This window comes from Pseudomonas sp. CFBP13508 (assembly GCF_005233515.1).
Classification (GTDB): domain Bacteria; phylum Pseudomonadota; class Gammaproteobacteria; order Pseudomonadales; family Pseudomonadaceae; genus Aquipseudomonas; species Aquipseudomonas mercuritolerans.
Genome location: NZ_QFZZ01000006.1, coordinates 1 through 115,343, shown reverse-complemented (window position 1 = coordinate 115,343; position 115,343 = coordinate 1). Strand labels below are relative to the sequence as shown.

The following is a 115,343-nucleotide window of genomic DNA, read 5'->3' as shown; positions in this document are numbered from 1 at the left end:
GCAGGAAGATCAAGCCATTGAAGGCAAATTCGAGCAGCGCCCAGACGCTGCGATTGAGCAGGCGGGTGCTGGTCTGGCGTGGCAGCAGATCGAGCCAGCTCTGCATCATCCCCGCTGCCACCGCCGAGAGAATCCCTGAAGCGCCCAAACGTTCGGCCAGTACATAAGCGGCGAACGGCAGCAGCAACATGAACACCACATGCGTGGCTGGATCGTCCCAGCCACGGGCGATCATCCACGCGCGCAGGCGTCCAACCAGCCAGCTCAGCGCCACGCCGACCGCCAGACCACCGAGCGCCACCGCCACGAACGTCAGGCTGGCATTGGTCAACGAAAAAACGCCCGTGACCGCTGCAGCGAGAGCGAACTTGAAGGTCACCAGGCCTGAGGCATCGTTCATCAGCGCCTCGCCCTGGAGTATGTGCATCAGCGGCGTGGGGAGACGGTTCTGCGAAATCGCTGACACCGCCACGGCGTCCGTCGGCGACAGAACCGCTGCAAGGGCGAAGGCCACGGGCAGTGGAATCGTCGGCAGCAACCAATGAATGAAATAACCGGCACCGACTACGGTGAACAGAACAAGGCCGACGGCCAGGGTCAGGATAGGTCCGCGCAATTGCCAGAAGGCGCGTTTGGGCATGCGCCAGCCATCGGAAAACAGCAGTGGCGGCAAGAACAGAAACAAAAACAATTCGGGATCGAGGACGACGTGCAGGCCAAGCGTCGGCCAGGCGAGCAAGGCACCGGCGGCGATTTGCACCAGCGGCAACGGCAGCGGGATGACCCGCCCAACCAGGCGCGAGACGCTGACCAGCATCAGCAGGATCAGGACGGTGTAAGCAGTTTGCATAAAACCAGAATCTCAGGCGATCGACAGCATTGAACTGCCATATTAGCGCCTTAGGCTGTCGCTGACCGTTGCACCTATGTCGCACGGCCAGACGCCGGACTAAATGTGGGAGCGAGCTTGCTCGCGAATGCGGTGTGTCATTCAGCACAGAAATTGACTGACAGGCCCCCTTCGCGAGCAAGCTCGCTCCCACAGGTTTTACAGCGTTACGACAACCGTGGCCGACGAAACCGTCCGGTCATGGCATAATCCGTCACCATTTTTTTCCAGCACCTGTAAAGGGGGCGATTCCTTGGCCGTTTCAAGTAAAACGTTGCACCTTTTCGGCATCAAAGCCTGCGACACCATGAAAAAGGCGCGCACCTGGCTCGATGAACACGCTGTCAGCTATGACTTTCACGATTACAAGACCGCCGGCATTGACCGTGAGCACCTGAGCCAATGGTGCGACGAGCACGGCTGGCAAACCGTGTTGAACCGCGCCGGCACGACCTTTCGCAAACTCGACGACGAACGCAAAGCCGATCTCGACCAGTCGAAAGCCATCGAACTGATGCTCGCACAACCCTCGATGATCAAGCGCCCGGTGCTCGATCTCGGTGACCGAACCCTGATTGGCTTCAAGCCAGATATCTACGCGGCCGCTCTGAAGTAAGCAGCCCGTCACTCTTTGTAGAGGTATTCACATGTCCAATTCCCTGTTCAGCATCGCCTTTGGTGTCGGCACCCAGAACCGTCAAGGCGCATGGCTGGAAGTGTTTTACGCGCAACCCCTGCTCAACCCTTCGGCCGAACTGGTCGCGGCTGTTGCGCCGATCCTCGGTTACACCGAAGGCAACCAGGCCATTACCTTCACCACCGCCCAGGCCGCGCAACTGGCTGAAGCCGTGAAAGGCATCGACGCCGTGCAGGGCAAGCTGCTGACCCGCCTGGCCGAAAGCCACAAGCCGCTGGTCGCCACGCTGCTGGCCGAAGACGCGCAACTGACCTCCACGCCTGAGGCCTACCTCAAGCTGCATCTGCTCTCGCACCGTCTGGTCAAGCCGCACGGCGTCAGCCTGGCCGGTATTTTCCCGCTGCTGCCGAACGTGGCGTGGACCAGCCAGGGCGCGATCGATTTGAGCGAACTGGCGGAAATGCAACTCGAAGCGCGTCTGCGCGGCGAACTGCTGGAAGTGTTCTCGGTGGACAAGTTCCCGAAAATGACCGACTACGTGGTACCGGCCGGCGTGCGTATCGCTGATGCTGCACGTCTGCGTCTGGGCGCCTATGTCGGTGAAGGCACCACCGTGATGCACGAAGGCTTCATCAACTTCAACGCCGGCACCGAAGGCCCGGGTATGATCGAAGGCCGCGTTTCCGCTGGCGTCTTCGTCGGCAAAGGTTCGGACCTGGGCGGCGGTTGCTCGACCATGGGCACTCTGTCGGGCGGCGGCAACATTGTGATCAAGGTCGGCGAAGGCTGCCTGATTGGCGCCAACGCCGGTATCGGCATTCCGTTGGGCGACCGCAACACCGTGGAATCGGGCCTGTACGTGACCGCCGGCACCAAGGTTGCGCTGCTGGACGAGCACAACAATCTGGTCAAGGTTGTGAAGGCGCGTGAGCTGGCGGGTCAGACTGATCTGCTGTTCCGTCGCAATTCGGAAACCGGTGCTGTGGAGTGCAAGACCCACAAATCGGCGATCGAACTGAACGAAGCGCTGCACGCTCACAACTAAGCGCTGTAGGCCTGTGGGAGCGAGTCTGCTCGCGAAGCTTTTGGCGTCCTCAAGGACGCTTTCGCGTGCAGGCTCGCTCCCGCAAGGTTTGGCGTACACCCCGCCCAATTTCACAGGGCTGAACTCATGATGATCCCCTCTCCCTGGCGCGCCGATTTCCCGGCTATCGCCGCCCTGCAACGGCAAGACCAGACCTATCTGGACAGCGCCGCCACCACGCAAAAACCCCAGGCCCTGCTCGACGCACTGACGCATTACTACGCCAACGGCGCGGCCAATGTGCATCGTGCGCAACACTTGCCCGGTGCCCACGCGACGCAAGCGTTCGAAGACAGTCGGCGCAAGGTTGGCCAATGGCTGAATGCCGGTGACAGCGGGCAAATCATCTTCACGCACGGCGCCACCAGCGCGCTGAATCTGCTGGCTTATGGTCTGGAGCCTCTGTTTCAGCCGGGCGATGAGATCGTCATCAGCGCTCTGGAGCATCACGCCAACCTGCTGCCGTGGCAGCAACTGGCGCAACGCCGTCAGCTGAAACTGGTGATCCTGCCGCTGGATGCCGACGGCCTGATCGACCTCGCCGCTGCCGTGCATCTGATCGGCCCACGCACGCGGTTGTTGGCGGTCAGCCAGTTGTCCAATGTCCTCGGCGCCTGGCAGCCACTGACCGCTTTGCTGGGCATGGCCAAGGCGCAGAACGCGCTCACGGTAGTCGATGGCGCGCAAGGTGTGGTGCACGGTCGGCATGATGTGCAGGCGCTGGGTTGCGACTTCTATGTGTTTTCCAGCCACAAACTCTACGGCCCGGATGGTCTGGGCGTGCTGTTCGGGCGCAACGCTGCGCTGGAGCAATTGCAGCCATGGCAGTTCGGCGGCGAGATGGTGCTCGATGCCAACTATCAGGATTCGCGCTTCCGCCCGGCGCCGTTGGGGTTCGAGGCAGGCACACCGCCGATCGCCAGTGTCATCGGCCTCGGAGCGACCCTCGACTACTTGGCCGGTTTGGATCAGGACGCCGTGTCTGCCCACGAAGCGGCACTGCACGACTATCTGCTGCGCGGCCTCGCCGCCCGTAACGGCATTCGCCTGCTCGGCAAGCCGCAACTGGCCTTGGCCAGTTTTGTCGTCGAAGGCGTGCACAACGCCGATCTGGCGCATCTGCTCACCGAACAAGGCATCGCCGTGCGCGCGGGGCATCACTGCGCCATGCCGCTGATGAAAAGCTTCGAACTGGCCGGCGCGATCCGCGTGTCGCTGGCGCTGTATAACGACTCGGAAGATCTGGAGCGCTTTTTCGAGGCGCTGGATCAGGCGCTGGAGATGTTGCGATGAGCCTGCCGGTCGAAGCGGCCGAAGCGCTGCAGATCTTTCAGAACGCGGCGGGCTGGGAACAGCGGGCGCGGCTGCTGATGCAGTTTGGTGATCGTCTGCCGGCGCTGGATGACGCGCAAAAGTGCGAGGCCAACCGGGTGCATGGCTGTGAGAGTCAGGTGTGGCTGGTCGGAGATTTGCGCGACGGGCACTGGCAGTTCAAGGCGAGCAGCGATGCGCGGATGATTCGCGGGTTGGTGGCGTTGTTGCTGTTGCGGGTCAATGGCTTGTCGGCGGCTGATATAAAGCAAATCGATTTGCCGGATTGGTTTAATCAGCTCGGCCTGTCCCGCCAGCTATCGCCATCGCGCAGCAATGGCCTCAATGCCGTGCTCACGCGGATGAATGAGTTGGCGCGCTAATCGCCTTCGCGAGCAGGCTCGCTCCCACAATGGAAATGCATTTCCCGGTGGGAGCGAGCCTGCTCGCGAAGAGGCCCTCATTAACACCTTCAGGCTTGAGGCCTGACCCGGTCCGCCGGGCGCCGAACACCAGCGACAATCTTGTCCACAGCCTTGGTCGCCGCGACCATGCCAAATGTCGCGGTGACCATCATCACCGCGCCAAACCCGCCGGCGCAGTCGAGCTTCACACCGTCGCCGACAAAACTCTTCTGCAGGCAAATGCTGCCGTCCGGTTTCGGGTAGCGCAGCTGTTCGGTGGAAAACACACACGGCACGCTGTAATGGCGGGTCACGGTGCGGGAGAAGCCGTAGTCACGACGCAAGGTCGAGCGCACTTTCGACGCCAGTGGGTCGTTGAAGGTGCGGTTCAGATCGCAGACCTGAATCAGCGTCGGATCGATCTGCCCGCCCGCGCCGCCGGTGGTAATAATCTGGATCTTGCGGCGTTTGCACCAGGCGATCAGCGCCGCTTTGGCATTGACCGCATCGATGCAGTCGATCACACAGTCGATGTTCGGCGTGATGTACTCGGCCATGGTGTCGCGGGTGACGAAATCGGCCACGGCGTGCACCGTGCAATCGGGGTTGATCCCGCGCAGGCGCTCGGCCATCACCTCGACCTTGGGTTTGCCGACAGTGCTGTCCAAGGCGTGCAACTGACGGTTGGCATTACTGACGCAGACGTCATCAAGGTCGAACAGCGAGATCTCGCCCACCCCGCAACGGGCCATCGCTTCCGCCGCCCAGGAACCGACGCCACCGACGCCGACGATCGCCACATGGGCGGCACGCAAGCGTTCCAGGCCCTCGATGCCATACAAACGGGCGATGCCTGCAAACCGCGGATCTTCTGTACTCATGACCATTACCCCAAAAACCGGCGCGCATTATAGGGCTACGCAGCGACAAGTTTTAAGCTGCAAGCGACAAGTGTAAGAACTTAAGTCAGAGACGGCTGCCCAATGTCAGGCATTTTCCCGTCAGTTGTACGACTGGTTAACCGCCGGTGTAGGATGCGCGCCCCTCGGGCGTCTATCCGACCGATCCTTCGTTCCACAGCCTTTGGAACCCGAAACAGCTATGTCATCGCGTAAATTTGGACTCAACCTGGTGGTGGTGCTGGCCATCGCTGCCTTGTTCACCGGTTTCTGGGCGCTGGTCAATCGCCCGGTCACGGCGCCGAACTGGCCGCAGCAAATCTCCGGCTTCTCGTATTCGCCATTCCAGCAGGGGCAATTCCCTCAGAAGGATCAGTATCCGTCTGACGATGAAATGCGCCGTGACCTGGAAATCATGAGCAAGCTGACCGACAACATTCGTATCTATTCGGTCGACGGTTCGTTGGGAGACATCCCGAAACTGGCTGAAGAATTCGGCCTGCGCGTCACCCTCGGTATCTGGATCAGTCCGGATCAGGAACGCAACGAACGGGAAATCACCAAAGCCATCGAACTGGCCAACACCTCGCGCAGCGTCGTGCGCGTGGTGGTCGGCAACGAGGCGCTGTTTCGCGAAGAAATCACCCCTGAGGCTTTGATCGTTCTGCTGGATCGGGTGCGCGCTGCGGTGAAGGTGCCGGTAACCACCTCCGAACAATGGCACATCTGGGAGAAATACCCGCAACTGGCCAAGCACGTTGACCTGATCGCCGCCCACGTCCTGCCCTACTGGGAATTCATTCCGGTGGACAAGGCCGGCCAGTTCGTCTTCGACCGCGCCCGCGATCTGAAAAAGCTGTTTCCGAAAAAACCGCTGCTGCTCTCCGAGGTCGGCTGGCCGAGCAACGGGCGCATGCGCGGTGGCGCCGATGCATCGCCAGCCGATCAGGCAATTTATCTGCGCACGCTGGTCAACAAGCTCAATCGCCAAGGCTTCAACTACTTCGTGATCGAAGCGTTCGATCAGCCGTGGAAGGCCAGCGATGAAGGTTCGGTCGGCGCCTACTGGGGCGTGTTCAACGCCGCGCGCCAGCAGAAATTCAATTTCGAAGGCCCGGTGGTGGCGATTCCGCAATGGCGCGTGCTGGCCATCGGCTCGGTGGTACTGGCGCTGCTGTCGCTGACCCTGCTGATGATCGACGGCTCGGCGCTGCGCCAGCGTGGTCGCACGTTCCTGACGTTTATCGCGTTCCTCTGCGGTTCGGTGCTGGTGTACATCGGTTACGACTACAGCCAGCAATACAGCACGTGGTTCAGCCTCACGGTCGGATTTCTCCTGGCGCTCGGTGCGCTCGGGGTATTCATCGTCCTGCTCACCGAGGCCCATGAACTGGCCGAAGCGGTGTGGATTCACAAGCGCCGGCGGGAATTCCTGCCGGTGCTGGGCGATTCCGATTACCGACCGAAAGTGTCGATTCACGTGCCCTGCTACAACGAGCCGCCAGAGATGGTCAAACAGACCCTCGATGCCTTGGCCGCGCTCGATTATCCAGACTTCGAAGTCCTGATCATCGACAACAACACCAAGGACCCGGCGGTGTGGGAACCGGTGCGCGATTACTGCGCGACCCTCGGCCCGCGCTTCAAGTTCTTTCATGTTTCGCCGCTGGCCGGTTTCAAGGGCGGCGCGCTGAATTACCTGATTCCGCATACCGCCAAGGATGCCGAAGTCATTGCCGTGATCGACTCCGACTACTGCGTGCACCCCAACTGGCTCAAGCACATGGTGCCGCACTTCGCCGACCCGAAAATCGCCGTGGTGCAGTCGCCGCAGGATTATCGCGACCAGAACGAAAGCACTTTCAAAAAGCTCTGCTACGCCGAATACAAAGGCTTCTTCCACATCGGCATGGTCACCCGCAACGACCGTGACGCGATCATTCAGCACGGCACCATGACCATGACCCGCCGTTCCGTGCTGGAAGAATTGGGCTGGGCTGACTGGTGCATCTGTGAAGACGCCGAGCTCGGTCTGCGCGTGTTCGAGAAGGGCCTGTCGGCGGCGTATTACCACGACAGCTACGGCAAGGGCCTGATGCCGGATACCTTCATCGACTTCAAGAAACAGCGTTTCCGCTGGGCCTATGGCGCGATCCAGATCATCAAGCGCCACACCCGCAGCCTGCTGCGCGGCAAGGACACCGAACTGACCCGTGGTCAGCGTTATCACTTCCTCGCTGGCTGGCTGCCGTGGGTCGCCGATGGCATGAACATCTTCTTCACCGTCGGCGCCCTGCTATGGTCGGCGGCGATGATCATCGTGCCGCAACGGGTCGATCCGCCGTTGCTGATTTTCGCGATCCCGCCGCTGGCGCTGTTCGTGTTCAAGGTCGGCAAGATCATCTTCCTCTACCGCCGCGCCGTCGGCGTGAATCTGAAAGATGCGTTCTGCGCGGCGCTGGCCGGCCTGGCGTTGTCGCACACCATCGCCAAAGCGGTACTGTACGGTTTCTTCACCAGCAGCATTCCGTTTTTCCGCACGCCGAAAAACGCTGACAACCACGGTTTCTGGGTGGCGATCAGCGAGGCTCGCGAGGAGCTGTTCATCATGCTGTTGCTGTGGGGCGCGGCGCTGGGGATCTTCCTCGTGCAGGGCATCCCGAGCAATGACATGCGCTTCTGGGTAACCATGTTGCTGGTGCAGTCGCTGCCGTATCTGGCGGCGCTGATCATGGCGTTCCTGTCGTCGCTGCCCAAACCTGTGGCCAAGGCTGAGCCGGCACCGGTCGTCTAAATCCGCAACGCAGCACTAAACGGCGGCCAATGGTCGCCGTTTTGCTTTAAGATAACCGCCATTTTGCGGGCGCGCTGCTATCCCCGTGGGAGCGAGCTTGCTCGCGAAGGCTTTGTAACATTCAACCCTTATGTTGCCTGTTCCACCGCTTTCGCGAGCAAGCTCGCTCCCACATTGGCCCTCGCTCAAATTCATGATCCGGAGTTTTCCATGACGGCCCACGCCGACCTATCGCCGACCCTTCAACTGGCCATCGACCTGATCCGCCGTCCCTCCGTAACCCCGGTCGATGCCGACTGCCAGAAGCAGATGATGCAGCGCCTGGGCGATGCCGGTTTCACTCTGGAGCCGATGCGCATCGAAGATGTGGATAACTTCTGGGCCACCCACGGCAACAACGACGGCCCGGTGCTGTGCTTCGCCGGCCACACCGACGTGGTGCCGACCGGTCCGGTTACCGCATGGCAGATCGATCCGTTCAATGCCGTGATCGACGAACATGGCATGCTCTGCGGCCGTGGCGCGGCAGACATGAAAGGCAGCCTGGCATCGATGACAGTCGCCGCTGAACGTTTCGTCGCCGACTATCCGAACCATAAAGGCAAGGTCGCTTTCCTCATCACCAGCGATGAAGAAGGCCCGGCGCATCACGGCACCAAGGCTGTGGTCGAACGTCTGGTCGCGCGCAACGAGCGCCTGGACTGGTGCATCGTTGGCGAGCCGTCGAGCACCACGCTGGTCGGCGATGTGGTGAAAAACGGCCGTCGCGGCTCCCTCGGCGCCAAGCTCACGGTCAAAGGTGTGCAAGGTCACGTGGCCTACCCGCATCTGGCGAAGAACCCGATCCACCTCGCCGCTCCGGCGCTGGCAGAGCTGGCCGCCGAGCACTGGGACCACGGCAACGATTTCTTCCCGCCGACCAGTTTCCAGATTTCCAACCTCAATTCCGGCACCGGCGCGACCAACGTGATTCCCGGTGATCTGGTGGCGGTGTTCAACTTCCGTTTCTCCACCGAATCGACCGTCGAAGGCCTGCAGAAACGCGTTGCCGACATCCTCGACAAGCATGGTCTGGACTGGCACATCGACTGGGCGCTGTCCGGCCTGCCATTCCTCACCGAACCGGGCGCGCTGCTCGATGCGGTGTCGTCGAGCATCAAGGACATCACCGGTCGCGAAACCAAAGCCTCGACCAGCGGTGGCACATCCGATGGCCGTTTCATCGCGACCATGGGCACGCAAGTGGTTGAACTGGGCCCGGTCAACGCGACCATTCACCAGGTCAACGAACGCGTGCTGGCAGCCGATCTCGACGTGCTGACCGAAATCTATTACCAGACCCTGATCAAGTTGCTCGCCTGATGCTCGCGTGCCCGATCTGCAGTGAGCCGCTCAATGCGGTGGACAACGGCGTGGTCTGCCCCGCCGGGCATCGGTTTGACCGTGCGCGTCAGGGTTATCTGAACCTGTTGCCGGTGCAGCACAAGAACAGCCGCGACCCGGGCGACAATCAAGCGATGGTCGAGGCGCGGCGTGATTTCCTCAACGCCGGGCATTACGCGCCAGTCGCCAGGCGTCTGGCTGAATTGGCGGCGAGTTATGCGCCGGAGCGCTGGGTCGACATCGGTTGTGGCGAGGGTTACTACACCGCGCAAATCGCCGAAGCGTTGCCCAATGCGGATGGCTACGCGCTGGATATCTCCCGTGAAGCGGTCAAACGAGCCTGCAAACGCAATCCGGCGATCACCTGGTTGATTGCCAGCATGGCCCGCGTGCCGTTGGCTTCAGGCAGTTGCCAATTTCTCGCCAGCGTCTTCAGTCCGTTGGACTGGGAAGAAGCCAAGCGTCTGCTCAGCGTCGGCGGCGGGCTGATGAAAGTCGGCCCGACCCGTGGCCATCTGATGGAATTGCGCGAGCGCCTGTACGACGAAGTGCGCGAGTACACCGACGACAAGCACCTGGCGCTGGTGCCGGCAGGCATGGCGCTGGCGCACAGCGAGACGCTGGAATTCAAACTGACCCTGGACAAGCCCGAGGACCGCGCCAACCTGTTGGCGATGACGCCTCACGGCTGGCGTGCCAGTGCCGAGCGTCGTGCGGCGGTAATCGAGCAGGCCGAGCCGTTCGAGACCACCGTGTCGATGCGCTACGATTATTTCGTTCTTCAATAACTTTTGGTCTCGGGCAAAGGCCCGGGGCCGGCTAAATCCGCGAATGGATTTTTCAGACCCGCAGTGAGGACATCCATGCGCCAACCGGACATCGAGATTTACCTGAAAGACGCCGACGTCGACCACAAGGCCATTTCCACCTGGCTCGGCCAAGCGCTGGGCCCGTGCAGCGACTGGGTGCAGAAAGGCCAGACGTACAAGTGCAAGGCCGGCAACGTGCCGGTGACCTGGCTGCCGAAAGCCGTGGGCAAGTGGAACAGCCTGTTCCTGGAAAGCGACCAGACCCCCTGGGACGACGACATCGCCTGCGCCCGCGCAGCCTTTGCCGCACTGAACGTCGAAGTGCGTTGTGCACCGGGGACGTGGGTCGAAGAAGAAGGTGAAGAAACCGCCGATCGCTGGATTCGCATCAGCGCAGACGGAGAAGAAGAGATCACCTGGAAAACTGCTTAACCGGGGCAACGTAGAGCCCATGTGGGAGCGAGCCTGCTCGCGAATGCGCAGTGTCAGTCGATATGAATGGTGACTGATACAGCGCATTCGCGAGCAGGCTCGCTCCCACAGTGGTTTTTGGCGCTCTAGAAGTTTGTGTTACAGGCCTACAACATCCTCAGCCTGCAATCCCTTCTCGCCAGTAATCACGGCGTACTCGACCTGTTGGCCTTCAGTCAGCGAGCGGTGCCCTTCGCCGCGTATCGCGCGGTAGTGCACGAACACGTCCACGCCGTCTTCGCGCTGGATAAAGCCGTAGCCTTTGGCGTCGTTGAACCACTTCACGTTGCCGGTTTCGCGTGTTGCCATCTGTTCATACTCCTTTTTTATTATTGAACGGGCTTTTCGCAGGAAAGCCTTTGAGGAACGTCAGCCTGCGTCCGACGTCCATGACAGGGCACCGGCAACAGACCGCCGAGTATATGACAGGTGCGGAAACTCTCAACAGGAGATTACTTCGGCGCTTTTTTGCCGATTTTCGGTGAATCCGGCAAACTGTCGCCCACTTGAGCAACCGCTCGGTTCTATTCACTCACGCAGAAGCCGTATGACCCGTTCCCCGTTCCGCCGTCTTGTGTTTGGCACCCTGCGCCGCCTGTTGTATCTCTGGGTTCGCTCCGAGACCATCAATCAGTCGTCGTTCACTCTTAACCTCGACCGCAGTCGTCCGGTGTTCTACGTCCTGCAAAACCCTTCGCTGACCGATCTGGCGGTGGTTGACACAGAGTGCACCAAGGCCGGCCTGCCGCGCCCGGTGCTGGCGGTGTCGGTGGGCGCGCTGATCGAGCCGGCGGCGTTTTTCTATTTGACGCCGGACCCGGACTGGCTCGGCCGCCAGGACAAACGCGGCGCGCCGCCGACCCTGACCCGTCTGGTCAGCGCGCTGACACAGAACGCTGCCGAAGACGCGCAAATCATTCCGGTCAGCGTGTTCTGGGGCCAGTCGCCAGACAGCGAAAACAGCCCGTGGAAACTGTTGTTCGCCGACAGCTGGGCGGTCACCGGTCGTCTGCGTCGACTGCTGAGTATCATCGTCCTCGGGCGTAAAACCCGCGTGCAATTTTCCGCGCCGATCCACCTGCGCGAACTGATCGATCACAACAAGGGTCATGAGCGCACCGTGCGCATGGCCCAGCGCATCCTGCGCGTGCACTTCCGCAACTTGAAAGCCGCGGTGATCGGCCCGGACATTTCCCACCGGCGCAATCTGGTCAAAGGCCTGCTCAACCAGCCGCTGGTCAAACAGGCGATCCTCGACGAAGCCGAGCGCGAAAAAATCTCCCCGGAGAAAGCCAAGGCCCAGGCCCTGCGCTATGGCAACGAAATCGCCTCGGACTACACCTACACCGCGATCCGCTTTCTCGAAGTGGTGCTGAGCTGGTTCTGGAACAAGATCTACGACGGCATCAAGGTCAACCACATCGAGGGCGTGCAGAACGTCGCGCAAGGTCACGAAGTGATCTACGTGCCGTGCCACCGCAGCCACATCGACTACCTGCTGCTTTCCTATTTGCTGTTCCGCAACGGCCTGACCCCACCGCACATCGCCGCCGGGATCAACCTGAACATGCCGGTGATCGGCAGCCTGCTGCGTCGCGGCGGTGCGTTCTTCATGCGCCGCACCTTCAAGGGCAATCCGTTGTACACCTCGGTGTTCAACGAATACCTGCACACGCTGTTCACCAAAGGTTTCCCGGTCGAGTATTTCGTCGAGGGCGGTCGCTCGCGCACCGGGCGCATGCTGCAACCGAAAACCGGCATGCTCGCGATCACCCTGCGCAGTTTCCTGCGTTCTTCGCGGATGCCGATCGTGTTCGTGCCGGTGTACATCGGATACGAGCGCGTGCTCGAAGGCCGCACCTACCTCGGCGAACTGCGCGGGGCGAGCAAGAAAAAAGAATCGATCTTCGATATTTTCAAAGTGATCGGCGCGCTCAAGCAGCGTTTCGGTCAGGTCGCGGTCAACTTCGGTGAGCCGATCAAACTGGCGGAATTCCTCGACGCCGAGCAACCGGACTGGCGCCAGCAGGAGCTCGGCCCGCAGTTCAAACCGGCGTGGCTCAACGAAACCACCAACCGCCTCGGCGAGAAAGTCGCCCGCCACCTCAACGAAGCGGCGGCGATCAATCCGGTGAATCTGGTAGCGCTGGCCCTGCTGTCGACCACGCGCCTGGCGCTGGACGATCGGGCCATGGCGCGGGTGCTGGATCTGTATCTGGCGCTGCTGCGCAAAGTCCCGTATTCGCCACACACCACCTTGCCGGAAGGCGATGGCCGCGCGCTGATCGAGCATGTGAAAGACATGGATCTGCTCGCCGAGCAGAACGATGCGCTGGGCAAGATTCTCTATCTGGACGAGCAGAACGCGGTCCTGATGACTTACTACCGCAACAACGTCCTGCACATTTTCGCTCTGCCGTCGTTGCTGGCGAGTTTCTTCCAGAGCACCTCGCGCATGAGCCGCGAGCAGATCCTGCGCTACACCCGCGCGCTGTATCCGTACCTGCAATCGGAGCTGTTCATCCGCTGGAGCCTGGACGAACTTGATGCAGTGATCGACCAGTGGCTGGAAGCGTTCGTCGAGCAGGGCCTGCTGCGTTTCGAGAAAGACCTGTACCTGCGCCCGGCGCCGAGTTCGCGGCATTTCGTGCTGCTGACGCTGCTGTCGAAAAGCATCGCGCAGACCTTGCAGCGTTTCTACATGACCGTGTCCCTGCTGCTCAACAGCGGCCAGAACAGCATCAGCGCCGAAGAGCTGGAAGACCTCTGCACAGTAATGGCCCAGCGCCTGTCGATCCTGCATGGCCTGAATGCGCCGGAGTTCTTCGACAAGAGTCTGTTCCGCCACTTCATCCAGACCCTGCTCGACCTCGACGTCCTGCGCCGCGACGAAGCCGGCAAGCTCAGCTATCACGAACTGCTTGGCGAGCTGGCCGAAGGCGCGGCCAAGCGCGTGTTGCCGGCGGAAATTCGCCTGTCGATCCGCCAGGTCGCACTGCATCGCAGTGAAGATGCGGCGGATCAGGTCACGCCACAGCCTGAGGCTTGATGCCTTACCCCTGTGGGAGCGAGCCTGCTCGCGAAGACGGAGTGTCAGTCGCCATTTATTTTGACTGATCCAGCGCTTTCGCGAGCAGGCTCGCTCCCACATTGATAGGAGATTCACCCATGAAAAAACTGCTGACCCTCGCCGCCGCCACCCTGCTCAGCGCCTGCCAATCAACCACCCCTGCCGGCAAGGCCAGCCTCGACGGCGAAGTCTTCTACCTGCAACGCATCGCCCTGCCCCCGAGCGCGACTCTAAGCGTGAGCCTGCAAGACGTATCGCTGGCCGATGCGCCGGCCGTCGTCCTTGACCAACAGAACGGCCCGATCAAAGGCCAGGTGCCGCTGCCGTTTCATTTGAGCTACGATCCGGCGCAGGTCAAACCCGGCCATCGTTATTCGATCAGCGCACGCATTGAAGTCAACGGCGAGCTGATGTTCATCACCACCGAAAACCATGCCGTGCAACTCGACGGCAACGACCCGCAGCCGCTGAAAATCCGCGTCGACGCCGTTCGTTAATCCATTTTTCGCCACAAGGAAGCCGCCATGCGCCGCCCTACCCTCCGCTTCGCCGCCGTCTGCGCCGGCCTGCTGATCTCCGCCAACGCCTTGGCCCTGTCCCTTAACGACCTGTCGCAACAAGACGCCACCGGCGGCCTCAAGGACGCCCTGACCCAAGGCGCACAGATCGCCGTGAAACAACTCGGCACCCCGGGCGGCTTCAGCAACAACCCCGAAGTGAAAATCGAACTGCCGGGCAAACTCGGCAAGGCCGCGAGCAAGATGAAAGCCTTCGGCATGAGCGCCCAGGTCGAAGAACTGGAAACCGCGATGAACAAAGCCGCCGAATCCGCCGTGACCCAGGCCCAGCCAATCCTCGTCGATGCTGTGAAGAAAATGAGCGTGGCCGACGCCAAAGGCATCCTCAGCGGCGGCAACGATTCGGCGACCCAATACCTGAACAAATCCAGCCGCGAACAGATCCGCGCGAAATTCCTGCCCATCGTCAAACAAGCCACCGACAAGGTCGGCGTCGCCCAGAAGTACAACGCCTTCGCGGGCCAGGCCGCTGCGTTTGGCGTGGTGGACGCGAAGAGCGCGAACGTTGAAAGCTACGTCACTGAACAGGCGCTCAATGGTTTGTTCGAGATGATCGGCAAGCAGGAAGAAACCATCCGCCAGAACCCGGCCGCTGCGGCGACGAGTCTGGCGAAGAAGGTGTTTGGTACGATTTAAGACGTCATCACACTGGGGCGAGGCGACTCGCCCTCGAGCCATTTAGCCTTTTTCGACAAACATTGGTGTATCCGACCACGGCTCGCAAAATCACCGCGCATTGAAACTCGATGAAATAAGTCAGATCCAGCTCATCCGCCTCGGTGTGCAGGTAGGAGCGTCCGTATTTCACCGGTGCATTGCGCAGCAGCAGACTGATCGCAATGTAGCGAAACGCCGCGAACTCATGTTTGAACATGAACCAGTAAAACAAGGCTCTCGCCACCCGCCCGTTACCGTCGCGAAATGGATGTTCATAACCCATGGCGAAATGCAGCGTCACGGCCTTGGTCAGTGGATGCAGATAATTTTTGTCCAGAATCGAGGCAGCGGGCCGGTTGATCCAGGCGGACAACCTCGCCAACCGCGCAACCAATCCTGCAGCAGGAGGTGGTCGGTGCACAGTGTTGCCTGAACCATCCTGAACAACCACCTCATCATTGGTCCGGAACAATCCGGGGGAATACTGCTCGTCGTCGATCCCCTCCACACCCACTCGATGGATCTCTGCAATCAGCTCAATGCTCAGAGGTTCATAACGCTTTTCCCAAGCGAAATTCATCATTCGATAATTACCCATTACCATGCGCTCATCCGGCGTCCGCGGCTGGCGCTGATGCTTGAGCATGTCCTTGGCAACACGAGTAGTGGTCGCCGCGCCCTCCAACTGGCTACTGGCGATGGCTTCGTCTTCGATCAGGTCATTGAGCAGACAGGAGAAATGCGCCCGCTCGCCGATCTGACTGGTCATGTAATCCAGCGCGGCTGTACTGGCGTAACGATCCACCACAGCCAAGGTTTTCTGCGCCAACGGCGTTGGCACGTATTTGCCCCACTGCACCGGCTCGCCCAACGGCAACAAATGAATGTACTGGGTCGCCCGCGCCTTCTTCACCAACGCCCAACAAAGATTCGCGTCCAACCCTGCCGCCCAGCGATAGCGCAACGCCTCGAATGGCAGATAGCGCCCCTGATCATCGAGCGGCTTGAGCAGCGCCAGATAATCCGCAAGTCGTTGCTTGTGTGGCGAGCGGGCCAACAGGTCGAAAACAGGATCCGTTCTGCCGGCTAATGTCGGTGGTTTCTTCATCAGACAGACTCAAGGACTCGGAAAAGCAGAACCCGGAGTACAGCATTGGACGGCCAGCGCCTCAAGATCGGAGGATTCTGAAAAAGCTGTAGGAAGGCAGCGTGAATTGGCGATTCGAAATGAATTGGCTGTCAGACCGCCTTCGCGAGCAGGCTCGCTCCCACAAAAGCAAAAGCAAAGCAGCGCAGCTGCCCGCGGCGCAGCCGCCCCACTCAACAATGAGCGCAAGCTCGAGTGCTTTTGATCCACCAGCGACGTCGGAAGGCTGAGTGGAGGGATTGATCCGGGCGTGGGAGCGCAGCGACCGTTCGACGCAGTCGAACACAGCGGAAGGAGGTGCAGCGAAGCAAACCGTAGCCGCTGCGCCCGGATCGATCCCGGAGCGAAGGAACCCGAGCCTGCGAGGGCCGAACGTAGGAGCAAGCGTTTTGGGTTACCTTTTTGGCGTTTGAAAAAGGTGACCCGCCGTAAGGGCGGAACCGTAATCAGCAACACCCACAGGAACGGATATACACCCAAAACACCTAAGTCATGGTCGGCCCGAAGGCCGCCACGACACAAAAACCTCAAGCCTCCTTACGCACCCGAAACCAGGCCGCATACAACGCCGGCAAAAACAACAGCGTCAGCGCAGTCGCAACAATCAACCCACCCATGATCGCCACAGCCATCGGCCCGAAAAACACACTGCGCGACAGCGGAATCATCGCCAGCACCGCCGCCAGCGCCGTCAACACAATCGGCCGGAACCGGCGCACCGTAGCCTCGATAATCGCCTGCCAAGGCTTAAGCCCCGATGCAATATCCTGCTCGATCTGATCGACCAGAATCACCGAATTGCGCATGATCATCCCGGACAATGCGATCGTCCCGAGCATCGCGACAAACCCGAACGGCTGCCGGAACACCATCAGAAACAACGTCACCCCGATCAAGCCCAACGGCGCCGTCAGGAACACCATCGCCGTGCGCGAGAAACTGCGCAACTGCACCATCAGCAAGGTCAGCACCACGACAATGAACATCGGCACCCCGGCATTCACCGACTTCTGCCCGCGCTCGGAATCCTCCACCGTGCCGCCGACATCCAGCAGATAACCATCGGGCAACTCAGCGCGAATCGGCTCCAGCGTCGGCATGATCTGCTTCACCAGCGTCGCCGGTTGCTCCTTGTCATAAATATCTGCGCGCACCGTCACGTTCGGCAGGCGATTGCGGTGCCAGATGATGCCCTCCTCGAAGCCATATTCCAGCGTGGCAATCTGCGATAACGCCACGCTGCGGCCGTTATCGGTCGGCACCGCGAGACTCGGCAACAACGACAATTCAGTGCGCTCGTGCACGGTGCCGCGCAGCAGAATCTCGATCAACTCGTTGTCTTCGCGGTACTGGCTGACCGTCGAGCCGACCAGTGAACTTTGCAGGAATTTCGCCAGATTTGCGGTACTCACGCCGAGGGCGCGCGCGCGATCCTGGTCGATGTTCAGGTAGACGACTTTGCTCGGTTCTTCCCAATCCAGGTGCACGTTGACCACATGCGGATTCTCGCGAACCTTCGCCGCCACTTTGCGCGCCAATGCACGGACTTCTTCGATGTGCTCGCCAGTGACGCGGAACTGCACCGGATAGCCAACCGGCGGGCCATTTTCCAGACGCGTGACGCGCGAACGCAGGGTCGGGAATTGCTCGTTGAGGGTTTCGATCAACCAACTGCGCAGCGCTTCACGCTCTTCGATGGTTTTTGCCAACACCACGAACTGGGCAAAACTCGCCGCCGGCAGTTGCTGATCCAGCGGCAGATAAAAGCGTGGCGAACCGGTGCCGACATAGGCCACATAATTGTCGATGCCGGCGTGCTCCTTGAGCAGCGCTTCGAGGCGTTTGACTTCACTGGTGGTGTTGGCCAGCGAAACACCTTCGGCCAGTTTCAGGTCGACCATCAACTCCAGCCGGTTCGAAGCCGGGAAGAACTGCTGCGGGACGAAGCGGAACAACACCACCGAGGCGATAAACAGGCCCACGGTAAGCACGATCACCGTCTTGCGATGCGCCACGCACCACTCCACCAGACGCCGCACGCGCTGATAAAACGGCGTGGCATACGGATCAGGCTGACCATGGCCAGTACCGTGTTTTGCCGCGTGAATTTTCGCCAGATCCGGCAGGAGTTTTTCCCCCAGGTACGGCACGAACATCACCGCCGCGACCCATGAGGCGAGCAAGGCAATGGTCACTACCTGGAAAATCGAACGGGTGTATTCGCCGGTGCCGGACTGCGCAGTGGCAATCGGCAGGAAGCCGGCGGCGGTGATCAACGTGCCGGTGAGCATCGGGAATGCGGTGCTGGTCCAGGCATAACTCGCGGCGCGAATGCGATCGAAGCCCTGCTCCATTTTGATCGCCATCATTTCCACGGCGATGATCGCGTCGTCCACCAGAAGCCCCAGCGCCAGCACCAGCGCACCGAGGGATATCTTGTGCAGGCCGATGCCGAGGTAATACATGCAGGCGAAGGTCATCGCCAACACCAATGGAATGGTCAGCGCGACGACCATGCCGGTGCGCACACCGAGGGAGAAGAAGCTCACCAGCAAGACGATCGCCAGCGCCTCGACCAACACCTGAACGAACTCGCCGACGCCGGTTTTTACCGCTGCCGGCTGATCGGACACCTTGCGCAGCTGCATGCCGGCCGGGAGGTTTTTCTGAATGCGCGAAAACTCGCCCTCCAGTGCCTTGCCCAGCACCAGAATGTCGCCGCCGTCCTTCATCGCCACGGCCAGACCGATCGCGTCGTCGCCCATGAAACGCATGCGCGGCGCCGGTGGATCACTGAAACCGCGACGCACATCAGCGATATCGGAGATACGGAACGTACGATCGGCGACGCGGATCGGAAAGTTCTTTATCTCATCGACTGTCTGAAAATTCCCCGAGACGCGTAGCTGCAAGCGCTCGCTGCCGGTTTCGAAGAACCCCGCCGTAGACACGGCGTTCTGTTCCTCCAGCGCCTGCTGCACCGCCTCCAGCGGCAGGCCCAGAGTGGCGAGTTTGACGTTGGACAGCTCGACCCAGATTTTCTCGTCCTGCAACCCAAGCAATTCGACCTTGCCGACATCCTTGACCCGTTGCAGCTGGATCTGGATGCGGTCGGCGTAATCCTTGAGCACCGCGTAGTCAAAACCGTCGCCGGTCAGCGCATAGATATTGCCGAAGGTGGTGCCGAACTCGTCGTTGAAAAACGGCCCCTGGATTCCCGGCGGCAGGGTCTGGCGAATATCGCCGACCTTCTTGCGCAACTGGTACCAGAGGTCGGGGATGTCCTTGGAGTGCATCGAATCGCGGGCAATGAACGTGACCTGGGATTCACCGGGGCGGGAGAACGACATGATGCGTTCGTACTCGCCGGTTTCCATCAGCTTCTTTTCGATACGTTCAGTGACCTGGCGCGAGACCTCCTGCGCGGTCGCACCGGGCCAGCGGGTCTGAATGACCATCGCCTTGAAAGTGAACGGCGGGTCTTCGCTCTGGCCGAGCTTGGTGTAGGACAACGCGCCGACAACGGCAAGCAAAAGCATCAGGAACAGTACGATCTGGCGATTACGCAACGCCCATTCGGAGAGGTTGAAGCGCATCGGGGCTTACTCCTTGTTTGCCAGATTGACCACACGGTTGGAGCGATCCACCGGCCGCACCTGCTGGCCGTCGAGGAGCACATGAACGCCGGCAGCCACCACCCAGTCGCTGGCATTCAAGCCTTCGAGCACCGCCACGCTTTTCTCGCCGAACGGACCGACCCGCACTGGGGTTTTCTTCAACGTGTTGTTGCCGTTGACCACCCAGACGTAGGTCGCGCCGTTTTCAGCGGTCAGCGCGGAAAGCGGTATCGACAACGAGACACTGTCGGCCGATTGCACAAACACCCGGGCGCTCTGCCCCAGTTCAGCCGGGACTTTGCCGCTGGTGAACGAGATACGCGCAGCAAAAGTGCGTGAGCGCGGGTCGGCGGACGGCGACAACTCGCGGATCTGCCCGGCGAAGCGTTGATTCTGCTGTGCCCACAATTCCACGGTAACCGGCTGACCGACCTTGAAGCGGCCGAAGCTTTGCTCCGGGAGGCTGATCAACACTTCGCGCTCACCATCGGTGGCGAGAGTGAACACGGTTTGCCCGGCAGCGACCACCTGACCGACTTCCACCGAACGCTTGGCCACCACGCCATCCTGCGGCGCACGCAGCACCGCGTAACTGGCCTGGTTGGTCGAAACGTTGAATTCAGCTTTGATTTGTTTAAGGCGGGCTTCGCCGGAGCGATATAGATTTTCGGCGTTGTCGTAGGCCGAGCGGCTGACCATCTGCCGCTCCATCAGGGTTTTGTAGCGATCGCGCTCCGCGCGCACCAGGTTCAGATTGGCCTCGGCGGCAGCAACCTGCGCGCGGGTGGCTTCCAGTTGCAGGCGCACATCCTGCGGATCGAGTTCGGCCAAGGGCTGATCGGCCTTGACGCGCTGGCCTTCGTCGACCAGTCGTCGGCTGACTTTGCCGCCGATGCGGAACGCCAGATCAGGCTCGTAGCGGGCACGCACCTCGCCCGGATAACTTTCCATCGCCTGCGCCGAAGGCTCGGGTTGCACCACCATGGCCGGGCGTACGGTGACTTTGGTCACCTCTTCCTGACCGCACGCCGATAACAGGAACGCCAGACTGACTGGCACGGCAAAGGACAACGCATGGCGGAACATGGTGACGGACCTTTCGCGAATGAGGCTTGGAATATTTATACTGGCGGGTATGGTATTAATAGCAAACTCACCAGTCCAGTATTAAAAGCGAAGAATGTCGAACAATCTTTCAACTTCAAACGGCCCGGGCCGCCCCAAGGATCTGGCCAAACGCCAGGCGATCCTGGATGCGGCGAAAACCCTGTTTCTCTGCCATGGCTACGCCAACACAAGCATGGACGCGGTTGCCAGCGAGGCCGGCGTGTCGAAGCTGACGGTCTACAGCCATTTCAACGACAAGGAGACGCTGTTCTCCGCTGCTGTCGTCGCGAAATGCGAGGAACAATTACCGCCGCTGTTCTTCGAATTGCCGGACGGCATCGCGGTGGAAAATGTATTGCTGAACATTGCCCGGGGCTTCCATCAACTGATCAACAGCGATGAATCGGTGAACCTGCACCGTCTGATCATGGCGCTGGGCAGTCAGGATCCGAAGCTGTCGCTGATCTTCTTCGAGGCCGGCCCCGAGCGCGTGGTCAACGGCATGGAAGGTCTGCTGACGAAAATCCATGCAACCGGCGCGCTGAGCATCGACCAGCCACGCAATGCCGCCGAGCACTTCTTCTGCCTGATCAAAGGCGCGGGGAATTTCCGTTTGTTGTACGGCTGCGGCGAGCCGCTGACTGGAGAGGCAGCGGAACGGCATGTGCGCGAGGTGGTGGGGTTGTTTATGAGGGCCTATGGGGGAGGAGCAGCTGCGAGCTTCTAGCTACAAGCTGCAAGAAAAAGCAAAAGCAGTGAATTGGCTCTGGCTCTGGCTTGTAGCTTGTAGCTTGTAGCTTGTAGCTTGTAGCTTGCAGCTTGCAGCTTGCAGCTGCTTCTAGGGCTTCAGCGCTTTTTTCGGATAAATGTCATACCGGCTCGATTTGCCATCCAGCGCATGGCTCGGTTTCGGCCCTTCGATGCACGGTGCCTTGCGCGGGCGCTTCACCACCACCCGGTGCGTGGCCAGTGCCAGTGCGGCTTCAAGCAGGGCCGGGGCATCCGGATCATCGCCGACCAGCGGGCGGAACAGGCGCATCTCTTTTTTCACCAGCGCGGTTTTCTCGCGATGCGGGAACATCGGGTCGAGATAGATCACCTGCGGCGCCTCCCCTTCCCAACTGCGCATCACTTCGATGGAGTTGCCCTTGAGCAATTTCATCCGCGCCACGATCGGCGCTACATCGAAATCTTCTGCCGCCCGCGCCAAGCCGTCCTCAAGCAGTGCGCCGATCAGCGGCTGACGCTCGATCAGGCTCATTTCACAACCGAGACTGGCCAGCACAAACGCATCCTTGCCCAAGCCCGCCGTGGCATCGAGCACCCGCGGGCGCACGCCTTGGGCGATGCCGACCGCTTTAGCGATCATCTGCCCGCTGCCACCGCCATACAAACGACGATGCGCCGCACCGCCCTCGACAAAGTCGACCCGCACCGGCCCCGGGGCGTCCGGGCCGAGCTGCTGCAACTGCAAACCCTGTTCGCCGACCTGCAAGGCGAACTCACCGTCCGCCTCGCCGAGCGGCAGGCCGAGACGTTCGGCCCAGTGTGCGGCTTGCGTTTGAAACGCTGGGGCGAGGGCCTGGACATGGATGCGGCAGGCCGCGGGTGACTCGATCATGAAAAAACGCTCAAAAAAGTTAAGGATCGACAAAAACCGCCGATAAACCATTCAACGCGCATTTTGCCAGAGCTGAGCGTCAACCGAAAAAAATGTCAGGCATTCTTCCCACATCGATTGGCTACGTTTCGCCCCATGGCGACTTCAGCCGTCATAACACTCAAGCACTGAGCGGCGTCAGTCACCTGTGGCAGGATTTCTTTGCCCAGGCCCTGGCCGAACAGACGAGTGAAGTAGTGCCTGCCTGTGGCACGTTTCCACCGGTTGACCTGAACAGCCCGGAAGAACCGACCGTTGGCAGCGAGCTGCACGCGCACATCGTCAGCCAGCGTGAGTGCGACGTGGTCGAAACCCAGGTTCGCCCGCCAGAGCCACTGTTCCTGCCGATCGCCGAATTCGAAATGGAGCTTCTGGACAAGCCGTTCCCACCGTTCCCGCCAGAAGAACTCAAGGCTCAGCAAGAGCAACAGGATTTCGACAGCAGCTGGGTACGCCCGATTGTGATCAACAATGGCCAGCCACTGCCAGAGCCAGGCCCTGCTCCGCAGAAACGTCCGCTGTACCTGCCGATTGCCGAGTTCGACCTGGACTTGCTGCAGAAGCCTTACCCGCCGTTCCCTCCGGAAGAAATCGTCGAGCAACAGAAAGCCCTGGACTTCGATAATGGCTGGGCTCGCCCGATCGTTCTGCAGAACCTGCGCCTCGCCGCCTGATCCTCAGCGACACACGCTCCAGCGCCCGACATCGACATGAAAGTGATTGCGATGAGCGGCGTTGTAGTCCGGACTCAACACCACACTGAATGACTCACAGGCGCCGTCACGCAGCTGGCGCAAAAACTCTGCGTCCTGGTTTTGCTTGGGCCAATCCTTGAGCACGCTGATCGTGCGCCCGTCAGACAGGCGGAAACCGGCGATGTCCAGCGCATCGGCACTCGCATGTCGGCTAAGGGCACCGCTCTCACGGTTGTAGACATTGCGACAGGCGAAGCTGCCGAGGTGATCGACCCGCGCGATTTTCTGGCCGTAAAGCGATTGCGCCGCCGGTTGCAGGGTGTGGTGTTCAAACATTGCGTAGGCCACCGCCAGCGGGCAACTGGCGATGAAACTGCTGCTCAGCGCCACTTCACCGCCCTGCACCCGTAGAGCACCGATCAGCGGACACTTGGCGCCAGGGCTGTCGGCCTGGCGACTGACGCGCAGATCCGAGCTGCTCAATGCCTTTGCGCACAGTTCAGGATCGCTGCGCAGGCGCATGAGTTTGTAACCGGTCAGCCAGTTGGGCGCGGCTTTTATGTCCAATGGCGCCCACGGGTTCCACTGCGGCGGCACCTCCAGCCAGCCGCGCCAGACACTGACCGCCGCACCGCCGATCGCCAGCAACAGCACCCAGAACAGCCAGCGCCCCATGCTCAGTCCTTGAAGAATTGATTGGCCTTGGCGCACGGCATCGACTGCGACGTAAACCCAAAGGTGCCGGCCTGTTGGATCTCTTCCGCCGCGCGGAAGAACTCGCCGAACGCCGCCAGCGCCAGAGCAGAGCCGGTGCTGATGCGGCGTACGCCCAGTTCCTCGAGCTGCTGCACGGTCAGTTTCAAACCGCCAGACATCAACACATTGACCGGTTTCGGTGCCACCGCTTGCACCACTGCACGCACTTCTTCGGCGCTGCGCAAACCCGGCGCATAGAGCACGTCGGCACCCGCTTCGGCAAATGCCTGCAAGCGGCGAATGGTGTCATCGAGGTCGGGGTTACCGTGCAGGTAGTTTTCCGCGCGAGCGGTGAGTACGAAGGGAAACGGCAAGGTGCGCACCGCCGCGACAGCGGCTTCAATCCGTGCGACGGCGTGTTCGAAGCAATAGATCGGCGCATCCGGGCGCCCGGTCGCGTCTTCGATCGACCCGCCCACCGCGCCCGCCTCGGCGGCGCGCAACAGACTCTGCGCGGACTCCAGCGGATCATCGGCAAAGCCGTTTTCCAGATCCACCGCCACCGGCAGATCCGTCGCCGCGACAATCGCGCGGACATTGGCCAGGGTCTCGTCGAGACTCAGTGCGCCATCAGCCTTGCCCTGGGAAAACGCGTAACCGGCGCTGGTGGTGGCCAAGGCCTGATAGCCAAGACTGGCGAGCATCTTCGCCGAGCCGGCATCCCACGGATTGGGAATGACGAAGATCCCCTGGCGATCATGCAGGGCCTTGAAGACTTGGGCTTTGAGGAGTTGCTGTTGACTGACTTGGACGTTCATCGACGGGCTCCCGGGCAGAAAAAACCCGCCTCAGAGCAAGCCAAGCTGCTCGGCGGCGGGTTCTCTGTATAGCTCAGGCAGCGCGGGCAAGCCAGGCAAACGTTGCATCAGTTGTGCGTGAAAACGTTGCGCCAGTTTCGCTGCCAACAGGTTGTCGGCGGTGTGCAGGAACATGTAAGGCGTGCGCCCTTCTTCGATCCATTCAGCAATTTTCACCACCCACGGCACGAGAAACGCATCGTTGGCCTCAAGCTCGGGATGGCCGATGAAACGCACCTGCGGAAACTGCGTGAACGCCGCCGGACGCGTCGGCACTCGCGGCTTTTTCGACTGCGCGTGGATCACCGAGGACTCGGTCGACAAGCAGCTGAACAGCGCGCGCGGGTCAAGACAGATGCGCTCGACACCGCGATCCAGCAACAGACGATTGAGCAGACGCTCGCTCTCGCCCTTGGCGAAGAACTGTTCATTGCGCACCTCGACCGCAAGCGGGCAATCCAGCGCATCGATAAACGCCGCAAGCTCCGGCAGACGCTGCGGCGTGAAGCTTTTCGACAGTTGCAGCCACAGCGGCGAAACACGTTCGCCCAACGGCTTGAGTAATTGCAGGAAGGTTTCGGCAGCGGTCAGTTGCTCGCGCAGGTCACCACTGTGGCTGATGTCGCCGGGGAATTTGGCAGTGAAGCGAAAGTGCGCCGGCATGATCTCGGCCCAGCGCTGCACAGTGGCTGGCGACGGACTGGCGTAGAAGGTGGTGTTGCCTTCGACGGCGTTGAACACCTGGCAGTAGAGAGCGAGAAAGTCGGAGGTTTTTGCGTCTACCGGATACAGATACTCGCGCCAGGCATTTTCGCTCCAGGACGGGCAACCGAGGTAGTAAGGCAGATCCATCAGATATACAGATCGAGGCCCAGCACGTCTGCGTCCCAATCGACAAAACCGGCGGTGCTGAGGTAGCTGGCCAGGGCCATGGCTACGCTTTTCTTCATCGCGCGGTGGTAAATCATGTCTTGCTGACGGGCAGGCAGGTTGCTCAGGCGTTGCGCGGTAGCTTGGGCTGCACGGGCGGCCATCTGCTCTTCGCTCGGGAATTCCAGCTCGCCGTCGATAATCTCGACGGACTCATCCAGCGCCGCATTGCCTTTTCGCGGCTTGCGCTTGATGGGGTAGGACTGAGTGGAAACGCCGTCTATACGCATAATGTCATGCTCGGTATCAATGATGGCAATTTAGCGGCACTTGACCGACTTAGCAAACCGCCGAGTGATAACTAGAACACATAAAGCGCAAAAGGTTTTAAGGGCGGGGGCAGAAACTGACGATTGGCGAATGGAAGATCAAAAGATCGCAGCCTTCGGCAGCTCCTACAGGGAAATGCATTCCAAATGTAGGAGCTGCCGAAGGCTGCGATCTTTCGAGGTATCAGCGGGCTTTGGGGGTGGCGACTTTATCGCGCAGGTAGACCGGTTGCGCGTCATCGGCGGGGATGGCTTCGCCGCGCTCCCAGGCGAAACGCGCCAGAGTCAACAGGTCTTCGGCGTGGGGCAGCATGCCGGCGTCGGAGCCGCTCAGATTGACCGCAATGCGCTCACCATAACCCCAACCGGTACCGGCACCGAACCAGTCACCTGTGGCATCGGCCGGTAGCGCAGCCACCTCCGGCGGCAGCACCGCTTCGGCGCCAACCAGACGCATCTCCCCCGCCGTCTCGCGGTAGCAGCCCCAATACACTTCATCCATCCGCGCATCGATGGCGGCTGCCACCTGGCTTGCGCCATGTTCACGAAAGCCACGCTGTGCCAGCACGGCAAGGTTGGATACCGGCAACACCGGACGATCCAAAGCAAAGGCCAAACCCTGCACCACACCAATGGCAATGCGCACACCGGTGAACGCGCCCGGGCCACGGCCGAAGGCAATCGCGTCGACCGCTTGCAATGTGGTGCCGGCATCGGCGAGCAATTGCTGGATCATCGGCAGCAGCTTCTGCGCATGCAGACGCGGGATCACCTCGTAATGGCTCGTGACCTTGCCGTCATGCAGCAAGGCAACGGAGCAAGCTTCAGTCGCGGTGTCCAGGGCCAGCAAGGTGCTCATCGATGTTTCCAAAACAGGGGTGGGGAAAAAAGTGCGTCAGTATAAACAACTACGGCCCGCAAGCGGGCCGTGGATGATGCAGCCGATCAGACTTTTCAGCTCAGCGCGGCCAACACCTTGGCGGTGATTGCATCGACCGAACCCACGCCTTCGATGTGGCTGTACTTTGGCTTACCGCCGTTGTTGGCGGAAAGGTTTTTATAGAAATCCACCAGCGGTTTGGTCTGCGAATGGTAGACCGACAGGCGATGACGCACGGTTTCTTCGGTGTCGTCCTTGCGCTGCACCAGCTCTTCACCGGTGATGTCGTCCTTGCCAGCCAGTTTCGGCGGGTTGTAGACGATGTGGTAAACGCGGCCGCTGGCTTCGTGAACACGGCGACCGGCGATGCGCTGGACGATTTCTTCGTCTTCTACAGCGATCTCGACCACGGCATCCAGCTCGACGCCGGCAGTGACCAGCGCTTCAGCCTGCGGAATGGTGCGCGGGAAGCCGTCGAACAGGAAACCGTTGGCGCAATCAGGTTGAGCGATGCGGTCCTTGACCAGCGCGATGATCAGGTCATCCGACACCAGGCCGCCGGCATCCATGATGCTCTTGGCTTGCACGCCCAGTGGAGTGCCAGCCTTGACCGCAGCACGTAGCATGTCGCCGGTGGAGATTTGCGGAATGCCGAATTTCTCGGTGATGAACTTTGCCTGAGTACCTTTACCGGCCCCGGGAGCTCCCAGCAGAATGACGCGCATCGATGTGCTCCTCAATTTTTTATATAAAAGCTTTACAAAACAAAGGATTCGCTCGTAACAGGCGGATCCTGAAAATACGGGTCGTGGCCGCACAAACGGCCAAAGGCTGATCAAGATACACAGCAGGCTGCGCCCACACAAGACGCCAAAAGTCGGAGAAACCGAAGCCCGCCGTGACCTCGCGACGCGGTAACCCAAGTCGCAACCCCAACATTAACTGTCGCCTCGCGGCACTTTCCTACGGCAGGAGAAGCGGCATCCGACCCTTGTCGCGAATGCCGCCAGAGGTGCTCAGCAACCTTAGCCGGTATTGCGCAATCCGGCGGCAATCCCCGCTACAGACACCAGCAGCGCCTGTTCCACCGGGCTGCCCTGCTCGACTTCCTGCTGCCGCGAACGCGCCAACAATTCGGCCTGCAATAGATGCAGCGGGTCGAGATAGGTATTGCGCAAGCGGATGAATTCGAGGGTGTCCGGGCTGTGCGCCAGCAGCTGCGACTGCCCGGTCAGGCCCAATACTACGGAGCATGCCTGCGACAATAGGTCGCGTAACTGCGCGCCCAACGGCAGCAGATCGGCTTCGACCAAACGTTCGTCATAGGACTGCGCGATATCCGCGTCGGCCTTGGCCAAGACCATTTCCAGCATGTCGATACGAGTGCGGAAAAACGGCCACTGTTCGCGCATCTGCCCCAGCAACTCACCTTCGCCGCGCTCCAGCGCCTTGCTCAACGCCGTCTCCCAGCCCAGCCAGGCCGGCAGCATCAATCGGGTTTGGGTCCAGCCGAAGATCCACGGGATCGCCCGCAGGCTTTCGATACCGCCGGCGCGGCGTTTGGCCGGGCGACTGCCGAGCGGCAAACGTCCCAGCTCCTGCTCTGGGGTCGACTGACGGAAGTACTCAACGAATTGCGGATTTTCCCGCACCACCTGGCGGTAAGCGCTGACACCGTCCGCCGCCAATTCGTCCATCAGATGGCGCCATTCCGGAGTCGGCGGCGGCGGTGGCAGCAAGGTCGCTTCGAGCACGGCGGCCAGATACAGATTGAGGTTTTGCTCGGCGATGTCCGGCAGGCCGAATTTGAAACGAATCATTTCTCCCTGCTCGGTGGTGCGGAAACGTCCCGCCACCGAACCCGGTGGTTGCGACAGAATCGCCGCGTGCGCCGGACCGCCGCCACGGCCAACGGTGCCGCCGCGACCGTGGAACAGGAGCAGTTCGACTTGCTGCTCACGGCAGATATCCACCAGGCGCTCCTGCGCGCGATATTGCGCCCACGCAGCAGCGGTGGTGCCGGCATCCTTGGCCGAGTCGGAATAGCCGATCATCACTTCCTGCGGGCCGTGCAAACGCGCGCGATAGCCCGGCAACAGCAACAGCCGTTCCATCACCGGCCCGGCGTTGTCGAGGTCGGCGAGGGTCTCGAACAGCGGCACCACGCGCATCGGCCGCAGAACGCCGGATTCCTTGAGCAGCAGTTGCACCGCGAGCACGTCGGAAGCGGCGCCGGCCATGGAGATCACGTAGGAACCCAGCGACGCAGCGGGCGCGGCGGCGATTTCCTTGCAGGTGTTGAGCACTTCGGCGGTATCCGCCGATGGTTTGAAATGCGCGGGCAGCAACGGTCGACGGTTGCTCAGCTCCTCGGTGAGGAAGTTGATGCGCTGCTCTTCGTCCCATTCCTCATAGCGGCCGAGGCCGAGGTAATCGGTGATTTCGGTCATCGCCGAGCTGTGCCGCGTTGAATCCTGACGCACATCGAGGCGCACCAGAAACAGTCCGAACGTCACCGCCCGACGCAGGCAGTCGAGCAACGGCCCGTCGGCGATGACGCCCATGCCGCACTCGTGCAGCGAGTTGAAACACAACTGCAACGGCTCGAGCAGGTCGCGATTGTCGTGCAGCACATCGGCGGTGGCCGGAGTCGGCGCGGTCAATGCAGCGTTCGCCCAATTGCGCGTCGCACGCAGACGTTCGCGCAATTGTTTGAGCACCGCGCGATAAGGTTCGGCGCTGTCGCCGGCCTTGGCCTTCAGCGCATCGCTGGCCTGCTGCATCGACAACTCGGCAGCAAGGTGATCGACATCGCGCAGATACAAATCAGCGGCCATCCAGCGCGCCAGCAGCAAGACTTCGCGAGTGACGGCGGCGGTGACATTGGGGTTGCCGTCACGGTCGCCGCCCATCCATGAGGCGAAACGGATCGGCGCGGCTTCCAGCGGCAAGCGCAGGCCCGTCGCGGCGAACAGCGCCTGATCGGCCTTGCGCATATGGTTGGGGATCGCCTGCCACAACGAATGCTCGATCACCGCAAAGCCCCACTTGGCTTCATCGACCGGGGTCGGTCGGGTGCGGCGGATTTCTTCGGTGTGCCACGCTTCGGCGATCAGCCGTTGCAGTTTGCTGTGGATCTGCTCGCGCTCGGCGCTGGTCAGGTCGCGATGATCCTGCGCGGCCAGTTGCGCGGCGATTGCATCGTACTTCTGGATCAACGTGCGTCGCGCCACTTCGGTCGGGTGCGCGGTCAGCACCAGTTCGATTTCCAGGCGAGCCAGTTGCCGGGCCAGGGATTCGGCGCTGTGCCCTTCGCTGCGCAGGCGCGCGAGCAGTTCCGGCAATACCCGCGACTCGAACGGCGCCGGTTGCGATTCCTCGCGGCGATGGATCAGCTGATATTGCTCGGCGATGTTGGCGAGGTTGAGAAACTGATTGAAGGCCCGCGCGACCGGGAGCAATTCGTCTTCGCTCAATTGATTGAGGCTGGCGCTCAGTTCGGCGTCCATCGAGCCGCGCCGGTCGGCCTTGGCGCCCTTGCGAATCTGCTCGATCTTGTCGAGGAACGCCTCGCCGTACTGGTCTCGAATGGTGTTGCCCAACAGCTCTCCGAGCAGGTGAACGTCTTCGCGCAAGCGTGCATCAATATCGGTCATCAGCAGTTCTCCAGCGGTAATCGGGGACAGCGCAGAAACGAATGCTTTGCCAGAGAGTGCCGCTCTGCGCCGCTTCTTACAAGCAGGCGACGAATCGACTTAAACCTTGCGCGGGAATGTCAGTCTCAACAGTAAGCCGTACGACGGCTCGCCGCCGGCGCTGCCGGACACTCACCCAGGCCTGCCATCAGCAGGCGCTAAATGAGGTCATCATGAAAATTCGTGAACTCGCCCAGCATTGGGAAGAAAACGCCAAAGGTCGCCTGACCGACACCGGCTACACGATTCATCTGGATGTGGAATCCGCTGCGAGGCTGGCGGCGATTGCGGAGATGTACCCCAAACGTCATCCCGAGGAGTTGCTCGGCGAACTGATCGGCGCCGCGCTCGAGGAGTTCGAAGCGAGCCTGCCGTATGTGAAGGGTTCGACCGTGGTGGCGACGGATGAGGAAGGTGATCCGCTGTATGAGGATGTCGGCCCGACGCCGCGTTTTCTGGCGCTGTCGCGGCGGCATTTGCATGATTTGTCCTTGGCTGAGAACAAGCAGAAGCACTGATCCGACACACATCACAAATGTGGGAGCGAGCCTGCTCGCGAATGCGGATTTTCATCCAGCATTTGCGCTGGCTGACACATCGCATTCGCGAGCAGGCTCGCTCCCACCTGGGTCGTGTTCCAGATCGCAAATTGGTTTATCAACGGCCAGATTGCACCCGCGCGTACCGCTCAAAAGCCCCAAAGTTCCCGCTCCAGAGCCTTGTCCAAACGGTCAATTTAATTTTTGGCGATAGGCCATCTTTTCTGAACTTTTCAAAAATGCCGCCGGTCGGAACAGGTAACCACGCCTGGAACGAGCGTTTCAATTCGCGTCAACAAGCGATGCTTTCGGCTCCTCTGCCAGGATGGATTCAGTTGTATTTTCAGGAGATGCCTAATGGAGTTGAAGACCATGAAAACCCAAACCTCGTTTTCCCACCTGCGCGGTCTGAAACTGGCCGCTCTGGCCATCGGCACCAGCTTCGTACTGGCCGGTTGCGCGGGTAACCCACCGACCGAGCAGTACGCCGTGACCCAATCGGCCGTCAACAGCGCCGTCAGCGCTGGCGGTACCGAATTTGCTGCGGTGGAAATGAAGCAGGCTCAGGACAAACTGAAACAAGCTGAAATCGCCATGCACGACAAGAAGTATGACGAGGCCCGTCGCCTGGCCGAACAGGCTGAATGGGACGCTCGCGTCGCTGAACGCAAGGCTCAGGCCGCCAAGGCCGAACAGGCTGTGAAGGATTCCCAGAAAGGTGTTCAGGAACTGCGTCAGGAAAGCCAGCGCACTGTGCAGTAAGCGCGCATCCCGACCGCAAAGCTGAAACTCTTACCGATAGAAAGGACGACAAATTATGCGTAAGCAACTGATGATTCCCGCTCTTCTGGCCGCAAGCGTTGCACTGGCTGCCTGCTCTACTCCGCCTAACCCGAACCTGGAACAGGCGCGCACCAACTACGCCGGCCTGCAGGCCAACCCACAGGCGAGCAAAGTCGCGGCACTGGAAACCAAAGACGCCAGCGATTACCTGGACAAGGCCGACAAGGCATATCTGGACAAAGAAGATGCGGCCAAGGTTGACCAATTGGCTTACCTGACCAACCAGCGCGTCGAAGTGGCCAAGCAGACCATCGCTCTGCGCACCGCTGAAAACAACCTGAAAAACGCCGCAGCCCAACGTGCCCAGGCCCGTCTGGATGCCCGTGACCAGCAGATCAAACAGCTGCAGGACAGCCTCAACGCCAAGCAGACCGATCGCGGTACGCTGGTGACTTTCGGTGACGTGCTGTTCGCCACCAACAAGGCTGATCTGAAATCCAGCGGCCTGGTGAACATCAACAAACTGGCGCAATTCCTCCAGGAAAACCCGGATCGCAAAGTGATCGTCGAGGGTTACACCGACAGCACCGGCACCGCGAGCTACAACCAATCGCTGTCCGAGCGCCGCGCGACTTCCGTGCAGATGGCTCTGATCAAGATGGGCGTCGATCCTTCGCGCATCGTCGCTCAGGGTTATGGCAAGGAGTACCCGGTAGCGGATAACGGCAGCGTCTCGGGCCGTGCGATGAACCGTCGTGTGGAAGTGACCATTTCCAACGACAACCAGCCAGTAGCACCGCGTTCTTCGGTGAGCTCGAACTAAGCTCCACCCGGTAACGCAAAAGCCCCGCCTGACTTGATCAGGCGGGGCTTTTTTGTGGGAGCAGACATCGTAGCCCCTCACCCCAGCCCTCTCCCAAGGGAGAGGGAGCCGATTTGTGTCGCTTTCAAAACTTGTGTTCGGCGCTATGGATCAGGTCGACGTAGCTTAAACAAACACCTCGGTCAGTCCCCTCTCCCTCTGGGAGAGGGTTAGGGTGAGGGCTGAACCTGCAGAATCACTTCTCGAGTTTCTGCGGAGTCTCTTCGCCCATACACCGCACAGCTTTTTTCTGCGCGTTGATCAACACACCGGTCAGGCCTTTCTGTTCGGTATCGAACAGCACCAGCACGCCATCGATGCACTGCGCCACTTGCGGCGCGGGTGTCAGCGAGACTTTGTAGTCCTCGCCCGGCACGGTCTTGAGCATGGTGAATTCGCTGAGCAACAACGCGTCCTCCGGCTTGGCAAAATGCAGGTAGCCGTAGTACCACAGCGCCCCGACGGTGCCGAGGATGCTGCAGATACCGGTGATGATCAGCGGGATGGCATTACGTTCTTCAGTCATTGCGGGGTCTCATCTTCGGAATTCGGGGGCGGCGGATAGTTGGGGATTTCGCCGAGGCGGCGCAGGCCGTCGAAGTGTTCGGGGTCGTCGAGATAGCGCAGCATGACCTGACGCCACACCGGGTCGCCGAAGGTTTGCACATGACCGCCACGGGTCAGCTGCAACACGCGCGGCGGCGGCGCTGCCTGATACAGGCGAATGCCGTTGGCCATCGGTACCAGCGGATCGTCGATGCTGTGGAAGATCAGCTTGGGCACGCCGGTCAACTGCGCCATCGAGTTGATCGCGCTGTCGCCGTCCGGGACCAGCCACGACAGCGGCACTTGCAATGGCCAGGTCAGCCACGAAGTGCTGAGGGCGAATTGGCCGACACTGCGATAACTGGCCGGCACGCCATCCAGCACCAGGGCCTTGAGTTGTTTTTGCCGTTCCGGGTGCTGCGCCAGCCAATGCACCGACATCGCACCGCCCAGACTCTGTCCGAGCAGCACCAGCGGTTTGCCTTTGACCTCGGGCGCGTTGTCGAGCCAAGCAAAGGCCGCATCGATATCCTGATAGATCGCCGGCAGGCTCGGCTTGCCCTCGGACAAACCGTAGCCGCGATAGTCGACCAGGAGCACCTGATAGCCATTCTTCGGCAACCACCAGCTCCCGCCCAGATGCATCGGCAGATTGCCGCCGTTGCCGTGCAGATGCAGGACCGTGCCTTTGACCTCGACGCCAGGTTTGGCCGGCAGCCACCAGGCGTTGAGCTTCAAGCCGTCGGCGGTGATCAGGGTGACGGTGCGGTATTCGAGTTTGGCTTTGTCCGGGGTGAAGATCTGGCCCGGTTCCGGGTAGAACAGCAGCGAACTGCAACCACCGAGGGTCAAGAGCAGGCAAAGGATGCCGAGGATTCTCATCCGGTGAAACCTCGCAAAGAAGAGAACTGAACACAAATCAAACCTGTGGGAGCGAGCCTGCTCGCGAAAGCGGTGTATCAGCCGACATCAATGTTGAAGGTGAAATCGCATTCGCGAGCAGGCTCGCTCCCACAAGGGGTTCGGTGCTGGGTCTAGAGGATATTGGAATAATCCGCCTCAATCCGGTCCAGGCTCAAATGGTTGAGGAAGTTGGAGAAACACATCCACGCCGACAACGCATTCAAGTCCCGGAACTGGTCCGGCAGATACTTGGGCGGCACCACCAGGCCTTCGTCCACCAGTTGCCGCAAGGTCCGCATGTCTTCCAGTGTGGTCTTGCCACAGAACAACAACGGAATCTGCTCGAGCTTGCCCTTGCGCACGGCCAACTGAATGTAGTTGTAAACCATGATGAAGCCCTTGAGGTAGGACAAGTCTTTGGTAAATGGCAGACCGGTCGGCGTCGAGCCACGGAACACCCGGCTGGCATTGCCGTAGCTTTCGGCCATCTCGAAACCTTGCTCGCGGAAGAATTCGTAGATCTGCAAGAAGTCCGCGCCCTCCTCGACCATATGAATCGCACGGGTGCGGTTGGTCAGTTTGCGCAGGCGACTCGGGTAAGAAGCGAAGGTGATGATTTCCATCAGGATCGCCAGCCCTTCCTGGGTCACCGTTGACGAGGGCGGGCCTTTGGACAGGAAAGTGCAGATCGGCTGGTTCAAGCCATTGAGTGTGGTGCCGACATGCACCAGGCCTTCGTGGACTTCCAGTGCGCGCACGTCGCGGTCGTTGAACAGCGCGTCGGTGCGGATCTTGATGTAGTCAGCGCCCGCAGCGGCGTCGGCGACGATGCCGTCGGACTCGAACACGCGAATCGTCTCTTCGGCCTCACCGAATACCTTGTTCAGTCGGGTTTGCAGCAGGTGCACCGCGTCTTTGGCGGTGAGGATCTTCGGCTCGTCCTTGAGATCGCCGCGTCCGTCGATGTTGTTCAGGTAGTCGGACATCATTAGGCCGAGGTCGGCCAATGTCGGGTCACCGGCGTGGAAGGCATCGGACGCCGCGCCGTACAGCTCTTGCGAGATCAGGCCGAAGTCCTCGGTGCCACGCGCTTCGAGCATGCGCACCACCATGCGGTATTCCTTGCACATGCGCCGCATGATCTGCCCGACCGGGTTGAACTGGCCGAGCTGGCGGGTGATGTCGCGCTCGATGTTCTGGAATTCCAGTTTGACCTGGCTCGAGTCGAACGACAGCGGGCGGTTGAGGTAGTAGTCGCGATCCACCGCCGGCATTTCCTTGCCCTTGGCCTTGAGGAAGCCCTTGCGCACGTTGTCGTCCCATTTGACCGCATCGAGCACGCGGATCGGCGTCTGCGCCAGCACAATGCGATCGGACAACATGCGTATCGTCTGCTGGTAATCGTCCACCCGAAACTCCTGTAGAAAACGTGACGTAGCCAATCATAGGCGCTGAGGCCTTTGTGGGAGCGAGCCTGCTCGCGAATGCACTGTGTCAGACAACGGAGATGTTGAATATCAGAGCGCTTTCGCGAGCAGGCTCGCTCCCACAGGGTTTAGTGTCAAACGCTAGACCGACGCCAGCACCAGGTGCATATACCGCGTCAGAATCCCGAGCATGTCCTCTTCAGCCAATGGCTCGGCGTCATTGAGCAGGCCCTGATATTCCATCCGCCCGATAATCGCCGTCAACACCTTGGCATCCTGCTGCGGTTCGCGCGAGCCCAGTACCTGGAACAACTGGCAGGTGCCCTGCAGCAGAATCTGCTGATGCGAGCGCACCAGAATGGCCAGACGCGGATTAAGCAGCGCTTCCTGACGGAACGCCTGTTCGGCCATCAGATGCTCGCGGCGGTTGATCAGTTGCCGGTGCACGTAATCGGCCATCAATCGCGCAATGTCATCGGCCAGTTGCGAGCGCGACTCCGGGCTGCCGTCGGCGCTGACCACCATTTCGCGCAGCAGCCCTTCGTTATTGATCCACAACTTGGCCATGTACGCCGCGCTGCGTTCAACGTATTGGGCGAAGGTATCGGTGAGCAGATCATCGATGTCCTTGAAGTAATACGTGGTCGCCGACAGCGGCACGCCGGCCTCCGCCGCGACCGCACGATGGCGCACGGCACGCACGCCGTCGCGCACGACAATGCGCATCGCGGCGTCGAGAATGTCCTGGCGACGCTGCTCACTGCCCTGTCGGCTGGCCTTGCGGCCCTGGTACTGAACACTTTCAGCGACCGCAGTGGCGATACCCGCTGCACCTTCTTGAGCTAATGCACCCATCACGACAGCACTTCCTCTACTAATTCCAAATTAACCAATTGATACATTTGTACCAGACAGGCAATAAAAAGCCGCCTGTTTTAGGCGGCTTTTTAACTGAAACGTTTACGCTTGCGGTCGCATGTGCGGGAACAGGATCACATCGCGGATCGACGGCGAGTTGGTCAGCAACATCACCAGACGATCGATGCCGATACCTTCGCCGGCGGTTGGCGGCATGCCGTACTCCAGCGCACGGACGAAGTCGGCGTCGTAGTGCATGGCTTCGTCGTCACCGGCGTCCTTGTCGGCCACCTGCGCCATGAAGCGTTCGGCCTGGTCTTCCGCGTCGTTCAACTCGGAGTAGGCGTTGGCGATTTCACGACCACCGATGAACAGCTCGAAGCGGTCGGTGACGTTCGGGTTCTCGTCGTTACGACGGGCCAGCGGCGACACTTCGAACGGGTACTGAGTAATGAAGTGCGGCTGCTCCAGCTTGTGCTCGACCAGTTCTTCGAAAATCATCACCTGCAGTTTGCCCAGACCTTCGAAGCCCAGCACCTTGGCGCCGGCCTTCTTGGCGATGGCGCGAGCCTTGTCGATGTCGTTCAGATCATCGGCAGTCAGCTCAGGGTTGTACTTGAGGATAGAGTCGAACACCGACAGGCGCACGAACGGCTCGCCGAAGTGGAACACCTTGTCGCCGTACGGCACGTCGGTGCTGCCCAGCACCAGCTGGGCCAGCTCGCGGAACAGTTCCTCGGTGAGGTCCATGTTGTCTTCGTAATCGGCGTACGCCTGATAGAACTCCAACATGGTGAACTCAGGGTTGTGACGGGTCGAGACGCCTTCGTTGCGGAAGTTGCGGTTGATCTCGAACACTTTTTCGAAACCACCGACCACCAGACGCTTCAGATACAGCTCAGGGGCGATACGCAGGAACATTTCCATGTCCAGCGCATTGTGGTGGGTTTCGAACGGCTTGGCTGCGGCGCCGCCGGGAATGGTCTGCAGCATCGGCGTTTCGACTTCGAGGAAGTCGCGCTTCATCAGGAAGCTGCGGATGTGCGCGATCACTTGCGAACGCACGCGGAAGGTCTGGCGCACGTCTTCGTTGACGATCAGGTCGACGTAACGCTGGCGGTAGCGCTGTTCGGTGTCGGTCAGGCCGTGGTGCTTGTCCGGCAGCGGGCGCAGCGACTTGGTCAGCAGGCGCACGTTGGTCATTTCAACGTACAGGTCGCCCTTGCCGGAACGCGCCAGGGTGCCTTCGGCGGCAATGATGTCGCCCATGTCCCAGGTTTTCACCGCAGCCAGGGTTTCTTCGGACAGCGTCTTGCGGTTGACGTAGACCTGAATGCGCCCGGTCATGTCCTGGATCACCATGAACGAGCCACGGTTGAGCATGATGCGACCGGCAACCTTGACCGGGATTGCAGCCTCTGCCAGCTCTTCCTTGGTCTTGTCCGCGTACTGTTTCTGCAAGGCATCGCAGTAGTTGTCGCGGCGAAAGTCGTTCGGGAAGGCATTGCCCTTGGCGCGCTCGGCAGCAAGCTTTTCCTTGCGCAGGGCGATCAGGGAGTTTTCTTCCTGTTGCAGGGCTTGCGGGTCGAGTTGTAGGTCGCTCATGTCTTTAAGTATTCCATCAGGTTCGTTGCCCCCAGCCTTCGGCTGGGGATCGCGGGCGAGCCCGCTCCCACAGAGGGTGTTACAGGCCGGATTTCAGGCTCGCTTCCAGGTACTCATCGATGTCGCCATCGAGCACCTTGTCGCAATCGCTGCGTTCGATGTTGGTACGCAGATCCTTGATCCGCGAGGCATCGAGCACGTAAGAGCGGATCTGGTGACCCCAGCCGATATCGGACTTGGTGTCTTCCAGCGCCTGCGAGGCCGCATTGCGCTTCTGCATTTCCTGCTCGTACAACTTGGCCCGCAGCATTTTCATCGCGGTGTCCTTGTTGGCGTGCTGGGAACGCTCGTTCTGGCAGCTGACCACGGTGTTGGTCGGTACGTGGGTGATACGTACGGCCGAGTCGGTGGTGTTTACGTGCTGACCACCGGCACCAGAGGAACGATAGGTGTCGATCCGCAGGTCTGCCGGGTTGATTTCGATTTCCACCTTGTCATCGATCTCTGGCGAGACGAAAACAGCGGAGAACGAGGTGTGGCGACGGTTGCCGGAGTCGAACGGGCTCTTGCGCACCAGACGGTGCACGCCGATCTCGGTACGCAGCCAGCCAAAGGCGTATTCGCCCTTGATGTGCACGGTCGCGCCCTTGATCCCGGCGACTTCACCGGCGGACAGTTCCATGATGGTCGCATCGAAACCGCGTTTGTCGGCCCAGCGCAGGTACATGCGCAGCAGGATGTTGGCCCAGTCCTGCGCTTCGGTACCGCCGGAGCCGGCCTGGATGTCCAGGTAGGCGTTGTTCGGGTCCATTTCATGGCTGAACATGCGGCGGAATTCCAGCTTGGCCAGATTCTCCTCGAGACGGGCCAGCTCGGCGACGACATCGCCCACTGCGCCTTCGTCGTTTTCTTCGACGGCCATGTCCAGCAGGTCGCGGCAATCGGCCAGACCGCCGTTCAGTTCGTCGAGGGTGTCGACGATCTGCGCCAGCGCGGCACGCTCGCGGCCCAGCTCCTGGGCGTATTCAGGTTTGTTCCAGACACTCGGATCTTCAAGCTCGCGATTGACCTCGGTCAGACGCTCATGCTTTTGATCGTAGTCAAAGATACCCCCGAATAGTTTCGGAGCGCTCGGACAGGTCCTTGATGGTGTTCAGGATCGGGTTGATTTCCATGACGGGCAGCACTCGTTGGCGAACTTTTGAAAGCCGGCGAGTATAACGTAAACAGGCTGTCGCGGCAGCCCGTCTGGCGGTGAATGGGCCGAGATTGCTGCCCTCACCCTAGCCCTCTCCCGGAGGGAGAGGGGACCGATCGGGGGATATATGAAACATACGCCGAATAGAATGGCTTCACCGAATCCGTGATCGTCAAGCCTGAAGATCCATAATCGCTGCGATCTCTCAGGTCGATGTCTGGCCCGAGACACCTCGGTCGGCCCCCTCTCCCTCCGGGAGAGGGCTGGGGTGAGGGCAACGGCCGTTACTCGATCCCGACCTGATTGCGCCCATTGTTCTTGGCCAGATACAACCCGCGATCCGCCGCCGAAATCAGCAGCCGGCAATCACTCCCTGCCTGGGGCACCATGGTCGCCAGACCGATGCTGATGGTCAGACTGGAGCCCTCGGCCGGCGTGTTGTGCGGAATTTTCAACGCCGCCACGGTCTGGCGCAGTTTCTCGGCCAACAGCCGCGCGCCGCCCGGCGAAGTGTTCGGCAGGACCAGCACAAACTCTTCGCCGCCATAACGCGCTGGCAGATCCGATGGTCGCGCGCTGGCCTCGCGGATCGCCGTGGCAACCTTGCGCAACGCTTCATCGCCTTCAACGTGACCGAAACTGTCGTTGTATGACTTGAAGTAATCGACGTCGATCATCAGCAATGACAGCTGCGTCTGATCGCGCAGGGAACGGCGCCACTCCAGTTCCAGGTACTCGTCAAAGTGACGACGGTTGGACAGCCCGGTCAGGCCATCGGAGTTCATCAGCCGTTGCAGCACCAGATTGGTGTCGAGCAACTGCTGCTGGCTGACCCGCAACGCACGGTACGCGGCGTCGCGCTGCAGCAATGTCATGTAGGAACGCGAGTGGTAGCGGATCCGCGCGACCAGTTCGATGGTATCCGGCAGTTTCACCAGATAATCGTTGGCGCCAGCGGAAAACGCCGCGCTCTTGATCAGCGGGTCTTCCTTGGTCGAGAGGACGATGATCGGGATGTCCTTGGTCGCCGGATGATTGCGGTATTCGCGCACCAGGCTCAGGCCATCGAGGCCGGGCATCACCAGATCCTGCAGGATCACCGTCGGCTTGATCCGCACCGCCTGGGCGATGGCCTGCTGCGGGTCGGAGCAGAAGTGGAAGTCGATGTTTTCCTGATTCGACAGCCCACGGCGCACCGCTTCGCCGATCATCGCCTGATCATCCACCAACAACACCATGGCGGCGTTCTCGTCGGTTTTAATGTCGTCGATCTGTAAATCATTCATGAGCGGTCACCTGAGTACTGCGGGGGCCTGGATTGCCGATCAACCTGATCATTTGGGGAAAATCTCCAGCAATCGTGGCGCTATCTTTTCCAGCGGGCGGATTTCCACCGCGGCATCGATCGCCGCGGCAGCCTTGGGCATGCCGTACACCGCACTGCTGTGCTGATCCTGGGCAATGGTCAAATAACCCTGCTGGCGCATGAGCTTAAGCCCTTGCGCGCCATCGCGCCCCATCCCGGTCAATAAAACCCCGACCGCGTCACCGTTCCAGTAACTGGCGACGCTCTCGAAAAACACGTCGATCGAGGGCCGGTAGATCTCGTTGACCGGTTCGGCGGTGTAGGCCAGCGTGCCGTTTTTCAACAGGCGAATATGGTGATTGGTCCCGGCCAGCAGCACCGCACCACTTTGCGGCGGCTCGCCCTCACGGGCCAGACGCACATCGAGGCCGCTGGCGCTGGCCAGCCATTCGGCCATGCCAGCGGCGAACACCTGATCGACATGCTGCACCAGCACGATCGCGGCGGAAAAATCTCTCGGCAGGCCTTTGAGCAACACTTCCAGCGCCGCCGGCCCACCGGCAGACGAGCCGATCGCCACCAGCCGCTGACGTGACGGCGAGCTGCGCGGCGAACTCGGCGCCGGGCGCGCACGTGGCGCCTTGTCGCCGATCAGCCAGCCAATGTTGAGGATCTTGCGCAGCAACGGCGCCGCTGCTTCCTGGGCATTGCCGGCGCCGATCGCCGGCGTGTCGACAACGTCCAGCGCGCCGTGGCCCATGGCCTCGAACACGCGGTGCACGTTCTGCTGGCGGTCAACGGTAACGATGACAATCGCGCACGGCGTCTCGGCCATGATCCGCCGCGTGGCTTCGACGCCGTCCATGATCGGCATGATCAGGTCCATCAGAATCAGGTCCGGGGTGTATTCGGCGCAGCGTTGCACCGCCTCGGCGCCGTTGCTGGCGACCCAGATCACCTGATGCGCCGGCTCGAACGCAAGCGCGCGGCGCAGGGCCTCCACCGCCAGGGGCATGTCGTTGACGATTGCGATCCTCATGTCCGCGCTCCTCCGATGAGCTCGACCACTGCATCAAGCAGGGCGTCGTCATGAAAACTGGCTTTGGCTAGATAATAGTCGGCGCCGGCGTCCAGTCCACGGCGCCGGTCTTCTTCGCGATCCTTGTACGACACGACCATCACCGGCAGCGATTGCAGACGGTTGTCGCGGCGCAACAGGGTGACCAGCTCGATACCGTCCATGCGCGGCATGTCGATGTCGGTGATCAGCAGATCGAAGTTCTCCGAACGCAGCGCGTTCCAGCCGTCCATGCCGTCCACCGCCACCGCGACGTCGTAGCCACGATTGAGCAGCAGTTTGCGTTGCAGCTCGCGCACGGTCAGCGAATCGTCGACCACCAAAACTCGTTTGCGCGCCGCTTCGGCAGCTTGATTGCCGTGGCGGGCAATGCGCTCCAGGCGCCCGGTATTGAGCAGTTTGTCCACCGAACGCAACATGTCTTCGACGTCGACGATCAGCACCACCGAGCCGTCATCGAGCAAGGCCCCGGCGGAGATGTCCTGAACCTTGCCCAGACGCTCGTCCAGCGGCAACACCACGAGCGTGCGCTCACCCACGAAACGCTCGACCGCCACCCCATAAATCGCCTCGCGCTCGCGGATCACCACGACTTTCAGGGTAGCGCCATCGTTCTGACTGGCCGGGCGATTGAGCAACTGGCTGGCCGCAACCAGGCCGACATGCTGGCCTTCGTGCCAGAAATGCTGACGCCCTTCGACCTGCACGATGTCTTCCGGGGCCAGGTCGCACATGCGTTCGATGTGCGCCAACGGGAACGCATAGGCCTCTTCACCGACTTCCACCACCAGACTGCGCACCACCGAAAGCGTCAGCGGCACTTCCAGATGGAAACGGCTGCCCTCGCCCGCCGTCTGCTCCAGCACCACGGCCCCACGCAATTGGCGGACCATGTGCTGAACAGCGTCGAGGCCGACGCCACGCCCGGACACTTCGGTAACCTTTTCGCGCAGGCTGAAGCCCGGCAGAAACAGGAAGGTCAGCAGTTCTTCTTCGCTCAATTGCGCTGCGGTTTCGGCTGGGGATAACTGCCGTTCGACGATGCTGCGGCGGACTTTATCCAGATCGACGCCACCGCCGTCATCGCTGAGTTCCAGCACCAGCAAACCGGCTTGGTGGGAGGCGCGCAGGCGAATCAGGCCTTCTTCGGGCTTGCCCTTGCGCAGGCGTTGCTCCGGGGTTTCGATGCCGTGATCGACAGCATTGCGCAGCAAGTGAGTCAGCGGCGCCTCGAGTTTTTCCAGCACATCGCGATCGACCTGGGTTTTCTCGCCTTCGATCTCCAAGCGCACCTGCTTGCCGAGGCTGCGACCGAGGTCGCGAACCATGCGCGCCTGCCCGCTGAGCACGTCGGCGAACGGGCGCATGCGACAGGCCAGCGCGGTGTCATAGAGCACTTGCGCGCGCTGGCTGGCCTGCCAGGCGAATTCGTCGAGTTCGGCGTTTTTCTCGCTCAGCAGTTGCTGCGACTCGGCGAGCAAACGTCGCGCATCTTCCAGCGACTCGAGCGCTTCCAGGCTCAGCGCATGCTCCTTCAGGTGCACATTGAGATTTTCCAGCGCGCGCAGGCCGTTGTTCTGCATGCGTTTGAGACGCTGCATGGTTGCCAAGTGCGGCTTGAGACGCTGGGTTTCCACCAGCGATTTGCTCGATAGATCGAGCAGGCTGTTCAAGCGTTCGGCGGTGACGCGCAAGACGCGCTCGCCGCCTTCGGTGGTGCGTTTGTTTTTACGCGGGGTCGGCTCGGCGGGCTCGTCGACAATCGGCGCCGACAGTATCGGCGCTGGTTCGATCTGCAACTCGGCCATCGGCCGCGTGGCAACCACAGCGGCTGGCGCCGAAGGATCGAGCAGACGCCCCATCAACGCGACGTAGGCTTCAATGTCCGCAGGTTGCGGCGCATTGGTCGGCGTGGCGATGCGCATCAGCAGGTCGGTGCCCTGCAACAACGCGTCGATGTGTTCGGGACGCAGCAACAAACGCCCTTCCTGCGCGCTGACCAGGCAATCTTCCATGACGTGGGCGACGCTGACGCCGCTGTCGATGCCAACGATCCGCGCTGCGCCTTTGAGCGAGTGCGCCGCGCGCATGCACGACTCCAGTTGATCGGCCTGAGTCGGATTGCGCTCCAGCGCCAGCAACCCGGCGCTGAGCACTTGGGTCTGGGCTTCGGCTTCGAGACTGAACAGCTCGAGCAGAGAGGCGTCGCGCATTTGCTCGGGGGTCATGTCAGGCTCCGGGTCACGGCGGACAACAGCTGTTCTTCATCCAGCCAGCGCAGGCTGCGACCGCGATATTGCAGAACGCCACGGGTGTATTTGGCACTGGCCTGCGCACCGGACTGCGACGCCGCGTCGAGGATGCGTTCGTCGATGGCATGAATGCCGTCGACCTCGTCTACCGGCACCACCACCGGCCCGCCATGGGCAGCGATGATCAGCATGCGCGGCATGACTCGCCCGCCGCCCGCCGGCGCGACGCTGGCGCCGAGGTCGAGCAATTCCACCAGCGACAGGCACGCCACCAGCGCGCCGCGCACATTGGCCACGCCGAGCAATGCCCGCGAGCGCTGGTGCGGCAGCGAATGTATCGCCTGCAACGGCGCGACTTCGACAAGCGTGCGCGTGGCCAGCCCGAGCCATTCTTCGCCGAGACGGAACATCAGCAGCGAGCGGGTTTTGACGTCGGTTTCGACTTTACTGACAACCGCTTCACGCTGGTCCTGCTGCAACGAGTAGCGGTCGAGCAGGCGCGTGGCGGCGACGGAATACACCGAGCAGTTGCGGCAATGGATGTGCTCTTCCAGCAACGGGCAGGACTTGTCGCCATGAATGCCGATGCGGTTCCAGCAATCGTCGATGGCGCGGGCGTCTTCGTGGGTAACGTTCAAGGTGTCGGACGCGCTCATCGTTTACGCTCACTGTCGGCGGTGCGCCCGCTGCGGGCGGCGCGCTCCTGCAATCGTCGGGCACCCGCCGTGTCGCCCTGAGCCTGCAGCAACGCGGCCAGGTGCATCAGCGCTTCGGGGTGTTGCGGTTCGAGGTACAAGGCCTTGCGATAAAAACTCTGGGCCTCGAGGCTCAGGCCGGCGACATCGCTGAGCAGGCCCAGCCAATAGAACACCTGCGCCACCGGTTCATGGCTGCGCAGATAATGCTCGCACGCGGCACGGGCCTCGGCGCTTTTGCCTTCGTTGGCCAGTGCAGCGATTTGCGCCAGCAGCGTCGCGGCGTCCGGGTTGGCAGTTTTTTTCGTTACCGGCAAAGCCGTCACGGTAGCAAAAGGGCGGCTGCGCACTGGCGCTGGCGGCGGCGCGCTACGCAGTGGTTGGCTGACCGGCACGGCGACCGGTTTCGGCGTCGGCAGTGGTTCGGGGTGCGGCTCGCTGTGACGGCTGAAAGCGAACGACTGCGGGATGCCGATCGAACGCATGCCCAAACGCCCGAGCAGACTGCCCTCCGCCGGGCCGATAAACAGCACGCCGTCGACATGGGTCAGGCGCTTGAGCACTTCGAACACCTGCTTTTGCGTCGGCTGGTCGAAGTAGATCAGCAGGTTGCGGCAGAACACGAAATCGAAGGCAGGCTCGCTCGCCAACAGCGTCGGATCGAGGACATTGCCGACCTGCCAGCGCACCTGTTCGCGAACGTATTCGTTGACCCGGTGGCCGTCCTGCTCGGCAAAAAAATGTCGCTCGCGGTATTCCAGATCCTGGCCGCGAAATGAATTTTTGCCATACAACGCACGCCGCGCCTTTTCCACCGAGAGCGGGCTGATGTCCATGCCGTCGACCTTGAATTGATGCGGCTGCAATCCGGCATCAAGCAAGGCCATGGCAATCGAGTAGGGTTCTTCGCCGGTCGAGCACGGCAGGCTGAGGATGCGCAACGCGCGCATATTGTTGAGTTCTTTAAGCCGAGCTTGCGCCAATTTGCCCAGCGTCGCGAAGGATTCCGGGTAACGAAAAAACCACGTTTCCGGAACGATCACCGCTTCGATCAGCGCCTGCTGTTCATCCCGCGAGCCTTGCAACAGCTCCCAGTATTCGTCGGCGTGGGCGGCCTGGGACAGCGTGGTGCGCTGGCGCACGGCACGCTCGATGATCGCCGCGCCCACCGACGCGACATCAAGGCCGATGCGTTCCTTGAGGAAATCGAAAAAGCGCTGCTCACTGCTCATGGCTGCGCCTCAAGCTGCGCCGGATCACGCGGCGGATCGGGCAACAGCAAGCTGCGCACGGCGTCATCGAGCAAGTCATTGACCCGCACCCATTGCAGCAATCCCTGCGCATCTTCGCGCACCGGACCGAGGTACGGCGCCTCGCGGTTATCGAGGCCGTAGGGCTGAAAATCGTCCGGATGACAGCGCAGCGTGTCGGTGGCCTGCTCGAGAATCAGCCCGAGCCATTGCGCTGCTTGCGCTTGATCCGGCTGATAATTGACCAGCACCAGCCGCGTGCTGGTCCGCGCCTCGGCGGGCTGGCCAAAAGTCAGCGCGCTGAGATCAATCACCGGCACCACCGCACCGCGATAGGCAAACACCCCGGCCACCCAATGCGGCGCCCGGGCAATCGGTTTCAGCGGCAGGCGCGGCAGCACTTCGGCCACTTCAGTGGCGCGCAGGGCGTAACGCTCGTTGCCGATGCGAAACAGCAGAAACAGTGCCTGCTTCGCCACTGGTGCGGCGCCACGCTTGGCGATGATGTCGCTCATCAGACTTTGAATCGCGAAACGCCGCTGCGCAGGCCGACGGCCACCTGACTCAGTTCGTCGATAGCGAAACTGGCCTGACGCAGCGATTCGACGGTCTGGCTGCTGGCATCGCCCAACTGCACCAGCGCATGGTTGATCTGCTCAGCGCCAGTGGCCTGGGCCTGCATGCCTTCGTTGACCATAAGCACGCGCGGCGCCAGTGCCTGCACCTGATGGATGATCTGCGACAGCTGCTCGCCGACCTGCTGCACTTCCGACATGCCGCGGCGTACTTCTTCGGAAAACTTGTCCATGCCCATCACGCCGGCCGACACCGCCGACTGGATCTCGCGAACCATCTGTTCGATGTCGTAGGTGGCCACGGCGGTCTGATCGGCCAGGCGCCGGACTTCGGTGGCGACCACGGCAAAACCGCGGCCGTACTCGCCGGCCTTCTCGGCTTCGATCGCTGCGTTGAGCGACAGCAGGTTGGTCTGGTCGGCGACCTTGACGATGGTCACCACCACCTGATTGATGTTGCCGGCCTTCTCGTTGAGGATCGCCAGTTTGGCGTTGACCAGATCCGCCGCGCCCATGACCGAGTGCATGGTGTCTTCCATGCGCGCCAGGCCTTGCTGGCCGGAGCCGGCGAGCACCGAGGCCTGATCGGCAGCGGTGGACACTTCGGTCATGGTGCGCACCAGATCCCGCGAGGTCGCGGCGATTTCGCGAGAGGTTGCGCCGATTTCGGTGGTAGTCGCTGCGGTTTCGGTGGCGGTGGCTTGTTGCTGCTTGGACGTGGCGGCGATCTCGGTCACCGAGGTGGTCACCTGCACCGAGGAGCGCTGGGCCTGGGATACCAGCGACGTCAGCTCGGTCATCATGTCGTTGAAGCCGGTTTCGACCGCGCCGAACTCATCCTTGCGATCGAGGTTCAGGCGCGAACTCAGATCGCCGGTGCGCATGATGTCGAGGATGGTCACGATGCGGTTCATGGGCGCCATGATCGCGCGCATCAACAGCAGCCCACAGAGACCGGCGGCCAGCACCGCGACCAGCAGGGAAATGACCATGCTGACTTTGGCCGTTGCCACCGCGTCGTCGATATTGGCCATGGCGGTATCAGCGACGACTTTGTTTTCGCCAATGATGTCATTGAGTTTCATGCGCCCCGCGTACCACGCCGGGGTCAGTTTTTCGTTGAATAACTTGACCGCATCCGCTTCAAGATTGCGACTGCGCAGGTCCAGCACAGCGTTCTGAATCTCGATGTAGGTGTCGTGGTATTTCTCGAACAGGGCGAACTCGGATCGGTCTTCATCAGTGGCCATGGTCTTGCGATAGTTGGCCATCTGCTCTTGCAGCCGCGCCTCGAACGCCTTGTAGTCGGCAGCGTCTTCGCTGGAAATGCCCTGGCCTTCCTTGAGGCCGAGCAGCTCCTGGGTCTGCAAATAACTGTCGACCCACGCACCGCGAATCATCGAGCTGTAATAGACGCCGGGGATGGCATCGTCGCGCACGCTGTTTTCACTGGCCTCGATCTTTAACAACCGCGAATAGGACAGCACTACCATCAACAGCATGATGGCGATAATCACCGCAAAGCTCGCCAAAATGCGTTGGCGCAACGTCCAGTTCTTCACAGTGAATCCTCGTGCCTGATCGAAATGCGGGGAGTATAGCCGAGCGCGGTGTTTCATTTATAAGACGCTTTCGCTGGCAACATTGTCCCGTGGGAGCGAGCCTGCTCGCGAAGGCCACACCGCGGTCCCGGCAAATCCCCAACTGCGCAAGAAGTTGCGCAGTTGGTCGTAATATTTCAGGGCCTAAGTCCTCTGCAGCCCAAGCGGTGCAAGCCCTGCAGCCAAGTGCGCAAGAAGTTGCGCAGTACTGCGCAACTTCTTGCGCACTTTCTCCTGACTTTCCCGCTGAAAATAGCCCTGAATGATGATCAACCACCGTGGCGCCCCCGCTATCCGGGCATCTCACAAAACCTGGCACGCTCCTTGATAAGCCTCAGCCACCCACCGGGCGATTTCGCCTCCGGGCACCCTAACTTTATCCGCAAGGAGAGCACCCCATGGCAACACCAGCGTACATGTCGGTTACCGGCGAAAAACAAGGCCTGATCACTGCCGGCGCTTTCACCGCCGACTCCGTTGGCAACACCTACCAGGAAGGCCACGAAGACCAGGTCATGGTTCAGGCTTTCACCCACGACGTGATCATCCCGCGTGACCCGCAATCCGGTCAGCCAACCGGTCAGCGCGTACACAAGCCAGTTGTGATCACCAAGGTCTACGACAAGGCTTCGCCACTGCTGCAAGCAGCACTGACTTCCGGCGAGCGCATGAGCGAAATCGTTATCCAGTGGTACCGCACTTCGGCTCAAGGCACCCAAGAGCACTACTACACCACCAAACTGGAAGACGCGATCATCGTCGCCATCAACAACAAAATGCACAACTGCCAGGATCCAGGCAACGCGCACTTCACCCACCTGGAAGAAGTGCAGTTCACCTACCGCAAAATCACCTGGACCCACGAAGTATCCGGTACTTCGGGTTCCGATGACTGGCGTGCTCCAGTCGTTTAATTACGGCTGACCGTTACACGCATCGGCCAGCTCTGCTGGTCGATGTTGTTTACGCCCCTCCAGAATTTCGCGTACGTTGAGCCGCTTTTTTGCGGTCGTCGACGGGCGCCGCTGTACAGCACGAGGAACAAGGGATGTTCGCGCCGGCCAATGAAACCCACTTTGCCCTGACCATCGAAGGGCTCTCCGCCGACTTTCAGGTATTCACCCTTACCGGCCGGGAAGCCATCAGCCAGCCTTTTGTCTTTGAGGTGGAGCTGGTCAGTGAGCAGCCGTCGCTGGACCTCGAAACCCTGCTGCACAAACCGGCCTTTCTGCAGCTGTCGCCTGACGGCAGCGGCATCCATGGCCAGATCTACCGCGCCGCGCAAGGCGATTCCGGCAAGCGCCTGACCCGTTATTCGGTGACCTTGCGCCCGCAACTGGCGTACCTGGCGCACCGCATCAACCAGCGCATCTTTCAGAACCTCAGCGTGCCGAAGATCATCGGCATGGTCTTGGAAGAGCACGGCATTCAAGGCAACGCCTACGAATTCAAGACCGGCTCGATCTATCCCGAACGCATCTACTGCGTGCAATACGACGAGTCGGATCTGCACTTCATCCAGCGTCTGTGCGAGGAAGAAGGCATTCACTTCCACTTCCAGCACAGCGCCAACGCGCACAAGCTCGTTTTCGGCGATGACCAGACGGTGTTCCCGAAACTGGCCCCTGTGCCCTATCAGCAAGACTCGGGCATGGTCGCCAGCAACCCGGTGATCAAGCGTTTCGACCTGCGCATGGAAACCCGCACCAGCCGCACCACGCGCCGCGATTACGATTTCGAAAAACCGCGCCTGACCCTGGAAAGCGAAAATCGTGGCGACGCCCTGCCCGACCTTGAAGACTACGATTACCCGGGCCGCTTCATCGACCGCGAGCGCGGCAAGCATTTGGCCAAACGCGCCCTCGAACGTCACCGCAGCGACTTCCAATTGGCCGAAGGCAAGAGTGATCAGCCGTTGCTGGTCAGCGGTCATTTCCTCGCCCTGACCGAACACCCGAAAGCCAAGTGGAACGACCTCTGGCTGCTCACCGAAGTTCTGCACGAAGGCAAACAGCCGCAAGTGCTCGAAGAGTCGGTGACCAGCGACACCACCGCGCTGAAAGACGATTTCCATCAGGGTTACCGCAACCGCTTCCAGGCCACGCCGTGGGACGTGCCCAATCGCCCGCCGCTACGCCACCCGAAACCGCGCATTCTCGGCAGCCAGAGCGCGGTGGTCACCGGCCCGAAAGGTGAAGAAATCCACTGCGACGAGTACGGCCGGGTCAAAGTCCAGTTCCACTGGGACCGCGAAGGCCAGGCCGACGACAAGACCAGCTGCTGGCTGCGCGTCTCCAGCGCCTGGGCCGGCGCCCAGTACGGCGGCATCGCCATCCCGCGCATCGGCATGGAAGTGCTGGTCACCTTCCTTGAAGGCGACCCCGATCAGCCACTGATCAGCGGCTGCCTGTACCACAAGGAAAACACCGTCCCCTATCCACTGCCGGCGAACAAGACCCGCAGCACCTTCAAGACCCTGAGCTCGATGGGCGGTGGCGGCTACAACGAACTGCGCATCGAAGACAAGAAAGGTCAGGAGCAGATCTACCTGCACGCCCAGCGCGACTGGGACGAAAACATCGAGCACGACCAGAAAATCCGCGTCGGCAACGAACGCCACGACACCGTCGAAAAGAACAGCTACACCGAGTTCAAAGCCGAAGAACACCACACCGTCTACGCCGACCGCAAAGTCGAAACCCGCGCCAACGACCACCTCACCGTCGGCGTCAACCAGCACGTCAAGATCGGCACCGGCCAGTTCATCGACGCAGGTCAGGAAATCCACCTGAGCAGTGGCATGAAGGTGGTGATGGAAGCCGGTGCCGAACTCACGCTGGTCGGCGGCGGCAGCTTCATCAAGATCGATGCTGGCGGCGTGACCATGAGCGGGCCGGTGATCAACATGAACTCCGGCGGGAGCCCCGGCGTTGGTACGGGCGCCGCGCCATTGATGCCCGGCGTGCTGAAACAGGCGGATGCCGACAAGGCTGGCCAGGTCCTGACCCCGGCGCAAATCAACACCCTGAAACGTAACGCGCCGTTCTGTGAAGAATGCGAAAAATGCAAGGCAGGTGCCTGTGCCATCTGAACGAATCACCCCCAAGGACTGGCTGGCGCAACAGCCGCTGCAAAGCGGCGAGCGCCTGTACCTGATCGTCAGCGCGGCCAGCGACGCCGACGCCCTGAAAACCCTGTACCTCACCGAACCCACCGCCCAACTCATCCCGATCTGGGGCGGCACGCCCTACTCCACCTGGCAACCGGTGATGCCCTACCTCACCGAACTCAAAGCCAATTCCGCCTTCCTGCCATGGATCGCCGAAACCGACGCCCTCGACTGGGGCTGGCTGGCGGTGTCGCGTTCAGAACCGAACGAAGTGTTCGAACATCTGCGCAGCCTGACGCAGGTAAAAATGCCGGATGGCACCGAGGTGTTTTTCCGGTTTTGGGATGGGCGGCATATCTATCCGATTCTGCGGGGGCTTGGGGAAAAGGCTGGAGAAGTGCTGCCGGTGTTTGAGCGGTATCTGATCAATGGGCAGGCGCTGGAAGTGGGCACGCGGGTGGTGCCGAAGGTCAGGGACTGGCCGTGGTGGGAGGTGCCGAAGGGCTTGTTGGAAGGGTTGAGCAAGGACAATCCGGCGACGCTGGTCAGCAACCTGATGCAATGGCTGGAAGAAGACCGCCCGGACCTCTACACCGCGTGGCCCGAGAACAATTTGAAGCTGAAAATCACCCGCTTCGTGCGCCGCCCGGATGCGCCGCAAAATCTTAAAGAAGCATTGATAAACCACCTGATTCTGGAGCAAGGCTGATGGATCGCGTTGCCTTTGTTGACAACCAACTGAACACCTTCAAGGACAGTCTGAAGCTGTATCAGGAACAAACAAAAACCTGGTACGCACAGGCTCTCGACAAGGGTAGCCGTGCCGCGGACATGCCGTCCTTGTTGGGCATGGAGCGTGTCATCAGGGCGGGCAACACCAGTAAAACGGTGAGCATGACCGACGGTAACTTCACCTCGAACGTGGCTCAATGTCCGCTCAAGGGTCCGTTGCTGATCGAGAGCAAATTCGAATCGGTTTACGACATTCCCGTCGGCGATATCGAAGTCGAAATCGTGGCCGTGGACGGTGGTGCTGTCAGCAAGGTCAAACTCGACGCGCAAGGCAAAGCCGCATGGACCGGCGGTGTGCCCGGCAAGTTCTACACAATTCGCGTCCATAACGAAGTGACCCCGGCGCAGATCGACGCCCTCTTCAGTTCTTACAGCGGCGTGACTGCGGACCTTGAAGGTTTCCTGCGCAAGGAATGGGCCGGCTTCAAACCGCAATGGTCGAATCTTTCGACCTCCGGCACAGCCATGGCCATCGGCAACGGCATTCTTGAAGGTGGCTGGGAAGCGATCAAGGGCGTGTGGGACGGTATCAGTCTCGTGCTCGACATCCTCCAGGACCCCGGAAAGTTTGCGAAGGATCTCGGCGCTGGCGCAGACGAACTGATCAAAGTCGCCAAAAGCTCGCCTGACATCATGAAAAAAGCCATGTTGCTGGCAAGTGACGAAGCGGCTTTGTTTTTGCTGGTACGCAGTGCGGTGATCTGGCTGGCGGGCTTGCCGCCGATGAAAATGGCAGGCGATGTAGCGAAGATGACCACGGCGATCGTTGTCGGTATTGCGATCGACATCGTCATTGGTGTCGTGCTGACCATCGCGGCTGAAGGCACCGGGGTCATTTATCTGGCTGCCCGACTGAAAAAGTATGGAGAGCTTGTACTCAATGCAGTCATCGGCTTTGTGAAGTCGGTATTCAAGATCATCAATGGTTTTATGGAGTATGTCGCCAAGTACACCGCTGTGGCGGCGCGGGGGGTGACGGCTAAGGTCAGGAACGGGATTTCCGAGTTGCGTTTTGATGGCAAGAGAAACGCCAGGCTTGCCGATGGCAAAGTCGCGGATGATGTGTCGAGTCAGGCGAAGAATCCTGCCGAAAAAAGCGCAGAACCCGCAGCCAATACTTGCACCAGCGGCTGCCCTGTTTCGATGGTCACTGGCGAAGAACTATTGACGCTGACGGATGGACAACTGGACGGCCTGCTGCCGTTTGAGTGGACCCGCCTCTACAGAACCAGCGCCGTAGAAATCGATTGCGGCCTGGGCTATGGCTGGAGCCACGCACTAGCTCATCGCATCGAGATCAATGGCGATGAAGTCATCTGGACCGACCAGGAAAACCGCTCCACCGCATTTCCGCTTCCAAGTGAGCAGCGTCCGGCCATCACCAACAGCCTTTCACGTGCTGCCATTTTCCTGGGTGACGACCCAGCCGAATTGATTTTGGCTCAGGCTGGCAAGCGCCCATCGTTTTACCATTTCCGTCACGACAGCAAAGGCGCAAGCCTGATCGCCATCAGCGACAGCTATGGCAACCGCCTGCACGTCACCCGCGACATCCACGGTCGCATCAAGCGCCTCGACAACGGCGCCGGCCGCGCCCTGCTTCTGCGCTACGACCGCAAGCACATCATCGCCGTCGATTATCAGCAGTTTCTGCCCGCCGATAATCTGGAAGACGTCTGGAATACCGTGCAGACGTTGGTCACTTATAGCTACGACGCGCAACATCGCCTGATCGAGGCGAAAAACGCGGCGGGCGAAGCCGAGCGTTATCGCTACAACGAGCAGCACGTCATTCTCGAGCGGCAATTGGCAGGCGGCGCGGCGTTCTATTGGGAATGGGAAAACGAAGGCAAACTGTCTCGCTGCACTCGTCACTGGGCCAACTTTTCGCAGATGGAAGCGCAGTACGTCTGGGACGACAAAGGCAGCGTCACCGTAACCAACGCCGATGGCAGCGAAGAGGTCTATACCCACGACGATCAGGCCCGATTGATCAGCAAGATCGATCCGGATGGTGCCGAGCATCTCAAGGCCTACAACGACAAAGGCCAATTGATCGCCGAAAAGGATCCGCTGGGCGCCGTTACCGAATATCGCTATGACGATAACGGATTGATGACCGCGGTCATCCCGCCGGAAGACGAAGCCACCACTTACGAATACATCAATGGTTTCGTCAGCGACGTTCGTCGCGGCAAAGCCAGTTGGAAGTACCAACGCAACCGGCAGGGCGATATTACTGCGCAGATCGACCCGGACGGCAATGCCACCCACTACAGCTATGACCCTCAGGGTCGTCTGCTGGAAATCCGTCATTCGGACGGCAGCCGCCATCAGTTGGGCTGGAATAATCTCGGCCAGCTATTGGAAGAGCGCCTGCCTGATGGCGGTCAACGCAAGTACCGCTACGACGCACTGGGTAGGCAGATCACCCGCCAGGAAGAGTCAGGCGCGATTACGCATTACCTATGGGACACCGCCAATCGCCTCGCTCAAGTCACGCTACCAGGCGGTGCAACCCGAGCCTTTACTTATAACGCCTATGGCAATGTCACCGCCGAACGCGATGAACTGGGTCGCATCACCCGCTACGAATACGCCGACAATCTGCACCTCGTCAGCCGCCGCATCAATCCCGACGGCAGCCAACTGCGCTATCGCTACGACAACTCGCGCCTGCTGCTCACTGAAATCGAAAACGAGCGCGGCGAGCACTACCACCTCAATTACTACGCCAACGGCCTGATTCAACAAGAAACAGGCTTCGATGGTCGTCGGACTGCCTACGAGTACGACCTCAACGGCCAACTGCTGAAGAAAACTGAATTTGGCGAAGACGGTAGCGAGCTGGTCACCGAATACCAGCGCGATGCCGCAGGCCGCTTGCTGGTAAAAACGCTGCCCGATGGCGAAGAGATTCACTACAGCTACGACGCGCTTGGTCGCTTGGTCAATGTCGACGACGGCCACTGGCCGCTCGCCTATAAATACGATCTGCAAGACCGACTCATCGAAGAACACCAAGGCTGGGGAACCTTGCGCTACGGATACGACAGCGTTGGCCAGCTCAAGCACTGCCGCCTTCCTGATGGTAGCAACCTCGATTACCGTCATTTGTCCGGTGGACGCCTGAGCAACATTGACCTGAACGGTTCACGCCTGACCAGCCATCAGTTCAACGCCGGTCGCGAACAACAGCGCCAACAAGGCTTGCTGCTCAGCCAGTACCAATACGATGAACAGGGCCGACTGCAAGCGCACAGCGTCAGCCAACGGGACAAACACCTGTTCCATCGTCGCTACAACTACGATGCCAACGGCAACCTCGCCGGCATTAACGACAGCCGCAAAGGCAACCGCAGCTATCACTACGATCCACTGGATCGACTGATCAGCGTACGCGGCGCCATGCCAGAGAGCTTCGCTCACGACCCGGCAGGCAACCTCCTCGGACAAAATGACCTGCCCGCAGCCAACCTCGCCAACGTCAAAGGTAATCGCCTCTTGATGCAAGGCGACCGCCACTACGACTACGACGCGTACGGAAATTTGATCCGCGAGCGTCGCGGCACCGGCCAAAAGCTCGTCACCGAATACCGCTACGACTGCCAGCATCGCCTGATCGGCGTCAGCCTGCCGGGAGGCACCATCGCATCCTACAAATATGACGCCTTCGGCCGCCGCATCGAGAAAACAGTCGACGGCCACACCACTGAATTTCTCTGGCAAGGCGAACGCTTGATCGCCGAAAGTGCAGAAAATCGTTATCGCAGCTACATCTACGAACCAGGCAGTTTCCGCCCGTTGGCAATGCTGGACGGCGAAGGCCCATTGAAAGCGGCCCCGTTCTACTATCAACTCGACCACCTCGGAACGCCGCAAGAACTCACCGACTACAGCGGCGAAATCATGTGGTCAGCGAAGTACCGCGCCTACGGCAATCTTGCTGCACTGGACGTCAGCGAAATCGATAACCCGCTGCGATTCCAAGGACAGTATTTCGACGCCGAGACAGGGTTACATTACAACCGCCACCGCTACTACAATCCGGGGACTGGACGGTTCTTGACGCCGGACCCGATCAAGCTTGCAGGTGGGTTGAATAGCTACCAGTACGTGCCCAACCCTACCGGGTGGGTGGATCCTCTAGGTTTATCTAGCGGCCCCACAAATTGTCCACAGCCTGTCCCAGGCGGAACATGGAAGTTCAATTCTGAGGTTGATTTAGACTGGAGAGATACACCTGGGACGTCATACCAGCAAATGCATAAAGGAGTTGACGAAGCATTCACTCGAACAGGCGTGCCGAAAAACGAATTTACAGTTACTAAGTGGGGTAAAGACCAATATGGAAAATCTTATCCTACAGAATGGCGAGTATTAGAAGGCAGAAATAAAGGCGCAGAAGTTAACATGGATGATCCTCGTCTCGTTCCTTCTGGTGATGGCCCGGCTGATCCCCATGTCGGTTACCAAACGCCAGGCAAACGGGGTACAGGTGGAGCTGTTAGAGGCCACATTTTATTGGAATCCTTACCCGTATCACGCGCAAGAATTGGAGATCCGCAATGAACTACCTAGAAAAAGAGATCGATTCAACATTAGTGCAGCATGCCTTACCGCATGAAAAACTGAGCGACGACGAACTATCTGATCTGATCACTAAACTGACGACCGTATTTTTTTCTACTAAAGCTAAATATCTTGACCCGCTCCATTTAAAGTCAAACAAAAAACATCATGATCCAGAGTTTTGGAAAAAAGTTGACACACTGGAAAATCTTGGACACCCGTTCCTTATAGTTCAAGACAGCAACATACACGCTTGGAAACTCGAGAACTCTTTAGATTTAAAAAAATTATTTTCCGAAACAACAGGATTCCCTTTTTGGATAGCCGACGATCTTTTTAACGTTCTAATCCACATGGATGATCATGACTGCGTCCATATCAGTAACAGCAGTGATTAGAAACAAAGAAAAGTGCAGCCCTTCAAATCAGAATAGATCATTTCCTCAAACGTTATACGCAGGCTGCCCGTAGTTGAATCTCTAAATAATCATCGAATCGAGCAATCTGGGAGAGACCATTTTTTATAGAGATGGTCGCCCAAAGTGAACAACCTCCACTTTTAGGCACTTTAAACAAGCCTGTCCCCTGAATAATTCCAACGTCTGCGCGAATCATGTATCAGCACGCCAGGACCGCGCACAAATTAATATTCGGCAATGACCAAGCGGTGTTTCCGAAATTCGCACCTGCGCCCTATCAGCAAGACCTCAGGCATGGTCGCCAGCAACCTGCTGATCAGCCGTTTCAACCTTCAAGGCCAATTGGAAATACGAACGCAACCTTAAGGGCGATATCACACAGCAGACAGATCCGGACGGCAACACCACCCACTACAGCTATGGCCTCAGGGTCGTCTGCTGGAAATCCGTCATTCGGACGGCAGCCGCCATCAGTTGGGCTGGAACAATCTCGGCCAGCTATTGGAAGAGCGCCTGCCTGATGGCGGTCAACGCAAGTACCGCTACGACGCACTGGGTAGGCAGATCACCCGCCAGGAAGAGTCAGGCGCGATTACCCATTACCAATGGGACACCGCCAATCGCCTCGCTCAAGTCACGCTACCAGGCGGTGCAACCCGAGCGTTCACTTATAACGCCTATGGCAATCTCACCGCCGAACGCGATGAACTGGGTCGTATCACCCGCTACGAATACGCCGACAACCTGCACCTCGTCAGCCGCCGCATCAACCCCGACGGCAGCCAACTGCGCTACCGCTACGACAACTCGCAACTCAACCTCACCGAGATCGAAAACGAGCGCGGCGAACGCTATCAACTCGATTACTACCCGAACGGCCTGATCCAGCAGGAAACTGGCTTCGACGGCCGCCGCACCGCGTACGAATACGACCTCAACGGCCAACTGCTGAAGAAAACCGAGTTCGGTGATGACGGTAGCGAACTGGTCACCGAATACCAGCGCGATGCCGCAGGCCGTTTGCTGGTCAAGACGCTGCCCGATGGCGAAGAGATTCATTACAGCTACGACGCACTCGGTCGCCTGGTAAACGTCGACGACAGCCATTGGCCGCTCGCTTATGAATACGACGTGCAAGATCGCTTGATCACCGAACATCAGGGCTGGGGCACCACGCGTTACGCTTACGACAAAGTCGGTCAGCTCAGCCACTGCCGTCTGCCCGATGGCTGCACGCTCGATTACCGTCATTTGTCCGGTGGACGGCTGAGCAGCATCGACCTCAACGGCTCTCGCCTGACTAGCCACCAATTCAGCGCTGGTCGCGAACAACAGCGCCAACAAGGCCTGCTGCTCAGCCAATACCAATACGATGAACAGGGCCGACTGCAAGCGCACAGCGTCAGCCAGCGGGAAAAACACCTGTTCCAGCGTCGCTACAACTACGACGCCAACGGCAACCTCGCCGGAATCGACGACAGCCGCAAAGGCAACCGCAGCTATCACTACGATCCACTCGACCGACTGATCAGCGTACGCGGCGCCATGCCAGAGAGCTTCGCTCACGACCCGGCAGGCAACCTCCTCGGACAAAATGACCTGCCCGTTGCGAACCTCGCAAACGTCAAAGGCAACCGCCTACTGATGCAAGGCGACCGCCATTACGATTACGACGCCTACGGCAACCTGATCCGCGAGCGTCGCGGCACCGGCCAAAAGCTCGTCACCGAGTACCGCTACGACTGCCAGCACCGCCTGATCGGCGTCAGCCTGCCGGGTGGCAGCACCGCATCCTACAAATACGACGCCTTCGGCCGCCGCATCGAGAAAACCGTCGACGGCCACACCACTGAATTTCTCTGGCAAGGCGAGCGATTGATCGCCGAAAGCGCAGAAAATCGCTATCGCAGCTACATCTACGAGCCGGGCAGCTTCCGCCCGTTGGCAATGCTCGACGGCGAAGGCCCGCTAAAAGCGGCCCCGTTCTACTACCAACTCGACCACCTCGGCACACCGCAGGAACTCACCGACTACAGCGGCGAAATCATGTGGTCGGCGAAGTACCGCGCCTACGGCAACCTCGCAGCGCTGGATGTGAGCGAAATCGATAATCCGCTGCGTTTTCAAGGGCAGTATTTCGACGCCGAGACAAGGTTACATTACAACCGCCACCGCTACTACAATCCGGGGACTGGACGGTTCTTGACGCCGGATCCGATCAAGCTTGCGGGCGGGTTGAACAGCTACCAGTACGTGCCTAACCCTACGGGGTGGGTGGATCCTTTGGGGTTGAGTAGCGAATGTCCACAGAAGAAAGCTAAATCTAGGGGCGATATCGGTAACCCTTCCGAAAAAGCCAAGGTCAACGAAGGCGAACCAGCGGCACCTTCCCCCGTCCCTCGCGGAGAAAGTACTACTCGTGTCCGGCACTACACCAACAGAAAAGGCTCTACTGGTATCGAAAGCGATGGTGTAATCCAAGCTCAGGATAACAATCGTGTTTACGTTGAACCCGCCAACAAGAAGCCGCTGAGCCAGCTTGATGCTGAAGAAAAATACCAAATTGGCAGAGGCCGCGGCCGGGACTACATTGAGACAGACGTACCTGACTCGCAGCTCGAATGGGTTAAAAACCCTAGGTATGGAACTATGGAGCTGACCATTAAAGGAAACTTAAAATTAGAGAACCCAACTTTTACTCGGAGAAAATAATGTTAGAAAAAAACAAGAAAATCATACTGACTGGCGAAGATGCTCTGGAAGCACTCGCAAATATTGAATTCATCATGATTTCTCTACATAAAATGGGAAGTTACTATAGCGACAAACCGGTTGAAGAATATCGAAAAGCTACAACCGAGTTCATTGACAATGAAAACGTAACTCAGCGACTAGCAAAAATCAGAACAATTATCAGCAAAAACTTTGACTCAACTCTTGGCGAGGATGACATGGATGACATAGAGCGTCATGTGGAGGGAATTGAATTCTGGAAGCCTTGAATGATTAGCTGTACGAAGAAATCTGCTGGGCCGCCTGATATGCGTGAAAAACACGTCACTGAAACCTTCAAGGCGACTGTCAACTTAAACTCTCCATTCAAGAATAATGAAAAACAGAAAACTTATGCTCAACGCATAATCACCAGATCAAATCTCTGCGACCACTCTCATGGATTAAATAATCAAAGGACTGTTATCTTGAAACACTTGAGCCGCACTCTCTCCTTGCTTCTAGCATTTACCTTCTCCCTAAGCGCAAGCGCGCTGTCACTACGATCCGAACAACATCCCGACGGCACAACTGTCTTGTTGCTTACAAACGAAGCCAGTCCAGAACGGGCTCACAAGCTCAACCAAGACCCGGCGGTTCGCTCTGCACTCGTTGATTTTCTTGGCTACCAAACCGGAAGTTACACCAATGACAATACGATGATCGTGCAGCAGGTTCTTGAAGCGCTCGATTCGGAAATGGCGACGTTTGTTGATGGAGTGCCTCCCGGCAGAAAAATGATCACCGCCATGGACGACGGTAACAACGGATTCGAGCGCGGCGCATTGCTGCTGGACGACAAGGGGCAACTGCTCGCCGTAGGACTGGTCAATGGCCACTGCACCGTCAAGTCTCGTGAGGAAGCATTGACTTGTAATGATGCGCCGGAAACAGTGCTGACCATTTTCCAGCCAGAAGGCGCCAAAAAGGCTGACGCTGACTCTTTGATCCCCTGGAGTAAGCAGTTGCCCCCTATGATGGCGCTGTGGGCGGAGAGTGACGATCCAGAACGCCGAGCCGCTGCGCAGAAGATTGCCCACGTTGAGTACATCGTGACTCAGCCGAAACAAGGAGCCTGGACTGCGGCTCAATTACCTTCCGATTTTCCAAAAGCGATGCTGCCGTTGCTTCCGCAGCGAGCTCACTTGATTGGCGCCGGCGCTCACGGTGTCTTTACGACACCGGGTATGGAGGGCACGTCAATTGACGGTGACTGGGACAAAATAGCCGGACGCCCTCAGCATGAATATGAGGTCATTCTCAGGACTTTTACCGAATACGCGGATGTTATCGACTTCTATCAGCAACATGCGCAGGACGCCGAAGTCAGCGGCAACGAGCGCAAAGCGCTCGTTGAAGGCCGCATCAATGGTGGTACCTATAAAATAGAAATCACCAATAGAAAAGAAGCCGGCACAGTGATCACGTTTTCCGCATGGCGGCAGGAGGTCTAATTCATCTCTGAAGACAGAGCGATTATGTGGTCGCTTAGTCTTTAGTAAAAGAGGACAGAGTTATTTCTTCAAACTAAATATAATTCGTCCCCTTTTCTTAAGGCTCAGGCTGCTCAGAGCGGATGAAAGCCGGCTAACGCAGTTAACAACAGCGTTCCCGGTGGACAAATAGGTGGAGATATTTTCTACATTGATACAAATGTTCTCCCATCCGCCTCTGGCCGAACTTGGTATGAGGCCGACGTCGGACTAAGCAGCACTATGTCACGGAGCAACCAACCTGGAACCAGGCTGCTCTATTCGAATGATGGCCTGCTAGATATCACCAGTGATCATTATGAAACTGTCAGCCCAATAGGAAAGTGGAAATAACCTAAATGATAATTGAACTTGACGGCCTATCCATTTCTTCCGAGCAAGATTTCCACAAGCGTATAGCTTCTGCATTTTCCGTGGCTGAGTACTATGGAAACAACCTAAATTCTCTTTGGGATTTGCTCAGTACGGACGTGGAGCGTCCGATTGAAATAGTATGGAAAAATTCGAAAGAATCTGAACAAAGCATGGGTGAAACGTTTAAAAAAATAATATCTATATTCGAGCGAACAAAAAATCAGGACATATCCCTGGGCTTAGATGAAAAATTTGAATACAAATTAAAGTACAAAAATTGATACTTGCCAGCGCATTTATTCAACGCTGCAGTGAGCACGATTATCGTTTGAATGATCAGAGCAAAGTATTCACGAATACAAAGATTTGAAGAGACCCAATGAGATCAAAACTCGAATACAAGCTCCAACCTATCAGAATACCAAGCGGCTGGACAATAACAATCAACAATTTGTTTGAGGTGGAGCTGACACCGGAGACTTGCAACTGGTTCTCTAGTTCGGTACTGATCGGGGGAGTCCGCCAGAGTACCGGCCATTGCTTTGACACGAGAGTCGAGCCCGAAGGGGATCCCGACGGAGAGTTTGTGATCGACATGCTAACGATCGAATACGATAGAAGAGGTAATCCGATTAAAAACTCCGAAATTTTTCTATCTGAATTCAGGACCAAAAGCAAAATCGAATTTATTGAAAAAATTGAAGAGTTCATGATGGAGGCTTGAGTCCATCGCTGCTCAAGAATGGAACAGATTTAAAACAGCTTTCCAAGATCAATCTTCATTGAAGCGTCATTAGGCGACTCAGGAAAAATCGCAGCACAACACTGCGATTTCTCACACCATAGAATCAATCGGCCGCCAACCGCACCTGCCTCTCCAACTCCACCTTCAACCCCGGCTCCAGCTTCAACTGCCGCGCCAGTTCATCCAGATAGCTCTTCTCCATAAAATTCTCCTCATCCACCAGCATCACACTGGCGATGTACATCTCCGCCGCCATTTCCGGCGTGCTCGCCGCGCGGGCGACGTCGGTGGGGTCGAGGGGTTTGTTGAGTTCGGCGTGGAGCCAGTGTTGCAGTTCCTGGTCGTTGTCGAGTTTTGTGAATTCGCCTTCGATCAGTTCGCGCTCGCGCTCGTCGATGTGGCCGTCGGCTTTGGCGGCGGCGACCAGGGCTTTGAGGATTGCCTGGCTGTGCTGCTCGACTTGAGCGGGTGGCAGGCGGTCGAGGGTTTGCGGTTCGCGTTGGGGTGCGCTGCCTTTTTGGGCGTTGTAGTTGCCGTAAGCCTTGTAAGCCAGTACGCCCAGCGCAGCGAGGCCGCCGTAGATCGCGACTTTGCCGCCGACCTTGCGGACCTTTTTATTGCCGAGCAGCAGGCCCATCGCGCCTGCGGCCAATGCGCCGCCACCCGCGCCGGAGAGCAGGCCGCCGAGGCCGCTGGAGCCAGACGAGCCACCGAGCAAGCCGCCAAGCCCGCTGGCAGCCGATTTGCTGGAAGCGCCGCCAGTCTTGTTCTGCAGCATTTCCTGCCCGGACTTGAGCAGTTGATCGAGCAATCCACGGGTGTTCATGTTCCGTCTCCAAAAAAGGGTTATCCGGATCTAAGGCCCTCAGCCTAGTTCGAAAGTGCCCGGACCCGCCCCGCGAGTGTGCTTCCAGATGTTGCTCGCGCTCCGGATTGAAGTGTGCAGTTGTCCTTGGAAAAACCGATCTACACTTCAGCCCAGCGAAAAAATATCCGCCGTCGTAATCGAGATTCGCCCGCCCCGCTTCGGCCTTCTGACTACGCTGATAACAAGCCGCCAACGGCATGCTGCACCGCGTTCACAACTGCCCCGACCATAATATGAAAAAGAGGGATCAACCATGTTCGTGCACAAGACCGCACTGCTCAGTGCAATCACCACGGCGCTGCTGGCCAGCGCCAGTTTGCAGGCCGCCGAGCCGTTGAAGGCTGTCGGCGCTGGCGAAGGTCAGCTGGATATCGTGGCGTGGCCGGGTTACATCGAACGTGGCGAGAGCGACAAGGCCTACGACTGGGTCAGCGGTTTCGAGAAGGAAACCGGCTGCAAGGTCAACGTCAAGACAGCGGCGACCTCCGATGAAATGGTCAGCCTGATGGCCAAGGGCGGGTATGACCTGGTCACTGCGTCCGGTGATGCGTCGCTGCGCTTGATCGCCGGCAAGCGTGTGCAACCGATCAATACCGCGTTGATCCCGAGCTGGAACACCCTCGACCCGCGCCTCAAGGATGCGCCGTGGTACGTGGTCAACAGCCAGACTTACGGCACACCGTACCAGTGGGGTCCGAACGTGTTGATGTACAACACCAACGTGTTCAAGACACCGCCGACCAGTTGGAACGTGTTGTTCGACGCGCAGAATTTTCCCGACGGCAAGCCGAACAAGGGTCGTGTGCAGGCGTATGACGGGCCGATCTATATTGCCGACGCAGCCTTGTATCTGAAGACCGCCAGGCCGGAACTGGGCATCGACGACCCGTATCAGCTTACCGAAGCGCAGTACAAAGCCGTGCTCGATCTATTGCGCGCGCAGCAGCCGCTGATTCACCGCTACTGGCACGACACCACGGTGCAGATGAGCGATTTCAAAAACGAAGGTGTGGTCGCATCCAGCGCCTGGCCGTATCAGGTCAACGGCCTGATCAACGAGAAACAGCCGATCGCCTCGACTATCCCCAAAGAAGGCGCCACCGGCTGGGCCGACACCACCATGCTGCACACTGAGGCCAAGCATCCGAACTGCGCGTACAAGTGGATGGACTGGTCGCTGAAGCCCAAGGTCCAGGGTGATGTGGCGGCGTGGTTTGGTTCGTTGCCGGCGGTGCCAGCAGCGTGCAAGGAAAGCGAGTTGCTCGGTGCTGAGGGCTGCAAGACCAATGGTTTTGATCAGTTCGACAAGATCGCTTTCTGGAAGACCCCGCAGGCTGAGGGCGGCAAGTTCGTGCCGTATAGCCGCTGGACGCAGGATTACATTGCGATCATGGGCGGCCGTTAAACCCTCTTCGCGAGCAGGCTCGCTCCCACATTGGATTGTATTCCTCCTGTGAGAGCGAGCCTGCTCGCGAAGCTCTTAAGATTCAGGTTTTCCAGCAGTAAGGCCGAGCAGGCGCGACAGCCCTCGCCTTTTGGGGAGCAACACACCATGCCACTTGCAGTCCAGTTCACCAACGTGTCCCGGCAGTTCGGTGAGGTGAAGGCCGTTGACCGGGTTTCCATCGATATCGAGGACGGCGAGTTCTTTTCCATGCTCGGCCCCTCGGGTTCGGGCAAAACCACTTGCCTGCGCCTGATTGCCGGTTTTGAGCAACCGAGCGCCGGATCGATCCGCATCCACGGCGCCGAAGCGGCCGGTTTGCCGCCATATCAACGTGACGTCAACACAGTGTTTCAGGACTACGCGCTGTTCCCGCACATGAACGTGCTTGATAACGTCGCCTACGGTTTGAAGGTCAAAGGCGTCGGTAAGGCTGAACGTCACAAACGTGCCGAAGAAGCCCTGGACATGGTCGCCCTCGGTGGTTACGGCGCGCGCAAACCGGTGCAGTTGTCCGGTGGTCAGCGTCAGCGCGTCGCCCTCGCCCGCGCTCTGGTCAATCGCCCGCGTGTGCTATTGCTCGATGAGCCGCTCGGCGCGCTGGATCTGAAACTGCGCGAACAGATGCAGAGCGAACTGAAAAAGCTGCAACGCCAGCTCGGCATCACTTTCATCTTCGTCACCCATGATCAGACCGAAGCGCTGTCGATGTCCGATCGCGTCGCCGTGTTCAACAACGGCCGCATCGAACAGGTCGACACGCCGCGCAATCTGTACATGAAGCCGACCACCACTTTCGTCGCTGAATTCGTCGGCACGTCGAACGTGATCCGAGGCGATCTGGCGCTGCACATCAGCGGTCATTCGCAAGCGTTTTCGATCCGTCCGGAACACGTGCGTTTCGCCGATGGCCCGCTCGCCAGTGATGAAATCGAAGTCAGCGGCCTGCTCCACGACATCCAGTATCAGGGCAGCGCCACGCGCTATGAACTGAAGCTCGAAAACGGCCAGAACCTGAGCATCAGCCACGCCAACAATCAATGGTTCGACAGCAGCGCGCAACATCAGACCGGGCAGCGACTGAGTGCGCGCTGGGCGCGGGAAGCGATGGTTGAACTGCGTGACAACGTGGCGAGCGAGGTGTGACATGAGCGCCCTCGCGATGACTTCGTCACCACCGCTGCGCAGGTTTTCCAACCTGCTCTATCGCAAGCCCAACCTGTATCTGTCGATGCTGCTGGTGCCGCCGCTGCTGTGGTTCGGCGCGATCTATCTCGGCTCGTTGCTGATGCTGTTGTGGCAGGGTTTCTACACCTTCGACGACTTCACCATGGCAGTCACGCCGGACCTGACGCTGGCCAATTTTGCCGCGCTGTTCCAGCCGTCGAACTTCGACATCATCCTGCGCACGCTGAGCATGGCGATCGTCGTCTCGATCGCCAGCGCCATCGTTGCATTCCCGATCGCCTACTACATGGCGCGCTATACCACGGGCAAGACCAAGGCGTTTTTCTACATCGCGGTGATGTTGCCGATGTGGGCCAGTTACATCGTCAAGGCTTACGCGTGGACGCTGCTGCTGGCCAAGGGCGGCGTGGCGCAATGGTTCGTTCAGCACCTGGGGCTGGAGCCGCTGTTGCAGTGGGTTCTGGGGATTCCCGGTGTCGGCGGCAGCACACTGTCGACCTCGCATCTGGGGCGGTTCATGGTGTTCGTCTATATCTGGCTGCCGTTCATGATCCTGCCGATCCAGGCCTCGCTGGAGCGCTTGCCGCCGTCGCTGTTGCAGGCGTCTGCCGACTTGGGCGCCAAGCCGCGTCAGACCTTTATGCAAGTGATCTTGCCTTTGTCGATTCCGGGGATTGCAGCGGGTTCGATCTTCACTTTTTCGCTGACCCTGGGCGACTTCATCGTGCCGCAACTGATCGGCCCGCCGGGCTACTTCATTGGCAGCATGGTGTACGCGCAGCAAGGAGCAATCGGCAATATGCCAATGGCGGCGGCGTTTACGCTGGTGCCGATCGTGCTGATTGCGGTTTACCTGGCCATCGTCAAACGTCTGGGGGCTTTCGATGCGCTCTGACTCTTCATCCCAAGGGCGTGCTTCTATAGGTTTGCGCATCGCAGCCTGGGGCGGGCTGGTGTTTCTGCACTTCCCGATCCTGATCATCTTCCTCTACGCCTTCAACACCGAAGACGCGGCCTTCAGTTTTCCGCCGAAGGGCTTCACGCTGCACTGGTTCAGCGTGGCGTTTTCCCGGCCGGACGTGCTGGAGGCGATCAAGCTGTCATTGCAGATCGCAGCCATCGCCACGTTGATCGCCATGGTGCTCGGCACACTCGCGTCGGCCGCGTTATACCGGCGCGATTTCTTCGGCAAGCAAGGCATATCGTTGATGCTGATTTTGCCGATCGCGTTGCCGGGGATCATCACCGGGATCGCCTTGCTGGCGACGTTCAAGTCGCTGGGCATCGAGCCGGGGATGTTCACCATCATCGTCGGCCACGCGACCTTCTGCGTGGTGATCGTCTACAACAACGTTATCGCCCGCCTGCGCCGCACTTCACACAGTCTGATCGAAGCGTCGATGGATCTCGGCGCCGACGGCTGGCAGACCTTCCGCTACATCATCCTGCCGAACCTCGGCTCGGCGTTGCTCGCGGGTGGCATGCTGGCGTTTGCGTTGTCGTTCGACGAAATCATCGTCACCACATTCACCGCCGGGCATGAACGCACGTTGCCGCTGTGGCTGCTTAATCAGCTCAGTCGCCCACGGGATGTGCCGGTGACCAACGTTGTCGCAATGCTGGTAATGATCGTGACAATGGTGCCGATTCTCGGCGCGTATTACCTGACGCGCGGGGGCGAGAGTGTGGCTGGGAGTGGCGGGAAATAACCAAATGACTGAAGAAACCAGATCCCCGTAGGAGCTGCCGAAGGCTGCGATCTTTTGATCTTGATCTTCAAAGCAACATCAAAAGATCGCAGCCTTCGGCGGCTCCTACAGGTGGATTCGGTTTCGACAGAAAAACAAAAGTGTTAGCGAGGGCTAATGAAATGCAAACCAGACTCTTGATCAACGGCCAACTGATCGACGGCGAAGGCCCGGCGCAACCGGTGCTCAATCCTGCGCGGGGCGAAATACTGGTGGAGATCAACGAAGCCAGCGAAGCCCAGGTCGATGCCGCCGTGCGTGCCGCCGACAAGGCCTTCGCCGAGTGGTCACAAACCGCGCCGAAAGACCGCTCGCTGCTGCTGCTCAAACTCGCCGATGCCATCGAAGCCCACGGCGAGGAACTGGCGAAGCTGGAATCCGACAACTGCGGCAAACCTTACAGCGCCGCGCTCAACGACGAGATTCCGGCGATTGCCGACGTGTTCCGCTTCTTCGCCGGCGCCAGTCGTTGCATGGGCGGTTCGGCCGCTGGCGAATACTTGCCCGGCCACACCTCGATGATCCGTCGCGATCCGGTCGGCGTGATCGCCTCGATCGCACCGTGGAACTACCCGCTGATGATGGTCGCCTGGAAAATCGCTCCGGCGTTGGCTGCCGGTAATACCGTGGTGCTCAAACCGTCGGAACAAACTCCGCTGACCGCGTTGCGCCTGGCCGAACTGGCGTCGGAAATCTTCCCGGCCGGCGTGCTCAATCTGGTATTCGGGCGCGGTCCTACGGTGGGCAGTCCACTGGTGAACCATCCGAAAGTGCGCATGGTTTCCCTGACCGGTTCGATCGCCACGGGCGCCAACATCATTTCCAGCACCGCCGATAGCGTCAAACGCATGCACATGGAACTCGGCGGCAAGGCGCCGGTGATCATCTTTGACGATGCCGATATCGACGCGGCAGTGGAAGGTATACGTACGTTCGGCTTCTACAACGCCGGGCAGGATTGCACCGCTGCGTGCCGGATCTACGCGCAGCAAGGCATCTACGACGCGTTCGTCGAAAAGCTCGGCGCGGCGGTCAGCAGTATCAAGTACGGCTTGCAGGACGATCCGTCGACCGAACTCGGCCCATTGATCACCGCGCAACATCGCGACCGTGTTGCCGGGTTCGTCGAACGCGCCGTGGCACAACCGCACATTCGCCTGATCACCGGCGGCAAATCGGTCGACGGCGATGGTTTCTTCTTCGAACCAACCGTATTGGCCGACGCGCAGCAGGATGACGAAATCGTCCGCCGTGAAGTATTCGGGCCGGTGGTTTCAGTGACGAAATTTACCGATGAAGCACAGGCGCTGGAGTGGGCCAACGATTCGGACTACGGTCTGGCGTCATCCGTGTGGACCTGCGATGTGGGACGCGCGCATCGTCTGTCGGCGCGCTTGCAGTACGGCTGCACATGGGTGAATACGCACTTCATGCTCGTCAGCGAAATGCCCCATGGCGGCCAGAAACTGTCCGGCTACGGCAAGGACATGTCCATGTTCGGGCTGGAGGACTACACCACGGTTCGGCATGTGATGTTCAAGCACTAGGATCCAGAACCTTCGCGAGCAGGCTCGCCCCCACATTTGATCTCTATTTCCTGTGGGAGCGAGCCTGCTCGCGAAAGTGTCACCTCGGCTCCAGAACGGAAACCGGCTCAATGCACCACTTTCCTGGGCCCGCATGAACAAGTTCAGGGGCCATCACCCCCCGGAAAGCATCATCAAAACAAAAGCTCTGCCTGATCGTGTTTCAGCAAGGATATACGATCGAACAGCCTGATTTTTTCATTGGCTTTTTGCCTGGCGTGATCGGACATGACTGCAATCAACTCCTCGAGCTGGCTGACATCTCCAACCACTTTGAATTGCTTTTCCTTGTTGACGAATACAAGCGACTTCTTTTTTCTGGATAACAGTTCGATCACATTGCTGAGCGTACCGGTACTCTTTGCATCCCAGATCATCAAGCCATAGTCAGCCGCTTCGGCCATGACCACGTCTTTTTCGGTGAAAAAGGCTCTTGATCCTTTGGTATGTTTTGAGGCCACGGGCCTGGCGGGCCACTGCCCAAGGTTATTCCTGGGCACCGAGCCGCTGCAGAACACCGTTGTTCTGGAAGCTTCGAGACTCAGCAGGTACTCCTGAATGGAGCTATCAGCGCCACCCGCATCACCCACCACCACCTCAAAATCAGACGCAACGATATTATTGATGCGCTCTTTAACCTTTGGATCAAGGTTCTTGATGTTGATAGAGCCAGCAATAAATACAGTGGTCATTGAGTTCATTTCCAGGTAAGTGCCGCTACGTAAATCTTTCCGACCTTTGGATATTTACGTAAAACGGCGCAGGCCGCGTCCATCGACGCGCCGCTATCAAACAAATCATCTACCACCAAAACATTCCAGCGCCCGTCAGTAGTGATTTCGTCATTGACGCTAAAACTGTTTCCAATCGCTGCAACCTTGTCTGCTTTGGAATGCAGATCCTTCAACGATTTCCCCGTAGCCGCCTTTCGGAGCAAATCCGAGAAAACCGGTCGCCCGATGATTCGTCCCAACGCCAATGCGACCTCGGTTACCGGTTGGCGCTGACGAATATTCGAAGCTGGCATAGGCACTACGAAACCTACCTGATCCAGTTTTGGGAACACGTTTGTCGCTACCGCTTGAGCAAGTGGGCCGACCTGGTTCCAATCCTTCTGGTACTTGAGCCGGTAGGTCGCCTCACCGATCTCGGTACGCTGATTATCGAAACATGCGTGTCCGCGATCATCGTTGCCGAGAAAGGTACTACTTACCATGTGTTTGTCCAGCACCCAGCCCTGATCCCAAGGGCCATTGATCTGCTTGAGAGACACCTTCATTGAATTCTCCGTTATTCGTAACAATCTCTTTAGCCCTGAAACCAAGGGCCGGGCATCTGCAGCGACGCGTAAGATCAAACAAATAACGGAAAAAACACCGGCTAGGGGTGGTCACGCTGATGCCTGCACAAAAACAGGCATTTCCTACAGATACGACCTTCCTGAAAAACTCTCATCTCCTACAACATCATCCAGTTGCTGCTAAAAAACTGTGGCAAGGGAGCAAACTCCCTCGCCACAGGTAAGGTTGATTTATCTGTCCACCGTGTAAGCCAAATCGCTTTCAGGGTGCCTGCTTCAGTGTTAAAACCGCGAAACACTCCGCATCGCATCCACCAGATAGCGCATGGCGATCCGGTCGCTTTCCGATAGCTCTCGATAACGTTCCACCAGCTTCAATTCCTCGGAATTGAGACGGCGTCTTCTGCGCCCGCCGCCCAAGCAAGGGAAGATGCCCAACATTTCGGTGATGCCCTGTATTTTCGCCATGGACGATGTCCTTCTCTATTGAGTCAAGAAACTGCTGAACCTCACATCGCCCTGCCTCTTCGAGCAGCGTCGTGTGCCCCGCCGGCACGAAGGCTTGTATCCGGTCTTGCTCATAGAATAGGAATTAAATCGGCGTTGAAAAGTGGTTTTTAGAGTAATTAATCGAAAAAAGCAGATATGCCCTCTAAATCAGATAGCCCTGTCAGAAAAATTACAGACATGTCTTGTTTCATTGCCAGATGGCGCAACGCAAACAAGCCTTTTTGCCCGACAATCGAACCGATTAAGCTAGCGGGCATCTGTTTATAGTCCGTTGCGTTTGGCCGAAGGCATGACCGAACCGTAATTTCCGATCCGATACGTGCCAGGAACGGCGCGGGATTGCACACGACAGGTTGTATTTATGCACCGCAGGAATTTGCTCAAAGCGTCCATGGCCATTGCGGCCTATACCGGTCTTTCCGCGTCGGGCCTGTTGGCCACTCGCGCTTGGGCGGCCAATGGCGGCGCCGCCGATGGCGAGGCCCAGGCCTTCGATTTCGAAGCGTTGAAGCGTCAGGCCAAGCAGCTCGCCGGCAATGCCTATCAGGATACGAAACAGGTGTTGCCGCCAACCCTGGCGACCATGACTCCGCAGAATTTCAACGCGATCCGCTACGACGGCGAGCATTCCCTGTGGAAGGAAAACAAAGGTCAGCTGGACGTGCAGTTCTTCCACGTCGGCATGGGTTTCCGTCAGCCGGTGCGCATGTACAGCGTTGATCCGAAAACACGCATGGCGCGCGAAGTGCACTTCCGCCCGGCGCTATTCAACTACGAGAACACTTCGGTCGACACCCAGCAGCTCAAGGGCGACCTGGGTTTTGCCGGCTTCAAGTTGTTCAAGGCGCCGGAGCTGGATCGCCATGACGTAGTGTCGTTTCTCGGCGCCAGCTATTTCCGCGCCGTCGATGCCACTGGCCAATATGGCCTCTCCGCACGCGGCCTGGCCATTGATACCTACGCGAAGAAGCGCGAAGAGTTTCCCGACTTCACCAAGTTCTGGTTCGAGACGCCTGACAAGAACGCAACGCGTTTTGTGGTCTACGCCCTGCTCGACTCGCCGAGCGCCACTGGCGCCTATCGCTTCGACATCGATTGCCAGGCCGAGCGCGTGGTCATGGAAATCGACGCGCACATCAACGCACGCACCACTATCGAACAGTTGGGCGTGGCGCCGATGACCAGCATGTTCAGCTGCGGCACCCACGAACGGCGCATGTGCGACACCATTCACCCGCAAATCCACGACTCCGATCGCCTGGCAATGTGGCGTGGCAATGGCGAGTGGATCTGCCGTCCGTTGAACAACCCGGCTACGCTGCAATTCAACGCATTTGCCGACAAGGACCCGAAGGGTTTCGGCCTGGTGCAGACCGACCACGAATTCGCCAACTATCAGGACACTGTCGACTGGTACAGCAAGCGCCCGAGCCTGTGGGTAGAACCGACAACCGCGTGGGGCGAAGGCTCTATCGATCTGCTGGAAATTCCTACGACCGGCGAGACGCTGGATAACATCGTCGCCTTCTGGACGCCGAAGAAACCCGTGGCTGCCGGGGATTCGCTGAATTACGGTTACAAGCTGTACTGGAGCGCCCTGCCACCGGTCAGTACGCCACTGGCACGGGTGCACGCAACGCGTTCGGGCATGGGTGGCTTCACCGAGGGCTGGGCGCCGGGTGAGCACTACCCACCAGTCTGGGCGCGCCGGTTTGCCGTGGACTTCACCGGTGGCGGCCTCGAGCGCCTGCCACAGGGCACCGGGATCGAGCCAGTGATTACCTGTTCCAACGGCAAGGTGCAGGACTTCAGCGTGCTGGTGCTGGATGACATCAAGGGTTACCGGATTCTGTTCGATTGGTATCCGACCAATGACAGTGTCGAGCCAGTGGAACTGCGCCTGTTCATTCGCACCAATGACCGCACGTTGAGCGAGACCTGGCTGTACCAGTATTTCCCGCCGGCGCCGGACAAGCGTAAATACCCTTGAGGTTCTAAGGCGGCTGTTCTGGCGTCATTCGCGAGCAGGCTCGCTCCCACAGGGGTCCGCATTCCTATTGTGGGAGCGAGCCTGCTCGCGAAGAGGCCCGCCTGGACAACGCAAACTTCTGCGAATAGAAAAGCCCCGACCATCACCGGCTCGGGGCTTTTGTTCTTCAGCCTTCAATTAATCACGCAAATCCGACTCATGAATCGGCTGATCCCGATGGGTCGCGCGCTGATACTGCGCCGGCCACACCGCCTTGCGCCCGCCCAGATCATCGTCGGCATGCAGCGGCCAGTACGGATCACGCAGCAGCTCTCGGGCGAGGAAGATGATATCGGCCTGACAGGTGCGCAGGATGTGCTCGGCCTGTGCAGGCTCGGTAATCATGCCGACAGTGCCCGTCGCGATGCCTGACTCTTTGCGTACCCGCTCGGCAAAGCGCGTCTGATATCCGGGTCCGACCGGAATTTCCGCGTTTGCAGCTGTCCCTCCTGAAGAAACGTCAATGAGATCGGCGCCCAGCGTGTGAAGGCGACGCGCCAGTTCCACGGTTTCGTCCGGATTCCAGCCGTCTTCGACCCAATCGGTCGCCGAGACGCGGACAAACACCGGCAATTCCTCCGGCCAAACCGCCCTCACCGCTTCGGTGACTTGCAGCACCAGGCGGATGCGATTCTCGAATGAACCACCGTACTGATCGCGACGCTGGTTGCTCAGCGGCGAAAGAAACTGATGCAGCAGATACCCATGCGCGGCATGCACCTCGACCACGCTGAACCCCGCCGTCAGCGCGCGCTTGGCCGCGTCGACAAAGGCCTGGATCACTTCGGCGATCTGCCCCTCATCCAGCTGCTTCGGTTGCGTGTGCTGCGGATCGAAAGCAATCGGCGATGGCCCGACCGGGATCCAGCCGCCATCCTCGGGTTTGACGCTGCCATGCTTGCCGATCCACGGCCGGTGAGTGCTGGCCTTGCGCCCGGCGTGGGCCAGTTGAATACCAGCGACCGCACCCTGGGCGGTGATGAAGCGAGTGATGCGTTGCAGCGGTGCGATCTGTTCGTCGTTCCACAGGCCAAGGTCTTCGGCGGTGATGCGCCCGTCGGCGGTCACCGCCGTGGCTTCGGTGAAGACCAGACCGGCACCGCCCACCGCGCGGCTGCCCAGGTGCACCAGGTGCCAGTCGTTGGCCAGGCCATCGACGCTGGAGTACTGGCACATCGGCGACACGGCGATGCGGTTGGGCAGGGTCAGTTGGCGCAGGGTAAAGGGTTCAAGCAGCAGACTCATGGGGCACCTCTCGAATCAGTGGGCAGGCTCCAGGGTTCTGTTTGAAAAGTCGACGAGTGACAGAAAAAGGGTGCAGCACCCGCCCCCGCGGGCAAAAATTCGACAAGACGTCACAAGGCCAATCAAGCAGTGCTTAGAGCCTAGTCGACAACCGGAGATGACGGAGGGTTCAGAGTAATTCAATGTATGAGAGGACGCTTTCGCGAGCAGGCTCGCTCCCACAAGACTGCACCGTACCTGTGGGAGCGAGCCTGCTCGCGAATGGCTTAACGCGGTTCGATATGAGCAATCATCAGTTGCACCGTCTCGTTGCCACGAAACTCGTTGACGTCGAGCTTGTAAGCCAGTTCAACCCATTGAATCGTCGGGTTCGGCCATACATCGCGATCAATACCAAACGCGATGCCATCGAGCTTCACCGAGCCACATTCGCTTTTCAGCACCACTTTCAAATGTCGTTCGCCAACCACACGCTGCTCGACCAACTGAAATACGCCATGAAACAGCGGCTCCGGAAAGTGTTGCCCCCACGGCCCGGCATGGCGCAAGGCACGGGCCAGTTCGAGGTGGAATTCTTCGACGGCCAGCGTGCCATCCGACAGCATGCGCCCGGTGAGGTCTTCCTCGCGAAGTTGCCTGCGCACCTCAGCGTCGAATGCCTCGGCGAACAGCGGAAAATTCTCCTGCGGCAAGGTCAGACCGGCGGCCATTGCGTGGCCACCGTACTTGGCGATCAAGTTGGGATGTTGCGCCGCGACCACGCTCAGCGCATCGCGAATATGGAAGCCTTGAACCGAGCGACCGGAGCCCTTGAGCAGACCATCACCGGCATCGGCGAAAGCAATGGTCGGGCGGAAATAGCGCTCTTTCATCCGCGAGGCGAGGATGCCGATCACGCCCTGATGCCACTCCGGATCGAACAGGCACAGACCGAACGGCATCGACTCGACCGGCAGATCCTTGAGCTGCGCCAGCGCTTCACGCTGCATGCCCTGCTCGATGGATTTGCGATCCTGGTTCATGCCGTCCAGTTGCGCAGCCATTTCCCGCGCCAGATTGGCGTCGGCGGTGAGCAGGCATTCGATGCCCAGGCTCATGTCGTCCAGACGCCCGGCGGCGTTCAGGCGAGGGCCGACAATAAAACCCAGGTCGGTGGAAGTGATCCGCCCAGCCTCTCGCTTGGCAACTTCGAGAATCGCCTTGATCCCCGGCCGCGCCCGGCCGGAACGAATCCGCTCCAGCCCTTGATGCACAAGGATGCGGTTGTTGGCATCCAGCGGCACCACGTCGGCGACGCTGCCCAGCGCCACCAGATCGAGCAGTTCGCCGATGTTCGGTTGCGGTTTGCTCTCGTACCAGCCGAGGCTGCGCAGGCGTGCGCGCAATGCCATCAGGACATAAAAAATCACCCCGACACCGGCCAGCGCCTTGCTTGGAAATTCGCAGCCCGGCTGGTTCGGATTGACCAGCGCATCGGCCTGCGGCAGTTCATCGCCGGGCAAGTGGTGGTCGGTGATCAACACTTTCAGTCCGGCACGCTTGGCCGCCGCGACGCCTTCGACACTGGAAATACCATTGTCGACGGTGATCAATAGTTGCGGTTCGCGGGTCAGCGCGACTTCGACGATTTCCGGCGTCAGGCCATAGCCGTATTCGAAACGGTTCGGCACCAGATAATCGACATGCGCCGCGCCCAGCAGGCGCAGGCCGAGCACACCGACCGTGCTGGCGGTGGCGCCGTCCGCATCGAAGTCGCCAACAATGAGAATGCGCTGACGCTGCTCCAGAGCCGTCACCAGCAGATCGACCGCCGCTTCAATGCCTTTGAGCTGCTGAAACGGGATCAGGCGCGCCAGACTTTTGTCCAGTTCCGCTTCAGATTGCACGCCCCGCGCCGCATACAGGCGGGTCAGCAGTGGCGGCAGATCACCGAGGAAAGGCAGCGTGGCAGGCAGTTGACGAGGTTCGATACGCATGGGGCGACGGAGGCTTCTCTTTGATTCGTGGTAAATATCAGCGGTGATGCGACCTCAGCCGCGCTCACCTTGCAGCCATTGCAACTGGACTTCGTGCTGACCGCGATCATCGGTGACGAAGATCGTGCCTTCGCTGATCATCACGTCCCACTTGATGACGCGCGGCATGTCCTTGGCCAGGGTTTCCAGCACTTCCTGCGGAACGGCTGCGATGTTGACGTTTTTCAGGTTCTTGATCGCCGGGATCACCTTGGTTTCCCAGACTCGCAGGCTGCCGTAGGCCAGCAGGCTGGTGCGTTCGGTGCGACGCGAGCACCAGGTCAGGCGATCGGCATCCGGCTGGCCGACTTCGATCCAGTGCAGGACACGGTCGTCCAGGCTCTTTTCCCACAAGGCCGGTTCATCCACGTCTGACAGACCACGGCCGAACGACAGCTGCTCGTTGTACCAGAGCGCGTAGGCCAGCAGCCGCACGGTCATGCGCTCTTCGGTCTCCGAAGGATGACGGGCAATGGTCTGCTTGACGCTCTCGTACACGCTGCGGTCGAGGTCGGTGAGGTTCAGTTCGAATTTGTAGGTAGTGGACGGCTGGGCCATGAACGGGCTTCTTGATACGAGGAAAGTCGGCAAGTCTAACCGATGCCACCGGCAATCATCGAATTGATGGCGATCAAGCTGCGGCGTCTGACAGCCGGCTATGTTAAAACCCTGTATCCGCTCAGCCTTGTCCCACAGGATTTCGCATGCCGTTCACCAGCAAACCGCTCTCGGGTCTGAAAGTCATTGAATTGGGTACGCTGATCGCCGGGCCGTTCGCCTCGCGCATTTGTGGCGAGTTTGGCGCTGAAGTGATCAAGATCGAGTCGCCGGACGGCGGCGATCCCCTGCGCAAGTGGCGCAAGTTGTACGAAGGCACCTCGTTGTGGTGGTTCGTCCAGGCGCGCAACAAGAAGTCGCTGACCCTCAATCTGAAACACCCCGACGGTTTGGCGATCCTGAAACAATTGCTCGGTGAAGCCGACATCCTCATTGAAAACTTCCGCCCCGGAGTGCTGGAAAAACTCGGTCTGAGCTGGGAAACGTTGCATGCACTGAATCCGAAACTGGTGATGGTGCGCCTGTCCGGTTTCGGTCAGACCGGGCCGATGAAAGACCAGCCAGGTTTCGGTGCGGTCGGCGAATCCATGGGCGGTCTGCGGTACATCACCGGCTTCGAAGACCGGCCGCCGGTGCGTACCGGGATTTCCATCGGTGATTCGATTGCCGCGCTGTGGGGCGTGATCGGTGCGTTGATGGCGCTGCGTCATCGCGAGGTCAATAGCGGACTCGGCCAAATGGTCGACGTCGCCCTGTATGAAGCGATTTTCGCGATGATGGAAAGCATGGTGCCGGAGTTCGACGTGTTCGGTTTCATTCGTGAGCGCAGCGGCAACATCATGCCGGGCATCACGCCCTCTTCGATCCACACCAGCGCCGACGGCAAGCATGTGCAGATCGGCGCCAATGGTGATGCGATCTTCAAACGCTTCATGCTCGTGATTGGCCGCGAAGATCTTGCCAACGACCCACTGCTGGCCAGTAACGACGGGCGCGACAGTCGCCGGGACGAGTTGTATGGCGTGATTGATCGCTGGGTCAATTCGTTGCCGCTGCAAACTGTGCTCGACCTGCTCAATCAGGCCGAAGTACCGGTGAGCCGGATCTTCAGCGCCGAGGACATGTTCAACGATCCGCAGTATCTGGCGCGGGAGATGTTCCTTCACGCCAAGCTGCCGGATGGCAAGGACTTCAAGATGCCCGGCATCGTCCCGAAACTTTCCGAAACTCCAGGTTCGTCCGAGTGGGTCGGACCGCAGCTTGGCGAACACAATGCGCTGGTGCTTGGCGGTCTGGGTTACGACGTGGAGCAAATCGCTCGGCTGCGTAAAGACGGAGCCATTTAAGCTGAAGCGTCAGCAGACATCGGGCAGCAACCGCGCCCCTCTACTTTGGACGTTGTTCGGTCTGATGGTGCTTGGCCTGCCGTTGATAGCCCATGCGAAACCGACGCTGATCTGGCTGCTGCGCGACTTGCCGCCCATGACGATTCTTGAAGGACCGAAGAAAGGCCAGGGTGTCATCGATCAACTGATGCCGCAGTTGATCGCCGGCATGCCGCAGTACGAGCACACGCTGATGCGCGTCAACCGCGCTCGCGGCTGGCAGATGCTCGAGGAAAACCCGCTGGCTTGCGACCCCGCGCTGCTCTGGAGCAAGGCGCGCGCACAGTCGGTGACCTATTCGATCCCGGCGATTCGCGCCGTGAGCAATGGGCTGGTGGTGCGCCAGCAGGATCGCGGCGTGCTCGACCCTTATCTGGTCGCGGGCGAAGTTGATCTGGCGGCGCTGCTGGGGGATGGCGCAAAGCAGCTCGGCGTAGTTGCCGAGCGCAGTTATGGCGAGTTCATCGATAACATCCTGCAACAGGCACCCAAAGGCTCACTCACGCCGCACTACGGCAACGATGCGCTGAGCAATCTGTTGTCGATGCAGCGTCTGGGACGGCTGCAAGTGGTGCTCGGCTATTGGCCGGAAATCCGCTATCAGGCCCGGCACGCACAGATTGACGAAGAAGAACTGCAGTTTTATCCGATCCGGGGCAGCGAGAAATATCTCTCGGGCTACATTGCCTGCTCCGGCACCGAACAAGGGCGCCAAGCCATCGGCGAGATCAATCAGCTGCTGCGCAGCCTGCCGCGCGAACATTTCAATGAGCTTTATGCGCAATGGCTTGATCCAGCAAGAAGAGCGGGCTATCTGGCCGATGCCCGGGCATTCTTCGAGCTGCAAGCCGCGCATTGAGCAAATCCCGGGCAAAAAGAAACCCCGAGAAGTGGGGAGACGACTCGGGGTTAAACGTGGTCTGCTTCGAGACCCGTAGCAGCAAGCGACAAGCACCGGAGCACAATGCTTGATCCTGCTGTTATGGGGTCTGACTGACAGGGATGCAGGAAGGTTCCCACAAAAAATATTTCATCTTTACAGGGCCGGACGCTTGTCCAGAGCCGCATTGCGCAACGCCGCGATGACGCAGGGTTTCAGCCGCCCTTCGGCGATCATGACGTCACGGTGCAGGCCGTCCACCACGTCTGTCAGCAAGCGCTTGTCGCTCAACTGGGCCTGACTGAATTCGCGTTCCACCACAATTGCGCCGCTGCTGTTCTTCAGCGTCACCAGACATTCACCATGGCTGCCACGAGGGGTCAGCGTCACCTGATACGGGCTCAGAGCCTCACCGAGCAATAGACTGATACTTTCCATCTCGATCTCCACTCAATAGTCCGAAAACACAGTGCCTGGGGCGTGTTCACAATAAATGACCACCGGCCCGAGAAGAAAGTTCTGCCTGTCGCGTCCTGATCTCGCGGGACCGCGTCTGACAGAGCATGCACGGCGAAGATGACAGAAAGATAACCGCGAGTTTCAGGCCTCGATGAGTTCCTGTGCAGTCAGCAGATAACTGTCCAGCAGACCTCTCATCAACACCGCCGAGACCGGCGTTTGCAGCCGCCCCAGCAGGCGCAGGCGCTGTTGGCGAAGCACTGGTTCGAGGTCACTCAACAGGCTCTGTGCGACCGCGCCCAGCAGAATCAGTGCACGCGCCTCATGGTGCGCCGCCAGGTGATGAATCAGAGCGAGGCCATCACCGCCCTTGAGTTGCGGATCGCAGATGGCGATATCGACTGCGCCGCGATGCCCCAGTGAACTCAGGGCCGACGCAAGCGAAGGCGCGGTCAATACATCGTAGATGCCGATGGCATTGAGCATTTGATGCAATGCCATCAGCTGGAACGGGTTGGGTTCAAGAATCAGGACTTTAAGCGAGCGCATGGGCGACCTCTGAAGCGATCATCGCGGACTCTCACCGCAGTTGTCGTTCACTCTAGGGCAGGCGTCTTAAGCCTCCCATCAGAAAAGGAGCCGCGTCTTGCAGGACATTTCCTTACTTTATTGCAGACATCGGCAACCGCTCTCGGTCCGGCGCTGGGTGATGTCGGTCCAGCCGCCCAACAAGCCGCGCAATTTGCCGTCGCCGCTGTAAAACGGCACCGTCCACTGATAGACCTCACGCGGCCCGCCATTGAACAGCAACTGCCGCTTGCTGAAGCGCGATTTGCGGGTCTGCAACTGCGCGATGAACTCCTCGTGCAGCATGCGCGCGGTGGCTTCGGGAAACGCATCGACCTCGATCAGCAAGCGTCCGTGCATCTGGTCCAGGCGCACCGACAGCGCCTCTTCGTAACTGCGGTTGCAGATGATCAGGCGCCCCTGCAGATCACGAACAAACACCGGATCGGGCATGGAATCAATCAGGGCGTGCTGAAAGGCCAGTTGGTCCCCCAGTTCCTTTTCCGCTGCGCAGCGCAACTTGATCACGGCCGCCAGCCGCCTGTTCCAGACCAATGACAATATTCCGAAAACACCGATCACGCCCATCGCCCAGCATCCCCACTCGACCAACTGCTGCCAGATCGACGGCACCGGCGTCGGCGAAATGCCTTCGAGCCATTTGAGACGGATCGCCCGCAACTCCGCCGCAGGGAAAGCTTCCAGCGCCTTGTTGAGAATACTCAGCAGCTGCGGCATGCCTTTTCGTACAGCCAGATGATCGGCTTCCCACTTGCCCTCCACCAGGCCTCCAACCTTGAGCATCCCCAACGGGTAAAGCTGCGCGCCGATTTCGTTTTCGATCGTGGCGTAGGCCTCACCGCTCTCGACCAGTGCTCGCGCTTCGGCATAGGTCTTCACCGAGCGTATTTCAATCGCGGGGTAGTCACGCCGGATCAGATCCTCCAGCGCATGCCGGGCCGGCAGTACCACCACGCGATTCGCCAGTTGTTCAAAGGATTCCACGATCGGCGCGTTGGCATGCCCGACGAAGACCCACCCCGCTCCCCCGAAGGCGTGGCTGAAATCCAGGAACATCTTGCGCTCGTCGCTCACGGCCAGGGTCGTACTGATGTCCGCGACCCCGGTTTGCAGACGTTCGAGCATATGATCGGTAGAAAACGATTCCTGATGCTCGAATTGCAGGCCCGTCATTGCACTGACGCGTTTGAGCACATCGTTGTTCAGACCGCTCCACTGCCCGTGTTCGTCCTGAAACAGGTACAGCGGATACTGAACCGAGGCGACTGTGACCTTGGGATTGTCACGGATCCATTGTCGCTCGTGCGCATCCAGTTCGACAGGTGGCACATTGACTGACGCATGCGCCTGATCGAGTGCCATTTGCGCTGCCAAGGCACTGTTGCATCCCAGCATCGCCCACAAAACCAACCAGCCCAGTGCCGGTTTCAAACCTCTGTAAAACAGCATTGCCATTTCCTTCGTGATCGACTCACCCGTCCTTCATGGGTGAAAACCCGAGCAGTGTGGCAGCAGAAACAAAAAAGCCCGTCAGGAGACGGGCTTCAAAATGTGACAGCTTTTGCGCGCTTAAAGGGGCTTGCCGCGGTTGCCATGCTGGCTGACAAAGGCTTGCACGGCTTTGAGATCGTTTGGCAGAACAGTGCAGCGCTCGTTTCGCTCAAACAAATCAGAAAGATGTGCAGGTAGCTCGAGCGCTTTTCCTACACCCGCTTTCTCCACTGCCTCAGGAAACTTGACCGGATGGGCAGTGCCGAGAATCACCATTGGAATGTCCAGACTGCGACGGCATTCGCGCGCGGCCTTGACGCCAATGGCGGTGTGCGGATCCAGCACTTCGCCGGTCTGCTCGTAGACTTCAGCGATGGTTTCGCAGGTTTGTGCGTCATCCACGGCCAGCGAGTCGAACAGTTTGCGCGCTTCGGTCCAGCGCTCTTGTTCAACGCTGAAGCTGCCGTCCTTTTTGAACGAGTCCATCAGGCCGGCGATCGCCGCACCGTTACGCCCGTGCAGGTCGAACAGCAGACGCTCGAAGTTCGACGACACCATGATGTCCATCGACGGCGACAGCGTTGCGTGCAGGGTTTCCTTGACGTACTGGTTGCCGCTCATGAAGCGGTGCAGGATGTCGTTGCGGTTGGTCGCTACGATCAACTGGTTGATCGGCAGGCCCATGTTGCGCGCCAGGTAGCCGGCGAAGATGTCGCCGAAGTTGCCGGTCGGTACCGAGAACGACACCGAACGCGCCGGGCCGCCCAACTGCAGGGCCGCGTGGAAGTAGTAGACGATCTGGGCCATGATCCGCGCCCAGTTGATCGAGTTCACCGCCACCAGACGCGTGCCTTTGAGGAAGCTCTGGTCGGCGAAGCTGTTCTTGACCATTTCCTGGCAGTCATCGAAGTTGCCTTCGATGGCGATGTTGTGGATGTTCTCGCCGAAGATCGTCGTCATCTGCCGACGCTGCACTTCGGATACACGCTGGTGCGGGTGCAGGATGAAGATGTCGACGTTTTCGCAGTGCTTGCAGCCTTCGATGGCCGCCGAACCGGTATCACCGGAGGTGGCACCGACGATCACCACGCGCTCGCCGCGCTTTTCCAGCACGTAATCGAGCAGACGACCGAGCAGTTGCAGGGCGAAGTCCTTGAACGCCAGGGTCGGGCCGTGGAACAGCTCGAGCACCCATTCATTACCGTTCAACTGACGCAGTGGCGCCACGGCGCTGTGGGCGAACACACCGTAGGTTTCTTCGAGAATCTTCTTGAAGTCGGCGTCGGGAATGCTGCCGGTGACGAACGGACGCATCACCCGGAAGGCCAGCTCGTGATACGGCAGGCCGGCCCAGGAAGCGATTTCTTCCTGAGTGAAACGGGGCAGGTTTTCCGGGACGTACAGACCGCCATCGGTCGCCAGACCGGCCAGCAGGACCTCTTCGAAATTCAGGGCCGGGGCCTGGCCGCGAGTACTGATATATCGCATTTTTTTCAAACCTTCGGTTTGAGCTGCAAGCTGCAAGCTGCAAGTCGCAAGTAAAAGCCAGACTGCTTCTCTCTTGCCGCTTGCAGCTCGAAGCTTGCCGCTGCTTTTAGTTCAAATGTTCGACACGGATCCGTACAACCGGGCCGTCGACGCCAGCCAGAGCTTCCAGCGCGGTGATCGCATCATTGATGCGTTGCTCGACCACGCGGTGGGTCAGCAGGATCATCGGCACCAGACCGTCATGCTCTTCGACTTCCTTCTGCATGATCGATTCGATATTGATGCCGCGCTCCGACAGGATGCTCGCCACCTGGGCCAGTACGCCCGGATGATCCTTGGCGTGAATGCGCAGGTAATAAGCGCTTTCGCAGGCTTCGATCGGCAGGATCGGATGCGCCGACAGCGAGTCCGGCTGGAAGGCGAGGTGCGGCACACGGTTTTCCGGGTCGGAAGTCATGGCGCGAACCACGTCGACCAGGTCGGCGATCACCGAAGAAGCGGTCGGCTCCATGCCAGCGCCGGCACCGTAGAACAGCGTCGAACCGGCGGCGTCGCCGTTGACCATCACTGCGTTCATCACGCCGTTGACATTGGCGATCAGGCGATCGGCCGGAATCAGCGTCGGGTGCACGCGCAACTCGATGCCGGCGTCAGTGCTGCGCGCCACACCGAGGTGCTTGATGCGATAGCCCAGCGCTTCGGCGTAGTTGACGTCGGCGGTGGTCAGCTTGGTGATGCCTTCGGTGTACGCCTTGTCGAATTGCAGCGGAATACCGAAGGCAATCGACGCCAGAATGGTCAGCTTGTGCGCGGCATCGATGCCTTCGACGTCGAAGGTCGGATCGGCTTCGGCGTAACCCAGCGCCTGCGCTTCGGCGAGTACGTCTTCAAACGTACGGCCCTTCTCGCGCATTTCGGTGAGGATGAAGTTGCCGGTGCCGTTGATGATCCCGGCAACCCAGTTGATGCGGTTGGCGGACAGGCCTTCGCGGATCGCCTTGATCACCGGAATGCCACCGGCCACCGCCGCTTCGAATGCCACGATCACGCCTTTCTCGCGTGCCTTGGCGAAAATCTCATTACCGTGAACGGCTATCAGCGCCTTATTCGCGGTGACCACATGCTTGCCATTCTCGATGGCCTTGAGTACCAGCTCGCGGGCAACGGTGTAGCCGCCCATCAGCTCTATGACGATGTCGATCTCAGGGTTCGTGGCCACTTCGAAGACATCGTTGGTAATCGCAATACCGGTCGTCTGGAACTGAGGCTTTGGCGTGCGCGTGGCAATTTGTGCCACTTCGATTCCACGCCCGGCACGACGAGCAATTTCCTCGGCGTTGCGCTGAAGTACGTTGAAGGTACCGCCACCGACGGTCCCTAACCCACAGATGCCTACTTTGACCGGATTCACTGTGAACTCCCCATGAAACGGCCGACACAGGGTCGGCCGGAAAACAACCGCGTGCTCGCGGCTCTCTGTTGATGGCCCGGCGCTGTTGCTGCCGGACCACGATCGTCAACGGTTGCCCGTGACGATGCGATTTACTTCGCGCCCAGCGCCAGTTTGGCGACTTGTGGCGCCGGCTGGTAGCCCGGAATGACCTGGCCGTCGGCCAAAACGATGGCCGGTGTGCCATTCACGCCGATCGACTGACCGAGGGCGAATTGCTTGGAAACCGGGTTATCGCACTTGGCGGCCTTGATTTCCTTGCCATCGACCATTTTGTCCATCGCGGCTTTCTTGTCTTTCGAGCACCACACTGCTTGCAGCTGCTCGTCACCCGGCGAATTCAGGCCCTGGCGCGGAAAAGCCACGTAGCGCACTTCAATGCCGCGCTTGTTCAGCTCGGGCACTTCCGCATGCAGTTTGTGGCAGTACGGACAGGTGGTGTCGGTGAACACGGTGATGTGCGACTTGGTCTCGCCCACGGCCGGGTAGACCACGGTTTCGGCCACCGGGATGGCATTGATCAGTTTGGAAATGCCCAGGCGTTCGGTCTTCTCGGTCAGGTTGACCGGTTTGCCATTCGCCAGCTGATACAGGTTGCCCTGCACGATGTACTGGCCATCGGCGCTGGCGTACAGCACGCGGCTGCCTTTGAGTTTGACTTCGTACATGCCAGGCAACGGGCTGGCACTGATGCTCTCGACCGGAACCTCGAGTTCGAGTTTTTCCAGGCTTTGACGAATGGCTTTGTCGGCCGCGTCGTCGGCGACGGCAAAGGTGCTCACCAACGCAATGGCGGCGGCAGCGAAAATCTGGGTCAGACGCATGAGTACTCCTGAGGGCGGGCCAATGAAACGGTCAGAACGCCCGTGCGAAACACCGGGTCATAACCGTCCATCGTGCAAACCGGCAAAGCCTAACACATAAGGTCACGAGGGCCGAATGCGCCTGTCGCCACACACTCATGTGCAACTGACATACATTATTGTGGCGAGGGGATTTATCCCCGCTGGGTTGCGAAGCAGCCCTGAACCATCCACCGCGATCTTTCAGTCAAAATCGAGCCAGCCGGGTTTGCGACTGCTGCGCAGCTGAACGGGGATAAATCCCCTCGCCACAGGTCAGTATTTCAACATTGTGGGATGTGTCAGCCGCGTGGGTGGTGTTTAGCGTGCAAGTCCTGCAAGCGGGCGCGGGCGACGTGGGTATAGATTTGGGTAGTGGAAAGGTCGCTGTGCCCGAGCAGCATCTGCACCACGCGCAAGTCGGCGCCATGGTTGAGCAGGTGCGTGGCGAACGCGTGACGCAAGGTGTGCGGCGACAGCGACTTGCTGATCCCGGCGACCTTGGCCTGATGCTTGATGCGATGCCAGAACGTCTGCCGGGTCATCTGCTCGCCGCGCTGGCTGGGGAACAGTACATCGCTGGGGCGGCCACCGAGCAGTTCGCTACGGCCGTGGCGCATATAGCGCTCGACCCAGACAATCGCCTCCTCGCCCATCGGCACCAGACGCTCCTTGCTGCCCTTGCCCATCACCCGCAATACGCCTTGGCGCAGGTTGACCTGCTCCAGCGTCAGGCTGATCAGTTCGGTCACGCGCAGGCCACAGGCATACAGCACTTCCAGCATCGCGCGGTCACGCTGGCCGATGGCGTCACTCAGGTCCGGCGCCTTGAGCAGCGCCTCGACATCGGCTTCCGACAGCGACTTGGGCAACGGCCGACCCAGTTGCGGCATGTCGACGCGCAACGTCGGGTCGACGCTGATCAGTTTTTCCCGCAGCAGATAGCGATAAAAGCCACGCACCCCGGAGAGAAATCTCGCCGTCGAGCGCGGCTTGTAGTTTTGCTCCAGCCGCCACGCCAGGTGATCGAGGATCAATTCGCGGCCGGCATTGATCAGCTCGAGATTTTTTTCCTGCAACCAGCCGTTGAACAGCGCGAGGTCGCTGCGATAGGCGTCGCGGGTGTTGTCGGACAGGCCTTTCTCCAGCCATAAAGCGTCGAGGAATTGATCAATCAGCGGATGGTCGATGGCAGGCATGGGTGCTCGGGGCAGGCAGTTTTTCACACTGCGCGCAAATAGACAGTGAACGACGGGAATGGCCGCTAGTCTTTCATAGCCAGCCAGATCAAGGAACAGGGAGCATCAATGAACGAGCAGCAAATTCTCTTGGCATTTGGCGGGATCGGCGCGGCGGCGCTGGGTTGTCAGTGGCTGGCATGGCGCCTGAAGCTGCCGGCCATTCTGTTTCTGCTGCTGACCGGCATTTTGGCCGGCCCGGTGCTGGGTTGGCTCGACCCGCAGGAAATGTTCGGCCCGCTGCTGATGCCACTGGTGTCGCTGGCAGTGGCGCTGATTCTGTTCGAAGGCAGCCTGACCCTGCACCTGTCGGAATGGAAAGAGATCGGCAGCGTCGTTCATCGACTGGTGACCCTCGGTGCGATTTCGACCTGGATCGTCATCGCGGTGGCTACGCATTTTCTGCTGGGCTTCGACTGGATGCTGGCGATTCTGTTTGGCAGCCTGACCCTGGTCACCGGTCCGACCGTGATCGTACCGATGCTGCGGGTGGTGCGGCCAAAAGCTTCGATCGCCAACATCCTGCGCTGGGAAGGCATCGTCATCGATCCGATCGGCGCTCTGCTCGCGGTAGTGGTGTATAGCTTCATCATCGCCAGCGCTGACGGTCATGGCCTCAAGCAAAGCCTCTTCACCTTTGGCGGGGTGATCCTCTGTGGCGCCGCGTTTGGTGTCGTCGGTGGCTGGCTGCTGGGGACGGTGATCCGACGTCAGTGGCTGCCGGAATACTTGCATAACCTGGCCTCGCTGGCAGCCGTGCTGGCGATCTTCATCGGTGCCAACCAAGTGATGCATGAGTCCGGCCTCCTGGCGGTGACGCTGATGGGCATGTGGCTGGCCAACATGAAAGGCGTGGACGTGCGGCACATTCTGCACTTCAAGGAAAACCTCAGCGTGTTGCTGATTTCCGGGCTGTTCATCCTGCTCGCGGCGCGTCTGGACCTGAACGCTTTGCTTGGCCTGGGACCGCTGGTGTTGATTCTGCTGTTGGTGATCCAGCTGATCGCCCGTCCGTTGAATGTTTTGCTCAGCACCGCCGGTTCCAGTCTCAGCTGGCGCGAACGAGCGTTGCTGTGCTGGATCGCCCCGCGCGGAATCGTCGCTGCGGCTGTCTCGGCGATTTTCGCGATTCGCCTGGATGAATCCGGGCATGAAGGCGCCCTGCTGCTGGTGCCGCTGACCTTTGCGGTGATCATCGGCACCGTGGTTTTGCAAAGCGCAACGGCGCGACCGCTGGCACGGCTGTTAAAGGTCGCCGAACCGGCGCCGAGCGGTTTTCTGATCGTTGGAGCCAATGGCCCGGCCCGCGAATTGGGCAAGTCGCTGCAACAGCTGGGCAGCCGCGTGCTGCTGACCGATTCGAGCTGGGAGAATATCCGCGCGGCACGCATGGAAGGCTTGCCGACCTACTTCGGCAACCCGGCGTCGCAGCATGCCGACGCGCATCTGGATCTGGTGGGGTTGGGGCATTTGCTGGCACTGTCACCGTCGGGCGAGCTGAACACATTGGCGGCGATGCGCTTTCGTCATGACTTCGGTCATCAGCGCCTGTTCGGCCTGGCCAGCGGCCATGAAAGCCGCCGCAGCGACAAGCACCGCGCAAGCCTGGAACACCGGGGCAATCAATTGGGCAGTGAGGCACTGACCTATTCGAAACTGGCCGGCCAGATGGGCCAGGGAGCGGAGCTTTACAGCACGACATTGACGGACGGCTTCGGCTGGGAGGATTACCAAGCGCTGCACGGCAATCGTGCAACGCTGCTGTTCATGCGTGATGACAGCTGCTGGGTGCATGTGGTGACACCGGAAACGGCGTTGAAGCCGGGAGCTGGGTGGACGTTGCTGGCGTTGATTCAACCGCAAGGTTCCGGCGCCTGACGGATCGATTCGCGAGCAGGCCCCACATTCGGACTTCGGTGGGAGCGAGCCTGCTCGCGAAGGCCGCGACTCGGTCACGGATAGACTGAAGATCCTTGCAGAACAAATCCCGGGCAACAAAAAAGCAGCCCGTAGGCTGCTTTTTTCTGCATCGGAAGCTGGGCTTAAGCCAGTTTTTCCTTGATGCGTGCTGCTTTACCCGACAGGTCGCGCAGGTAGTACAGCTTGGCTTTACGTACGTCACCGCGACGTTTGACAGCCATGCTGTCGATCTGCGGGGAGTAGGTCTGGAAAGTACGTTCTACGCCAACACCGTTGGAGATTTTACGAACGGTGAACGCACTGTTCACGCCGCGGTTACGCTTGGCGATTACAACGCCTTCGAACGCTTGCAGACGGGAACGATCGCCTTCCTTCACTTTCACCTGAACGACAATAGTGTCGCCTGGGGCGAAGGTAGGGATTTCTTTGGTCATCTGCTCTGCTTCGAGTGCAAGGATGATTTTGTTGGTCATGCTGTGCTCCTAAGGTAAATCGTTCGATCTACCATCGATACGTTGTTAACTATCGTCCCGCTCGCGGATGTATTCCTCGAGCAGCTTCTTCTCTTCTCCAGAAAGCGAGCGGCTTTCCAGAAGATCGGCGCGTCGTTCATAGGTCCGACCAAGGGACTGCTGTAAACGCCAACGCCGGATATGCGCGTGATTGCCACTCAGCAACACGTCGGGAACACGCTGATCCGCATACACCTCCGGGCGGGTGTAGTGCGGGCAATCCAGCAGACCATCCGTAAAGGAATCTTCCTCAGCGGAATCCGCATGCCCTAAAGCTCCAGGCAGCAGTCGTGTAACCGCATCGATCAGGACCATGGCCGGCAGCTCGCCGCCAGACAGTACATAGTCGCCAATCGACCACTCTTCATCGACATGAGCCTCAATAAAGCGCTCGTCAATGCCTTCGTAGCGGCCGGCAATCAGGATCAATGCATCCGATTGTGCCAGCTCGCGTACCGCCGACTGAGTCAGTTGACGGCCTTGGGGGGACAGGTAAATCACCTTCGCCGCCTCCCCGGCTGCTGCCTTGGCCTGAGCCAGTGCATCTTCCAGGGGCTTGATCTTCATCACCATGCCCGGACCACCGCCAAACGGGCGATCGTCCACAGTGTGATGCCGATCCGTCGTGTAATCTCGCGGATTCCAACAGGTCAGCTGCAAGAGCCCCTGTTTGACCGCACGACTGGTGATGCCGTAATCGCCAATGGCGGAAAACATCTCGGGAAACAAACTGATCACTTCTACGCGCAAGTTAGCCACGTTCAGAAGTCCGCGTCCCAATCCACCTTCATCTCGCCCGCTTCCAGGTCGACGGCCAACACGCATTGCTCCGTATAGGGCAACAGGCGTTCGCGATCATCCAGGCTGCCAGCGCAAGGCTTGACGACCATTACATCATTGGCGCCGGTTTCCAGAAGATGATCGATTTTCCCGAGCAGTTGCCCAAGGGTGTCGATGACCTTCAGACCTTCCAGCTGGTACCAGTAGTACTCGCCTTCGGTCAATTCAGCGAACAGGTTGCGCGGCACGCAGATCTCATAACCGGCCAGAAGACGAGCTTCTTCACGATCATCGAGACCCTTGAGCTTGGCGACCAGGAACTTGTCGCTCCCGCGTCCACTGACCAGCTCGACCTGTTTGACATTGCCTTCGCGCTTGAGCGTCCAGGTTTTGTACTGCAACAGGTTTTCAGTCGGATCAGTAAAGGAATAAACCTTCACTTCGCCGCGAACGCCATGAACAGAATAAATTTTGCCAATAACAATCAAATCATCGGCAGGGGCTGGCGTCGCGTTCATATTGCTCAGGCCGCAGCCTTGGCAGATTCCTTCAACAACTGAGCAACGCGCTCAGAAGGTTGTGCACCAACGCTCAGCCAGTAGGCAACGCGCTCTTGGTTCACGGACAGACGGATTTCCTGACCACGGGCAACAGGGTTGAAGAAACCAACCTGTTCTTTGTGGGAGCCGTCACGCGGGTTACGCGAGTCGGTTACGGTCAGGTGGTAAAACGGGCGCTTTTTGGAGCCGCCAAGGGCAAGACGGATTGTTAGCATGTGAACATCGTTCCTGTAGTCGGTGCTGCAAATCTAAATGCACAGCGGGCATGGGTGCCCGAAAGGCCGCATATTCTAAGGAATATCCGGACTTTTGCAAATGACTTTTTCCGGCGCCCATGGCATGCCGTGCAGATTTGCATAGAGAGCCGTCGATAAAAACGGCCAGTCAGCTCCCGCCGAGTGCGGGTTTGCTGTTGATCCTGCGTCCTTGCAGGGTCTGCGCCGGTGCGACGACCGGCGAAGTCTTTACATTTTCGGCATGCCGCCGCCGGGCAACATACCGCCCATGCCGCGCATCATTTTTGCCATACCGCCCTTGGCGGTGAATTTCTTCATCATCTTCTGCATCTGCTTGTGCTGCTTGATCAAGCGGCCGATGTCCTGCACCTGCGTGCCGGAACCCATGGCGATCCGGCGCTTGCGCGAACCGCTGATCAGCTCAGGATCGCGGCGCTCGGCCGGGGTCATGGAATTGATGATGGCTTCCATCTGCTTGAACTGCTTCTCTGCGGCGTTCTGGGCATTGCCCATCTGCGACAGGTTGACGCCGCCGATGCTCGGCAGTTTGTCCATGAGCCCGCCGAGGCCGCCCATGTTCTTCATCTGTTGCAGCTGATCGCGGAAGTCTTCGAGGTCGAAGCCCTTGCCCTTTTTCAGCTTCTTGGCCAGTTTGTCGGCCTTGTCCTTGTCCAGCGTCGCTTCGGCCTGCTCGATCAGGCTGAGCACGTCGCCCATGCCGAGGATCCGCGAGGCGATACGCTCAGGGTGGAACGGATCGAGCGCTTCGCTCTTCTCGCCCATACCGATGAACTTGATCGGCTTGCCGGTGATGGCGCGCACCGACAGCGCGGCACCACCACGGGCGTCGCCGTCGACCTTGGTCAGGATCACACCGGTCAGCGGCAGCGCATCGCCGAACGCCTTGGCCGTGTTGGCGGCGTCCTGACCGGTCATGGCGTCGACCACGAACAGGGTTTCGACCGGGTTGATCGCAGCGTGCAGCGCCTTGATCTCGCCCATCATCTCTTCGTCGATGTGCAGACGACCGGCGGTATCGACGATGACCACGTCGATGAATTTCAGTTTGGCTTCTTTAATAGCCGCATTGGCGATGTCGACCGGCTTCTGGCTCAGGTCGGACGGGAAGAACGTCACGCCGATGTCGTTGGCCAGGGTTTCCAGCTGCTTGATCGCCGCCGGACGATAGATGTCCGCAGACACGACCATGACCGACTTCTTCTTGCGCTCTTTAAGAAAGCGCGCCAGCTTGCCGGCAGTGGTGGTTTTACCCGCGCCCTGCAGACCGGCCATCAGAATCACGGCTGGCGGCACAGCGCTCAGATTGAGGTCTTCGTTGGCCGCGCCCATCAGGCTTTCGAGTTCGGCCTGGACGATCTTCACGAACGCCTGGCCCGGCGTCAGGCTGCGCGACACCTCGGTGCCGACAGCGCGCTCCTTGACCGAATTGACGAAGTCCTTGACCACCGGCAGCGCGACGTCAGCTTCGAGCAACGCCATGCGCACTTCACGCAGGGTGTCTTTGATATTGTCCTCGGTCAGCTTCGCCTTGCCGGTGACATGGCGCAGCGTCTGCGAGAGACGGTCGGTTAAGTTTTCAAACATTGCGCGATCCTTTCAGGCCCTGTACGAACCGGGATAATGGCGGCCCAGACCGGAATCAACATGTGCTCGGCGAGCCTGCGGCGTGGGCAGGTCGCGGATTATAGCGAAGACTGCGGCCGGCGGACACCTCGCCGTCAGCTTGCGGAGTCTTTCGTGCCGTGGCGGTTCTATGCCAAACTCAGCGCCTTTCGGGCTCGCCTAACAGGATTTATGCTCCCCTTGTCACCCAGTTTGCTGACCACCCTCGCCGCCGCCCTGCTCTATGCCGCTGCGACCGTCTATCAAAGTACTCGTCTGGCCATCGGCGCCAAGGCGAACAAGCGCCTGCTGGTCAGCCTCGGCGTCTTCGCCGTGCTCGCCCATGGCGCCAGCCTGCTTACACATCTATTGACCCCGATCGGCCTTGGCCTGGACTTTTTCAGTGCGTCCAGCCTGATTGCCGCCGCGGTAATCGCCCTGACCCTGCTCGCCTGTTCGCGGATCCCGGTGGAAAACCTGCTGGTGCTGTTGTTCCCGCTGGGCGCGATCACGGTATTGCTGGCGCAGTTCGCGCCGACCGGCACGGTGCAGATCATCGATGAAGAACCGGGCATCCTCGCGCACATTCTATTGTCGATCCTCGCCTACGGCATGTTCACCATTGCGGTGTTCCAGGCGTTGCTGCTGCTGGTTCAGGACCATCAGCTCAAGCACAAGCACCCGTCCGGGCTGATCAAGAACTTCCCGCCCCTGCAAACCATGGAAAGCCTGCTGTTCGGCTTTCTCTGGGCCGGCTGGACGCTGCTGTCGCTGTCGCTGATTTCCGGCTGGCTGTTCGTCGAGAACCTGTTCGCCCAGCACCTGGTGCACAAGACTCTGCTGGCCTGCCTGGCATGGATCGTCTTCAGCGTGCTGTTGTGGGGCCGCAACCGTCTGGGCTGGCGCGGCCACAAGGCGATTCGCTGGACCCTCGCCGGTTTCTGCCTGCTGATGCTGGCGTACTTCGGCAGCAAACTGGTTCGTGAATACATTCTGCACATCTGACGGGCGGCATAAATGGACGGTTTGCCCATAGGGCCGATGCTCGCGGTATTTGTCCTGCTGATTTTATGGTCAGGGCTGTTTACCGCCGTCGAAATCGCGCAGCAGCACCTGCTCGCGCAACGTATCGCCTCGCGCGCCAGCGATAAACCGCTGGCGAAGCTGAGCTTCCCGCTCGACAGCCTGATCCTCTGCAATACCCTGTGCCGCGCTCTCGCGGTGATCATCGCGACGTTGCTGGCGATTTTCCTCTGCGAAGAAAACGGCCCGTGGGCGGCGTGCCTGGGCGCCGGTGGCATCCTGTTGGTGTTCGCTGATTATTTCCCGCGCACCGTGGCCCGGCGCTATCCCGACGCGGTGCTGGCGTTCGGCAATGCCCTGCTGACCGTGCCGATGAAAATCGTCTACCCGTTCGCGTGGCTGTTCAGCCGGGTCAGCGCTTTGTTGATGACCCCGTTCACGCGCAAGGTTCAGGTGGTGCAACAGAGCGAGGACGAGGTGCCGGCCGATCACGATGAGGATCACGACCATCCCGTGCGCAGCCACCCGCTGTCGGGCATTCATGCGCTGGACAACATCACGGTCAACGACATCCTGGTGCCGCGCAGTGACGTCGATGGCATCAACCTCGACGATTCGATCGAAGAGATCATCGAGCAACTGCGCGAGAACAAGCGCACGCGTCTGCCGGTTTTTCACAGCGACATCAATCAGGTCGAAGCGGTGCTTAACACCCGCCAGATCGGCCATTTGCTGAGCAACGGCGGATTGACCCGCGAGGCACTGCTGGCCGCCAGCTACGAGCCCTACTTCGTCCCGGAAAGCACGCCGCTCCAGCTCCAATTGCTGAACTTCCACAAGCAGCAGCGGCGCCTTGGCATGGTCGTCGATGAGTACGGCGAAGTGCTGGGCATCGTCACCCTTGAAGATATTCTCGAAGAGATCGTCGGCGAATTCGAAAGCGAGCACAGCCTCGACAATCCGCACATCCATCCCCAGGCCGACGGGCGTATGGTGATCGATGGCGCCGCATCGATCCGCGACCTGAACAAGTGCCTGGGCTGGCATCTGCCGAGCGACGGGCCGAAGACGCTCAATGGCCTGGTCACCGAAGCGCTGGAAACCATTCCGGAAAGCGCGGTGTGCCTGAAGATCGGGCGTTATCGACTGGAAATCCTCGAGACCGAGGAGAACCGGGTGAGCAAGGTGTTGATCTGGCTGACCTCATCGGTGCCTGCTCTGGTGCCTGCAAGATAAAAGATCAAAAGATCGCAGCCTTCGGCAGCTCCTACATGTGGAATGCGTTCATCTACAGGAGCTGCCGAAGGCTCGGACCGCGATCGGACGATCTTTTGCGCTTGTTTGATCGTTAGCCCCCTTCCTATAATCGGGACGCTTACCCAAGCGCCGTCGATCCCTGTGCCTACCCGGCACTGCCCGGATCCTGACTGTTTCCGCTGCAAACCGACGACTGTTCCTACTCGAAACAGCGCTCGCGCCCTACCCCACATCCCTGGGTGTTCGACCATAATAATTCGCTCCACTGGAGCTCATGACTGTCAGGGATCACCGCATGACGACCCATACCGCTTACAGCGAAACCGCGCCTGCCCAGCCGACCAACTCCGCCACCCGCGTGGCCACGGCAAGCTTCATCGGCACCGCTATCGAGTTCTACGACTTCTACGTTTACGCCACTGCTGCGGCGCTGGTGATCGGGCCGGTGTTCTTTCCGCAGACCTCCGGCACGGCGCAGATGCTTTCCGCTTTTCTCACTTTCGGCATTGCCTTCCTCGCCCGACCACTGGGTTCGGCACTGTTTGGCCACTTCGGCGACCGCATCGGGCGCAAGTCGACGCTGGTCGCCTCGCTGCTGTTGATGGGCGTGTGCACCACCTTGATTGGCGTGTTGCCGGGCTATGACAGCATTGGGGCCTGGGCGCCGATTCTGCTGTGCGTGCTGCGTTTCGGTCAGGGCCTGGGCCTTGGCGGTGAATGGGGCGGCGCGGCGCTGCTGGCTACGGAAAACGCGCCGAAGGGCAAACGCGCGTGGTTCGGCATGTTCCCGCAGCTCGGGCCATCGATTGGTTTTCTGGCGGCCAACGGTCTGTTCCTGACCCTGGCGATGACGCTGGATGATGAACAGTTCCGCAGCTGGGGCTGGCGTATACCGTTTCTGCTCAGCGCGGCGCTGGTGATGGTTGGCCTGTATGTGCGCCTCAAGCTGCATGAAACGCCAGTGTTCGCCAATGCGATCGCTCGTCAGGAGCGAGTGAAAGTGCCGCTGGTCGAGTTGTTCAGCCAATACTGGGCTCCAACACTGCTGGGTGCGGCGGCGATGGTGGTCTGCTACGCACTGTTCTATATCTCGACAGTGTTTTCCCTGAGCTACGGCGTATCGACGCTGGGTTACAGCCGCGAAACGTTCCTCGGCCTGCTGTGCTTTGCCGTGTTGTTCATGGCCGCCGCGACGCCATTGTCAGCCTGGGCCAGCGACCGTTACGGGCGCAAACCGGTGCTGATCATTGGTGGCGTGCTGGCGATTCTGTCTGGATTTCTGATGGAGCCATTGCTGACGCAGGGCTCGACCTGGGGCGTGGCGCTGTTTCTGTGCATCGAGCTGTTTTTGATGGGCGTGACATTCGCACCGATGGGCGCGCTGTTGCCTGAGCTGTTTCCGACCCACGTGCGTTATACCGGTGCTTCGGCGGCGTACAACCTGGGCGGGATCGTCGGAGCCTCGGCGGCGCCGTTCTTTGCGCAGAAACTGGTGGCGATGGGTGGGTTGAGCTATGTCGGCGGGTATGTGTCGGCGGCGGCGGTGTTGAGTCTGATTGCGGTGCTGTGCTTGAAGGAAACCCGCAACAACGATCTGAATCAGGTTGCCTGACAGAAGATCAAAAGCTTCGCGAGCAGGCTCGCTCCCACAGGGAAATGCATTCCAAATGTGGGAGCGAGCCTGCTCGCGAATAGTTGCCGCGACCCGGTTTACAGCTCTACAACAACCGCCTGCGACGCACGGGTCGCCTTGGCGCGAGCAGCCTCGATCGACTCATCCCGCGCCAGCGCCACGCCCATGCGGCGCTGGCCGTTCACTTCCGGCTTGCCGAACAGACGCAGCGCGGTGTCCGGCTCGCTCAACGCAGCGCCCAGGTTGGCGAATGCAGTCTGGGTCGACTGGCCTTCCACCAGAATCACTGCCGACGCCGATGGGCCGAACTGACGGATCAGCGGCACCGGCAGACCGAGTATGGCGCGGGCATGCAGGGCGAATTGCGACAGGTCCTGGGAAATCAGCGTGACCAGACCGGTGTCATGCGGCCGTGGCGAGACTTCGCTGAACCATACCTGATCACCTTTGATGAACAGCTCGACGCCGAACAGACCACGGCCACCCAGCGCTTCAGTGACTGCTTTGGCAACGCGCTCGGATTCAGCCAGAGCAATCGGGCTCATGGCCTGCGGCTGCCAGGATTCCTGATAGTCGCCCTTCTCCTGACGGTGGCCGACCGGTGCGCAGAACGTGGTGCCGCCAATGTGGCGCACGGTCAGCAGGGTGATTTCGTAGTCAAAGTCGATGAAGCCTTCGATGATCACCCGACCTTTGCCGGCGCGACCGCCCTCTTGCGCGTAATCCCAGGCTTTCTGTACGTCATCGGCGCTGCGCAGCAGGCTCTGCCCCTTGCCCGACGAACTCATCACCGGCTTGACCACGCAAGGGAACCCCAGGTCCTGAACGGCTTTGCTGTAGTCCTCGAAGGTGTCGGCGAAGTGGTACGGCGAGGTCGGCAGGTCCAGCTCTTCGGCAGCCAGACGACGGATGCCTTCGCGGTTCATGGTCAGCTGCGCCGCACGCGCGGTCGGAATCACGGTGAAGCCTTCAGCTTCCAGCTCGACCAGCGTGGCGGTAGCGATGGCTTCGATTTCCGGCACGATGAAGTGCGGCTTCTCGGCTTCGATCACTGCACGCAGAGCAGCACCGTCGAGCATGTTGATCACGTGGCTGCGATGGGCGACTTGCATGGCCGGCGCGTTGGCGTAGCGGTCGACGGCAATCACTTCAACGCCCAGGCGCTGCAGTTCGATTACCACTTCCTTGCCCAACTCACCACAGCCACACAGCAATACGCGGGTCGCGGTTGGCGACAATGGAGTTCCGATACGGGTCATCTCAGGTCCTCAAGGGAAGCGGATCATCGAGGAAAGCCACGCAGGTGCGCTTTCCATGGGGAGAAAGCGCGGCATTTTACATGAACCCGAGGGTTTGGCTTCAGCTGGCGACAGCCTGTTTGCGATCACGCCAGGCCATGATCAGCCAGACCGCGGTAACGCCGGCGAACTTGGAGGCCAGCGCGGTGATGATCACCGGCGGCGTCAAGGCGTCGATCATGCCGAAAAAGATGAAGGTATCCAGCGGAATGCTCAGCGCCGAACTGATCCACAGTCGATCACGCAACGGCCGCTTGGTGATGCTGAACACCAGCCAGTCGATGCACTCGGAGACCGCGAACGCCGTGGCGCTGGCCAGCGCGATGGAAGGGTCGGACGTGATGTAGGAAAGCACCAGTGCCGCCAGCATCGCCACGATCGCGCCATGACCGAAGCGCGTTTGCACCATGTCGCGCAGCACGAACACCAGCCCGCCCCAGGCCGACCAGATGATGTCCAGGTGCGGTGCGGTGGAAAAGGCGAAGTTGATCAGCACGACGCTGCTGATGTAGGCGATGAGGAAGATCATGGGGGCGGCCTGTAAATGTGGCGCACAGGTTACTTGAGCGCTGGTATTGCGCCAATAGGTGCGGTGACAGGACCGACGTCTTCGCGAGCAGGCTCGCTCCCACAGTGGAATGCATTTTCAAGGTGGGAGCGAGCCTGCTCGCGAAAGCGGTGGTTCAGACGCCTGACTTCGCGGGAATCATCCAGACCAATCCACTCGCCTTCGCCCGCTCATGACACAACCCCAGCACCACCCGGCGCTCGTCATTGCTCATGCGGCCCCAGCGGGTGATCTCTGCGACCGTGCGCTGGCACCCGGTGCAAACATCTTCTTCGTCCAGCGCGCAGATATTCACGCAAGGCGAGGCGACTGGTCGTTCAACAGTCGTCATTGTTCCTGCTCGACCAGATCGCGGGCGTAACGCTGCGAGTTATGCACATAGTGCGCGGCGCTGGCTTCGAGCATCTTCTTTTGCGCCTCGGTCAGTTCACGTACGACTTTGCCCGGCGAGCCCATCACCAGCGAACCGTCGGGAATTTCCTTGCCTTCGCCGATCAGCGAATTGGCGCCGATGATGCAGTTCCTGCCGATCTTCGCGCCGTTGAGGATCACCGCGTTGATGCCGATCAGGCTGTAATCGCCGACCGTGCAACCGTGAAGCATCGCGTTGTGGCCGATGGTCACGCCGGTACCGATGGTCAGTGGGTAACCCATGTCGGTGTGCATCACCGTACCGTCCTGCACATTGCTGTTCTTGCCGATGAGGATCAGTTCGTTGTCGCCGCGCAACACAGCGTTGAACCAGACGTTGGCGCCCTCTTCCAGGCGAACCTTGCCCACCAGCACGGCATTGGGCGCGACCCAGCTCTGTGGATGGGTTTCGACACGGGCGTCGCCCAGGCGGTATTTCATCTTGTTTTCCTCAGGGCTCACGGCCGTTCGAACGACGGCTCAGGTATCGATAAAGCTTTTCGGCGGTCGGTGCAGGCTGATTTTGGCGTCATAGAGCAGGTTGATCAACTCGACGATCATGATCGCCGTCAGGCCCCAGATCTTGTACTCGCCGAAGCGATAGCTCGGCACGTACCAACTGCGGCCCTGATAATCGATGCGATGGGTATGCTCACGCGGGTCCTTGCGGAAGAATTCCAGCGGCACGCTGAAGACGGCGGCGATCTCGGCATCATTGGGCTGGTATTCGACAAAATCGGGAATCACGCCGACATACGGCGTTACCTTGATGCCGTGCAGGGAAATCAGCGGACTCAGCGGGCCGATGACTTCGACCAGGCCCGGCGGCAGGCCGATCTCTTCTTCGGCTTCGCGCAGGGCGGTGAATATGAGGTCCGGATCTTCCGGGTCGCGGCGCCCTCCGGGGAAGGCAACTTCGCCGCCATGGGTGGAAAGCCCGCTGGCGCGCAGGGTCAGGACCAGTTCCGGTTCGTCACTGCGGGTGATCGGCACCAGCACGGCGGCTTCGGGAAAACGTGCGTCGGTCTCCAGCGTGCGCGGTGTGTGGTTGCTTACCCTATGCAGTAGCTCGTCCAGCATGAGTGTTCTCGATCGGTGCCTTGCTCCGCATCATGCACCAATCAAAGCGAGCGCCCAAGCCCCCGAAACCCGTCGTGTCGCGAAACGACAACTTGCCGACCGGCCCCGCTGCACGCCAAGATAGGCGCAGCATTCAGGAACCCGAGCATGAAATTTTGCAGCCACTGCGGTAACCCGGTCACCCAGCGCATTCCCGAAGGCGACTCGCGGCTGCGATTTGTCTGCGACAGCTGTCAGACCATTCACTACCAGAACCCCAATATCGTCGCCGGTTGCGTGCCGACCTGGGGGACGAAAGTGCTGCTCTGCCGCCGCGCCATCGAGCCGCGTCTCGGTTACTGGACGCTACCTGCCGGCTTCATGGAAAACGGCGAGACCATCGAGCAGGCCGCCATCCGCGAAACCGCCGAAGAAGCCTGCGCCCGGGTGCGCAACCTGAGCATCTACACGCTGATCGACGTGCCGCACATCAGCCAGGTGCATGTGTTCTTCCGCGCCGAACTGGCCGATCTGCAGTATGCGGCCGGGCCGGAAAGCCTTGAAGTGCAGCTGTTCGAAGAAGCCGACATTCCCTGGGACGAGCTGGCTTTCCGCACGGTCGGGCGCACGCTGGAATGTTTCTTTGCCGATCGGCGCAGGGAGGTTTACCCGGTGCGTTCGGAGTCGATTCCGCCACTGGTGCAGCCAGCGATCACTTGAGCTTCGCGGCACCCTGCCGATAACCACACCTGCATCTATCACTATGTGTCTGCGTCATTCTTGGGGAATCGTTTCAATGCGTTGGTTGCTTGCCCTGTTGTGCCTGTCGTTCGTCAGCGTTTCGCAAGCGTCATTCGTGACCACCGTGACGCCCTCGAGCACTCCACTGATCGAAAAAGTCCTGGTACTCAAATCAGCCCACCAACTGCAGTTGATTGCCGACGGCAAGCCGCTGAAGACCTATCGCATCTCCTTGGGCAAGGGCGCGAAGAAAGGCCCGAAACTGATCGAGGGCGACAAACGCACACCCGAAGGTTTCTATTGGATCGACTGGCGCAAGACCAGCGACAAATTCAACCTGTCGATGCACATCTCCTACCCGAACATCAGCGATGCCGCCCGTGCTCGCCGTGAAGGTGTCGAGCCCGGCGGGATGATCATGATCCACGGCACTCCGGATTCGGCAGACAATCCGGAACAGCTGTTCCATACCCTCGACTGGACCGACGGCTGCATCGCCATGCGCAACGTCGACATGCGTGAAGTGTGGAACCTGGTACCGGACGGCACGATGATCGAGATTCGCCCGTAACCTCGACCGCTGGTCACCGCAAAAAAAAATAAATCAAAAGATCGCAGCCTGCGACAGCGCCTACAGGGGTGATACCACTCTCAACTGTAGAAGCTGTCGCAGGCTACGATCTTTTGCTTTTTATAGGCCAACACTAATACCACTTTAAACAACGCCCTCTGAAAGCCGCCAATCCATTGGGCCAGACGCCGATTCATGGCGTTGACATGGTATTCAAGTGGTATTAGCTTCCGTCGCACAAGCGAGCCACAACAATCCTATACTCGCGGCGGAAACGACCTACATGAACGACCTCCAATCCCTACGTCCTGACGATGCCCAGCCGACGCCGCTGTACTTGCAGCTGGCGCGCAATCTGGAAGCGGCGATTCATGCCGGGCAGTGGAAGGCCGAACAGGCGATGCCGTCCGAGCGCAACCTCAGCGACCAGCTCGGCATTTCCCGGGTCACCGCACGCAAGGCGCTGGAAGTCTTGCTCGAGCAAGGCCTGATCCGCCGCCTGCAAGGCTCGGGCACGTTCATCACCCCACGCCTGGAACAACCGCTGTCGCGTCTGTCCGGCTTCAGCGAAATGCTGCGCCTGAAAGGTTTCGTGCCGAGCTCGAAATGGCTGGAGCGGGAAATCACCCTGCCGACCCACGAAGAATTGATCCGCCTCGGCCTGTCGCCGAATGACAAGGTGGCGCGCATGAAGCGCCTGCGCAAAGCCGATGACACGGTCATGGCGATCGAGATGAGCACCCTGCCCGCCTCAATCATGCCCAGGCCGCAAGCGGTGGGCGATTCGCTTTACGAATACCTCGACGGCATCGGCAAACCGATCGTCCGCGCCCTTCAGCACATCCAGGCAATCAACGCCTCGGACGAATTCGCCGCACTGGTCGGCATCGCCCCCGGCACCGCCATGCTGCTGATGACCCGGGTCGGCTATCTGGAAGACAACACGCCGATCGAAGTCACCGACACCTATTGCCGCAACGACTACTACGACTTTGTTGCAGAGCTTCGCCGCTGATCAGCAGCAAGCCAAACGAGAGAAGCGAAATGTCCGAAGACAACATCCTCACCGCCAGCGGCTGGGTTCGCGGCCGGCTGATTCACAAACACGGCAAGATCGTGTCGATCGAAGGCGTGCCCTGCGATCCGGCGGCTAACGATCTGCCCTATCTGCTGCCGGGTTTCATCGACCTGCATGTGCACGGCGGCGGCGGCAAAGACATCATGGAGGGCGCCGAAGCCTTCGAAACCATCAGCAAAACCCATGTGCGTTTCGGCACCACTTCGCTGCTGGCCACGACCATGACTGCGCCGAGCGCGGAGATCTCCAGCGTTCTCAAAGAGGTAGGAGAATTCTGCGAACAGCGTCCGAAAGGCGCCGCGCGAGTCCTCGGCGTGCACCTTGAAGGCCCTTACATCAACCCGGGAAAACTCGGCGCCCAACCGAACTTCGCCCACACCGCGTTGATGGCCGAAGTCGAAGAATATCTGGCGCTGGCGCCGATTCGCGTCATCACCATTGCCCCGGAAATCGCCGGTCACGATGCATTGATCCGTGAGCTGAGCAGCCGTGGCATCCGCATGCAGATCGGGCACACCCTCGGCAGCTACGAGGAAGGCGTCGCCGCGCTGGCTGCCGGAGCCAGCAGTTTCACCCACCTCTATAACGCCATGAGCCCGCTGCATCACCGCGAGCCGGGCATCGTTGGCGCAGCACTGGCCCACGCCAAATACGCCGAGCTGATTCCCGATCTGTTGCACGTGCACCCTGGCGCCATCCGCGTGGCGCTGCGCTCGATCCCGTGCCTGTATTGCGTCACCGATTCGACCGCCGCCGCCGGCATGCCCGACGGTGAATACAAGCTTGGCAGCCACACCGTGACCAAATGCCTGGGCGGCGTGCGCCTGCCCGACGGCACGCTGGCCGGCAGCACCCTGACCATGGATCAGGCCCTGCGCAATCTGGTCAAGATCGGTTTGCCGATCGCCGAAGCCTCGCAGCGTCTGTCGCAATTTCCCGCCGACTACCTCGGCATCACCGAACGCGGGCGCCTTGCCCCCGGCGCCTGGGCCGACTGCGTGCGGCTCGATCGTTCACTCACACTGACCGCCGTCATGGTCGAAGGAGAAGACATTGACTTCAAAAATGCTTGAAGAGGCGCTGTCCTCGTTCGAGGCCGTGCAAGCACAGCTGCAACAGCTCGACGCGCCGATGATCGAGATCGCCGGGCGCCTGCGCCGTCAGCCGCCGCAAGTGGCGATGACCGTCGCCCGTGGCAGCTCCGACCACGCGGCGAGCTACTTCGCCTACCTGACCATGCAGCAACTGGGCGTGCCGGTGGCCTCGTTGCCGATGTCGGTGGTAACCATGCAGCAGGCGCCACTGAAAGTCAGCGGTCAGGTCGCCTTTGCGTTTTCGCAGTCGGGGCAGAGCCCGGATCTGGTCAACAGCCTGCGCCTGTTGCGCAAGCGTGGCGCGCTGAGCGTGTCGATGGTTAACGCTGCCGATTCGCCACTGGAAGCGGCCTGTGAATTCAGCCTGCCGCTGCTCGCCGGCACGGAAAGCAGCGTCGCCGCGACCAAGAGTTTTATCGCCACCCTCAGCGCCAGCGCGCGCTTGATCGCGCACTGGAAAGAGGACAGCGAATTGCTGCAAGCCCACGATGCGCTGCCAGAAGGCCTGCGCGAAGCGGCGAAACAGGACTGGAGCGTGGCCATCGAAGCCCTGCGCGGTTGCGAGCGCCTGATGGTGATCGGCCGCGGAGCCGGTTTCGCGATTGCCCAGGAAGCGGCGCTGAAATTCAAGGAAACCTCGGCGATTCAGGCCGAAGCGTTCAGCAGTGCCGAAGTCCGTCACGGCCCGATGGCACTGATCGACGAACACTATCCGCTGCTGGTTTTCGCCCCACGCGGCGCCGAGCAGGCCGGCCTGCTGAGTCTGGCGGCGGAAATGCGCCAGCGCGGCGCCCGGGTCTTGCTCGCCGCGCCGGATGACGTCAGCGAACGCGACCTGACCCTGAGCCGCGCCGAACACCCGGCCCTCGATCCGATTCTGGCGATCCAGAGTTTCTACGTGATGGCCGCAGGCCTGGCCGTGGCGCGGGGCATGGACCCGGATCAGCCGCGCCATTTGAGCAAAGTGACCCGCACGCACTGATAGCGGCTAAAGGACGTAACTCCATGCAGGAGCTGCCGAAGGCTGCGATCTTTTGATCTCGACCCATAAAAACAAGATCAAAAGATCGCAGCCTTCGGCAGCTCCTACAGGGGACATCGAACCGAGATTCAACTGATGAGACCCAGCCATGCCCGACAACAATAAAGAGCTGACCCTCAGCGCCCCGCTCAGCGGCCCGGTGCTGACGCTCGCCAACGTCCCGGACGCGGTGTTCGCCAGTGGCGCGATGGGCGACGGCATCGCCATCGACCCGCTCAACGACACGCTGTATTCGCCCTGCGCCGGCGTGGTCATCCACGTTGCGCGCAGCAGCCACGCGGTGACCGTGCGCGCCGACAACGGTGCGGAAATCCTCCTGCACCTGGGCCTCGACACCGTTGAATTGAACGGCGAAGGTTTCGCCATGCTGGTCAAGGAAAGCGATCGCGTCAGCCTCGGTCAGCCGCTGCTGCGCTATGACCTGGACAAGGTCGGCCAGCACTGCAAAAGCCTGGTCAGCCTGTTGATCCTGACCAACAGCGCGGATTTTCAGGTGCGGCCGATCACTCTCAAAGCGGTGAAAGTCGGCGAGCCGTTGCTGCACATCATCGCGCGCAATGTGGTGGCGGCGAATACCGATACAAGCGGCGGGCCTGAGGTTCGTGGCCAGGCGCGGGTCGCTCATCGCGGCGGCTTGCATGCGCGCCCGGCTGCGCTGATCCGCCAGACCGCCCAGAGTTTCAGCAGCCATTCACAGCTGCACTTCAACGGTAAATCGGCGCCGTGCAACAGCCTGATCGGTTTGATGGGTCTGGCCATTGGCGAGCAGGATGAGGTGCAGGTCAGTTGTCAGGGACCGGACGCCGATGCCGCGCTGCAAGCCTTGCTCAGCGCATTGGCCACGGCGCTGCCGGACGATCATCACGGGCAAGCGCCGACCACCACAGCCGCGCTGAAACGCCCGGCCGAGGCTGGCGTGTTGCACGGTGTTTGCGCGGCGCCGGGGCTGGTCGCCGGGCCGTTGTTTCGCTTGAACGCGATCACCTTGCCGGCGGATACGGGCCATCACGATCCAGTGCAACAGCAGCAGACGCTTGAAACGGCATTGAACGCGGTGCGCAGCGAAATCGCCGCCACCCTCGCCCAGGCGAAAAAGCACAAGAACGCCGACGAAGAAGCGATCTTCGCTGCACACATGGCGCTGCTCGAAGACCCGGCCCTGCTCGACGCCGCGCAGCAATTCATCGCACAAGGCACCGCAGCGACCCATGCCTGGAGTCAGTCGATCGACACCCAGTGCGACATGCTGCAAGGCACCGGCAGTCCGCTGCTGGCCGAACGTGCCAACGATTTGCGCGACCTCAAGCAACGCGTGCTGCGTGCCCTGCTTGGCGAGGCCTGGCAATACCAGGTGCCGGCCGGCGCCATTGTTGCCGCCCATGAACTGACGCCATCGGATCTGCTGCAACTCAGCGCGCAAGGTGTCGCCGGGTTGTGCATGGCCGAGGGCGGCGCGACCTCGCACGTAGCGATTCTGGCGCGCGGCAAAGGCTTGCCGTGCATCGTCGCTTTGGGCGCGCAATTGCTTGAGCAGCCGCAGGATCAGGCCGTGGTGCTCGACGCTGACGACGGGCGCCTCGAATTGACGCCGAATGCGCAACGCCTGAGCGAAGTGCAACAGGCACAAATCCAGCGCCAGCAGCGCCGCGACAGCCAACAGGCCAAAGCCCATTTGCCCGCTGAAACGCGCAATGGCGTGCACATCGAAGTGGTCGCCAATGTCGCCTCAAGCAACGAAGCGGCAGACGCTTTTGCCAATGGTGCCGATGGCGTCGGCCTGTTGCGCACCGAGTTTCTCTTCGTTGATCGCCAGACGGCACCGGACGTCGAGGAACAGCGCAGCGCCTATCAAGCGGTGATCGATGCCATGGGCGACAAGCCGGTGATCATCCGCACCATCGACGTCGGTGGCGACAAGCAACTCGACTACCTGCCACTGCCGGCCGAAGCCAACCCGGTGCTCGGTCTGCGCGGCATTCGTCTGGCCCAGGCGCGGCCGGAAATTCTCGATCAGCAACTGCGCGCGCTGCTGCAGGTCAAGCCGTTGTCGCGTTGCCGGATTCTGTTGCCGATGGTCACCGAGGTCGACGAACTGCTGCACATCCGCCAGCGCGTCGATGCACTGCGGCTTGAAATGGGCATTGCCGAGCGCCCGGAAATCGGCGTGATGATCGAAGTCCCCGCCGCCGCGCTGCAAGCCGAACAACTGGCCGAACACGCCGACTTTCTCTCGATCGGCACCAACGATCTGTCGCAATACACCCTGGCCATGGACCGCGATCACGCCGGGTTGGCGGCGCGGGTCGATGCCCTGCACCCGGCGTTGCTGCGCCTGATCGCCATGACTTGCGAAGGCGCGGCGGTGCACAAGCGCTGGGTCGGTGTCTGCGGCGCCCTCGCCTCCGACCCGCTGGCCACGCCGGTGCTGATCGGCCTCGGCGTCACCGAACTGTCGGTGAGCCCGGTGCAGATCGGTGAAATCAAGGACCGCGTACGTCAGTTGCATGAAGCCGAATGTCAGCGCCTGAGCCGCGACTTGCTCAAGCTCTCCAGCGCCGCCGCCGTTCGCCACGCCTGTCATCAACATTGGCCTCTGCGCTAACAAAAACAAAAAGGACAAACGCCATGTACCAACTCTTCATCGAAGGCCTGCAACGCCTCGGCCGCGCGCTGATGCTGCCGATCGCGATCCTGCCGATTGCCGGCCTGCTGCTGCGCCTGGGCGACACCGACCTGTTGAACATCGCGATCATTCACGATGCCGGGCAAGTGATCTTCGCCAACCTGGCGATGATTTTTGCCATCGGCATCGCCGTCGGTTTCGCCAAGGACAACAACGGCACCGCCGGCCTGGCCGGGGTGATCGGTTATCTGGTGATGATCTCCACGCTCAAGGTGCTCGACTCGACCATCAACATGGGCATGCTCGCCGGGATCGTCAGCGGCCTGTTGGCCGGCGCGCTGTACAACCGCTTCAAGGACATCAAGCTACCGGAGTATCTGGCGTTCTTCGGTGGCCGGCGGTTCGTGCCGATCGTCACCGGGTTCGCGGCGGTGGGGCTGGGCGTGCTGTTCGGCTATATCTGGCCGCCGATCCAGCAGGGCATCAATGCGTTCGGCGCGCTGATGATGGAAAGCGGCAGCATTGGCGCCTTCGTCTTCGGCGTCTTCAACCGTTTGCTGATCGTCACCGGCCTGCACCACATCCTTAACAACATGGCGTGGTTCGTCTTCGGCAACTTCACCGACCCGACCACCGGCGCGCTGGTGACCGGCGATCTGTCGCGGTATTTTGCCGGCGATCCGAAGGGCGGCCAGTTCATGACCGGCATGTTCCCGATGATGATCTTCGGCCTGCCCGCCGCGTGCCTGGCGATGTATCGCAACGCTTTGCCGGAGCGGCGCAAGGTGATGGGCGGGATCTTCCTGTCGATGGCGCTGACCTCGTTTCTGACCGGCGTGACCGAGCCGATCGAATTTGCCTTCATGTTTCTCGCACCGCTGTTGTTCCTCCTGCACGCGCTGCTGACCGGGCTGTCGATGGCGATCACCAACGGTCTGAACATTCATCTGGGCTTCACCTTTTCCGGTGGCTTCATCGACATGATTCTCGGCTGGGGCAAGTCCACAAATGGCTGGTTGGTGGTGCCGGTCGGGCTGGCTTACGCGGTCATCTATTACCTGGTCTTCGACTTCTGTATCCGCCGCTTCAATCTGAAGACGCCGGGACGCGAAGACGTGGCCACGGCAGAAAAAGCCGTGCTTTCGGAAACCGAACGCGCCAGTGCGTATATCAAAGCCTTGGGCGGCGCCGAGAATCTGCTCACCGTCGGCGCCTGCACGACCCGACTGCGCCTGGAGATGGTCGATCGCAACAAGGCCTCGGATGCCGAGCTGAAAGCGCTGGGCGCGATGGCGGTGGTGCGCCCGGGCAAGGGCGGCAGTCTGCAGGTCGTGGTCGGGCCGCTGGCTGACAGCATTGCCGATGAAATCCGCTTGGCCATGCCTGCGCTGGGCCGAACAACGTTGGTGGAAACCGCAGTAATTGCCGATGAACCGAAGACCGTTGTGCTTACAAGCAACGAGGCTCAGCAATGGCTGAATGCACTGGGCGGTCGCGACAATGTGCTGCAGCTCGATTGCATCGCCATGACCCGCATTCGCCTGCAACTGGCCGATGGCAAGACGTTGTCAGAGGCGCAGTTGCAAGCGCTGGGCTGCCAGGGTGTCAGCCAGTTGGACGGTGGGATCTGGCATTTGCTGGTGGGTGAAAAGGCAGCAAGTCTGAGCTGCGCGCTGGAAGGGTTGGTGAATCGCCAAGAGGTCAGCGCGCAGGTTTGAACGAGGGTTGGCGGGCCTGTTCGCGATCAGGCTCGCCAGCTCCGCAGATTCCACACTCCATACGTATGTACCACCCTCCTCCACGCCCCCCTCGCCATGCTGAGCGCTCATTCCCAATCTGGAGAGCGCCCGTGACCCCGGCAAAATCCCCAACACCCGCAGAGATCAACAGCAACGTCAACCAGATCAGCGACTATCTGTTTGACAGCCCGACCCCACTGCTTCCCGCACAAAAACCGACCGCTGAACAGACTTACCTGAAACGTCTCAACGAACAGCTCACCACTTACCGTAACGGCTTTTTGCAACGCAGCCGAGCGCTCTATCAGGCGCTGGAAACCAGCGATCTGCAAACCGCGGAAGGCAAACAGCTCATCGCAACCCAGAAGATCAGGCTCAACACCCAACTGATCAACATGGACCTGCGCGATCAGATCGACGGCAAGCCGGCGAAAACCTTCCTCAAATACGATGCTGGATTCACCGCCATTGAGCACGAAGCGCGGCAAGCCGTGACCGACCGACTGTTGCACCCGCAAGCCGGCGAGCTTCTGGAGAAACTCGGACTGGGGCCGATGCTGCGTCCGGCAATGTACGCGCTGCAATTCAGCTATCAGGGCAGCCGCGTCGAGCTGGCCGGCGCCTTTGTCGTCACCCAAAAGGACACTCCCCGGGTCAGCGATCTGCTGACAGACCAGAGCGTTGGCTTTGCCGTACTGTTCACACCCGTGCGCGGTCTCGAGTTTTTCAGCTCTCTGGCCGACCTCGATAGCCAGTTGCGTGCGTCCCTGAACCAGCCCGGCGGTCGCGACGAGTTCATGTCCCTGTTGCCGACGCGCTACCACGACGTCGGCGCCGCGGGGATCTGGCCGCTGCGACTTGCAGCCATCGACAGCAAGCCGTTGTTCGAGCACACCTACGACGCGCTGATCGAAAAACGCACCCAGGACATCGAACGGGCGTTGAGCTTCGCCGACAATCCGCAGCAAGATCCCAAGTTACTGGTCAGCGCCCTGGAGCGCGCAATCGCTGCGGCACTGCCTGATCTCACCGCGCGTCTTCAATTGCGTGCCCAGACCCTGTTCGAGCGCCACCTGCGCTACAGCGCGCCGGACTGGTATCGCAGCGCCAGTCCCGACAGGCAGACAGAACTCACGCAGCATGTCGCCAACTACAACCGTGCGCGTCAGCATCTGCTTGATCTGATGGAGCCGACGGGCAGCCTGGCGGCGCTTGCTCGCCACCAATGGCTGGAGCGCCTGAGTGATGACCTGGAGATCGACGACCTCGAACCGCACAAGCTGCATATCAGCACCGATCGCCGAGTGCCGGGCTATGGGGTTTATGTGCATCGATCCAATTTGCTCGATCTGTCCTTGCGCGGGCCACACACCGGCGATGAACTGCCCGGTTCGGAGTTTTTGCGCTACACCACGCTCAGCTACGATGACGCGCCGTTGCCAGCAATGTACGCGGACGTGACTCCGGCATGGCTGGTCGAACAAGCGCTCAAGATGCAACCTCGCGTCGACTACGCCAGCTTGCAAAAAGATATGCAGGCGCGGCCCACGATAAAGCCGGCGATCGAAAAGATGCTCGATCAACGCATCGTCGCGCTCGCGCATACGGCAGCGTTGCAAGGGCACCTGCTCGACACTGATCTGCAACTGATCGAGCGTCTGCGCAGCGCCAGCGACAGCCAACTGCAGGCCGCCACCCTTTGCGTGCATGGGGCGCAACTGCTGGACCTGTGGGTGCTGCGCCAGAGTGATGCGAATGGCGCGATCACGCGGATATTGCTGTGTACGCCTCAGGCACCTCGCGAGCAACAGTTCCAGGCTTTCGGCAGTGAGCGCGAGTGCCAGTCCCAGCTGTTGAGCTGGGCCAGGCACAGCGATGTCGCTGACAGCATGGCGGGTTACCTGATCAACCGTGCGCCCATGCGCTTTCGCCCGACCCTGCGCAAAGTGCTGGCCGGCCTGAGTTTCAAGCCTGGATCGCTGGAACATCAGAGGGTCACGTTCGAACATATCGGCAGTCACTCCGATTGCCTGCGAGCAATGGCCGAGCATGTACTGGCCACGCGTCTTGACGATTATGATTTCAGCACGCCGCCGTGGTATCGCCGGACCAGCATGGCCGACCGCAGAAAACTCACGACATTGACCGAGGATGCCGAGGGCGCCCTGCGTGAGTTCAATGACCATCCACTGTCGGGCGGACGTTTCCCGGCGTTTATCGATTTTGTCCACGAGCAAGCCCGGATCAGCCTGAACCGCCTGCTGCAGCGCCCGGCCAACGACGTCGACCCGGATACCGTCTGGGCCTATTCGCCACCCTCGATGGTGCGTTCGTCGACACCGCCGCCGATGACCTACACACAGCTGTATCGCGACGGCTATGCCGACGGCGTCGGTTTTCTCGATGAAAAATTTTCCAGCTCGGCTCGCTTCAAGGGGCCGCCAGGTATCGATATCAGCCTCCTGACCGCGCAGAAAGTAGCGCGCTCGGTCACTGGCGTATGGATCGGCCAACGCTACACCGACAAGGTCAAGAAGGAACTGCAGGGTTCAACCAGCGAGGGCTACGCTTTCAGACGCAACGCGACGCTGGCGATTACCCAGCGGCAGATGAAAAGCGCTGCGCTGGAAAGCCGGCTGCGAGGCAGCATCACCAGTCACGATCTGCAATGGCTGGAGCAAAGTATTACCAGCATGGATGAGACCTCGGGACCTGTGCGCACGAAATACGCGCTGCACCGGATGATGATCGATGGCGAATGGATAATTGATGTGTGGCTGTTCAGCCATGCCGAAAACCCGGTCCTGCTTTACACACCCGATGCGCCGGACGGCATCGGTTTTCGTGAGGCACGACAGTTCAATTATCTGCTCAAGAAACAGCCTGGCCTGATTGAATACCTCACGCTGCGGGTAGGTGTCAGTGGCCAGGCCCGGGTTCGCACCTTCCTCGAAAATGCAAGAAAACAGTTACCCGACAGCCTCAATATCTCCATGCCCAGCCCGGCACGTTACGACTCGACCCGGTCGGTAAAACCTGTCAGCGATTTACGTACTGCGCTGTACAACATGAAATTGCAGCGCCGGATCGACAATGTCCACGCCACTACCACGAGCCGTACCGAGATGATCGCCGGTCTGATCTGGACCAGTGTCGAATGGGTGCTCGCCATTGCCACCGCGCCCTTCCCGCTGTTGAGTCTGAGCACTGGCCTGCTGCTGGCGTTCAAGGACGCCATGCTCGCTTTGCATGCCTACCGCCAGGGCGATACCAATGAAGCGTTCGGGCATCTGCTCGGTTACTGGTTCAACAGTGCCGGCGCGGTACTGACTGACCTGCGTCCCGCCCTGCGCTCGCTCAAACCTGTGCGCCGCCCTTTGCGCCGAATCAGCGCCAGTGCCAGCAACGAACAACGCAATGTGGTGACACTGATCGATCAAGTGGCTCCGGTCGCAGCTCCGGCGGACATGCAGCCGGTGGTATTCAGGGCACAGAATTTGTGGGCGTCGAACCAGCCCGATGCCCTCGGACGCTATCTGTTGCATCGCCTTGACCCGGACAGTGGCAGGTTGTTCTCGACCGGTATTCTGGCAGTGCGTGATTCAGAAGGCAGGATGGTGCGCAGTGGCATCAGCGGGGGGGCGCCGAAGTATGAAACCTTACCGCAGGCCTCCGGCCCGCACACAGATTACGGTGTGGCGGCCAAATATCGCGAACGCATCGAAACGGTGATGAATCCGCAAGCTCGAGAGGAGCTGCTCAAGCGCAGTGCGGACTACATGGTCCGTCCCGAGTCGATCGTCGCCGGGGCTGTCAGTGAAATGTCCTCGACGCGCAGAGCCTACCTGACGCAGGTCGAGAAGCTGACCAAGGATGCCACGCAGCATTTTTCCGAACTTGCCTCGCTACCCGCACGCCCGCAGGTCCCTGATGTCGGCGCCGATATATCGTTTGCCCAACTGATCGCCAGCGATGCGCTCAAGGGCAAAAACCTGGTAATCGGCGCGGTGCCCGCCTCGATCGCCAGTAAACAAGCGCTGATCCAGAATCTGGATGCGTTGGTCAGAAACGGCTACAGGCGTCTCTATATCGAATACCTGCCCGGAGACGTCTTCCCGCTCAAACTGGAAAAATTCAACGCGGGCAAATCCTGGCTGCATATCCGCAAGCATCTGCAAGCCGTGGATAAGGCGTTGGGCTGCGATGCGACGTTCTCCTACGAGGCGCTGGTGCGCGCGGCACGGGAAAAAGGCCTGAAAATCAGCGCGCTGGATGCTTCCACCTGCTACCGGGTCGAGGGCGCAATGGTCATGTCCGAGCTCTCGCCTCTGACGCCGAGAAGCAACAGCGTGCGAAATTTCTACTCGCACAAAATCCTTGCTGGCGATAGCGTTGACGCGCCAGACGAACGCTGGATCGTGCTCACGGAACAATCGCGGATGAGCACCTTCGACAACACACCGGGGCTTGCCGATCTTCACGATGCCGTGGCCGTGCGCATTGAAGACGTCGACCTGTACCAACCCGCGCGCATTGCCAGGGATGCGCCCGGCGGCATCGCCGGAGATGCATCAGCGCAAGGTGATTTTCTCGTCCAGATGCCGAGTACATACATGGCGCCTCTGCCAGCCTCCAGGCCGTCCGCCGCAGCGGCTGCCGTTGACCACTTCAGTGAATTCGATGTTGCTGCGCCACTGCGCAACGACATTGCTGAAATGTTGCAAAGGCCCTACTCCATGAACTCGTATTACACCCCGACAGTACCGAGTGAAAGAACGGCCTACGAGGCTTTCATTGCCCAGCGCGACCGTCTGGAAAAAGCGGCCAGAGACGCCTTCACTGCTTACGCCCCTCCCGATGCGCCTATCCTGCCGTTGCTCACCTCCGACTGCACATTCGAGGTTTTTTTGCGGCAATTGACCGACGCACGCTTGAATCTGCTGATCGGCGAAACCCACAGCGATACAGCCAGCAAAGCGCTGCTGAAAAAGCACATGAAAGCCCTCAAGGAAGCAGGGTACGACACGTTATATGTCGAGCACGTGTTCACCGACCTGCACCAGGCCGATCTCGATACTTTCCTGCGCACCCAGCGCATGCCGGACAGGCTTAAGGCGTATCTGCAGCGCCAGGATCACGGCCACATGCGCTTTTACCAAGGGAGCGATACGTACACAGAGGTCTATCAGGCCGCAGCCAAATACAACATGCGCATCAGGGCACTCGATTGCACGGCGTCCTACCACCTCAAGGGCATACATGACGTGGAAATCTCCCGAAACGAGATGTTCAGCTATTTCGCGACCCAAGTGATCGAAGCCGATCAACTGGCTCACGGGCCGCATAAATGGGTGGCCCTCATCGGCAGCGCGCACACCAATTACAACCTCGGCGTGCCAGGTCTGGCCGATACACTTTCAGCCGTCAGCCTGCACGTACGCGACACGGCCCCTGAGCTGGCCAGGGACATCCACCGTGGCTCGTGGGAGTTTGTCAGCGACAAGAGCAAGGCCAACGTACAGGCCTTGAGCAGCGACTTTCTCATGGAGGTGGCCGTCCCCGGAACGAAAAAGCCTGCCGCGACGCCATCGGTCAGTCGCAGCAAACTGACCCGAACCGGGGATTTCCTGATCGAAAATGCAGATACCCGCAACGCTAGCGTTGTGCATAGATCCCGCAATGGCGAGATCGTTGTCACGCCGATCCAGGTCAATGACAAGGGTCTGTTATTCGTTGATCGTTGGGAGAAAAAAGGTGAGAGCTTCAAATACCTGCGGTTGTTGATCGACATGCTTGTAACAGACGTGAACCTGACACCGGTGACGTGACACCCGAGCGATTGCACGTCGTGGAAAACCACTGGGCTTGACGGCCCAGTGGTTTTTTTCATGCCTGGGGATCCACCCGATCCAGCGCACGGTTCACCGCCAGCTCGGCAAGCATGATGATCTGCTGAATCGCCAGCGCCGTATTGCGCTGCGGTCGCCCCAACTGATCGGCGAAATCACTGGCCAGGGTGTTGGCTGAAGCAAGTGACTCACAGGCATGGGCGAGCAGGGTTTCGGTGTCGATTTCGGGCTGGATCACAAACATGGTACTGGGAGGGTGCGCTTTGCTCGGCTGCGGACACAGGTAAAAATCCAGAGCCCGCTTGATCGCTTCGCGGTTCTTGGCGAGGTCGTCGGCGCGGATGGTTTGTTCGAGGGGGGGTGAGGGTTCGAGGGGTGGGTCGGGGACAGGTTTTGACATTGATACGTTCCTCATCAATAGCCAATCACTTGCCGTTTCTCACGCGGCGGAGTGGTGGCAGCAGTGTGCGGGGTGAGAAACCGGTAGGAACAAGCCCGGCCGGACCGAAGTCCGCCCGCACACAGCCGCCATAACAATGCAGACAGCAGGAATGCCGGCGGCGATTATGGTGGTACTGATTGTGGATTAACAGTTCCTAAGGGTTCTCACACCCGATCGCCGAAGTTTCGGCGACACCAAAAGACTAGAGATCGCACGTCCGACGGACAACCTGAAAACCTTGTGGGAAGGTTCTGCGAACTCAGACACTGCTTTAAACACACTCCAGATCGCCACCCTCACCCTAGCCCTCTCCCAGAGGGAGAGGGGACTGACCGAGTTGTTCAGGCGAGGTACGCCGACGTGAAAGTCCGAGTTGAACTCAGGAGTTGAAAACCACACAAAATCGGCCCCCTCTCCCTCCCAGAGGGAGAGGGACTGACCGAGTTGTTCAGGCGAGGTACGCCGACGTGAAAGTCCGAGTTGAACTCAGGATTTGCAAACCACACAAAATCGGCCCCCTCTCCCTCGGGAGAGGGCTGGGGTGAGGGGCAGCAACAACACAAATCAAAAGCCGGACACACACGCTTTTCACCACTCAATAGGCCGAGTGTCAGCTCGCCTGCTCTTGATCTTGATCCACCGGCGACGTCGGAAGGCTGAGTGGAGGGATTGATCCGGGCGTGGGAGCGCAGCGACCGT

The 115,343-nt window shown here is 59.9% G+C and carries 97 protein-coding genes and 3 pseudogenes (1 of these 100 running past the window's edge); 47 read left to right on the top strand and 53 right to left on the bottom strand.

Annotated features, from left to right (window positions below; translation table 11 throughout):
- Positions 1-850 carry the 5' portion of a Na+/H+ antiporter gene (locus PspCFBP13508_RS17725; protein WP_130911687.1) on the bottom strand. The gene continues 782 nt to the left of window position 1, outside the view, so only the first 850 of its 1,632 coding nucleotides appear in the window; the start codon lies at positions 848-850; its stop codon lies beyond the left edge, outside the window.
- A gap of 106 nt (positions 851-956) precedes the next feature.
- Positions 957-1,043: pseudogene (locus PspCFBP13508_RS27685) on the bottom strand (metal ABC transporter ATP-binding protein); the annotation flags it as partial.
- A 99-nt stretch (positions 1,044-1,142) separates the two neighbouring features.
- Between PspCFBP13508_RS27685 and PspCFBP13508_RS17715 the strand changes: the two are divergent.
- The 4 genes from PspCFBP13508_RS17715 (at position 1,143) to PspCFBP13508_RS17700 (ending at position 4,304) form a co-directional block, all read left to right on the top strand.
- The gene (locus tag PspCFBP13508_RS17715) at positions 1,143-1,505 is read left to right on the top strand and encodes an ArsC family reductase (protein WP_130911686.1); all 363 of its coding nucleotides are present in this window, start codon (positions 1,143-1,145) and stop codon (positions 1,503-1,505) included.
- Positions 1,506-1,536: 31 nt separating this feature from the next.
- Positions 1,537-2,571, top strand: a complete 1,035-nt coding sequence (gene dapD / locus PspCFBP13508_RS17710) for a 2,3,4,5-tetrahydropyridine-2,6-dicarboxylate N-succinyltransferase (protein ID WP_003222105.1) — start codon at positions 1,537-1,539, stop codon at positions 2,569-2,571.
- Between the two features lie 126 nt (positions 2,572-2,697).
- Complete coding sequence (locus PspCFBP13508_RS17705; RefSeq protein WP_137215260.1) at positions 2,698-3,903, top strand: cysteine desulfurase; 1,206 nt, start codon at positions 2,698-2,700, stop codon at positions 3,901-3,903.
- A complete protein-coding gene (locus PspCFBP13508_RS17700; RefSeq protein ID WP_137215259.1) occupies positions 3,900-4,304 on the top strand; it encodes a SufE family protein in 405 nt (134 codons plus the stop codon). Before PspCFBP13508_RS17705 ends, PspCFBP13508_RS17700 begins: the two co-directional genes overlap by 4 nt.
- 89 nt (positions 4,305-4,393) lie before the next feature.
- On the opposite strand, the gene tcdA is transcribed toward PspCFBP13508_RS17700, so the two are convergent.
- A complete protein-coding gene (gene tcdA / locus PspCFBP13508_RS17695; RefSeq protein ID WP_130911684.1) occupies positions 4,394-5,212 on the bottom strand; it encodes a tRNA cyclic N6-threonylcarbamoyladenosine(37) synthase TcdA in 819 nt (272 codons plus the stop codon).
- Between the two features lie 214 nt (positions 5,213-5,426).
- On the opposite strand from tcdA, the gene PspCFBP13508_RS17690 reads away from it, so the two are divergent.
- From PspCFBP13508_RS17690 to PspCFBP13508_RS17675, 4 genes are all read left to right on the top strand, one after another.
- Entirely contained in the window at positions 5,427-8,018 is a 2,592-nt protein-coding gene (locus PspCFBP13508_RS17690; protein WP_056783195.1) for a glycosyltransferase, read from the top strand.
- A 210-nt stretch (positions 8,019-8,228) separates the two neighbouring features.
- Positions 8,229-9,380, top strand: a complete 1,152-nt coding sequence (gene dapE, locus PspCFBP13508_RS17685) for a succinyl-diaminopimelate desuccinylase (protein ID WP_016771486.1) — start codon at positions 8,229-8,231, stop codon at positions 9,378-9,380.
- On the top strand, positions 9,380-10,189 hold the full coding sequence (locus PspCFBP13508_RS17680; RefSeq protein ID WP_130927477.1) for a putative RNA methyltransferase: 810 nt from the start codon (positions 9,380-9,382) through the stop codon (positions 10,187-10,189). Before dapE ends, PspCFBP13508_RS17680 begins: the two co-directional genes overlap by 1 nt.
- A gap of 75 nt (positions 10,190-10,264) precedes the next feature.
- Positions 10,265-10,642: a hypothetical protein gene (locus PspCFBP13508_RS17675; protein WP_137215258.1), complete on the top strand. Its 378-nt coding sequence runs from the start codon at positions 10,265-10,267 to the stop codon at positions 10,640-10,642.
- A gap of 138 nt (positions 10,643-10,780) precedes the next feature.
- Here the strand turns inward: PspCFBP13508_RS17675 and PspCFBP13508_RS17670 are convergent, their stop codons facing one another.
- Positions 10,781-10,990, bottom strand: coding sequence for a cold-shock protein (locus tag PspCFBP13508_RS17670; protein WP_007908870.1), 210 nt, complete (start codon positions 10,988-10,990; stop codon positions 10,781-10,783).
- 238 nt (positions 10,991-11,228) lie between these two features.
- Here PspCFBP13508_RS17670 and plsB point away from each other — a divergent pair, with 238 nt between their 5' ends.
- The 3 genes from plsB to PspCFBP13508_RS17655 all read left to right on the top strand — a co-directional run bounded on the left by plsB (position 11,229) and on the right by PspCFBP13508_RS17655 (position 14,965).
- On the top strand, positions 11,229-13,730 hold the full coding sequence (plsB, locus tag PspCFBP13508_RS17665) for a glycerol-3-phosphate 1-O-acyltransferase PlsB (protein ID WP_137215257.1): 2,502 nt from the start codon (positions 11,229-11,231) through the stop codon (positions 13,728-13,730).
- Between the two features lie 119 nt (positions 13,731-13,849).
- The gene (locus PspCFBP13508_RS17660) at positions 13,850-14,248 is read left to right on the top strand and encodes a YbaY family lipoprotein (RefSeq protein ID WP_137215256.1); all 399 of its coding nucleotides are present in this window, start codon (positions 13,850-13,852) and stop codon (positions 14,246-14,248) included.
- Positions 14,249-14,275: 27 nt separating this feature from the next.
- Positions 14,276-14,965 (top strand): DUF4197 domain-containing protein, encoded by a 690-nt coding sequence (locus PspCFBP13508_RS17655; RefSeq protein ID WP_137215255.1) that lies wholly within the window; start codon positions 14,276-14,278, stop codon positions 14,963-14,965.
- 7 nt (positions 14,966-14,972) lie between these two features.
- Here PspCFBP13508_RS17655 and PspCFBP13508_RS17650 read toward each other — a convergent pair whose 3' ends face one another.
- From PspCFBP13508_RS17650 to PspCFBP13508_RS17640, 3 genes are all read right to left on the bottom strand, one after another.
- Positions 14,973-16,094 (bottom strand): Fic family protein, encoded by a 1,122-nt coding sequence (locus PspCFBP13508_RS17650; RefSeq protein ID WP_137215254.1) that lies wholly within the window; start codon positions 16,092-16,094, stop codon positions 14,973-14,975.
- A gap of 566 nt (positions 16,095-16,660) precedes the next feature.
- A complete protein-coding gene (locus PspCFBP13508_RS17645; protein ID WP_137215253.1) occupies positions 16,661-19,729 on the bottom strand; it encodes an efflux RND transporter permease subunit in 3,069 nt (1,022 codons plus the stop codon).
- Positions 19,730-19,735: 6 nt separating this feature from the next.
- Positions 19,736-20,836: an efflux RND transporter periplasmic adaptor subunit gene (locus PspCFBP13508_RS17640; RefSeq protein ID WP_039762430.1), complete on the bottom strand. Its 1,101-nt coding sequence runs from the start codon at positions 20,834-20,836 to the stop codon at positions 19,736-19,738.
- Between the two features lie 94 nt (positions 20,837-20,930).
- Between PspCFBP13508_RS17640 and PspCFBP13508_RS17635 the strand changes: the two genes are divergently transcribed.
- Complete coding sequence (locus PspCFBP13508_RS17635) at positions 20,931-21,584, top strand: TetR/AcrR family transcriptional regulator (RefSeq protein ID WP_137215252.1); 654 nt, start codon at positions 20,931-20,933, stop codon at positions 21,582-21,584.
- A 111-nt stretch (positions 21,585-21,695) separates the two neighbouring features.
- Here the strand turns inward: PspCFBP13508_RS17635 and PspCFBP13508_RS17630 are convergent, their stop codons facing one another.
- On the bottom strand, positions 21,696-22,475 hold the full coding sequence (locus tag PspCFBP13508_RS17630; RefSeq protein WP_178083765.1) for a class I SAM-dependent methyltransferase: 780 nt from the start codon (positions 22,473-22,475) through the stop codon (positions 21,696-21,698).
- A 95-nt stretch (positions 22,476-22,570) separates the two neighbouring features.
- Here PspCFBP13508_RS17630 and PspCFBP13508_RS17625 point away from each other — a divergent pair, with 95 nt between their 5' ends.
- The gene (locus PspCFBP13508_RS17625) at positions 22,571-23,191 is read left to right on the top strand and encodes a hypothetical protein (protein WP_016770666.1); all 621 of its coding nucleotides are present in this window, start codon (positions 22,571-22,573) and stop codon (positions 23,189-23,191) included.
- 3 nt (positions 23,192-23,194) lie between these two features.
- On the opposite strand, the gene PspCFBP13508_RS17620 is transcribed toward PspCFBP13508_RS17625, so the two are convergent.
- The 7 genes from PspCFBP13508_RS17620 to ppc form a co-directional block, all read right to left on the bottom strand.
- Positions 23,195-23,887 carry an extensin family protein gene (locus tag PspCFBP13508_RS17620; protein WP_137215251.1) on the bottom strand — a complete coding sequence of 231 codons (693 nt, stop codon included), beginning with the start codon at positions 23,885-23,887 and terminating at the stop codon, positions 23,195-23,197.
- Positions 23,888-23,889: 2 nt separating this feature from the next.
- Positions 23,890-24,726 (bottom strand): isocitrate lyase/phosphoenolpyruvate mutase family protein, encoded by an 837-nt coding sequence (locus PspCFBP13508_RS17615; RefSeq protein WP_137215250.1) that lies wholly within the window; start codon positions 24,724-24,726, stop codon positions 23,890-23,892.
- A gap of 30 nt (positions 24,727-24,756) precedes the next feature.
- A complete protein-coding gene (locus PspCFBP13508_RS17610) occupies positions 24,757-25,617 on the bottom strand; it encodes a DUF72 domain-containing protein (RefSeq protein ID WP_137215249.1) in 861 nt (286 codons plus the stop codon).
- A complete protein-coding gene (locus tag PspCFBP13508_RS17605; protein ID WP_130912763.1) occupies positions 25,617-25,925 on the bottom strand; it encodes a hypothetical protein in 309 nt (102 codons plus the stop codon). Before PspCFBP13508_RS17605 ends, PspCFBP13508_RS17610 begins: the two co-directional genes overlap by 1 nt.
- Before the next feature lie 223 nt (positions 25,926-26,148).
- Positions 26,149-26,823, bottom strand: coding sequence for a tRNA (adenosine(37)-N6)-threonylcarbamoyltransferase complex dimerization subunit type 1 TsaB (gene tsaB, locus PspCFBP13508_RS17600; protein WP_137215248.1), 675 nt, complete (start codon positions 26,821-26,823; stop codon positions 26,149-26,151).
- Between the two features lie 95 nt (positions 26,824-26,918).
- Positions 26,919-27,569 (bottom strand): adenylate kinase, encoded by a 651-nt coding sequence (gene adk, locus PspCFBP13508_RS17595; protein ID WP_024011750.1) that lies wholly within the window; start codon positions 27,567-27,569, stop codon positions 26,919-26,921.
- A gap of 300 nt (positions 27,570-27,869) precedes the next feature.
- A complete protein-coding gene (ppc, locus tag PspCFBP13508_RS17590; RefSeq protein WP_137215247.1) occupies positions 27,870-30,500 on the bottom strand; it encodes a phosphoenolpyruvate carboxylase in 2,631 nt (876 codons plus the stop codon).
- Between the two features lie 212 nt (positions 30,501-30,712).
- Between ppc and PspCFBP13508_RS17585 the strand changes: the two genes are divergently transcribed.
- From PspCFBP13508_RS17585 to PspCFBP13508_RS17570, 3 genes are all read left to right on the top strand, one after another.
- Positions 30,713-31,057 (top strand): pilin assembly protein, encoded by a 345-nt coding sequence (locus tag PspCFBP13508_RS17585; protein WP_137215246.1) that lies wholly within the window; start codon positions 30,713-30,715, stop codon positions 31,055-31,057.
- Between the two features lie 378 nt (positions 31,058-31,435).
- A complete protein-coding gene (locus tag PspCFBP13508_RS17575; protein WP_137215244.1) occupies positions 31,436-31,840 on the top strand; it encodes a DUF4398 domain-containing protein in 405 nt (134 codons plus the stop codon).
- A 55-nt stretch (positions 31,841-31,895) separates the two neighbouring features.
- A complete protein-coding gene (locus PspCFBP13508_RS17570) occupies positions 31,896-32,684 on the top strand; it encodes an OmpA family protein (protein ID WP_024011746.1) in 789 nt (262 codons plus the stop codon).
- 235 nt (positions 32,685-32,919) lie between these two features.
- Here PspCFBP13508_RS17570 and PspCFBP13508_RS17565 read toward each other — a convergent pair whose 3' ends face one another.
- The 13 genes from PspCFBP13508_RS17565 to PspCFBP13508_RS17505 all read right to left on the bottom strand — a co-directional run bounded on the left by PspCFBP13508_RS17565 (position 32,920) and on the right by PspCFBP13508_RS17505 (position 47,978).
- A complete protein-coding gene (locus PspCFBP13508_RS17565) occupies positions 32,920-33,249 on the bottom strand; it encodes a hypothetical protein (protein WP_122699369.1) in 330 nt (109 codons plus the stop codon).
- A complete protein-coding gene (locus tag PspCFBP13508_RS17560) occupies positions 33,246-34,151 on the bottom strand; it encodes an alpha/beta hydrolase (RefSeq protein WP_122699370.1) in 906 nt (301 codons plus the stop codon). Before PspCFBP13508_RS17560 ends, PspCFBP13508_RS17565 begins: the two co-directional genes overlap by 4 nt.
- Positions 34,152-34,303: 152 nt before the next feature.
- Positions 34,304-35,554 (bottom strand): flavohemoglobin expression-modulating QEGLA motif protein, encoded by a 1,251-nt coding sequence (locus PspCFBP13508_RS17555; RefSeq protein ID WP_166554750.1) that lies wholly within the window; start codon positions 35,552-35,554, stop codon positions 34,304-34,306.
- 186 nt (positions 35,555-35,740) lie between these two features.
- Entirely contained in the window at positions 35,741-36,454 is a 714-nt protein-coding gene (locus PspCFBP13508_RS17550; RefSeq protein WP_016771505.1) for a TetR family transcriptional regulator, read from the bottom strand.
- Positions 36,455-36,559: 105 nt separating this feature from the next.
- On the bottom strand, positions 36,560-38,062 hold the full coding sequence (lysS, locus tag PspCFBP13508_RS17545; protein WP_024011743.1) for a lysine--tRNA ligase: 1,503 nt from the start codon (positions 38,060-38,062) through the stop codon (positions 36,560-36,562).
- A 79-nt stretch (positions 38,063-38,141) separates the two neighbouring features.
- Positions 38,142-39,237, bottom strand: a protein-coding gene (prfB, locus tag PspCFBP13508_RS17540; RefSeq protein ID WP_099758102.1) for a peptide chain release factor 2 whose coding sequence is annotated in 2 segments (ribosomal slippage) — positions 38,142-39,164 and positions 39,166-39,237 — 1,095 coding nt in all. Because the reading frame shifts where the segments join, the coding sequence is not laid out codon by codon here.
- Positions 39,238-39,544: 307 nt separating this feature from the next.
- Positions 39,545-40,546 carry a PleD family two-component system response regulator gene (locus PspCFBP13508_RS17535; protein ID WP_041478162.1) on the bottom strand — a complete coding sequence of 334 codons (1,002 nt, stop codon included), beginning with the start codon at positions 40,544-40,546 and terminating at the stop codon, positions 39,545-39,547.
- Positions 40,547-40,594: 48 nt separating this feature from the next.
- The gene (locus PspCFBP13508_RS17530; protein ID WP_137215243.1) at positions 40,595-41,605 is read right to left on the bottom strand and encodes a chemotaxis response regulator protein-glutamate methylesterase; all 1,011 of its coding nucleotides are present in this window, start codon (positions 41,603-41,605) and stop codon (positions 40,595-40,597) included.
- A complete protein-coding gene (locus PspCFBP13508_RS17525; protein WP_137215242.1) occupies positions 41,602-43,872 on the bottom strand; it encodes a hybrid sensor histidine kinase/response regulator in 2,271 nt (756 codons plus the stop codon). The genes PspCFBP13508_RS17530 and PspCFBP13508_RS17525 overlap by 4 nt, the downstream gene beginning before the upstream one ends.
- Entirely contained in the window at positions 43,869-44,552 is a 684-nt protein-coding gene (locus PspCFBP13508_RS17520) for a chemotaxis protein CheW (RefSeq protein ID WP_137215241.1), read from the bottom strand. Before PspCFBP13508_RS17520 ends, PspCFBP13508_RS17525 begins: the two co-directional genes overlap by 4 nt.
- On the bottom strand, positions 44,549-45,823 hold the full coding sequence (locus PspCFBP13508_RS17515; protein ID WP_137215240.1) for a CheR family methyltransferase: 1,275 nt from the start codon (positions 45,821-45,823) through the stop codon (positions 44,549-44,551). Before PspCFBP13508_RS17515 ends, PspCFBP13508_RS17520 begins: the two co-directional genes overlap by 4 nt.
- Positions 45,820-46,356 (bottom strand): chemotaxis protein CheW, encoded by a 537-nt coding sequence (locus PspCFBP13508_RS17510; protein WP_137215239.1) that lies wholly within the window; start codon positions 46,354-46,356, stop codon positions 45,820-45,822. Before PspCFBP13508_RS17510 ends, PspCFBP13508_RS17515 begins: the two co-directional genes overlap by 4 nt.
- Positions 46,356-47,978: a methyl-accepting chemotaxis protein gene (locus PspCFBP13508_RS17505; RefSeq protein ID WP_137215238.1), complete on the bottom strand. Its 1,623-nt coding sequence runs from the start codon at positions 47,976-47,978 to the stop codon at positions 46,356-46,358. The genes PspCFBP13508_RS17510 and PspCFBP13508_RS17505 overlap by 1 nt, the downstream gene beginning before the upstream one ends.
- Before the next feature lie 437 nt (positions 47,979-48,415).
- On the opposite strand from PspCFBP13508_RS17505, the gene PspCFBP13508_RS17500 reads away from it, so the two are divergent.
- From PspCFBP13508_RS17500 to PspCFBP13508_RS17450, 11 genes and pseudogenes are all read left to right on the top strand, one after another.
- Entirely contained in the window at positions 48,416-48,931 is a 516-nt protein-coding gene (locus PspCFBP13508_RS17500) for an Hcp family type VI secretion system effector (protein ID WP_007949952.1), read from the top strand.
- A gap of 134 nt (positions 48,932-49,065) precedes the next feature.
- Positions 49,066-51,108, top strand: a complete 2,043-nt coding sequence (gene tssI, locus PspCFBP13508_RS17495; protein ID WP_137215237.1) for a type VI secretion system tip protein TssI/VgrG — start codon at positions 49,066-49,068, stop codon at positions 51,106-51,108.
- Positions 51,098-51,835 (top strand): DUF4123 domain-containing protein, encoded by a 738-nt coding sequence (locus PspCFBP13508_RS17490; RefSeq protein ID WP_137215236.1) that lies wholly within the window; start codon positions 51,098-51,100, stop codon positions 51,833-51,835. The genes tssI and PspCFBP13508_RS17490 overlap by 11 nt, the downstream gene beginning before the upstream one ends.
- Positions 51,835-56,490: a polymorphic toxin type 47 domain-containing protein gene (locus tag PspCFBP13508_RS17485; RefSeq protein ID WP_137215235.1), complete on the top strand. Its 4,656-nt coding sequence runs from the start codon at positions 51,835-51,837 to the stop codon at positions 56,488-56,490. Before PspCFBP13508_RS17490 ends, PspCFBP13508_RS17485 begins: the two co-directional genes overlap by 1 nt.
- The gene (locus PspCFBP13508_RS17480; protein WP_137215234.1) at positions 56,487-56,888 is read left to right on the top strand and encodes a hypothetical protein; all 402 of its coding nucleotides are present in this window, start codon (positions 56,487-56,489) and stop codon (positions 56,886-56,888) included. Before PspCFBP13508_RS17485 ends, PspCFBP13508_RS17480 begins: the two co-directional genes overlap by 4 nt.
- A 355-nt stretch (positions 56,889-57,243) precedes the next feature.
- Positions 57,244-59,621: pseudogene (locus tag PspCFBP13508_RS17475) on the top strand (RHS repeat-associated core domain-containing protein); the annotation flags it as partial.
- Positions 59,621-59,911, top strand: coding sequence for a hypothetical protein (locus PspCFBP13508_RS17470; protein WP_041478181.1), 291 nt, complete (start codon positions 59,621-59,623; stop codon positions 59,909-59,911). The pseudogene PspCFBP13508_RS17475 and the gene PspCFBP13508_RS17470, both read left to right, overlap by 1 nt.
- The gene (locus tag PspCFBP13508_RS17465; protein WP_241669529.1) at positions 59,912-61,135 is read left to right on the top strand and encodes a hypothetical protein; all 1,224 of its coding nucleotides are present in this window, start codon (positions 59,912-59,914) and stop codon (positions 61,133-61,135) included.
- 162 nt (positions 61,136-61,297) lie between these two features.
- Positions 61,298-61,507: pseudogene (locus tag PspCFBP13508_RS17460) on the top strand (ribonuclease domain-containing protein); the annotation flags it as partial.
- 5 nt (positions 61,508-61,512) lie between these two features.
- Positions 61,513-61,809, top strand: coding sequence for a barstar family protein (locus tag PspCFBP13508_RS17455; RefSeq protein WP_137215233.1), 297 nt, complete (start codon positions 61,513-61,515; stop codon positions 61,807-61,809).
- Positions 61,810-61,907: 98 nt separating this feature from the next.
- Complete coding sequence (locus tag PspCFBP13508_RS17450) at positions 61,908-62,252, top strand: hypothetical protein (protein ID WP_137215232.1); 345 nt, start codon at positions 61,908-61,910, stop codon at positions 62,250-62,252.
- A gap of 124 nt (positions 62,253-62,376) precedes the next feature.
- On the opposite strand, the gene PspCFBP13508_RS17445 is transcribed toward PspCFBP13508_RS17450, so the two are convergent.
- Complete coding sequence (locus PspCFBP13508_RS17445; protein ID WP_136492019.1) at positions 62,377-63,099, bottom strand: tellurite resistance TerB family protein; 723 nt, start codon at positions 63,097-63,099, stop codon at positions 62,377-62,379.
- Between the two features lie 295 nt (positions 63,100-63,394).
- On the opposite strand from PspCFBP13508_RS17445, the gene ydcS reads away from it, so the two are divergent.
- The 5 genes from ydcS to PspCFBP13508_RS17420 all read left to right on the top strand — a co-directional run bounded on the left by ydcS (position 63,395) and on the right by PspCFBP13508_RS17420 (position 69,068).
- The gene (ydcS, locus tag PspCFBP13508_RS17440; RefSeq protein ID WP_137215231.1) at positions 63,395-64,546 is read left to right on the top strand and encodes a putative ABC transporter substrate-binding protein YdcS; all 1,152 of its coding nucleotides are present in this window, start codon (positions 63,395-63,397) and stop codon (positions 64,544-64,546) included.
- 147 nt (positions 64,547-64,693) lie between these two features.
- Positions 64,694-65,731 (top strand): ABC transporter ATP-binding protein, encoded by a 1,038-nt coding sequence (locus PspCFBP13508_RS17435; RefSeq protein WP_137215230.1) that lies wholly within the window; start codon positions 64,694-64,696, stop codon positions 65,729-65,731.
- Between the two features lies 1 nt (position 65,732).
- Entirely contained in the window at positions 65,733-66,668 is a 936-nt protein-coding gene (locus tag PspCFBP13508_RS17430) for an ABC transporter permease (RefSeq protein ID WP_137215229.1), read from the top strand.
- A complete protein-coding gene (locus tag PspCFBP13508_RS17425; RefSeq protein ID WP_130912399.1) occupies positions 66,658-67,482 on the top strand; it encodes an ABC transporter permease in 825 nt (274 codons plus the stop codon). Before PspCFBP13508_RS17430 ends, PspCFBP13508_RS17425 begins: the two co-directional genes overlap by 11 nt.
- Positions 67,483-67,643: 161 nt before the next feature.
- A complete protein-coding gene (locus tag PspCFBP13508_RS17420) occupies positions 67,644-69,068 on the top strand; it encodes a gamma-aminobutyraldehyde dehydrogenase (RefSeq protein WP_137215228.1) in 1,425 nt (474 codons plus the stop codon).
- Between the two features lie 173 nt (positions 69,069-69,241).
- Here PspCFBP13508_RS17420 and PspCFBP13508_RS17415 read toward each other — a convergent pair whose 3' ends face one another.
- The 3 genes from PspCFBP13508_RS17415 to PspCFBP13508_RS17405 all read right to left on the bottom strand — a co-directional run bounded on the left by PspCFBP13508_RS17415 (position 69,242) and on the right by PspCFBP13508_RS17405 (position 70,875).
- Complete coding sequence (locus PspCFBP13508_RS17415; protein ID WP_042606925.1) at positions 69,242-69,799, bottom strand: hypothetical protein; 558 nt, start codon at positions 69,797-69,799, stop codon at positions 69,242-69,244.
- Positions 69,800-69,804: 5 nt separating this feature from the next.
- The gene (locus PspCFBP13508_RS17410; protein WP_137215227.1) at positions 69,805-70,386 is read right to left on the bottom strand and encodes a ComF family protein; all 582 of its coding nucleotides are present in this window, start codon (positions 70,384-70,386) and stop codon (positions 69,805-69,807) included.
- Positions 70,387-70,689: 303 nt separating this feature from the next.
- Positions 70,690-70,875 carry a hypothetical protein gene (locus PspCFBP13508_RS17405; RefSeq protein ID WP_016771524.1) on the bottom strand — a complete coding sequence of 62 codons (186 nt, stop codon included), beginning with the start codon at positions 70,873-70,875 and terminating at the stop codon, positions 70,690-70,692.
- A gap of 403 nt (positions 70,876-71,278) precedes the next feature.
- Here PspCFBP13508_RS17405 and PspCFBP13508_RS17400 point away from each other — a divergent pair, with 403 nt between their 5' ends.
- Positions 71,279-72,907 (top strand): glucan biosynthesis protein D, encoded by a 1,629-nt coding sequence (locus tag PspCFBP13508_RS17400; protein ID WP_137215226.1) that lies wholly within the window; start codon positions 71,279-71,281, stop codon positions 72,905-72,907.
- A gap of 177 nt (positions 72,908-73,084) precedes the next feature.
- On the opposite strand, the gene PspCFBP13508_RS17395 is transcribed toward PspCFBP13508_RS17400, so the two are convergent.
- The 3 genes from PspCFBP13508_RS17395 to PspCFBP13508_RS17385 all read right to left on the bottom strand — a co-directional run bounded on the left by PspCFBP13508_RS17395 (position 73,085) and on the right by PspCFBP13508_RS17385 (position 76,764).
- Entirely contained in the window at positions 73,085-74,191 is a 1,107-nt protein-coding gene (locus PspCFBP13508_RS17395) for an NADH:flavin oxidoreductase/NADH oxidase (RefSeq protein ID WP_123418141.1), read from the bottom strand.
- A gap of 266 nt (positions 74,192-74,457) precedes the next feature.
- Entirely contained in the window at positions 74,458-76,167 is a 1,710-nt protein-coding gene (gene recJ / locus PspCFBP13508_RS17390; RefSeq protein WP_137215225.1) for a single-stranded-DNA-specific exonuclease RecJ, read from the bottom strand.
- Between the two features lie 54 nt (positions 76,168-76,221).
- Positions 76,222-76,764: a YaeQ family protein gene (locus PspCFBP13508_RS17385; protein WP_007908961.1), complete on the bottom strand. Its 543-nt coding sequence runs from the start codon at positions 76,762-76,764 to the stop codon at positions 76,222-76,224.
- Between the two features lie 146 nt (positions 76,765-76,910).
- Here PspCFBP13508_RS17385 and PspCFBP13508_RS17380 point away from each other — a divergent pair, with 146 nt between their 5' ends.
- Positions 76,911-78,110: a CaiB/BaiF CoA-transferase family protein gene (locus PspCFBP13508_RS17380; RefSeq protein WP_137215224.1), complete on the top strand. Its 1,200-nt coding sequence runs from the start codon at positions 76,911-76,913 to the stop codon at positions 78,108-78,110.
- Positions 78,037-79,008, top strand: coding sequence for a TIGR02285 family protein (locus PspCFBP13508_RS17375; RefSeq protein WP_137215223.1), 972 nt, complete (start codon positions 78,037-78,039; stop codon positions 79,006-79,008). Before PspCFBP13508_RS17380 ends, PspCFBP13508_RS17375 begins: the two co-directional genes overlap by 74 nt.
- A gap of 177 nt (positions 79,009-79,185) precedes the next feature.
- Here the strand turns inward: PspCFBP13508_RS17375 and PspCFBP13508_RS17370 are convergent, their stop codons facing one another.
- The 7 genes from PspCFBP13508_RS17370 to xerD all read right to left on the bottom strand — a co-directional run bounded on the left by PspCFBP13508_RS17370 (position 79,186) and on the right by xerD (position 86,546).
- The gene (locus PspCFBP13508_RS17370; protein WP_130912392.1) at positions 79,186-79,467 is read right to left on the bottom strand and encodes a DUF3509 domain-containing protein; all 282 of its coding nucleotides are present in this window, start codon (positions 79,465-79,467) and stop codon (positions 79,186-79,188) included.
- A 162-nt stretch (positions 79,468-79,629) separates the two neighbouring features.
- The gene (locus PspCFBP13508_RS17365; protein WP_130912391.1) at positions 79,630-80,037 is read right to left on the bottom strand and encodes a response regulator; all 408 of its coding nucleotides are present in this window, start codon (positions 80,035-80,037) and stop codon (positions 79,630-79,632) included.
- Between the two features lie 117 nt (positions 80,038-80,154).
- Positions 80,155-81,525 (bottom strand): transporter substrate-binding domain-containing protein, encoded by a 1,371-nt coding sequence (locus PspCFBP13508_RS17360; RefSeq protein WP_137215222.1) that lies wholly within the window; start codon positions 81,523-81,525, stop codon positions 80,155-80,157.
- A gap of 120 nt (positions 81,526-81,645) precedes the next feature.
- On the bottom strand, positions 81,646-83,055 hold the full coding sequence (thrC, locus tag PspCFBP13508_RS17355) for a threonine synthase (protein ID WP_130912389.1): 1,410 nt from the start codon (positions 83,053-83,055) through the stop codon (positions 81,646-81,648).
- 106 nt (positions 83,056-83,161) lie between these two features.
- Positions 83,162-84,466, bottom strand: coding sequence for a homoserine dehydrogenase (locus PspCFBP13508_RS17350; protein ID WP_024011722.1), 1,305 nt, complete (start codon positions 84,464-84,466; stop codon positions 83,162-83,164).
- A 131-nt stretch (positions 84,467-84,597) separates the two neighbouring features.
- Entirely contained in the window at positions 84,598-85,329 is a 732-nt protein-coding gene (dsbC, locus tag PspCFBP13508_RS17345) for a bifunctional protein-disulfide isomerase/oxidoreductase DsbC (protein ID WP_016771534.1), read from the bottom strand.
- 320 nt (positions 85,330-85,649) lie between these two features.
- A complete protein-coding gene (gene xerD / locus PspCFBP13508_RS17340; protein WP_137215221.1) occupies positions 85,650-86,546 on the bottom strand; it encodes a site-specific tyrosine recombinase XerD in 897 nt (298 codons plus the stop codon).
- A 108-nt stretch (positions 86,547-86,654) separates the two neighbouring features.
- Between xerD and PspCFBP13508_RS17335 the strand changes: the two genes are divergently transcribed.
- Positions 86,655-88,463: a sodium:proton antiporter gene (locus tag PspCFBP13508_RS17335; protein ID WP_137215220.1), complete on the top strand. Its 1,809-nt coding sequence runs from the start codon at positions 86,655-86,657 to the stop codon at positions 88,461-88,463.
- Positions 88,464-88,627: 164 nt separating this feature from the next.
- Here PspCFBP13508_RS17335 and rplS read toward each other — a convergent pair whose 3' ends face one another.
- The 5 genes from rplS to ffh all read right to left on the bottom strand — a co-directional run bounded on the left by rplS (position 88,628) and on the right by ffh (position 92,198).
- Entirely contained in the window at positions 88,628-88,978 is a 351-nt protein-coding gene (gene rplS / locus PspCFBP13508_RS17330) for a 50S ribosomal protein L19 (protein ID WP_003175895.1), read from the bottom strand.
- A gap of 45 nt (positions 88,979-89,023) precedes the next feature.
- Entirely contained in the window at positions 89,024-89,776 is a 753-nt protein-coding gene (trmD, locus tag PspCFBP13508_RS17325) for a tRNA (guanosine(37)-N1)-methyltransferase TrmD (RefSeq protein WP_038860625.1), read from the bottom strand.
- Positions 89,777-89,778: 2 nt separating this feature from the next.
- The gene (rimM, locus tag PspCFBP13508_RS17320) at positions 89,779-90,315 is read right to left on the bottom strand and encodes a ribosome maturation factor RimM (RefSeq protein WP_016771538.1); all 537 of its coding nucleotides are present in this window, start codon (positions 90,313-90,315) and stop codon (positions 89,779-89,781) included.
- 5 nt (positions 90,316-90,320) lie between these two features.
- Positions 90,321-90,572, bottom strand: a complete 252-nt coding sequence (rpsP, locus tag PspCFBP13508_RS17315; RefSeq protein WP_003185073.1) for a 30S ribosomal protein S16 — start codon at positions 90,570-90,572, stop codon at positions 90,321-90,323.
- A gap of 249 nt (positions 90,573-90,821) precedes the next feature.
- Positions 90,822-92,198, bottom strand: a complete 1,377-nt coding sequence (gene ffh / locus PspCFBP13508_RS17310; protein WP_007967791.1) for a signal recognition particle protein — start codon at positions 92,196-92,198, stop codon at positions 90,822-90,824.
- A gap of 210 nt (positions 92,199-92,408) precedes the next feature.
- Between ffh and ccsA the strand changes: the two genes are divergently transcribed.
- The 3 genes from ccsA to PspCFBP13508_RS17290 all read left to right on the top strand — a co-directional run bounded on the left by ccsA (position 92,409) and on the right by PspCFBP13508_RS17290 (position 96,108).
- Positions 92,409-93,221 carry a cytochrome c biogenesis protein CcsA gene (gene ccsA, locus PspCFBP13508_RS17305; RefSeq protein WP_130912387.1) on the top strand — a complete coding sequence of 271 codons (813 nt, stop codon included), beginning with the start codon at positions 92,409-92,411 and terminating at the stop codon, positions 93,219-93,221.
- A 12-nt stretch (positions 93,222-93,233) separates the two neighbouring features.
- Entirely contained in the window at positions 93,234-94,475 is a 1,242-nt protein-coding gene (locus PspCFBP13508_RS17300; RefSeq protein ID WP_137215219.1) for a transporter associated domain-containing protein, read from the top strand.
- A 316-nt stretch (positions 94,476-94,791) separates the two neighbouring features.
- Positions 94,792-96,108: an MFS transporter gene (locus PspCFBP13508_RS17290; protein ID WP_016771542.1), complete on the top strand. Its 1,317-nt coding sequence runs from the start codon at positions 94,792-94,794 to the stop codon at positions 96,106-96,108.
- A 98-nt stretch (positions 96,109-96,206) separates the two neighbouring features.
- On the opposite strand, the gene purT is transcribed toward PspCFBP13508_RS17290, so the two are convergent.
- The 5 genes from purT to PspCFBP13508_RS17265 form a co-directional block, all read right to left on the bottom strand.
- Positions 96,207-97,388, bottom strand: a complete 1,182-nt coding sequence (gene purT / locus PspCFBP13508_RS17285) for a formate-dependent phosphoribosylglycinamide formyltransferase (protein ID WP_024011715.1) — start codon at positions 97,386-97,388, stop codon at positions 96,207-96,209.
- 100 nt (positions 97,389-97,488) lie between these two features.
- The gene (locus tag PspCFBP13508_RS17280) at positions 97,489-97,956 is read right to left on the bottom strand and encodes a VUT family protein (protein ID WP_016771544.1); all 468 of its coding nucleotides are present in this window, start codon (positions 97,954-97,956) and stop codon (positions 97,489-97,491) included.
- 154 nt (positions 97,957-98,110) lie between these two features.
- Positions 98,111-98,326: a DUF1289 domain-containing protein gene (locus PspCFBP13508_RS17275; protein WP_130910693.1), complete on the bottom strand. Its 216-nt coding sequence runs from the start codon at positions 98,324-98,326 to the stop codon at positions 98,111-98,113.
- Positions 98,323-98,847: a gamma carbonic anhydrase family protein gene (locus PspCFBP13508_RS17270; RefSeq protein ID WP_071174483.1), complete on the bottom strand. Its 525-nt coding sequence runs from the start codon at positions 98,845-98,847 to the stop codon at positions 98,323-98,325. The genes PspCFBP13508_RS17275 and PspCFBP13508_RS17270 overlap by 4 nt, the downstream gene beginning before the upstream one ends.
- Before the next feature lie 39 nt (positions 98,848-98,886).
- Positions 98,887-99,486, bottom strand: coding sequence for a CoA pyrophosphatase (locus PspCFBP13508_RS17265; protein WP_016771547.1), 600 nt, complete (start codon positions 99,484-99,486; stop codon positions 98,887-98,889).
- 147 nt (positions 99,487-99,633) lie between these two features.
- On the opposite strand from PspCFBP13508_RS17265, the gene PspCFBP13508_RS17260 reads away from it, so the two are divergent.
- The 8 genes from PspCFBP13508_RS17260 to PspCFBP13508_RS17220 all read left to right on the top strand — a co-directional run bounded on the left by PspCFBP13508_RS17260 (position 99,634) and on the right by PspCFBP13508_RS17220 (position 114,181).
- Positions 99,634-100,185 carry an NUDIX hydrolase gene (locus tag PspCFBP13508_RS17260; protein ID WP_130910691.1) on the top strand — a complete coding sequence of 184 codons (552 nt, stop codon included), beginning with the start codon at positions 99,634-99,636 and terminating at the stop codon, positions 100,183-100,185.
- 76 nt (positions 100,186-100,261) lie between these two features.
- Positions 100,262-100,777 carry a L,D-transpeptidase family protein gene (locus PspCFBP13508_RS17255; protein ID WP_137215217.1) on the top strand — a complete coding sequence of 172 codons (516 nt, stop codon included), beginning with the start codon at positions 100,262-100,264 and terminating at the stop codon, positions 100,775-100,777.
- 283 nt (positions 100,778-101,060) lie between these two features.
- A complete protein-coding gene (locus PspCFBP13508_RS17250; RefSeq protein ID WP_130910689.1) occupies positions 101,061-101,792 on the top strand; it encodes a GntR family transcriptional regulator in 732 nt (243 codons plus the stop codon).
- A 29-nt stretch (positions 101,793-101,821) separates the two neighbouring features.
- Positions 101,822-102,928, top strand: coding sequence for an N-acetylglucosamine-6-phosphate deacetylase (gene nagA, locus PspCFBP13508_RS17245; protein ID WP_137215216.1), 1,107 nt, complete (start codon positions 101,822-101,824; stop codon positions 102,926-102,928).
- The gene (locus PspCFBP13508_RS17240) at positions 102,909-103,931 is read left to right on the top strand and encodes an SIS domain-containing protein (protein WP_137215215.1); all 1,023 of its coding nucleotides are present in this window, start codon (positions 102,909-102,911) and stop codon (positions 103,929-103,931) included. The genes nagA and PspCFBP13508_RS17240 overlap by 20 nt, the downstream gene beginning before the upstream one ends.
- 148 nt (positions 103,932-104,079) lie before the next feature.
- The gene (gene ptsP / locus PspCFBP13508_RS17230; protein ID WP_137215214.1) at positions 104,080-106,593 is read left to right on the top strand and encodes a phosphoenolpyruvate--protein phosphotransferase; all 2,514 of its coding nucleotides are present in this window, start codon (positions 104,080-104,082) and stop codon (positions 106,591-106,593) included.
- A gap of 23 nt (positions 106,594-106,616) precedes the next feature.
- Positions 106,617-108,332 carry an N-acetylglucosamine-specific PTS transporter subunit IIBC gene (nagE, locus tag PspCFBP13508_RS17225; RefSeq protein ID WP_137215213.1) on the top strand — a complete coding sequence of 572 codons (1,716 nt, stop codon included), beginning with the start codon at positions 106,617-106,619 and terminating at the stop codon, positions 108,330-108,332.
- Positions 108,333-108,463: 131 nt separating this feature from the next.
- Positions 108,464-114,181 (top strand): membrane-targeted effector domain-containing toxin, encoded by a 5,718-nt coding sequence (locus PspCFBP13508_RS17220; RefSeq protein ID WP_137215212.1) that lies wholly within the window; start codon positions 108,464-108,466, stop codon positions 114,179-114,181.
- A 58-nt stretch (positions 114,182-114,239) separates the two neighbouring features.
- Here the strand turns inward: PspCFBP13508_RS17220 and PspCFBP13508_RS17215 are convergent, their stop codons facing one another.
- Positions 114,240-114,602, bottom strand: a complete 363-nt coding sequence (locus PspCFBP13508_RS17215; RefSeq protein WP_137215211.1) for a DUF6124 family protein — start codon at positions 114,600-114,602, stop codon at positions 114,240-114,242.
- Positions 114,603-115,343: the final 741 nt, after the last annotated feature.

Coding starts and splice junctions, on each gene's coding strand:
- dapD (WP_003222105.1), top strand. CDS start 1,537: ATGTCCAATTCCCTGTTCAGCATCGCCTTTGGTGTCGGCACCCAGAAC.
- PspCFBP13508_RS17520 (WP_137215241.1), bottom strand. CDS start 44,552: ATGAGCGCGTCCGACACCTTGAACGTTACCCACGAAGACGCCCGCGCC.
- dsbC (WP_016771534.1), bottom strand. CDS start 85,329: ATGCGTCTGACCCAGATTTTCGCTGCCGCCGCCATTGCGTTGGTGAGC.
- PspCFBP13508_RS17380 (WP_137215224.1), top strand. CDS start 76,911: ATGCCGTTCACCAGCAAACCGCTCTCGGGTCTGAAAGTCATTGAATTG.
- PspCFBP13508_RS17445 (WP_136492019.1), bottom strand. CDS start 63,099: ATGAACACCCGTGGATTGCTCGATCAACTGCTCAAGTCCGGGCAGGAA.
- PspCFBP13508_RS17560 (WP_122699370.1), bottom strand. CDS start 34,151: ATGAGAATCCTCGGCATCCTTTGCCTGCTCTTGACCCTCGGTGGTTGC.
- PspCFBP13508_RS17535 (WP_041478162.1), bottom strand. CDS start 40,546: ATGAATGATTTACAGATCGACGACATTAAAACCGACGAGAACGCCGCC.
- PspCFBP13508_RS17700 (WP_137215259.1), top strand. CDS start 3,900: ATGAGCCTGCCGGTCGAAGCGGCCGAAGCGCTGCAGATCTTTCAGAAC.
- PspCFBP13508_RS17645 (WP_137215253.1), bottom strand. CDS start 19,729: ATGCGCTTCAACCTCTCCGAATGGGCGTTGCGTAATCGCCAGATCGTA.
- ppc (WP_137215247.1), bottom strand. CDS start 30,500: ATGACCGATATTGATGCACGCTTGCGCGAAGACGTTCACCTGCTCGGA.
- recJ (WP_137215225.1), bottom strand. CDS start 76,167: ATGCGTATCGAACCTCGTCAACTGCCTGCCACGCTGCCTTTCCTCGGT.
- PspCFBP13508_RS17365 (WP_130912391.1), bottom strand. CDS start 80,037: ATGCGCTCGCTTAAAGTCCTGATTCTTGAACCCAACCCGTTCCAGCTG.
- PspCFBP13508_RS17670 (WP_007908870.1), bottom strand. CDS start 10,990: ATGGCAACACGCGAAACCGGCAACGTGAAGTGGTTCAACGACGCCAAA.
- PspCFBP13508_RS17680 (WP_130927477.1), top strand. CDS start 9,380: ATGCTCGCGTGCCCGATCTGCAGTGAGCCGCTCAATGCGGTGGACAAC.
- tssI (WP_137215237.1), top strand. CDS start 49,066: ATGTTCGCGCCGGCCAATGAAACCCACTTTGCCCTGACCATCGAAGGG.
- nagE (WP_137215213.1), top strand. CDS start 106,617: ATGTACCAACTCTTCATCGAAGGCCTGCAACGCCTCGGCCGCGCGCTG.
- PspCFBP13508_RS17575 (WP_137215244.1), top strand. CDS start 31,436: ATGGAGTTGAAGACCATGAAAACCCAAACCTCGTTTTCCCACCTGCGC.
- PspCFBP13508_RS17550 (WP_016771505.1), bottom strand. CDS start 36,454: ATGGGTGCATTAGCTCAAGAAGGTGCAGCGGGTATCGCCACTGCGGTC.
- PspCFBP13508_RS17465 (WP_241669529.1), top strand. CDS start 59,912: ATGATTAGCTGTACGAAGAAATCTGCTGGGCCGCCTGATATGCGTGAA.
- PspCFBP13508_RS17370 (WP_130912392.1), bottom strand. CDS start 79,467: ATGGAAAGTATCAGTCTATTGCTCGGTGAGGCTCTGAGCCCGTATCAG.
- thrC (WP_130912389.1), bottom strand. CDS start 83,055: ATGCGATATATCAGTACTCGCGGCCAGGCCCCGGCCCTGAATTTCGAA.
- PspCFBP13508_RS17625 (WP_016770666.1), top strand. CDS start 22,571: ATGTCAGGCATTCTTCCCACATCGATTGGCTACGTTTCGCCCCATGGC.
- PspCFBP13508_RS17430 (WP_137215229.1), top strand. CDS start 65,733: ATGAGCGCCCTCGCGATGACTTCGTCACCACCGCTGCGCAGGTTTTCC.
- PspCFBP13508_RS17250 (WP_130910689.1), top strand. CDS start 101,061: ATGAACGACCTCCAATCCCTACGTCCTGACGATGCCCAGCCGACGCCG.
- PspCFBP13508_RS17415 (WP_042606925.1), bottom strand. CDS start 69,799: ATGACCACTGTATTTATTGCTGGCTCTATCAACATCAAGAACCTTGAT.
- ydcS (WP_137215231.1), top strand. CDS start 63,395: ATGTTCGTGCACAAGACCGCACTGCTCAGTGCAATCACCACGGCGCTG.
- lysS (WP_024011743.1), bottom strand. CDS start 38,062: ATGAGCGACCTACAACTCGACCCGCAAGCCCTGCAACAGGAAGAAAAC.
- PspCFBP13508_RS17385 (WP_007908961.1), bottom strand. CDS start 76,764: ATGGCCCAGCCGTCCACTACCTACAAATTCGAACTGAACCTCACCGAC.
- PspCFBP13508_RS17485 (WP_137215235.1), top strand. CDS start 51,835: ATGGATCGCGTTGCCTTTGTTGACAACCAACTGAACACCTTCAAGGAC.
- tsaB (WP_137215248.1), bottom strand. CDS start 26,823: ATGAGCACCTTGCTGGCCCTGGACACCGCGACTGAAGCTTGCTCCGTT.
- rplS (WP_003175895.1), bottom strand. CDS start 88,978: ATGACCAACAAAATCATCCTTGCACTCGAAGCAGAGCAGATGACCAAA.
- PspCFBP13508_RS17410 (WP_137215227.1), bottom strand. CDS start 70,386: ATGAAGGTGTCTCTCAAGCAGATCAATGGCCCTTGGGATCAGGGCTGG.
- PspCFBP13508_RS17260 (WP_130910691.1), top strand. CDS start 99,634: ATGAAATTTTGCAGCCACTGCGGTAACCCGGTCACCCAGCGCATTCCC.
- PspCFBP13508_RS17500 (WP_007949952.1), top strand. CDS start 48,416: ATGGCAACACCAGCGTACATGTCGGTTACCGGCGAAAAACAAGGCCTG.
- PspCFBP13508_RS17360 (WP_137215222.1), bottom strand. CDS start 81,525: ATGCTGTTTTACAGAGGTTTGAAACCGGCACTGGGCTGGTTGGTTTTG.
- PspCFBP13508_RS17280 (WP_016771544.1), bottom strand. CDS start 97,956: ATGATCTTCCTCATCGCCTACATCAGCAGCGTCGTGCTGATCAACTTC.
- plsB (WP_137215257.1), top strand. CDS start 11,229: ATGACCCGTTCCCCGTTCCGCCGTCTTGTGTTTGGCACCCTGCGCCGC.
- PspCFBP13508_RS17525 (WP_137215242.1), bottom strand. CDS start 43,872: ATGACCCCCGAGCAAATGCGCGACGCCTCTCTGCTCGAGCTGTTCAGT.
- PspCFBP13508_RS17555 (WP_166554750.1), bottom strand. CDS start 35,554: ATGTTGTCCGATCGCATTGTGCTGGCGCAGACGCCGATCCGCGTGCTC.
- PspCFBP13508_RS17395 (WP_123418141.1), bottom strand. CDS start 74,191: ATGAGTCTGCTGCTTGAACCCTTTACCCTGCGCCAACTGACCCTGCCC.
- PspCFBP13508_RS17455 (WP_137215233.1), top strand. CDS start 61,513: ATGATAATTGAACTTGACGGCCTATCCATTTCTTCCGAGCAAGATTTC.
- nagA (WP_137215216.1), top strand. CDS start 101,822: ATGTCCGAAGACAACATCCTCACCGCCAGCGGCTGGGTTCGCGGCCGG.
- PspCFBP13508_RS17585 (WP_137215246.1), top strand. CDS start 30,713: ATGAAAATTCGTGAACTCGCCCAGCATTGGGAAGAAAACGCCAAAGGT.
- PspCFBP13508_RS17335 (WP_137215220.1), top strand. CDS start 86,655: ATGAACGAGCAGCAAATTCTCTTGGCATTTGGCGGGATCGGCGCGGCG.
- PspCFBP13508_RS17570 (WP_024011746.1), top strand. CDS start 31,896: ATGCGTAAGCAACTGATGATTCCCGCTCTTCTGGCCGCAAGCGTTGCA.
- PspCFBP13508_RS17610 (WP_137215249.1), bottom strand. CDS start 25,617: ATGGATCTGCCTTACTACCTCGGTTGCCCGTCCTGGAGCGAAAATGCC.
- xerD (WP_137215221.1), bottom strand. CDS start 86,546: ATGCCTGCCATCGACCATCCGCTGATTGATCAATTCCTCGACGCTTTA.
- tcdA (WP_130911684.1), bottom strand. CDS start 5,212: ATGGTCATGAGTACAGAAGATCCGCGGTTTGCAGGCATCGCCCGTTTG.
- purT (WP_024011715.1), bottom strand. CDS start 97,388: ATGACCCGTATCGGAACTCCATTGTCGCCAACCGCGACCCGCGTATTG.
- PspCFBP13508_RS17660 (WP_137215256.1), top strand. CDS start 13,850: ATGAAAAAACTGCTGACCCTCGCCGCCGCCACCCTGCTCAGCGCCTGC.
- ptsP (WP_137215214.1), top strand. CDS start 104,080: ATGCCCGACAACAATAAAGAGCTGACCCTCAGCGCCCCGCTCAGCGGC.
- PspCFBP13508_RS17565 (WP_122699369.1), bottom strand. CDS start 33,249: ATGACTGAAGAACGTAATGCCATCCCGCTGATCATCACCGGTATCTGC.
- PspCFBP13508_RS17635 (WP_137215252.1), top strand. CDS start 20,931: ATGTCGAACAATCTTTCAACTTCAAACGGCCCGGGCCGCCCCAAGGAT.
- PspCFBP13508_RS17620 (WP_137215251.1), bottom strand. CDS start 23,887: ATGGGGCGCTGGCTGTTCTGGGTGCTGTTGCTGGCGATCGGCGGTGCG.
- ccsA (WP_130912387.1), top strand. CDS start 92,409: ATGCTCCCCTTGTCACCCAGTTTGCTGACCACCCTCGCCGCCGCCCTG.
- rimM (WP_016771538.1), bottom strand. CDS start 90,315: ATGAACGCGACGCCAGCCCCTGCCGATGATTTGATTGTTATTGGCAAA.
- PspCFBP13508_RS17605 (WP_130912763.1), bottom strand. CDS start 25,925: ATGCGTATAGACGGCGTTTCCACTCAGTCCTACCCCATCAAGCGCAAG.
- PspCFBP13508_RS17450 (WP_137215232.1), top strand. CDS start 61,908: ATGAGATCAAAACTCGAATACAAGCTCCAACCTATCAGAATACCAAGC.
- PspCFBP13508_RS17675 (WP_137215258.1), top strand. CDS start 10,265: ATGCGCCAACCGGACATCGAGATTTACCTGAAAGACGCCGACGTCGAC.
- PspCFBP13508_RS17515 (WP_137215240.1), bottom strand. CDS start 45,823: ATGAGCAGTGAGCAGCGCTTTTTCGATTTCCTCAAGGAACGCATCGGC.
- rpsP (WP_003185073.1), bottom strand. CDS start 90,572: ATGCTAACAATCCGTCTTGCCCTTGGCGGCTCCAAAAAGCGCCCGTTT.
- PspCFBP13508_RS17690 (WP_056783195.1), top strand. CDS start 5,427: ATGTCATCGCGTAAATTTGGACTCAACCTGGTGGTGGTGCTGGCCATC.
- PspCFBP13508_RS17290 (WP_016771542.1), top strand. CDS start 94,792: ATGACGACCCATACCGCTTACAGCGAAACCGCGCCTGCCCAGCCGACC.
- PspCFBP13508_RS17400 (WP_137215226.1), top strand. CDS start 71,279: ATGCACCGCAGGAATTTGCTCAAAGCGTCCATGGCCATTGCGGCCTAT.
- PspCFBP13508_RS17270 (WP_071174483.1), bottom strand. CDS start 98,847: ATGAAATACCGCCTGGGCGACGCCCGTGTCGAAACCCATCCACAGAGC.
- PspCFBP13508_RS17265 (WP_016771547.1), bottom strand. CDS start 99,486: ATGCTGGACGAGCTACTGCATAGGGTAAGCAACCACACACCGCGCACG.
- PspCFBP13508_RS17375 (WP_137215223.1), top strand. CDS start 78,037: ATGCGCTGGTGCTTGGCGGTCTGGGTTACGACGTGGAGCAAATCGCTC.
- PspCFBP13508_RS17435 (WP_137215230.1), top strand. CDS start 64,694: ATGCCACTTGCAGTCCAGTTCACCAACGTGTCCCGGCAGTTCGGTGAG.
- PspCFBP13508_RS17640 (WP_039762430.1), bottom strand. CDS start 20,836: ATGTTCCGCCATGCGTTGTCCTTTGCCGTGCCAGTCAGTCTGGCGTTC.
- PspCFBP13508_RS17615 (WP_137215250.1), bottom strand. CDS start 24,726: ATGAACGTCCAAGTCAGTCAACAGCAACTCCTCAAAGCCCAAGTCTTC.
- PspCFBP13508_RS17405 (WP_016771524.1), bottom strand. CDS start 70,875: ATGGCGAAAATACAGGGCATCACCGAAATGTTGGGCATCTTCCCTTGC.
- PspCFBP13508_RS17425 (WP_130912399.1), top strand. CDS start 66,658: ATGCGCTCTGACTCTTCATCCCAAGGGCGTGCTTCTATAGGTTTGCGC.
- dapE (WP_016771486.1), top strand. CDS start 8,229: ATGACGGCCCACGCCGACCTATCGCCGACCCTTCAACTGGCCATCGAC.
- ffh (WP_007967791.1), bottom strand. CDS start 92,198: ATGTTTGAAAACTTAACCGACCGTCTCTCGCAGACGCTGCGCCATGTC.
- PspCFBP13508_RS17300 (WP_137215219.1), top strand. CDS start 93,234: ATGGACGGTTTGCCCATAGGGCCGATGCTCGCGGTATTTGTCCTGCTG.
- PspCFBP13508_RS17650 (WP_137215254.1), bottom strand. CDS start 16,094: ATGAAGAAACCACCGACATTAGCCGGCAGAACGGATCCTGTTTTCGAC.
- PspCFBP13508_RS17480 (WP_137215234.1), top strand. CDS start 56,487: ATGAACTACCTAGAAAAAGAGATCGATTCAACATTAGTGCAGCATGCC.
- PspCFBP13508_RS17510 (WP_137215239.1), bottom strand. CDS start 46,356: ATGAGCGACATCATCGCCAAGCGTGGCGCCGCACCAGTGGCGAAGCAG.
- adk (WP_024011750.1), bottom strand. CDS start 27,569: ATGCGCGTCATTCTGCTGGGAGCTCCCGGGGCCGGTAAAGGTACTCAG.
- PspCFBP13508_RS17470 (WP_041478181.1), top strand. CDS start 59,621: ATGTTAGAAAAAAACAAGAAAATCATACTGACTGGCGAAGATGCTCTG.
- PspCFBP13508_RS17215 (WP_137215211.1), bottom strand. CDS start 114,602: ATGTCAAAACCTGTCCCCGACCCACCCCTCGAACCCTCACCCCCCCTC.
- PspCFBP13508_RS17275 (WP_130910693.1), bottom strand. CDS start 98,326: ATGACGACTGTTGAACGACCAGTCGCCTCGCCTTGCGTGAATATCTGC.
- PspCFBP13508_RS17530 (WP_137215243.1), bottom strand. CDS start 41,605: ATGAGGATCGCAATCGTCAACGACATGCCCCTGGCGGTGGAGGCCCTG.
- PspCFBP13508_RS17705 (WP_137215260.1), top strand. CDS start 2,698: ATGATGATCCCCTCTCCCTGGCGCGCCGATTTCCCGGCTATCGCCGCC.
- PspCFBP13508_RS17655 (WP_137215255.1), top strand. CDS start 14,276: ATGCGCCGCCCTACCCTCCGCTTCGCCGCCGTCTGCGCCGGCCTGCTG.
- PspCFBP13508_RS17420 (WP_137215228.1), top strand. CDS start 67,644: ATGCAAACCAGACTCTTGATCAACGGCCAACTGATCGACGGCGAAGGC.
- PspCFBP13508_RS17255 (WP_137215217.1), top strand. CDS start 100,262: ATGCGTTGGTTGCTTGCCCTGTTGTGCCTGTCGTTCGTCAGCGTTTCG.